The sequence below is a fragment of the Faecalibacterium sp. Marseille-Q4896 genome, assembly GCF_017377615.1.
Lineage (GTDB): Bacteria > Bacillota > Clostridia > Oscillospirales > Ruminococcaceae > Faecalibacterium > Faecalibacterium taiwanense.
On record NZ_JAFREG010000002.1, the window covers coordinates 342,644 to 454,487 of the forward strand.

At 58.6% G+C, this 111,844-nt stretch carries 117 protein-coding genes, 4 tRNA genes and 1 CRISPR repeat array (1 of these 122 only partly in view); of the genes, 18 read left to right on the forward strand and 103 right to left on the reverse strand.

What is annotated here, in order from left to right:
• The first annotated feature begins 38 nt into the window (after nt 1-38).
• Nucleotides 39-701, forward strand: coding sequence for a response regulator (locus J3348_RS05505; RefSeq protein WP_207698518.1), 663 nt, complete (start codon nt 39-41; stop codon nt 699-701).
• A 268-nt stretch (nt 702-969) separates the two neighbouring features.
• A CRISPR array of direct repeats spans nt 970-1,422; the repeat unit is 26 nt; unit sequence ATCACCCCCGCGTATGCGGGGAAAAG.
• A 35-nt stretch (nt 1,423-1,457) separates the two neighbouring features.
• Here the strand turns inward: J3348_RS05505 and J3348_RS05510 are convergent.
• The 9 genes from J3348_RS05510 to ppdK form a co-directional block, all read right to left on the reverse strand.
• A complete protein-coding gene (locus J3348_RS05510) occupies nt 1,458-1,850 on the reverse strand; it encodes a 3'-5' exonuclease (protein WP_207698519.1) in 393 nt (130 codons plus the stop codon).
• 47 nt (nt 1,851-1,897) lie between these two features.
• The gene (cas1e, locus tag J3348_RS05515) at nt 1,898-2,848 is read right to left on the reverse strand and encodes a type I-E CRISPR-associated endonuclease Cas1e (RefSeq protein ID WP_005942585.1); all 951 of its coding nucleotides are present in this window, start codon (nt 2,846-2,848) and stop codon (nt 1,898-1,900) included.
• Between the two features lies 1 nt (nt 2,849).
• Entirely contained in the window at nt 2,850-3,482 is a 633-nt protein-coding gene (gene cas6e / locus J3348_RS05520) for a type I-E CRISPR-associated protein Cas6/Cse3/CasE (RefSeq protein ID WP_207698520.1), read from the reverse strand.
• A gap of 15 nt (nt 3,483-3,497) precedes the next feature.
• Nucleotides 3,498-4,160 carry a type I-E CRISPR-associated protein Cas5/CasD gene (gene cas5e / locus J3348_RS05525; RefSeq protein WP_207698521.1) on the reverse strand — a complete coding sequence of 221 codons (663 nt, stop codon included), beginning with the start codon at nt 4,158-4,160 and terminating at the stop codon, nt 3,498-3,500.
• The gene (gene cas7e / locus J3348_RS05530; RefSeq protein ID WP_120079858.1) at nt 4,160-5,218 is read right to left on the reverse strand and encodes a type I-E CRISPR-associated protein Cas7/Cse4/CasC; all 1,059 of its coding nucleotides are present in this window, start codon (nt 5,216-5,218) and stop codon (nt 4,160-4,162) included. Before cas7e ends, cas5e begins: the two co-directional genes overlap by 1 nt.
• Before the next feature lie 2 nt (nt 5,219-5,220).
• Nucleotides 5,221-5,835, reverse strand: coding sequence for a type I-E CRISPR-associated protein Cse2/CasB (casB, locus tag J3348_RS05535; protein ID WP_207698522.1), 615 nt, complete (start codon nt 5,833-5,835; stop codon nt 5,221-5,223).
• 12 nt (nt 5,836-5,847) lie between these two features.
• Nucleotides 5,848-7,461, reverse strand: coding sequence for a type I-E CRISPR-associated protein Cse1/CasA (casA, locus tag J3348_RS05540; RefSeq protein WP_207698523.1), 1,614 nt, complete (start codon nt 7,459-7,461; stop codon nt 5,848-5,850).
• Nucleotides 7,442-10,162, reverse strand: a complete 2,721-nt coding sequence (gene cas3, locus J3348_RS05545; protein WP_242702884.1) for a CRISPR-associated helicase Cas3' — start codon at nt 10,160-10,162, stop codon at nt 7,442-7,444. Before cas3 ends, casA begins: the two co-directional genes overlap by 20 nt.
• A gap of 356 nt (nt 10,163-10,518) precedes the next feature.
• Complete coding sequence (ppdK, locus tag J3348_RS05550; RefSeq protein WP_097774429.1) at nt 10,519-13,185, reverse strand: pyruvate, phosphate dikinase; 2,667 nt, start codon at nt 13,183-13,185, stop codon at nt 10,519-10,521.
• A gap of 422 nt (nt 13,186-13,607) precedes the next feature.
• On the opposite strand from ppdK, the gene J3348_RS05555 reads away from it, so the two are divergent.
• The 4 genes from J3348_RS05555 (at nt 13,608) to J3348_RS05570 (ending at nt 20,143) form a co-directional block, all read left to right on the forward strand.
• Nucleotides 13,608-14,366 (forward strand): DapH/DapD/GlmU-related protein, encoded by a 759-nt coding sequence (locus J3348_RS05555; protein WP_005937832.1) that lies wholly within the window; start codon nt 13,608-13,610, stop codon nt 14,364-14,366.
• Between the two features lie 168 nt (nt 14,367-14,534).
• A complete protein-coding gene (gene pth / locus J3348_RS05560) occupies nt 14,535-15,113 on the forward strand; it encodes an aminoacyl-tRNA hydrolase (RefSeq protein WP_005937835.1) in 579 nt (192 codons plus the stop codon).
• A gap of 418 nt (nt 15,114-15,531) precedes the next feature.
• A complete protein-coding gene (gene mfd, locus J3348_RS05565) occupies nt 15,532-19,005 on the forward strand; it encodes a transcription-repair coupling factor (RefSeq protein ID WP_207698525.1) in 3,474 nt (1,157 codons plus the stop codon).
• 19 nt (nt 19,006-19,024) lie between these two features.
• Nucleotides 19,025-20,143 carry a foldase gene (locus tag J3348_RS05570; RefSeq protein WP_207698526.1) on the forward strand — a complete coding sequence of 373 codons (1,119 nt, stop codon included), beginning with the start codon at nt 19,025-19,027 and terminating at the stop codon, nt 20,141-20,143.
• A gap of 63 nt (nt 20,144-20,206) precedes the next feature.
• Here the strand turns inward: J3348_RS05570 and J3348_RS05575 are convergent, their stop codons facing one another.
• The 8 genes from J3348_RS05575 to J3348_RS05610 form a co-directional block, all read right to left on the reverse strand.
• Nucleotides 20,207-21,976 carry a sugar-binding domain-containing protein gene (locus J3348_RS05575; protein WP_207698527.1) on the reverse strand — a complete coding sequence of 590 codons (1,770 nt, stop codon included), beginning with the start codon at nt 21,974-21,976 and terminating at the stop codon, nt 20,207-20,209.
• A 494-nt stretch (nt 21,977-22,470) separates the two neighbouring features.
• Nucleotides 22,471-23,277, reverse strand: coding sequence for a twin-arginine translocase subunit TatC (gene tatC / locus J3348_RS05580; protein ID WP_120079805.1), 807 nt, complete (start codon nt 23,275-23,277; stop codon nt 22,471-22,473).
• 2 nt (nt 23,278-23,279) lie between these two features.
• On the reverse strand, nt 23,280-23,483 hold the full coding sequence (gene tatA, locus J3348_RS05585; RefSeq protein ID WP_005937852.1) for a twin-arginine translocase TatA/TatE family subunit: 204 nt from the start codon (nt 23,481-23,483) through the stop codon (nt 23,280-23,282).
• Between the two features lie 91 nt (nt 23,484-23,574).
• Nucleotides 23,575-24,150, reverse strand: a complete 576-nt coding sequence (locus J3348_RS05590) for a twin-arginine translocase TatA/TatE family subunit (RefSeq protein WP_207698528.1) — start codon at nt 24,148-24,150, stop codon at nt 23,575-23,577.
• Between the two features lie 343 nt (nt 24,151-24,493).
• A complete protein-coding gene (nifU, locus tag J3348_RS05595; protein WP_005937858.1) occupies nt 24,494-24,937 on the reverse strand; it encodes a Fe-S cluster assembly scaffold protein NifU in 444 nt (147 codons plus the stop codon).
• Between the two features lie 2 nt (nt 24,938-24,939).
• A complete protein-coding gene (locus J3348_RS05600) occupies nt 24,940-26,157 on the reverse strand; it encodes a cysteine desulfurase family protein (protein WP_097774421.1) in 1,218 nt (405 codons plus the stop codon).
• 133 nt (nt 26,158-26,290) lie between these two features.
• Nucleotides 26,291-26,731 carry a hypothetical protein gene (locus J3348_RS05605; protein WP_097774420.1) on the reverse strand — a complete coding sequence of 147 codons (441 nt, stop codon included), beginning with the start codon at nt 26,729-26,731 and terminating at the stop codon, nt 26,291-26,293.
• 20 nt (nt 26,732-26,751) lie between these two features.
• The gene (locus J3348_RS05610) at nt 26,752-27,075 is read right to left on the reverse strand and encodes a rhodanese-like domain-containing protein (RefSeq protein WP_005937868.1); all 324 of its coding nucleotides are present in this window, start codon (nt 27,073-27,075) and stop codon (nt 26,752-26,754) included.
• A 129-nt stretch (nt 27,076-27,204) separates the two neighbouring features.
• Between J3348_RS05610 and J3348_RS05615 the strand changes: the two genes are divergently transcribed.
• Both J3348_RS05615 and J3348_RS05620 read left to right on the forward strand, forming a co-directional pair.
• Nucleotides 27,205-27,663 carry an Rrf2 family transcriptional regulator gene (locus tag J3348_RS05615; RefSeq protein WP_005937871.1) on the forward strand — a complete coding sequence of 153 codons (459 nt, stop codon included), beginning with the start codon at nt 27,205-27,207 and terminating at the stop codon, nt 27,661-27,663.
• 70 nt (nt 27,664-27,733) lie between these two features.
• Nucleotides 27,734-27,809, forward strand: a tRNA-Trp gene (locus tag J3348_RS05620).
• Nucleotides 27,810-27,941: 132 nt separating this feature from the next.
• Here the strand turns inward: J3348_RS05620 and J3348_RS05625 are convergent.
• From J3348_RS05625 to J3348_RS05660, 8 genes are all read right to left on the reverse strand, one after another.
• Nucleotides 27,942-28,017: transfer RNA gene (locus J3348_RS05625), tRNA-Thr, on the reverse strand.
• 3 nt (nt 28,018-28,020) lie between these two features.
• Nucleotides 28,021-28,097: transfer RNA gene (locus J3348_RS05630), tRNA-Asp, on the reverse strand.
• Between the two features lie 213 nt (nt 28,098-28,310).
• Nucleotides 28,311-28,386, reverse strand: a tRNA-Thr gene (locus J3348_RS05635).
• Nucleotides 28,387-28,626: 240 nt separating this feature from the next.
• Nucleotides 28,627-30,003, reverse strand: a complete 1,377-nt coding sequence (locus tag J3348_RS05640) for a sigma-70 family RNA polymerase sigma factor (RefSeq protein ID WP_005937878.1) — start codon at nt 30,001-30,003, stop codon at nt 28,627-28,629.
• Nucleotides 30,004-30,073: 70 nt separating this feature from the next.
• Nucleotides 30,074-31,033, reverse strand: coding sequence for a 3-oxoacyl-ACP reductase FabG (fabG, locus tag J3348_RS05645; protein ID WP_173012890.1), 960 nt, complete (start codon nt 31,031-31,033; stop codon nt 30,074-30,076).
• A gap of 81 nt (nt 31,034-31,114) precedes the next feature.
• The gene (locus tag J3348_RS05650; RefSeq protein WP_143405584.1) at nt 31,115-31,300 is read right to left on the reverse strand and encodes a hypothetical protein; all 186 of its coding nucleotides are present in this window, start codon (nt 31,298-31,300) and stop codon (nt 31,115-31,117) included.
• Complete coding sequence (locus J3348_RS05655; RefSeq protein ID WP_005937887.1) at nt 31,297-31,779, reverse strand: nucleoside deaminase; 483 nt, start codon at nt 31,777-31,779, stop codon at nt 31,297-31,299. Before J3348_RS05655 ends, J3348_RS05650 begins: the two co-directional genes overlap by 4 nt.
• 10 nt (nt 31,780-31,789) lie before the next feature.
• Complete coding sequence (locus J3348_RS05660) at nt 31,790-32,179, reverse strand: CPBP family intramembrane glutamic endopeptidase (RefSeq protein ID WP_207698530.1); 390 nt, start codon at nt 32,177-32,179, stop codon at nt 31,790-31,792.
• A gap of 210 nt (nt 32,180-32,389) precedes the next feature.
• On the opposite strand from J3348_RS05660, the gene J3348_RS05665 reads away from it, so the two are divergent.
• Nucleotides 32,390-33,247 carry a DegV family protein gene (locus tag J3348_RS05665; RefSeq protein ID WP_044953264.1) on the forward strand — a complete coding sequence of 286 codons (858 nt, stop codon included), beginning with the start codon at nt 32,390-32,392 and terminating at the stop codon, nt 33,245-33,247.
• Nucleotides 33,248-33,401: 154 nt separating this feature from the next.
• Here J3348_RS05665 and J3348_RS05670 read toward each other — a convergent pair whose 3' ends face one another.
• The 8 genes from J3348_RS05670 to J3348_RS05705 form a co-directional block, all read right to left on the reverse strand.
• The gene (locus tag J3348_RS05670) at nt 33,402-34,175 is read right to left on the reverse strand and encodes a TSUP family transporter (RefSeq protein ID WP_207698531.1); all 774 of its coding nucleotides are present in this window, start codon (nt 34,173-34,175) and stop codon (nt 33,402-33,404) included.
• A gap of 52 nt (nt 34,176-34,227) precedes the next feature.
• Nucleotides 34,228-35,079 carry a serine hydrolase gene (locus tag J3348_RS05675; protein ID WP_120020870.1) on the reverse strand — a complete coding sequence of 284 codons (852 nt, stop codon included), beginning with the start codon at nt 35,077-35,079 and terminating at the stop codon, nt 34,228-34,230.
• 22 nt (nt 35,080-35,101) lie between these two features.
• On the reverse strand, nt 35,102-36,091 hold the full coding sequence (locus J3348_RS05680; RefSeq protein ID WP_207698532.1) for a dipeptidase: 990 nt from the start codon (nt 36,089-36,091) through the stop codon (nt 35,102-35,104).
• Between the two features lie 15 nt (nt 36,092-36,106).
• Nucleotides 36,107-39,409, reverse strand: a complete 3,303-nt coding sequence (locus J3348_RS05685; protein WP_207698533.1) for a DEAD/DEAH box helicase — start codon at nt 39,407-39,409, stop codon at nt 36,107-36,109.
• A gap of 161 nt (nt 39,410-39,570) precedes the next feature.
• A complete protein-coding gene (locus tag J3348_RS05690; RefSeq protein WP_097774413.1) occupies nt 39,571-39,963 on the reverse strand; it encodes a metal-dependent transcriptional regulator in 393 nt (130 codons plus the stop codon).
• 186 nt (nt 39,964-40,149) lie between these two features.
• On the reverse strand, nt 40,150-40,704 hold the full coding sequence (locus tag J3348_RS05695) for a Fe-S-containing hydro-lyase (protein WP_207698534.1): 555 nt from the start codon (nt 40,702-40,704) through the stop codon (nt 40,150-40,152).
• Between the two features lie 12 nt (nt 40,705-40,716).
• Nucleotides 40,717-41,556 carry a fumarate hydratase gene (locus J3348_RS05700; protein WP_005937916.1) on the reverse strand — a complete coding sequence of 280 codons (840 nt, stop codon included), beginning with the start codon at nt 41,554-41,556 and terminating at the stop codon, nt 40,717-40,719.
• 15 nt (nt 41,557-41,571) lie between these two features.
• Nucleotides 41,572-42,744, reverse strand: a complete 1,173-nt coding sequence (locus J3348_RS05705) for a malic enzyme-like NAD(P)-binding protein (RefSeq protein WP_207698535.1) — start codon at nt 42,742-42,744, stop codon at nt 41,572-41,574.
• A 354-nt stretch (nt 42,745-43,098) separates the two neighbouring features.
• Between J3348_RS05705 and J3348_RS05710 the strand changes: the two genes are divergently transcribed.
• Complete coding sequence (locus J3348_RS05710) at nt 43,099-44,256, forward strand: trigger factor (RefSeq protein WP_242702885.1); 1,158 nt, start codon at nt 43,099-43,101, stop codon at nt 44,254-44,256.
• Nucleotides 44,257-44,528: 272 nt separating this feature from the next.
• Here the strand turns inward: J3348_RS05710 and J3348_RS05715 are convergent, their stop codons facing one another.
• The 51 genes from J3348_RS05715 to J3348_RS05965 all read right to left on the reverse strand — a co-directional run bounded on the left by J3348_RS05715 (nt 44,529) and on the right by J3348_RS05965 (nt 84,265).
• A complete protein-coding gene (locus J3348_RS05715) occupies nt 44,529-45,176 on the reverse strand; it encodes a hypothetical protein (RefSeq protein ID WP_120079788.1) in 648 nt (215 codons plus the stop codon).
• 79 nt (nt 45,177-45,255) lie between these two features.
• Complete coding sequence (pgsA, locus tag J3348_RS05720) at nt 45,256-45,870, reverse strand: CDP-diacylglycerol--glycerol-3-phosphate 3-phosphatidyltransferase (RefSeq protein ID WP_120079786.1); 615 nt, start codon at nt 45,868-45,870, stop codon at nt 45,256-45,258.
• Between the two features lie 18 nt (nt 45,871-45,888).
• Nucleotides 45,889-47,214, reverse strand: a complete 1,326-nt coding sequence (gene rimO / locus J3348_RS05725; protein WP_097774406.1) for a 30S ribosomal protein S12 methylthiotransferase RimO — start codon at nt 47,212-47,214, stop codon at nt 45,889-45,891.
• A 38-nt stretch (nt 47,215-47,252) separates the two neighbouring features.
• Nucleotides 47,253-47,762 (reverse strand): RecX family transcriptional regulator, encoded by a 510-nt coding sequence (locus J3348_RS05730; protein WP_207698536.1) that lies wholly within the window; start codon nt 47,760-47,762, stop codon nt 47,253-47,255.
• Complete coding sequence (gene recA / locus J3348_RS05735) at nt 47,763-48,944, reverse strand: recombinase RecA (protein ID WP_005937946.1); 1,182 nt, start codon at nt 48,942-48,944, stop codon at nt 47,763-47,765.
• 117 nt (nt 48,945-49,061) lie between these two features.
• Nucleotides 49,062-50,036, reverse strand: a complete 975-nt coding sequence (locus J3348_RS05740) for a HemK/PrmC family methyltransferase (RefSeq protein ID WP_207698537.1) — start codon at nt 50,034-50,036, stop codon at nt 49,062-49,064.
• Nucleotides 50,030-50,977 (reverse strand): DUF1385 domain-containing protein, encoded by a 948-nt coding sequence (locus J3348_RS05745; RefSeq protein WP_005937952.1) that lies wholly within the window; start codon nt 50,975-50,977, stop codon nt 50,030-50,032. The genes J3348_RS05740 and J3348_RS05745 overlap by 7 nt, the downstream gene beginning before the upstream one ends.
• A 62-nt stretch (nt 50,978-51,039) precedes the next feature.
• A complete protein-coding gene (locus tag J3348_RS05750; protein ID WP_120079784.1) occupies nt 51,040-52,464 on the reverse strand; it encodes a HAMP domain-containing sensor histidine kinase in 1,425 nt (474 codons plus the stop codon).
• Complete coding sequence (locus tag J3348_RS05755) at nt 52,461-53,168, reverse strand: response regulator transcription factor (RefSeq protein ID WP_005937958.1); 708 nt, start codon at nt 53,166-53,168, stop codon at nt 52,461-52,463. The genes J3348_RS05750 and J3348_RS05755 overlap by 4 nt, the downstream gene beginning before the upstream one ends.
• An 18-nt stretch (nt 53,169-53,186) precedes the next feature.
• Nucleotides 53,187-54,494: a hypothetical protein gene (locus J3348_RS05760; RefSeq protein ID WP_223388546.1), complete on the reverse strand. Its 1,308-nt coding sequence runs from the start codon at nt 54,492-54,494 to the stop codon at nt 53,187-53,189.
• Nucleotides 54,495-54,652: 158 nt separating this feature from the next.
• Nucleotides 54,653-56,584 (reverse strand): hypothetical protein, encoded by a 1,932-nt coding sequence (locus tag J3348_RS05765; RefSeq protein ID WP_207698538.1) that lies wholly within the window; start codon nt 56,582-56,584, stop codon nt 54,653-54,655.
• Between the two features lie 614 nt (nt 56,585-57,198).
• Complete coding sequence (gene rplQ / locus J3348_RS05770) at nt 57,199-57,540, reverse strand: 50S ribosomal protein L17 (RefSeq protein ID WP_005921819.1); 342 nt, start codon at nt 57,538-57,540, stop codon at nt 57,199-57,201.
• A 23-nt stretch (nt 57,541-57,563) separates the two neighbouring features.
• Nucleotides 57,564-58,523, reverse strand: coding sequence for a DNA-directed RNA polymerase subunit alpha (locus J3348_RS05775; protein ID WP_044953267.1), 960 nt, complete (start codon nt 58,521-58,523; stop codon nt 57,564-57,566).
• Between the two features lie 113 nt (nt 58,524-58,636).
• The gene (rpsD, locus tag J3348_RS05780) at nt 58,637-59,239 is read right to left on the reverse strand and encodes a 30S ribosomal protein S4 (RefSeq protein ID WP_005937973.1); all 603 of its coding nucleotides are present in this window, start codon (nt 59,237-59,239) and stop codon (nt 58,637-58,639) included.
• A gap of 20 nt (nt 59,240-59,259) precedes the next feature.
• Nucleotides 59,260-59,670, reverse strand: a complete 411-nt coding sequence (gene rpsK, locus J3348_RS05785) for a 30S ribosomal protein S11 (protein WP_005934894.1) — start codon at nt 59,668-59,670, stop codon at nt 59,260-59,262.
• Nucleotides 59,671-59,684: 14 nt separating this feature from the next.
• Nucleotides 59,685-60,056, reverse strand: a complete 372-nt coding sequence (gene rpsM, locus J3348_RS05790; RefSeq protein ID WP_005937976.1) for a 30S ribosomal protein S13 — start codon at nt 60,054-60,056, stop codon at nt 59,685-59,687.
• Between the two features lie 82 nt (nt 60,057-60,138).
• Nucleotides 60,139-60,252 carry a 50S ribosomal protein L36 gene (gene rpmJ, locus J3348_RS05795; protein ID WP_005921832.1) on the reverse strand — a complete coding sequence of 38 codons (114 nt, stop codon included), beginning with the start codon at nt 60,250-60,252 and terminating at the stop codon, nt 60,139-60,141.
• 35 nt (nt 60,253-60,287) lie between these two features.
• Nucleotides 60,288-60,539 (reverse strand): translation initiation factor IF-1, encoded by a 252-nt coding sequence (gene infA, locus J3348_RS05800; RefSeq protein WP_005937979.1) that lies wholly within the window; start codon nt 60,537-60,539, stop codon nt 60,288-60,290.
• Nucleotides 60,540-61,252: 713 nt separating this feature from the next.
• Entirely contained in the window at nt 61,253-62,044 is a 792-nt protein-coding gene (gene map / locus J3348_RS05805) for a type I methionyl aminopeptidase (protein ID WP_097777145.1), read from the reverse strand.
• Nucleotides 62,045-62,046: 2 nt separating this feature from the next.
• Entirely contained in the window at nt 62,047-62,679 is a 633-nt protein-coding gene (locus tag J3348_RS05810; RefSeq protein WP_005937991.1) for an adenylate kinase, read from the reverse strand.
• Nucleotides 62,680-62,793: 114 nt separating this feature from the next.
• Nucleotides 62,794-64,089 carry a preprotein translocase subunit SecY gene (gene secY, locus J3348_RS05815; protein WP_005937994.1) on the reverse strand — a complete coding sequence of 432 codons (1,296 nt, stop codon included), beginning with the start codon at nt 64,087-64,089 and terminating at the stop codon, nt 62,794-62,796.
• Nucleotide 64,090: 1 nt separating this feature from the next.
• Nucleotides 64,091-64,531: a 50S ribosomal protein L15 gene (rplO, locus tag J3348_RS05820; RefSeq protein ID WP_005934902.1), complete on the reverse strand. Its 441-nt coding sequence runs from the start codon at nt 64,529-64,531 to the stop codon at nt 64,091-64,093.
• A 20-nt stretch (nt 64,532-64,551) separates the two neighbouring features.
• On the reverse strand, nt 64,552-64,737 hold the full coding sequence (gene rpmD / locus J3348_RS05825) for a 50S ribosomal protein L30 (protein WP_005934904.1): 186 nt from the start codon (nt 64,735-64,737) through the stop codon (nt 64,552-64,554).
• Between the two features lie 14 nt (nt 64,738-64,751).
• On the reverse strand, nt 64,752-65,252 hold the full coding sequence (rpsE, locus tag J3348_RS05830) for a 30S ribosomal protein S5 (protein ID WP_005937997.1): 501 nt from the start codon (nt 65,250-65,252) through the stop codon (nt 64,752-64,754).
• Between the two features lie 19 nt (nt 65,253-65,271).
• Entirely contained in the window at nt 65,272-65,631 is a 360-nt protein-coding gene (rplR, locus tag J3348_RS05835; protein WP_005938000.1) for a 50S ribosomal protein L18, read from the reverse strand.
• A gap of 18 nt (nt 65,632-65,649) precedes the next feature.
• Nucleotides 65,650-66,201, reverse strand: coding sequence for a 50S ribosomal protein L6 (gene rplF / locus J3348_RS05840; RefSeq protein WP_005938003.1), 552 nt, complete (start codon nt 66,199-66,201; stop codon nt 65,650-65,652).
• 17 nt (nt 66,202-66,218) lie between these two features.
• The gene (gene rpsH, locus J3348_RS05845) at nt 66,219-66,617 is read right to left on the reverse strand and encodes a 30S ribosomal protein S8 (RefSeq protein WP_005938007.1); all 399 of its coding nucleotides are present in this window, start codon (nt 66,615-66,617) and stop codon (nt 66,219-66,221) included.
• Nucleotides 66,618-66,726: 109 nt separating this feature from the next.
• Nucleotides 66,727-66,912 carry a type Z 30S ribosomal protein S14 gene (locus J3348_RS05850; protein ID WP_005921866.1) on the reverse strand — a complete coding sequence of 62 codons (186 nt, stop codon included), beginning with the start codon at nt 66,910-66,912 and terminating at the stop codon, nt 66,727-66,729.
• Nucleotides 66,913-66,929: 17 nt separating this feature from the next.
• Nucleotides 66,930-67,475 (reverse strand): 50S ribosomal protein L5, encoded by a 546-nt coding sequence (gene rplE, locus J3348_RS05855; protein WP_005938011.1) that lies wholly within the window; start codon nt 67,473-67,475, stop codon nt 66,930-66,932.
• 17 nt (nt 67,476-67,492) lie between these two features.
• The gene (rplX, locus tag J3348_RS05860) at nt 67,493-67,807 is read right to left on the reverse strand and encodes a 50S ribosomal protein L24 (protein WP_005934911.1); all 315 of its coding nucleotides are present in this window, start codon (nt 67,805-67,807) and stop codon (nt 67,493-67,495) included.
• 13 nt (nt 67,808-67,820) lie between these two features.
• The gene (gene rplN / locus J3348_RS05865) at nt 67,821-68,189 is read right to left on the reverse strand and encodes a 50S ribosomal protein L14 (protein WP_005938014.1); all 369 of its coding nucleotides are present in this window, start codon (nt 68,187-68,189) and stop codon (nt 67,821-67,823) included.
• 41 nt (nt 68,190-68,230) lie between these two features.
• Nucleotides 68,231-68,488 carry a 30S ribosomal protein S17 gene (gene rpsQ, locus J3348_RS05870; protein WP_005938017.1) on the reverse strand — a complete coding sequence of 86 codons (258 nt, stop codon included), beginning with the start codon at nt 68,486-68,488 and terminating at the stop codon, nt 68,231-68,233.
• Between the two features lie 12 nt (nt 68,489-68,500).
• Entirely contained in the window at nt 68,501-68,686 is a 186-nt protein-coding gene (gene rpmC, locus J3348_RS05875; protein ID WP_005921879.1) for a 50S ribosomal protein L29, read from the reverse strand.
• Nucleotides 68,676-69,116: a 50S ribosomal protein L16 gene (gene rplP / locus J3348_RS05880; protein ID WP_005938020.1), complete on the reverse strand. Its 441-nt coding sequence runs from the start codon at nt 69,114-69,116 to the stop codon at nt 68,676-68,678. Before rplP ends, rpmC begins: the two co-directional genes overlap by 11 nt.
• Nucleotides 69,116-69,820 (reverse strand): 30S ribosomal protein S3, encoded by a 705-nt coding sequence (rpsC, locus tag J3348_RS05885; RefSeq protein ID WP_005938023.1) that lies wholly within the window; start codon nt 69,818-69,820, stop codon nt 69,116-69,118. The genes rplP and rpsC overlap by 1 nt, the downstream gene beginning before the upstream one ends.
• Nucleotides 69,821-69,832: 12 nt before the next feature.
• Complete coding sequence (gene rplV / locus J3348_RS05890; RefSeq protein ID WP_005921882.1) at nt 69,833-70,168, reverse strand: 50S ribosomal protein L22; 336 nt, start codon at nt 70,166-70,168, stop codon at nt 69,833-69,835.
• An 18-nt stretch (nt 70,169-70,186) separates the two neighbouring features.
• The gene (gene rpsS / locus J3348_RS05895) at nt 70,187-70,453 is read right to left on the reverse strand and encodes a 30S ribosomal protein S19 (RefSeq protein WP_005921883.1); all 267 of its coding nucleotides are present in this window, start codon (nt 70,451-70,453) and stop codon (nt 70,187-70,189) included.
• A 17-nt stretch (nt 70,454-70,470) separates the two neighbouring features.
• Nucleotides 70,471-71,301 carry a 50S ribosomal protein L2 gene (gene rplB, locus J3348_RS05900; RefSeq protein ID WP_097777144.1) on the reverse strand — a complete coding sequence of 277 codons (831 nt, stop codon included), beginning with the start codon at nt 71,299-71,301 and terminating at the stop codon, nt 70,471-70,473.
• A 78-nt stretch (nt 71,302-71,379) separates the two neighbouring features.
• On the reverse strand, nt 71,380-71,676 hold the full coding sequence (gene rplW, locus J3348_RS05905; protein WP_005938030.1) for a 50S ribosomal protein L23: 297 nt from the start codon (nt 71,674-71,676) through the stop codon (nt 71,380-71,382).
• Nucleotides 71,676-72,299, reverse strand: a complete 624-nt coding sequence (gene rplD, locus J3348_RS05910; RefSeq protein WP_005938033.1) for a 50S ribosomal protein L4 — start codon at nt 72,297-72,299, stop codon at nt 71,676-71,678. The genes rplW and rplD overlap by 1 nt, the downstream gene beginning before the upstream one ends.
• A 14-nt stretch (nt 72,300-72,313) precedes the next feature.
• A complete protein-coding gene (gene rplC, locus J3348_RS05915) occupies nt 72,314-72,946 on the reverse strand; it encodes a 50S ribosomal protein L3 (RefSeq protein ID WP_005938036.1) in 633 nt (210 codons plus the stop codon).
• Nucleotides 72,947-73,043: 97 nt separating this feature from the next.
• Nucleotides 73,044-73,355 carry a 30S ribosomal protein S10 gene (gene rpsJ / locus J3348_RS05920; protein ID WP_005934923.1) on the reverse strand — a complete coding sequence of 104 codons (312 nt, stop codon included), beginning with the start codon at nt 73,353-73,355 and terminating at the stop codon, nt 73,044-73,046.
• Nucleotides 73,356-74,319: 964 nt separating this feature from the next.
• Nucleotides 74,320-76,074: an NFACT RNA binding domain-containing protein gene (locus tag J3348_RS05925; RefSeq protein WP_207698539.1), complete on the reverse strand. Its 1,755-nt coding sequence runs from the start codon at nt 76,072-76,074 to the stop codon at nt 74,320-74,322.
• A gap of 192 nt (nt 76,075-76,266) precedes the next feature.
• Nucleotides 76,267-77,043, reverse strand: a complete 777-nt coding sequence (locus J3348_RS05930) for a Nif3-like dinuclear metal center hexameric protein (RefSeq protein WP_207698540.1) — start codon at nt 77,041-77,043, stop codon at nt 76,267-76,269.
• 88 nt (nt 77,044-77,131) lie between these two features.
• Nucleotides 77,132-77,842: a class I SAM-dependent methyltransferase gene (locus tag J3348_RS05935; RefSeq protein WP_120079774.1), complete on the reverse strand. Its 711-nt coding sequence runs from the start codon at nt 77,840-77,842 to the stop codon at nt 77,132-77,134.
• 1 nt (nt 77,843) lies between these two features.
• Nucleotides 77,844-78,098, reverse strand: a complete 255-nt coding sequence (locus tag J3348_RS05940) for a DUF1858 domain-containing protein (protein WP_005938058.1) — start codon at nt 78,096-78,098, stop codon at nt 77,844-77,846.
• A gap of 108 nt (nt 78,099-78,206) precedes the next feature.
• A complete protein-coding gene (locus tag J3348_RS05945; protein WP_207698541.1) occupies nt 78,207-79,076 on the reverse strand; it encodes a YitT family protein in 870 nt (289 codons plus the stop codon).
• Nucleotides 79,077-79,190: 114 nt separating this feature from the next.
• Nucleotides 79,191-79,892, reverse strand: a complete 702-nt coding sequence (locus J3348_RS05950) for a P-II family nitrogen regulator (RefSeq protein ID WP_207698542.1) — start codon at nt 79,890-79,892, stop codon at nt 79,191-79,193.
• Nucleotides 79,893-79,904: 12 nt separating this feature from the next.
• Nucleotides 79,905-81,452, reverse strand: a complete 1,548-nt coding sequence (locus J3348_RS05955) for a DUF1538 domain-containing protein (protein ID WP_207698543.1) — start codon at nt 81,450-81,452, stop codon at nt 79,905-79,907.
• A 153-nt stretch (nt 81,453-81,605) separates the two neighbouring features.
• The gene (locus J3348_RS05960) at nt 81,606-82,922 is read right to left on the reverse strand and encodes an NAD(P)-dependent oxidoreductase (protein WP_207698544.1); all 1,317 of its coding nucleotides are present in this window, start codon (nt 82,920-82,922) and stop codon (nt 81,606-81,608) included.
• Nucleotides 82,923-83,059: 137 nt separating this feature from the next.
• Nucleotides 83,060-84,265: a nucleotidyltransferase family protein gene (locus J3348_RS05965; RefSeq protein WP_207698545.1), complete on the reverse strand. Its 1,206-nt coding sequence runs from the start codon at nt 84,263-84,265 to the stop codon at nt 83,060-83,062.
• A 255-nt stretch (nt 84,266-84,520) separates the two neighbouring features.
• On the opposite strand from J3348_RS05965, the gene J3348_RS05970 reads away from it, so the two are divergent.
• Both J3348_RS05970 and J3348_RS05975 read left to right on the forward strand, forming a co-directional pair.
• Nucleotides 84,521-85,717, forward strand: coding sequence for an acetate kinase (locus tag J3348_RS05970; RefSeq protein ID WP_097781256.1), 1,197 nt, complete (start codon nt 84,521-84,523; stop codon nt 85,715-85,717).
• A gap of 308 nt (nt 85,718-86,025) precedes the next feature.
• Nucleotides 86,026-86,313, forward strand: coding sequence for a zinc-ribbon domain containing protein (locus J3348_RS05975; RefSeq protein WP_005921120.1), 288 nt, complete (start codon nt 86,026-86,028; stop codon nt 86,311-86,313).
• A gap of 113 nt (nt 86,314-86,426) precedes the next feature.
• Here the strand turns inward: J3348_RS05975 and J3348_RS05980 are convergent, their stop codons facing one another.
• Nucleotides 86,427-88,046, reverse strand: a complete 1,620-nt coding sequence (locus J3348_RS05980) for a phospholipase D-like domain-containing protein (protein WP_207698546.1) — start codon at nt 88,044-88,046, stop codon at nt 86,427-86,429.
• 184 nt (nt 88,047-88,230) lie between these two features.
• Between J3348_RS05980 and udk the strand changes: the two genes are divergently transcribed.
• The gene (udk, locus tag J3348_RS05985) at nt 88,231-88,860 is read left to right on the forward strand and encodes a uridine kinase (RefSeq protein ID WP_097777133.1); all 630 of its coding nucleotides are present in this window, start codon (nt 88,231-88,233) and stop codon (nt 88,858-88,860) included.
• A gap of 127 nt (nt 88,861-88,987) precedes the next feature.
• Here the strand turns inward: udk and atpC are convergent, their stop codons facing one another.
• The 15 genes from atpC to J3348_RS06060 form a co-directional block, all read right to left on the reverse strand.
• Nucleotides 88,988-89,386: an ATP synthase F1 subunit epsilon gene (atpC, locus tag J3348_RS05990; protein WP_005938085.1), complete on the reverse strand. Its 399-nt coding sequence runs from the start codon at nt 89,384-89,386 to the stop codon at nt 88,988-88,990.
• Between the two features lie 3 nt (nt 89,387-89,389).
• Nucleotides 89,390-90,784 carry a F0F1 ATP synthase subunit beta gene (gene atpD / locus J3348_RS05995; protein ID WP_005938088.1) on the reverse strand — a complete coding sequence of 465 codons (1,395 nt, stop codon included), beginning with the start codon at nt 90,782-90,784 and terminating at the stop codon, nt 89,390-89,392.
• Between the two features lie 26 nt (nt 90,785-90,810).
• Nucleotides 90,811-91,659: an ATP synthase F1 subunit gamma gene (atpG, locus tag J3348_RS06000; RefSeq protein WP_005938091.1), complete on the reverse strand. Its 849-nt coding sequence runs from the start codon at nt 91,657-91,659 to the stop codon at nt 90,811-90,813.
• A 17-nt stretch (nt 91,660-91,676) separates the two neighbouring features.
• Nucleotides 91,677-93,197, reverse strand: coding sequence for a F0F1 ATP synthase subunit alpha (gene atpA, locus J3348_RS06005; RefSeq protein WP_097774385.1), 1,521 nt, complete (start codon nt 93,195-93,197; stop codon nt 91,677-91,679).
• 51 nt (nt 93,198-93,248) lie between these two features.
• Nucleotides 93,249-93,788, reverse strand: coding sequence for an ATP synthase F1 subunit delta (gene atpH, locus J3348_RS06010; protein ID WP_097774384.1), 540 nt, complete (start codon nt 93,786-93,788; stop codon nt 93,249-93,251).
• A complete protein-coding gene (gene atpF, locus J3348_RS06015; protein WP_005938099.1) occupies nt 93,785-94,291 on the reverse strand; it encodes a F0F1 ATP synthase subunit B in 507 nt (168 codons plus the stop codon). The genes atpH and atpF overlap by 4 nt, the downstream gene beginning before the upstream one ends.
• A gap of 36 nt (nt 94,292-94,327) precedes the next feature.
• A complete protein-coding gene (gene atpE, locus J3348_RS06020; RefSeq protein WP_005930278.1) occupies nt 94,328-94,609 on the reverse strand; it encodes an ATP synthase F0 subunit C in 282 nt (93 codons plus the stop codon).
• A 53-nt stretch (nt 94,610-94,662) separates the two neighbouring features.
• The gene (locus J3348_RS06025) at nt 94,663-95,406 is read right to left on the reverse strand and encodes a F0F1 ATP synthase subunit A (RefSeq protein ID WP_207698547.1); all 744 of its coding nucleotides are present in this window, start codon (nt 95,404-95,406) and stop codon (nt 94,663-94,665) included.
• A gap of 3 nt (nt 95,407-95,409) precedes the next feature.
• Nucleotides 95,410-95,910: an ATP synthase subunit I gene (locus tag J3348_RS06030; RefSeq protein WP_005938105.1), complete on the reverse strand. Its 501-nt coding sequence runs from the start codon at nt 95,908-95,910 to the stop codon at nt 95,410-95,412.
• Nucleotides 95,911-95,932: 22 nt separating this feature from the next.
• Nucleotides 95,933-96,193, reverse strand: a complete 261-nt coding sequence (locus tag J3348_RS06035) for an AtpZ/AtpI family protein (protein ID WP_044953278.1) — start codon at nt 96,191-96,193, stop codon at nt 95,933-95,935.
• Nucleotides 96,194-96,510: 317 nt separating this feature from the next.
• Nucleotides 96,511-97,929 (reverse strand): glycogen/starch synthase, encoded by a 1,419-nt coding sequence (locus J3348_RS06040; RefSeq protein ID WP_154256295.1) that lies wholly within the window; start codon nt 97,927-97,929, stop codon nt 96,511-96,513.
• Nucleotides 97,930-98,095: 166 nt separating this feature from the next.
• A complete protein-coding gene (gene glgD, locus J3348_RS06045) occupies nt 98,096-99,223 on the reverse strand; it encodes a glucose-1-phosphate adenylyltransferase subunit GlgD (RefSeq protein WP_005938113.1) in 1,128 nt (375 codons plus the stop codon).
• The gene (locus tag J3348_RS06050) at nt 99,217-100,410 is read right to left on the reverse strand and encodes a glucose-1-phosphate adenylyltransferase (RefSeq protein WP_005938116.1); all 1,194 of its coding nucleotides are present in this window, start codon (nt 100,408-100,410) and stop codon (nt 99,217-99,219) included. The genes glgD and J3348_RS06050 overlap by 7 nt, the downstream gene beginning before the upstream one ends.
• Nucleotides 100,411-100,497: 87 nt before the next feature.
• Nucleotides 100,498-102,714 (reverse strand): 1,4-alpha-glucan branching protein GlgB, encoded by a 2,217-nt coding sequence (gene glgB / locus J3348_RS06055; protein ID WP_154259629.1) that lies wholly within the window; start codon nt 102,712-102,714, stop codon nt 100,498-100,500.
• 306 nt (nt 102,715-103,020) lie between these two features.
• Nucleotides 103,021-104,043: a 3D domain-containing protein gene (locus J3348_RS06060; protein WP_242702886.1), complete on the reverse strand. Its 1,023-nt coding sequence runs from the start codon at nt 104,041-104,043 to the stop codon at nt 103,021-103,023.
• Nucleotides 104,044-104,802: 759 nt separating this feature from the next.
• Between J3348_RS06060 and J3348_RS06065 the strand changes: the two genes are divergently transcribed.
• Genes J3348_RS06065 through J3348_RS06085 form a run of 6 tightly spaced genes read left to right on the forward strand, consistent with a single transcriptional unit; the run spans nt 104,803 to nt 107,670 of the window.
• Nucleotides 104,803-106,263 carry a hypothetical protein gene (locus tag J3348_RS06065; RefSeq protein ID WP_207698548.1) on the forward strand — a complete coding sequence of 487 codons (1,461 nt, stop codon included), beginning with the start codon at nt 104,803-104,805 and terminating at the stop codon, nt 106,261-106,263.
• Between the two features lie 18 nt (nt 106,264-106,281).
• Nucleotides 106,282-106,674 carry a hypothetical protein gene (locus J3348_RS06070; protein ID WP_207698549.1) on the forward strand — a complete coding sequence of 131 codons (393 nt, stop codon included), beginning with the start codon at nt 106,282-106,284 and terminating at the stop codon, nt 106,672-106,674.
• A complete protein-coding gene (locus tag J3348_RS14370) occupies nt 106,674-106,787 on the forward strand; it encodes a CD1375 family protein (RefSeq protein ID WP_263287078.1) in 114 nt (37 codons plus the stop codon). The genes J3348_RS06070 and J3348_RS14370 overlap by 1 nt, the downstream gene beginning before the upstream one ends.
• Nucleotides 106,780-107,175, forward strand: a complete 396-nt coding sequence (locus tag J3348_RS06075; RefSeq protein ID WP_207698550.1) for a D-Ala-D-Ala carboxypeptidase family metallohydrolase — start codon at nt 106,780-106,782, stop codon at nt 107,173-107,175. The genes J3348_RS14370 and J3348_RS06075 overlap by 8 nt, the downstream gene beginning before the upstream one ends.
• Nucleotides 107,176-107,189: 14 nt before the next feature.
• On the forward strand, nt 107,190-107,417 hold the full coding sequence (locus J3348_RS06080) for a hypothetical protein (RefSeq protein ID WP_044953283.1): 228 nt from the start codon (nt 107,190-107,192) through the stop codon (nt 107,415-107,417).
• A 1-nt stretch (nt 107,418) separates the two neighbouring features.
• Nucleotides 107,419-107,670 carry a phage holin gene (locus J3348_RS06085; RefSeq protein WP_005938144.1) on the forward strand — a complete coding sequence of 84 codons (252 nt, stop codon included), beginning with the start codon at nt 107,419-107,421 and terminating at the stop codon, nt 107,668-107,670.
• Nucleotides 107,671-108,104: 434 nt separating this feature from the next.
• Here the strand turns inward: J3348_RS06085 and lepA are convergent, their stop codons facing one another.
• The 3 genes in view from lepA to J3348_RS06100 are tightly spaced (at most 20 nt apart) and all read right to left on the reverse strand, a layout consistent with a single transcriptional unit that may run on beyond the window.
• Nucleotides 108,105-109,916: a translation elongation factor 4 gene (gene lepA / locus J3348_RS06090; protein WP_097774375.1), complete on the reverse strand. Its 1,812-nt coding sequence runs from the start codon at nt 109,914-109,916 to the stop codon at nt 108,105-108,107.
• A gap of 20 nt (nt 109,917-109,936) precedes the next feature.
• Nucleotides 109,937-111,139, reverse strand: a complete 1,203-nt coding sequence (gene alr, locus J3348_RS06095) for an alanine racemase (RefSeq protein WP_005938150.1) — start codon at nt 111,137-111,139, stop codon at nt 109,937-109,939.
• 3 nt (nt 111,140-111,142) lie between these two features.
• Nucleotides 111,143-111,844 carry the 3' portion of a tRNA 2-thiocytidine biosynthesis TtcA family protein gene (locus J3348_RS06100; protein ID WP_005938152.1) on the reverse strand. Its footprint extends 78 nt past the window's final position, so the window shows 702 of its 780 coding nt (coding positions 79-780); the start codon falls outside the window, past its right edge; the stop codon is at nt 111,143-111,145.

Genomic DNA, 111,844 nt, shown 5'->3' on the forward strand with positions numbered 1-111,844 from the left:
TTCTGGCTGACGCGAACAAAGGATGTGTTAAACCCGTTATGATCCAGATCGCCTTCTGCGACGATGACCAAACAGTTCTGGACCAGCTCTCTGCCCTGCTGGAAAAATATCGCGCCCAGCGCTGTGTCCAGATCCAGTGCACAGCCTTTCACAGCCCGCTGGATCTGCTGGCCGAGATCGAAAAGGGCACCCGGTACGATATCCTGTTTCTGGATGTCATCATGCCGGCCGAAAACGGCATTACCGCCGCCAAGGAGATCCGGCAGTACGATAACGTCGTCAAGATCATCTTTCTCACTTCCTCCGCCGAGTTTGCAGTGGAATCCTATGTGGTGGGTGCCTACTTCTACCAGCTCAAGCCCATCTGGGAGGACAGCTTTTTCCGTCTGACGGATTCGGTGATCGCCGAGTGCCGCCGCGCCGACCAGCGCAGCCTGATCCTGCGCTGCAAGACCGGCATCTCCCGCATCGATCTGGACCAGCTGCTCTACTGCGAAGTGCTGGGTCGCACTGCTGGTCATTGCGCTGTTCCCGACAAGCGGCACCGCGCTGCAGGATGCCACCGAGCTGGTCGTCACCCTGCCGCTGCTGCTGGCACTGGTGCACTGGATTGCGCCTTCGGTGCGCGCGCTGTCGCACTCTTCGCTCAAGCTGCAGCTGCAGTTCGGCGTGGACGGCAGCGCAGGTTTTTACCGCATTGAAAAGTCCGGCACCTTGCTCCGCCTGAAGGCAGAATAAAATCACAGTGCGCATTCGTTCCACCCTTAATACGCAAAATACCCCTCGGCTCCCGCAGCAGGAAACCGAGGGGTATTTGTTATGCTTTATTTGTGTTATTTGTGTCGGTTCAAGCCCTTACGCGATCACTTGCGGGGATTCTTGATCGCAGCCTGGGCGGGCGATAAAATTGCAGAGTTCTCCTTTCCAGAAATATCATTTCACTTTTCGTTGCGCCCGTGGTTCTTTTTTGTAAGCCCCGCGTATGCGGGGAAAAGTCGAGAGTGTGCCCGAGGTCTGACCCGGGCACGGAATCACCCCCGCGTATGCGGGGAAAAGAACTCCATGTTGGCATAGGTCTTTGCGGTATTAGGATCACCCCCGCGTATGCGGGGAAAAGTGTGCGGCGGCGGTATCGTGGCCGTTGTAGAAGGGATCACCCCCGCGTATGCGGGGAAAAGTTCTGGGCGCTAGTAAGGGCTGTGATGGCGTTGGGATCACCCCCGCATGTGCGGGGAAAAGTGCATCTCACGGGTGCGGTAGTCGTGGGTGGAGGGATCACCCCCGCGTATGCGGGGAAAAGTGTTACAATGGTGTCGTGAAGATTTTTTCTCGGGGATCACCCCCGCGTATGCGGGGAAAAGCGGCTCATGGTCGTCATGGAGTATGCAGCAGTGGGATCACCCCCGCGTATGCGGGGAAAAGACTAAAAAGATCCCGTAGCACCGTGTCTCCTGTTGCTATTGTACCGCTGTTTCCTTCAGTTTGCAATAAACCTGTTGTATCAGACGGCAGTCCGGCAGGGCGCGATGCTCCACTTTTTCTGCCAGCTGAAAATGCTGTGCCAGCGTCACCAGCTTATAATTTGCGATCCTTGTAAGGTTTCGGCGGGCAAGTTGTGCAAGGTCGATCTGGCGGTTGGTCGGTGCCGGAAAGCCATATCGTTTGCAGGTCATGCGCAGAAACTCCAGATCAAAGGCAATATTATGTCCCAGCAGTGGGGCTTTGCCAATAAACAACAAAAAGCTATTCAGCGCTTCCCGTGGTTCTGTTCCCTGCTGCAATTCCGCAGCGCTGAGTCCTGTCAGGGCTGTGATCTCTGCCGGAACGTTTTCTTCCACGCGGACCAGCATGGACAGATCCCCGCGCAGTTTTGGCGGGCAGTTCGTCATGGTGAGAACTACGATGTTTCATCACCCTCTTCTTCAAAATAATTGATGCCGTTGGCCACAGTGCCCACTTTGTTGTCCCACAGATAAACAGCTTCCGGCTCCTGTTCCCGCTCATCCGCATTCAGGAGCAGATACCGGATATCGTGCACCATGCGCTCCAAAATATGATGCTCTACCATGGCATCCCGCACCCGGCGGCGCACTACGGCCGGCAGGTCGTCCGGAGCCTGTGCCGCCACTTCAAAGGCGATGGGAATGGTCACCTCGGCCTTGTACAGGTCGGCAATATCGTACACAAAGGAGCACTCGTGCCCCACATGAACAAAGCCAAGACCCGGGGCGCAGCCCAATGCCACGATCACCGCGTGCGCCAGACCGTACAAACAGGCGTGCCCGGCAGAAAGCGCCTGATTGACGGCATCTCCCGATGCAAAATCCTCCGGGCGGTACAGTCGGCCGCTCCACGGAACACCGGTATCCTTGGAAGCTTTGCGGTATACCTGCCGCACACGGCTGCCCTCGCGTCCCCGCAGCTGCTGCATCGTCAGCCGGGAGATATCTTCGTCCGGGAAACGGAGCTGATACATCTTGCGTACCACATCCAGGTGCTTGCGGGTGTTGCTGACAAGCTCTGCCTGCCGCAGCAACAGTTGCGAGTGGGTGGTCAGGGGACGGCCATGGGCGTAATACCGCACACCGTGCTCACCTACCCAGACAGCACCCACGCCCGTGTCACCCATAAGTTCCATGGCACGGTGGGTCACCCGTGTACCCGGCCCCAGCAGCAGCACCGAGATGCCCGCCGCCGGGATCTGAACGATCCCTTTTTCGTCTGTAACGGTGATTGCGCCGTCCTGTCGGCCAAGGGTGCAGTGTTCCAGATACAGAAAGGTCATCCGGTCTTTCACCTGCGGCAGCGCCTGCAGGTCCGGCCGGATCATGCCCGGCATCTCGTCCATCTCAGTTTCCTCCGCGCATAACGGTCATCAGTCCAAGGCCATAGGCCTTGCCGCGCCCCATGCCCTGACACAGCAGTGCCCGGAACTGCTCTGCATCGGTCACCTGCAAAATGCCCTCATAGGTCACTGCTAACAGGGTCACCGGCCGGGTGCCGTGCTTTGCAAAGTGCTGCCACTGCACCCGGGTCACGGTAAATTCCTCCTCCCGCAGGGCAAAGCCGTGCTTTGCGGCGCGCTCCAACAGCCACTGCTTCTGGTACTGTGTCGTGCAATGTGCGGCTACAGTTCCCCGCGCTGCGAGGTTTTGGGGGTCTTTGCAGCTTTTGGTGGGGTTTGCGGTCAGCCGAAACTGCCAGCAGCTGCCCGGCTCCACCCGCTGCAAAAGCGGGTCGTAGCTGCGGGTCTCCGCAGCCGCTCCGGTGCCAAACTGCTCCACCACGCCGGACAGCTCTGGCGCATCTTCGCTGAGCAGCAGCAGATACAACCGCTCTCCCAGACGATCCAACCGCCACAGTCTGCGGCGGCGCTCCCCTGCAAAAGCGCTTTCCACTGCGCCATGCAGTTTTTGCGGTGCCGACAGCGCAGCCATGGTGCTGCGGCGGGTGGGATCTAGTTCTACCCGTGATAAATACATTCTCTCGCCCCCTTTTTACAATTCCCGGAACGGGTCGTGCTCCGTAGTCTCCGGGCTGTCCGGCACTTTCTGCCAAAGCTCCCGTACCGAGCGGTAGCCGTACTGCCGATGATGCGGGTCAAAGCTCACCGGCACATCCCGCTGCGGAGCCGTGCCCGGCTCCAGCGGGTCGGCGTCCAACAAGATCCGGCTCTGCCGTCCCGGACACAGGGGCGGTTCCGCTTGCAGCACCTCCTGCAAGCTGCCCGGGCGTACTCCCAGACAGAGCGGCAGGGTAGGCGGGCAGCAGCGGCGGCCGAGATACAGCGGAAACGCCGGGTGTAGCAGCGCCTGCTGCAGCTGCTGCAAAAGGGCGGCATCCTCGCTTTCAATACCGGCCAGAAACACGGCGTCCTGCAAATAATGGCGGTAGGTCACATAAGAGGTCTTTTCATCCTGCGTCTTTGCCGTGTGGTAGTCCACCAGCAGCTGCCCTTCCCGCTCCACGCGGACGCCGAACCGCAGCCCGGTCAATCGGAGCAGTGCTTCGCGCTCGTCCCGCCGCAGCCCCAGAGCTGCCGCCAAAAGGCCGATCACGCCGCTCTTGGTGGGTTCACGGCCCGTCTTGCGGGTCTCAAATTTGGAGTCCGCGCCCCACGCCTGTAAAGGCGCTGCCAGCCGAAGCAACAGCGTTGCCATTACCCCACCTCATTTCCGGCAAGTGCATCCCGGACAGCCTTTTCCAGTGCGTCCAGCATCGCCTTTGCCGTCTGCGCCGGAGCCAGTTCCTCCAGCCCGCTGCCCACGGTAAAGCTTTGCGCCGGGGCCTCGGCAAAGCTGCTGTACATCTGCTGCGCATACTGTGCCAGTGCCGCCTTGGAAGGCGCGGCATACCCCTGCGCACTGCGGGGCACGGCCCGCTCGAATGCGCCGCACAGGTTCACCGGCTGATCCTCCCGCAGGGTCACATATACCGCATCCGGCAGAGTGCGGTTTGCAAAGGTGTTCTGCTTGCCGGTGGGCATGGAGAAGAGGAACGCCTCACCAAAGGCCCGCACCGTTTCCGCGGTCTGCGCTGCACCCAGCTGCCCGGCCAGCTCCATCACGTTCACTGTGGCATAGCGGTACAGGGTGGAGGAGTTGTACTCCACCGTGCCCAGATGGCCTGCACCGGCGTTGTCCTCTGCTTGACAGTCATCCACGGCGGTAAAGTAATCGTACTCGTTCTGCACAGCATGAGTGGAGATGCTGTGCGCCACCTGCGCAGCGGCGTCATAGTTCAGAGAAGGCTCATCTGCCACCATGCGGCCAAACAGCGCCATGTCCATCGAGGGCGCTGCTTTCAGGGCATCCCGATACTGCTTTTTATCCGCAGAGCCCTCCACAGCCAGCTCTGCCAACGCCTTTGCCTGCGCAGTGCTCATGAAGAACAGTGCCTTGGTGCCCTTATCGTCGCTCTTGATGCCCGCATTCTCCAGCGCTTTTTTTGCCAGCTTGTCCGCATCCAGTTCCGGGGCCAGTGCAAGGATCTGCGCCTTCACCAGTTCTGCGGCCTTTTTAGTGCGCTTGCCCACGTCCAGTTGAGCATTCTCCGCAAAGGCTGCGCGCATGGCATGCTTCCATGCCTGTGAGGATACCCGGGCACGGGTCACACCGCCATACACGGCTGTTTTGGGGCTGCCGGTATCATCCCGGTTGATGCAGCTGGGCGGGACGGTCTGCAAAATGTGGAAATCAACATACAGGCGCTTATTCATGATCAATTCTCCTTTTCTTTCTCATCCGGTGCAGGCTTCGGGTCGCGGTACAGGTCCTGTCCCCACCGTAGACGAACATTGGCGGGGGTCTGCGCATATCGCGGGTCGGCGCATTGCAATTCATACAAGTCTGCCGCAAGCTGCGGATAGTCCAGCGGGATGCCGCCATCCTTTGCCGCGCTCAGCAGCTGGATCATGCCCCGCAGATGGTGGCTGATCTCGGTAATTTCTTCTGCGGTGGCCAGCGCGTTGAACCGCCGGAGCACACTGGCCTCGGTCCAGTCCTGTCCGGCACTGTTCCGCTCTGCCAGCTGCCGCACCGCACGCCCCAGCGTGTTGCCGGGGCAGTTCATGGGGCGGTCGTTCCCCTGCTGATGCATAGCATACAGGGTCAGGGCGAGGTAGACCGCCCACTCTGCCGCCGAGGGAGCACTGCGGCCCTGAAAGCTTTCCGGCATTCCCAGCAAAAAACTTCCCCACAGTTCCGGCAGCTCGCCGGGTGCGTGGCCGATGCCCCGACGCAGCTTTGCCAGCTCTGCCCGCCGCTGGTTGTCCGGCAGAGCCTGAAGCCTGTGCAGCCGCTGCGCCGCATATAGTTTGACGTCCTGTGTTTTCATACAATTCCCCCTTTATGGTTCTGTTTTGGGATAGATCTCCCAAAGCCTTGTGCGGAAACGATTATAGGCCTTTGGCGAGGTATACAGGATGGTGCGCTCGGTCTTTTTATCCTTATCCACCACAATGCGGTGTCCCTTCAGGGCGGCATTTCCGGCCTCCATCACCATCTGTTTTCCCAGCTTTTCCGCGATGTTTCGCGCCTGCGCCTGCCAGCGCAGCGCTGCCTCATCCGGGTCGTCCTGCTCCGGGTCGATCGCCTGCAGCCACTGCCGAAAAGGCTGATCCACTGCAAAGTAGAATTGTGCACGAACCGCGCCGCCTGCATTTTCATTCCGGTCACCGGCGGCAATTGCCAGTTCCTGCGCAAAATGTCCGACCAGCGCCGCTGTCTGTTCACAGCGCTCGATTTCTCTGACGATCCGACTCTGCCATGGACGCCCTATCTCATCCAGAATCCCTGCCTGAAAGGTCAGGCTGTCGCTGAAAGAATCATTTACAAAGAAGTCCTTATCGCCATATTGGACACCGGAGATGCGGAAATGTACCTTTCTGCGGGGATCCAGAAGTTTCAATCTCTTTTCCTGCAACTTTTCGATCCAGCATACAACGCCCGGGCGATGCCCGCTGTCCTGACAAAAGACAGCCGGGAACTCCCGCCAGAATTGTTTAGCCGGGTCATGACGACAGGGCACAAACACCACCGGTTCATTTTTCTTGATTGGCATCGTGCGCCAGATGGTCATCTGTTCGGCAAAGACGTTTTCTCTGGGGAAGAAATCTCCTCCCAGCAGACAGAATCCATCCACATTCTCCCCTGTCCTGTGCAGCAACAGCCTTCTGGATTGCAGGGTGAGCAGCTGTGCCGGGTTGTCCGGGCAGCAAATTTCTGTCCGTTCCGCGCTCTTTGGTGCTTCCAATTCCCAACAGGGCTTGCTTTCGCCCCAGCATTCCCGGCTGTCGCGCAGCAGCGTCAGGTTCAGCATCAGGGTCTCGTACAGATTATCGCCCTGTGCCTGAATGAAACCGATTTTGCCCAGCCACCCGGCTCCTACTGACGGAAGTCCCTTTCCTTTTGGCTTCGCGGAGGTGTCATCATAGCCGTTCACGCACAGCAGCCACCGCGCCGCCTGCGGATAGCTCAGCTGCTCCTTGCTCTGCCCCGCATACAGTGGAAAGAGCCGGAGTTTATTGCTGCTTTCCGACATTTCACCGTTGAGTTTGGCCGCGCCGTATTCCGTGCCGATCTTTGCCTGCGGCACCTGCCAGAAGGGGTGTGTCGGGTGGAACAGCCAGAAGCGGTCCTTCCACTGCTCCAGGTAGTCCCGGACAGGCTCTGCCGGGAAATGCCCAAGCTGCCACAGCTCGCTCCAGCGCTCCAGTGCATCATCGCTCTGTGCCAGCGGTTGGGGTTTTCCCTTTGCATCCACCCGGGAGAACACGGTGAACAGCACCGCCAGCAACAGCCGCAGCACGGCGGCATCCTGCGTGGGCATTTCGCCTGCCAGATCCACATAATCCTGCGCATGGAGCAGTGCGTCCGTCAAAGAAACTTCCTGCACCGTATTATCTGGCCGACGAACCCGGACCCACGGCTCCGTCAACAGGTTAAATTCGATCTCCTTCATCCGTTTCCTCCTTTTGGTAGGTCAGGCCGTTTTCACGGTCATAACAAAGCTCCATGCCCGCAAGATGGGCGGTCAGGTTTTCGTCCAGTAGCAACACCAGCTCTCCGTGCAGCAGCGGAGACAGCTGCCACGCCGCAAGTCCGCTGCGGTTGTCCGCTTCCAACTCCCGGATGACCCTATCCACCTTCCACGCTTTGCCGAACACCGCCGGGAGCCGCAGCTTCTGCCGGGCAATCTTCAGTGCCGTTTCCGGCGGGGGCGGGCTGTCAGCAGCTACGGCGCTGCCACCCTCCTGCCACGGCAGAAAGTGGATGCTGCCGTCTGCCCGACACTGCATTACAAGCACCTCTACCGAGGGGTCGCCGTCCCGCACTGCTGCCCGCGCCGCCGGGTCGGAGCGGGCACCCTCGTTCTGCATCCAGTCGTCCAGCGTATTCAACTGCGCCAGCCGGTGCGTTTCCGGCTGCGGCACAAGGTACGCCTCGGCGCGCGCTTTCTTTTTCTCCTGCGTCTGCTCATATACGCAGCGCATTTCCTCCCCCTGCGCTCCACCGGGAGCTTCCCGCTCCCAGCCGTAGACCTGCTGCACCAGCGGAGAGATTTCCTCCGGCAGCCGGATGCTCCGGGGCAGAAACTTCCGGGTGCGCCAGAGCAACCACTGTCCATATACCGCCTCGCTGCCCGCATCAAAGGCATCTTCCCCGGTGTCCAGCACCGCGCAGCAGGCCTGCTGCAATGGGGCGGGGCGGCTGCGGCGGTGACGGTGCAACCGTCCGATGCGCTGCAACAGCAGATCCATGGGGCAAAGCTCTGTAACAAGAACGTCCAGATCAATGTCCAGCGACTGCTCCATCACCTGCGTGCCCACCACGATCAGGTCGTTCCGGCGCTCCGGTTCAGAGCCCTTGCCAATGCGTGCCATCAGCTGGTTTTCCCGCGCTGCGCGGTCCGGCATCAGGAACTGCGCATGGAACAGCTGCACCTCTTTGTCCGGCAGGCTTTCCCGCAGCAGCTGCGCGATCTTCTGCGCTTTTTTGACCGTGTTGACGATCACTCCCGCGCAGCCGCCCTCTGCCAGCTTCCGGCGCAGCAGCGCGGGCAACTCCGGCTCTGTGAGCGTGGTCAGCTGCACCGTTTTACCGGGTGCGTCTGGTGGGATGGCCGTCTGCTTTACCTCTGCGCCGTCCGTCCATGTCAGCAGCGGATAGCCGCAGCTGGTTTTCCATGGGACGTCCGGGACAGCCTTTTTCTGCTGGTAAGCCTCGACCAGTTCCGCGCGCCGCCGGGCAGGCAGGGTGGCTGACAGCAGGATGACCGGCGCCTTGTACCAGCCCAGCCATTCCAGTGCACGGTCCAGATAGCAGTTCATGTAGGTATCATAGGCGTGGCACTCGTCAATAATGACCACCTTGCCCGCAAGCCCCAGATGCCGCAGCATAACGTGCTTCTGGGCAAGTGCCGCCAGCAGCAACTGATCCACTGTGCCAATCACAAAGTTTGCCAGCAGTGCCTGCTTGTTTCCCCGAAACCACTGGTGTACCTGCACCTGATGCGCTTCCTGCGCGTCCTCCTCCAACTGCCCCCCGCGCCCCTGCAGCCGCAGATAGCACTCGTTCAGTTCTGCCATGCCGTGTGCCAGCTTTATAGCCTGCGGCAGCGTCTCCTCAGACTGTGTGTCTGCCCAGCCAAGCAGCCGGGGAAAGATGCCGTTTGCCGTGGCCTGTGTGGGCAGCCCGAAAAAGACACCACCCAGCCCGAACCGGCTGGCCATGACCTCCGCAGCGGCCAGCGCCGCCTCGGTTTTACCCACGCCCATCTGTGCTTCCAAAATCAGGATGCCCGGTTCCGCTGCGGTATCCACAGCCTCCAGAACAGCCCTCTGCACCGCATTGGGCGCAAAGCCGAACCGCACCGCAAACTCCTGCGGGTCTGCGATGCCCGGCTGTGCCTCCCACGGGAAGGGCAGCGCCAGCTTTTCCCAAGCCCTGTCCACCCGCGCCGGGTAATCCTCCATGCTGCCCAACTCCTCTACCGGGATCAGGGGAAAGTATTCCGTATTGCTGGCGATCCAGTCTGCCATGATCAGAAGTCCGGTCAGAAGCACTTCCTCCTGCGGATTCAGATCATCCAACTCCGCTGTGTCGTCAAAGCCACAGTCCTGCAAAACAGTCATAAGCAGTTCTGTCCAGAAGTCCTCCCAGACCTTTTTCTGTCCCTTGGGGTAGTAGTTGCTCTCCCAACCCTCTAACTGATCATCGACCGCCGCGCAGCTCTGTGGCTTGCCGTGGTGCGCCCCCACAATGGAGGCGATCCCGCCGGGGCAGTCATCCCACAGCAGGACTGCCTCGCCCGCCCGGGCATGCGGCGACTCCCGGCGGTTCTGTTCAGGACAGTCCAGCGGCGTCAACGTTTCCAGCCGCTGCCGCGCCTCCGGCAGGGTGCGCAGGATATTTGCCTGAAAGGCTACCGTAGCCTTGCCTATATCATGGATTCCACCCAAAAACCGGGCATGCGCGAGCAACGCTTCCTCGCGCTCAAAGCCCATGGCCCGTTTTACGCTTTCGGGGAGCCACTGCCGGACTAGCCGCTCCATGATGCCCGCCGTATCCCACAGATGCATCCAGAGCGGCAGCCACAGGCTGGTATTTTCCGGGTCCGTTTTACCGGCCAAAAACCTTGTTTTATTCAACGTCCTTCGCATTTTTGCTCCTTTTCCGGTGTGTGCCTTCCATGTACCGAGCATAACAGATAATGTGTACTATAATCCGTACTTTTTGTATTTTATCTCCGCAAATGAAAAAAGCGGCACACCGGGTCGTGCCTCATCAAAACGAAAGTGTCCTCGCAAGGTAAAGAAACCTGCTATTTATAGCCCGGTTCCGTTTTCTGTTTCAGAAATACGCTTCTGCCCTTCTGCTGTCAATGACTCTGCGCCAATTCATCAAAGCTACAAAAAAAAACGATTTCTTTTTTGTATAAAAAGCCGCCCCGGCTTCCATTGCGGAAACCGGGGCGGTTTGTTATGCTTTATTCGTGCTTTCTCAAGCGCTCACGCAATCACTTGCGGGGGTTCTTGATAGCAGCCTGAGCGGCAGCCAGACGTGCGATAGGCACACGGAAGGGAGAGCAGCTGACGTAGTCCAGACCGACATTGTGGCAGAACTCCACGCTCGTGGGGTCGCCGCCGTGCTCGCCGCAGATGCCCAGACCCAGATCAGGACGGGTCTCGCGGCCGTCGTGTGCAGCCATCTTGACCAGCTTGCCAACGCCGATCTGATCCAGATGCTGGAACGGATCGCTCTCGTAGATCTTGTTCTCGTAGTATGCGCCCAGGAACTTGGCGGCATCATCACGGCTGAAGCCGAAGGTCATCTGGGTCAGGTCGTTGGTGCCGAAGCTGAAGAACTCGGCTTCCTTGGCGATCTCGCCGGCAGTCAGGGCTGCGCGGGGGATCTCGATCATGGTACCGACCTGATACTTCATATCAACGCCTGCAGCAGCAATCAGTTCGTCTGCGACCTTGACCACAACGTCCTTGACGAACTTCAGCTCCTTGACCTCGCCAACCAGCGGGATCATGATGTGCGGGGTGATCACATGGCCGGTCTCAGCAGAGACGTTCAGAGCAGCCTTGATCACGGCGCGGGTCTGCATGGCTGCGATCTCAGGGTAGGTAACAGCCAGACGGCAGCCACGGTGGCCCATCATGGGGTTGAACTCGTGCAGAGAAGTAACCACGTTCTTCAGGTCATCAAAGGTCATGCCCATATCGGCAGCCAGCTCCTTGATGTCCTCGTCCTTGGTGGGCAGGAACTCGTGCAGAGGCGGATCCAGATAACGAATGGTCATCGGGCGCTCACCCATGATGCGGTACATGGCCTCGAAGTCACCCTGCTGGAACGGCTCGACCTTGGCCAGAGCAGCTTCGCGCTCTTCCACGGTACGTGCGCAGATCATCTCACGGACAGCCTTGATGCGATCCTCTGCGAAGAACATGTGCTCGGTACGGCACAGGCCGATGCCCTCAGCACCCAGATCCACTGCCTGCTGTGCGTCGCGCGGGTTATCAGCGTTGGTCATGACCAGCAGCTGACGAGCAGCGTCTGCCCAGCCCATGAAGCGGTTGAAGTTCTTATTGCCGGTAGCGGCCACGGTAGCGACCTGCTCGCCGTAGATGTTGCCGGTAGAGCCGTCGATGGAGATCCAGTCGCCCTCGGCGAACTTGTGGCCATTGATCTCGAAGGTCTTTGCTTCCTCGTCGATCTTGACCTCGTTGTCGTTGCCGCAGCCGGAGACACAGCAGGTGCCCATACCACGGGCAACAACAGCTGCGTGGCTGGTCATGCCGCCGCGGACGGTCAGGATGCCCTGAGAAACCTGCATGCCCACGATATCCTCGGGAGAAGTCTCCAGACGAACCAGAACGACCTTCTTCATCTTGCCGGACTTGACCATCTCCTCTGCCTCTTCAGCAGTAAAGACGATCTGGCCGCAGGCAGAACCGGGAGAAGCTGCCAGACCCTTGCCGACGACCTCGGCGGCCTTCAGGGCAGCGGCATCGAACTGGGGATGCAGCAGGGTATCCAGCTGCTTGGGCTCCACGCGCAGGACAGCTTCCTGCTCGGTGATCATGCCCTCGTCCACCAGATCACATGCGATCTGCAGAGCAGCCTGAGCGGTACGCTTGCCGTTACGGGTCTGCAGCATGTACAGGTGGCCGTCCTCGATGGTGAACTCCATATCCTGCATATCGCGGAAGTAGTTCTCCAGACGGGTTGCGATCTCAACGAACTGATCGTACACCTCAGGCATCTGATCCTTCAGGTGGCTGATGGGAGAAGGAGTGCGCACGCCGGCCACAACGTCCTCGCCCTGTGCATTGATCAGGTACTCGCCCATCAGCTTCTTAGCGCCGGTGGCGGGGTCACGGGTGAATGCAACGCCGGTACCGGAGCGGTCGCCAGAGTTGCCGAATGCCATCTGCTGAACGTTGACTGCGGTGCCCCACTCGTAGGGGATCTCGTTCATCTTACGATAGACATTTGCACGGGGGTTGTCCCAGCTGCGGAAGACGGCCTTGACAGCCTCGATCAGCTGATCGCGGGGATCCTGCGGGAAGGGACGGCCTTCGTTCTCCTCGTAGATCTTCTTGAAGGTGCCGACCAGTTCCTTCAGGTCATCGGCAGTCAGGTCAACGTCGTTCTTGACGCCCTTGGCTTCCTTCATCTTGTCGATCTCGACCTCGAACAGGCTCTTCGGGACCATCATAACGACGTCCGCGAACATCTGCACAAAGCGGCGGTAGCAGTCGTATGCAAAACGGGCGTTGCCGGTCTTCTTTGCCAGACCTTCAACAGCCTCGTCGTTCAGGCCCAGGTTCAGGATGGTGTCCATCATGCCGGGCATGGACTGACGTGCGCCGGAACGGACGGAGACCAGCAGGGGGTTCTGGTTATCGCCGAACTTCTTGCCGGTGATCTCTTCCAGACCCTTGAGGTGCTCAAAGATATCAGCAGTGATCTCGTCATTGATCTGACGGCCGTCTGCATAATACTGGGTGCAGGCGTCGGTGGTGATGGTGAAACCCTGCGGCACCGGCATACCGGCTGCGGTCATTTCTGCCAGACCAGCACCCTTGCCGCCCAGAGTATTCTTCATGGTGACTTTGTCGCCGCCGAAAGCATCATTGCCTTCGCTGAAGTAGTACAGATACTTTTTGCTCATGCGTTGTTTACCTCCCATTCGTGACCGCAGCACAGCTGCACCGCAGTCTCATCGTTTGCCTTGTCTTAAAAACTCGACCGATGAACATTGTTTGTGAATGCTAAACTATTATACCAGAAAATCCATTCCTTTCCACCATGCAAAATCCCGAATTTGTCTGTTATTTTTTATGCAAATCCCTTGAAATTTGCCAAGTTTTAAGGTAGTATAAAATGGGAGAAAGTTCGAGAGGTTTTTTGTTTTCTGACGTGGATTATCTGCCTGTTGGATACAACTTTCTATCCCTGTAATTTCAGCTTTTCTTTTTTGTCGGCGCAAAGCTTCTGTTGTATCCATCTTTGGATATGGATGCATCATTTTTCCGGGTCAGGCCTTATCATCCACCCGCCGGGAGCCGCCGTGCCGGAAGGGAGATCTATCGTATGGAAAATTCTGTTTCTTCTGCTGCACTGAATGCAGCGCGTGAGCAGCTGGATGCCGCCGAAGCCGCCCGCGAGGTCATTCTGCTGCAGCACATCGCAAACGGCGTGATCATCGACAGCCGCACCGTGCAGATCGCACCGGACGTGGTCATCGCCCCGGGTGCCGTCATTCTGGCCGGTACCATCCTGCGCGGCAGAACGGTCATCGGTGCGGGCTGCATCATCGGCCCCAACACCCTCATTGAGGACAGCATCGTAGACGAGGGCAGCACCGTCAACGCCAGTCAGGTATACAGCAGCCACATCGGCCCTCACAACAACATCGGCCCCTTCACCCATGTGCGGGTGAACACCGTCACCGACTACGGCGTGCATCTGGGTGCCTATGTAGAAACCAAGAACTCCAACTTTGCCCGTGGCAACACGGTGAGCCACCTGACCTACATCGGCGACAGCGACGTGGGCAAGTACTGCAACTTCGGCTGCGGCACCGTCACCTGCAACTACGACGGCAAGGATAAGTTCCGCACTACAATCGGCGATTACTGCTTCATCGGCTGCAACACGAACCTTGTAGCCCCCGTGAAGGTGGGCGATGGTGCCTACACCGCCGCCGGCAGCACCATCACCAAGGACGTGCCCGCACAGGCACTGGGCATCGCCCGTGACCGCCAGACCAATCTGGAGGGCTGGGCAGAGCCCAAGATGGAAGCCTACATTGCCAAAAAAAAGAAGCTGGAAGACGAGCAGAGCAAGTAAGCTGTCCGTTTTTTCGCGTACAGACCGCTGCACAGGATGGCCCTGCGCGGCGGTTTTTGTTTGCAGGTGCATCTTTTTCGCTTATAATGTATATCTTTTTGCACGCGCGTATGTTATACTTAGGACTTGCATCGGACAATTTATCACAAAAAGGAAAATATAACACTCATGAATACAACTGACATCTGGCTGATCGCCGGTCTTGGCAACCCGGAAACAAAATACGACGGCACCCGCCACAATGCGGGCTATGCCGCGCTGGACTATCTGGCCGACAAGTGGGGCATTTCGGTCAGCAAAACCAAATTTGAAGGCCTGTGGGGTCAGGGCGAAGTGGACGGCCACAAGGTGGTGCTGCTCAAGCCCCTGACCTACATGAACCTTTCGGGCGACTCCATCGCCCCCACGGCGGGCTTTTTCAAGATCCCCGCCGACCACGTCATCGTTCTGTGCGACGATATCACCCAGAGCCCCGGCAAGCTGCGCATCCGGCCCTCCGGCTCCGCAGGCGGACATAACGGCCTGAAGAGCATCATCGCCCGCTTGGGCGGGGAGAACTTCCCCCGCATCCGCATCGGCGTGGGTGCCAAGCCCCACCCGGACTACGACCTTGCCGCGTGGGTGCTGGGCAAGTTCCCGGCAGAGGATGCCAAGGCTCTGAGCGGCCGCTACCCTGATCTGGAAGCCGCCGCAAAGCTCATCATGGACGGCAAGCTGAGTCTGGCACAGAGCAAATATAACGGGTAAGAGCCCCATTTAAAACGCCCTCCGCTTGCGCTCTGGGCATTTTCAGCGGAATTTTATTTTTATTGTTTGTGTTTGTCGCGGCCTGCGGGCCGCTCCAAACACATTTTCACCGAGTGGGGCAGCACTGGCGAACTGCATTTATGTTCTTTGATGCATTTTGAGGTCACGCCCCCTCTCGTGAGAAAGCAGCAGAGAAAAGCCCGCAGGCTTTTCTCTGCTGCAAATAAAAAATAATCATCGCCATTGCCAAAGCGCAACAGCGACGACCGCCGCCAGTGGCGGAAACAGGGAGGAGTTGTTGGGGCAGCGGCCAGCAAGATGCGAGCGCCGCTCAAGGCGTGAAGCAGATGCTGGGTGCCGCAACCCGTCTGCGGCGGCAATTTCAAATCGTCATCCCAGTAGGAAAGGAGGTTTTTCCATGTACGAAGCCTTACTCAAGGCCACACCGGAATATCAGAAGATCGCCGCCAGCTTTGCAAAGCCTGGTCCTGCCGCGCTGTTCGGTCTGCCGCCCGCAGGCCGTGCCCTGCTGTACGCCGCGCTGCAAAAAGACCTTGGCCGGGTGCTGTGCATCGTGACCCCCGGCGAGGCCGAGGCCACCCACTTTGCGGACGACCTCAAGGCACTGGGGCTTGCCGCTGCGGTGTTCCCGCCCCGGGACTTTATGCTGCGCCCAGTGGAGGGCGCGGGCCGCGAGTACGAGTACCGCCGCCTTTCGGTGCTGGGTTCCCTCGCAGGCGGGCGGCTGAACGCGGTCTGCGTGCCCGCCGAAGCGCTGTTGCAGTACACCGTGCCCCGGGATGAATTTTTAAAGAACACTCTTACCCTCAAACCCGGCATGGTGTACAACCGTGAGGGGCTTGTGGCCCGGCTGTTCGCCGCCGGGTATGTGCGGCGCAGTCAGGTGGACGGCCCAGGACAGTTCAGTGTGCGCGGCGATATCGTGGATATCTATGCGCCGGATATGCGCCAGCCTGCCCGCGTGGAGTACTGGGACGACGAGATCGATTCCATTTCTTCCTTCGACCTGCTCACCCAGCGGCGGGACAGCGCACTGGAAAAGATCTATCTTTCCCCTGCCCGCGAGGTGCTGTTCGGCGATACCGCCGAGACTGCCGAGGCCCTGCGTGCCGCCATCAAAAAGGCACGCGGCCGGCACCGCACCGCACTGGAAAAGGCCACGGAAGCCGACCTTGCTCAGCTGGACTCCGGCCTGATGCCGGAAGCCATGGATAAATACTACGGCCTGCGCTATCCGAGCCCGGCCACCCTGCTGGATCATCTGGACACACCGCTGTTCATTCTGGACGAGGTGGGCGGCATCCGGGATGCCCAGAAGGCCACCGAGTTCCGTCGCAGCGAAGAGCTGACCGGCCTGTTGGAAGAGGGTGTGCTCTGCCCCGGGCTGGATGTACTCTACCAGACCATGGACGACCTTGCCGCTGCCGCCCAGAAGCAGAGCACCCTGCTGTGCGAGAACTTCCTGCGCGGCATGAACGAATTTAAGCTGAAAGACCTCATCAACGCCGAGGCCTTTGCCGCCCCCAACTGGAACGGCGACCTTGTCTCCCTGCGAGAAGACCTTGACCCCCTTATTGCGCAGGGCTATGCCGTCACCCTGTTTTCCGGAACGCCCAAGGGTGCCGCCGCCCTCACCCGCGACCTTGCCGACAAGGGCTACTCCGTGAGCATGAGCCGGGATGTGCGGCCCACAAAAGGCATCGTACAGGTGCTGCCGGGCCATCTGACCGCCGGGTGCACCTTTCCCTTTGCCCATGCGGCGGTGCTGTCCAGCCGCAGGCACGGTCTGGAGGAAGAGACCTCCGCCGAGACCAAGAAGCGCAAAAAGAACAGGAACGCCCTTTCCAGCCTTTCGGACATCAAACCCGGGGACTATGTGGTGCACCAGAGCCACGGCATTGGCATGTATGCGGGCATCCAGCGGCTGGAAGTGCAGGGTGCCACGAAAGATTACCTCAAGGTACAGTATTCCGGCTCGGACGTGCTGTATGTTCCGGTGACCCAGCTGGACCTGCTGAGCCGCTACACCGCCCCCGGCGACGAGGAAAAGGTAAAGCTGGCAAAGCTGGGCGGTGCCGAGTGGCAGCGTACCCGCGCCAAGGTAAAAAAAGCCACCGAGGAGATGGCGCAGGAACTGATTGAGCTCTACGCCCGCCGCCGTCAGGCCACGGGCTACGCCTTCCCGCCGGACGGCGACTGGCAGCGGGACTTTGAGACCCGCTTTGACTACGACGAGACAGACGACCAGCTGAACGCCACCGCCGAGATCAAGCAGGACATGGAAAAGGGCTGGCCCATGGACCGCCTGCTGTGCGGCGACGTGGGCGTGGGCAAGACCGAAGTGGCCCTGCGCGCCGCCTTCAAGTGCGTGATGGGCGGCAAGCAGTGCGCCATCCTTGCCCCCACCACCCTGCTGGCGTGGCAGCACTACAACACCATTCTTTCCCGCATGGAAGCTTTTCCCGTGAAGGTGGAGATGATGTCCCGCTTCCGCACCGCAAAACAGCAGAAGGAGACCCTCCGGGGCCTGCAGTCGGGCAGTGTGGACATCGTGGTGGGCACCCACCGGCTGCTGTCCAAGGACGTGAAGTTCCATGACCTCGGCCTTGTCATCATCGACGAGGAGCAGCGCTTCGGTGTGAAGCACAAGGAAAAGCTCAAGGAGAACTTCATCGGGGTGGACATGCTCACCCTTTCGGCTACCCCCATCCCCCGCACGCTGAACATGGCCATGAGCGGAATCCGGGACCTTTCCACCATCGAGCAGCCGCCCATCGAGCGGCAGCCCGTGGAGACCTTTGTGCTGGAATACAACGACATCATCCTTGCCGAAGCCATGAAGAAGGAGCTTGCCCGGGGCGGGCAGGTGTACTACCTGCACAACCGGGTGGACAACATCGAAGCCTGCGCCGCCCATGTGAGCAAGCTGGTGCCCGGCGCACGCATCGGCATTGCCCACGGCAAGATGACCGAGGAAGAGCTGAACCCCGTGTGGCAGCATCTGCTGAACGGCGAGATCGATATTCTGGTGTGCACCACCCTCATCGAGACCGGCATCGACGTGCGCAACTGCAACACCCTCATCATCGAGGACGCTGACCGCATGGGCCTTGCCCAGCTGTACCAGATAAGAGGCCGGGTGGGCCGCTCCGGCCGCAAGGCCTATGCCTACTTCACCTTCCGGCGGGACAAGACCCTGACCGATATCGCCCAGAAGCGGCTCTCCGCTATCCGGGAGTTCACGGCCTTCGGCTCCGGCTTCCGCATCGCCATGCGGGATCTGCAGATCCGGGGTGCGGGCAGTCTTCTGGGCCACAGTCAGCACGGCCACATGGAGGCCGTGGGCTACGACCTCTACGTGAAGATGCTGGGGCAGGCCATCGCCCGGGCCAAGGGCGAACCCATCCGGCGGGACAAGAGCGAATGCCTTGTGGATCTGCGGGTGGATGCCTTCATCCCGGAGAAATATATCGCAGACGGCCCGGGCCGCATTGAAGCTTATAAGCGCATTGCCGCCATCCAGACGGCAGAGGATGCCGCCGATGTGCTGGACGAGCTCATCGACCGCTACGGCGACCCGCCGCCCTCGGTGAGCGATCTGGTCAACGTGTCGCTGGTACGCGTGCAGGCCAGCACTGTGGGCGTGACCGAAGTGACCCAGAAAAAGGACACCCTCACCCTGCAGCTGGAAAGTCTGGAGCTGCCCATGATCCGGGGCCTGCTGGTGGCCTTCAATGGCCGCGTCACCGCCGGTGCAGGCAACCGGCCCTATCTCTCGGTCACGCTGCAGCCCGACGAAAAGCCGCTGGAGCTGCTGCAAAGCATCCTCAAGGCGATGGCAGAGATCCTTGCCTCCGCCGAGCAAAAATAAACATCATAGGAGCATTGCCATGAAAAAGAAACTTCTCGCGCTGATCTGCGCACTTGCACTGGTGTTCAGCCTTGTGGGCTGCACCATTTCCGCCCCGGACACCGTGGGCAGCATCGGTGATTTTGAGATCACCTCCGGCATGTATCTGCTGGCACAGTACGGTGCTTACCAGCAGGCCGCCCAGCTTGCCGGCACCGATCAGGACACCACCGACGTAAAAGCCTTCCTGAAGGAGACCATCACCACCGACTCCGACAGCGGCGAGACCGCTGTGGTCAGCGACTACGTGGCCCAGAAAACGCAGGAAACACTGGAAACGCTGGCCGCTGTGGATGCCCGCTTCAAGGCACTGGGCGGTGAGCTGACTGCAGATCAGCTTTCCACTGCCGACCGTTATGCCCAGCAGATGATGGACCAGTACGGCGACACCTACACCGCCAACGGCATTGGTCTGGAGACCGTCAAGGCATATGAACGTCTGCAGGTGGAGCACACCGCCCTGCTGGATATGGTCTACGGCCCGGACGGCGAGACCCCGGTGGAGGACGACGAGCTGACCAGCCATCTGGACGACAGCATGTATGAGATCTGCTACATCAGCATCCCGCTGTACAATACCAGCACCTACGCCTTTGCGGACGATGACCAGAAGGCCGAGATGCTCAAGCTGGCACAGGCCGCTGCCGACAGCGTCAACGCCGCAGGCGGCGAGACGGTCTCGGATCAGGTGAGTGCCCTGCATGAGGCCGCACAGAATGCCCTGCCGGACATCTACGCTGTGCTGGACAGCGAAACTTCCGACGACAGCGCCAGCGTCCAGACCGAGCTGCTGACCGAGAGCGATGTTGCTTCGGCCTTTACGCAGGATGGCGCAGCCGATGCTCTGCGCAGCCTTTCCTACGGCGAAGCCGCTGCTGTGCAGATCAACGGCTCCACCCTGCTCCTGATGGTGCGTGTAGACCCGCTGAGCGTTTCCTCGCTGGACGACCTGCGCAGCCAGATCCTGAGCGATATGAAGGGCGGCGAGCTGGACGACGCACTGGCCGCAGGCGGTGCAGAGCTGGCACACGATCTGGACAGCTCTGCCATGAACAAACTGCCCGCCAAAAAGATCGTGAACAACAGCGCCAACAGCTGAGAGCTGCTGTAACATAAAACTCCCTCAGTCATCGCTGCGCGATGACTGAGGGAGTTTTTTCTTTCACCGCGTCACTTTTGCAAACTCTGCGGCAAGGGCAGCATTCACCGAGCGGACGGCATTGGCATCCGGCTTGATCTCGGCCCGGTCATAGGTGAACAGACCGTTCACCTCATCTTCCACATCCGTCAGCTGGGTGTACACCAGCGCCGAGAGTCCTTTTTTGAGCTGCGGCAGTACCGTGCCCAATTGCAGCTTTTTGCAGCGGGCGGTCAGGTCTGCGCGGCTCTTGGCCGTGCCGTAGCCGTAGGTTTTGCCCGGTGCTTCGTGTCCCGGCATGGGCCATGCAATGCCGCCGTATTCACTCAGGGCCACAGTGCGCTTTCCGGGCTTTACATGCAGCGGATAGAAATAGTTGTGGATGGAGCACACATCTCCGCCGCCCTGATCATACCAACCGCTGGCCTCGTCCACAAGGCGGGTATCGTCCAGCGTTCGGATGGCCTGCACTGCCCTGGCCGCATCAAACTGGCCCCAGCCTTCGTTGAAGGGTACCCAGCAGCCGATGCACGGATGGCAGCGCAGGGCTTCCACGGTGGCTTGCAGCTCTTTGCGGTATGTTTCCCGGCTGGATGCTTTTCCGCGGCTCAGCAGGCCCCAGAGTGGCTCTGCGTCGGGCAGGCGGCGCACAAGGGGCTGCAGCACATTGGTCAGGTAGGTGACGAACCACAGGTTGTATCTGCTGCCGCCGTTCACCATGTCCTGCCAGACCACAAGGCCCAGCCTGTCGCAGTGGTAGTACCAGCGCTGCGGCTCGATCTTGGCGTGCTTGCGCAGCAGGTTGAATCCCAGCGCTTTCACCTCGCTCAGCTCCCGCTCCACCGCCGCATCGGAAGGCGGGGTATACAGGCCCTGCGGCCAGTAGCCCTGGTCCAGCAGGCCGTTGAGCAGGATGGGCTTTCCGTTCAGGCAGAAGCGCAGCACGCCCCGCGCATCCGGCTCACAGCTCCACTTGCGCAGGGCAAAGTAGCTGTGCACGGTGTCGAACTGCTCCTCCCCTCCCTGCGTGGTGCCCACGGTCAGGTCATACAAAAACGGGGTATCCGGGCTCCACGGAAAGAAATGTTCCTCCGGGATGTTCAGCGTCACCTCGCCGTCCCGGTCCGCTTCGTCGCTGCCCCAGTCCTCGGCAATGGTCACGCCCCCGGCCCGCACCACGGCCCACAGGTTCACTGCACCTCCGGGCATGGAAGTATGGGCTTTCACGGTCACGGTGCGGGCATCGTAGTCCGGCGTGACCGTGAGCGACTGGATGTAGTTTTCCGGCACACGCTCCATCCAGACCGTCTGCCAGATGCCGCTCTGGGCCGGATAGAACATGCCGCCGGGCTTCAGGGTCTGCTTGCCCCGTGCCTGCGTGCCGCTGTCCGTGGGGTCCTGCACGGCCACCCACAGGCTGTTGCGGCCCGTATCGTTGAGCTGGGCGGTGACATCCAGTGTGAAGGGCCAGTAGCCGCCCCGATGGCCGCCCACCAGATGGCCGTTCACCTGCACCGCACAGGCATCGTCCACCGCGCCGAAGTGCAGCAGCACCCGGCCCCCTTCTCCCGGAGGGGGAGCAAAGGTGCAGTGGTAGTGCAGCCACTGGCCGGGCTGCAGGGTGCGGCCCACGCCGGAGGCCTTTGTTTCCGGAGAGTAGGGCACCAGAATGCTGCCGTCCCACGCAGCGGGGTATTCTGCTGTCTGAGTAATGGCGTACTTCCACAGGCCGTTCAGGTTCTCATAGCTGTCCCGGCGCATAGCCGGGCGAGGATATTCCGGGAGTGGGTGCATGGTTTCACCGCCTTTGATTTGTTGGTTTCATTCTAGCACAGGGCGGGTGGCTTGTATAGACTGAGCAGCAACGATTTGGAATTGCCGCCGCGTTCGCTCTGGACGAGTTGTGGCAGCGGCCTGCAGGATGCGAGTGCCGTCCAAGGCACGAAGCAGACGCAGGGAGCCGCAACCCGCCGCCTCCCGCGTCTCGAAAGTAGCGGAGACCTTGCTGTGTTGAACACACAGCATTTGCTGCGCAAACCGGTCTGCGCCTTGAAAGCCCCACCGGGGCTTTCATGCCCTACGGGCACCGCCGTCCTTTCTGGTACTCTTTTGTGCGTGCAAAAGAGTACATATTCGGCGGTAATGCCTTTTGCAAAAGCCATAGAATCTGCCCCACGCAATTACGCTCTGCACCGGAAGCATTTTCCACATACAAAAAGGCTACTGCACCAAATGGCGCAGCAGCCTTTTCTTTTGCAATGATAAAACAGAAAACCAGAAGTCAGAGCTTACTCTTCGTCCTCGCCCTCATCCTCGTCATCTTCGTCATCATCGTCCTCTTTCGGCTTATAGAAGATACCGCTCAGGAGAATGCTGATGAAGTACAGCAGCACCATGGGGCCGGCCACCATGCACTGAGACACGATATCCGGCGGGGTGACAACGGCCGCGATGAAGAAGATGATCACGATGGCAACGCCGCGCACCTGCTTGAGCAGCTGCGGGTTGATAATGCCCATCTTGGACAGGATGATGGTGATCAGAGGCATCTCAAACACGCAGCCAAAAATGATGAACATGGTCAAGCAGAGGTTGACATAGCTCTCGATACTGGTGGTGGTCTGGATGTACTCGGCACCCTCGATGCCGGTGCTGAGGAAACGCAGCATGAAGGGCATCATGAGCTTGTAGGCGAACAGCACGCCCACGCAGAACAGGATAAGGCCCAGCAGCATGACCAGCTTGAAGAAGGTGCTCTCGCTCCGTTTCAGACCCGGCCTTGCAAATGCATAGATGTGGTAGAACGCCACCGGCACAGTGACCACCACGCCTGCCAGAATGGAGACGCGGAAATACTGCATCAGCTTTTCCTGCGGGGCAATGGAAACAAACTCGTAATAGTCGCGGCCCATGGCAGTGAGCAGATCGATCAGACGGTCGGCGTATGCCAGCGAGACCACAACACCCACCACGAACACCACCGCGCAGATGATCAGCCTGTTCCGCAGTTCTTTCAGATGGCCGGTCAGCGTCATGCTGCCGTCCTCTGCCATGACTTCGGCTTTTTTCTTTTTGCGCTTAACGTTCGTAGCCACAATTACTCCTCGTCTTCGTCCTTCTTGGAAACCTGCTTCTCGGTCTTCTCCTCGGAATCATCGGAGCCTTCCTCGTCCTCCATGCCCTTCTTGAAGCCGTTGATGGTCTTGCCGAACATCTTGCCCAGCTTCGGCAGGTTCTTGGGTCCAAAGATCAGCAGAGCGACGACCAGGATAATCAGCAGTTCGTTAGTACCAATACGCATAATAAAAATCTCCTTTTTACTTTGCCGCGCCGCGTGGCGGGCTTATTGCATGTATCAGGCAACCGCGGGCGCGGGTGCATCCAGTAAGTAATCAGTCCTTCGGCAGAACATCATTCTGACGAGGGTCTTCCTCCACCGGCTCGGCCGCAGGAGCAGCCTCGGCAGCTTCCTGTGCGGGAGCCGCTTCTGCAGCAGGCTCGGCCTTTTCAACCGGGGCGGCGGGTTCTTCGGCCTTCTCGGCAGGTGCAGCGGTCTCCTCAGCGGGAGCGTTCTCCTCTGCCTTGGCGGCAGGTGCAGCGTCCTCCTCCAGCTCTTCCACCGGCTCCTCGGTCAGCTCGGTCACTTCCTCGGCGGCTTCTGCCTTGGCAGCTTCCTCCTTGCTGGTCTTGCCGATACCGGTAAAGCTCTTGGTCACATCCTTGACGCTGTTGTCGATATCCTTCTTGATATCGGTCAGCGGGGCAACGGCTTCCTTCAGGGGAGCCTGGATCTCATTCAGCGGCTCCACAACGTTCTTCTGGATCTCCTCAGAAGCAGCGCCGGTGTACTTTTTCAGTTCACGCAGCATCTTGCCGATCTTCTTTGCGTAGACGGGCAGCTGATCCGGGCCGATGAACACGAACGCCACGATCACGATGACGACAAGTTCCCAAAAACCAATTTTCATACTAACTCGTTTCCTTTCCTGTGCGGCGGGACGTTTTCCGGGGCCGACGCACCTGCATTGCAGTGCGTGCCGCGAACCGTTCTTTGCCCTGTTCTTCGTCCGTTTCCGTGGGAGTTCGGCGCTCTTTGCGCCTGTGTTGCCCTACTTATACCGAAAAGTGGTGAACTCATTCTGAACAATATATGAATTTTTCATGAACGAGTAGGCAAACAGGGTGTTTTTATAAACTTATGATATTTTATGGTCAGTTTATTACAAAACGGATAGGATACAACAGCGCAGTCCTTCGCAAAAAAGAGGACACCGCACAAAACGGTGTCCTCTGAAGTGTCCTTTGCGGGGATCAGTGGCCGCAGCTCTCGCAGTGGTCGCAGTCCTCTTCGAGCTTACCCACGATGGGTTCCGGATCGATGCCCTGACGGCGGTAGTAGTCGGACAGAGCAGCCTTGACGGCCTGCTCGGCCAGAACAGAGCAGTGCACCTTGATGGGAGGCAGACCTTCCAGAGCTTCCACAACGGCCTTGTTGGTCAGCTTGAGCGCCTCGTCGATGGTCTTGCCCTTGATGAGGTCGGTGGCCATGCTGCTGGTGGCGATGGCGGCACCGCAGCCGAAGGTGAGGAACTTGACATCCACGATCACGTTGTTCTCGATCTTCAGGTACATGCGCATGATGTCGCCGCACTTGGGGTTGCCCACTTCGCCCACGCCGTTTGCGTCGGGGATCTCACCCACATTGTGCGGATTTGCAAAATGCTCCATGACCTTTGCGCTATACATGCTTGCCATAATTACTGCTCTCCCTTCAGGCTGAACTGGCGGGCCGTGTTCTGGCCCTGCAGCCACATACAACTCATAGCACGGCGGCGGGGGATCACTTCCTCCAGCACGTCGCACAGATATTTTGCTTCTTCCATGGTGTTCTGCGGGCCAAAGGTGAACCGCATGGAGCCGTGGCCGATCTCCTCAGGCACGCCGATGCTCAGCAGGACGTGGCTGGGGTCCAAACTGTCGGAGTTGCAGGCAGAGCCGGTGGAGGCGCAGATGCCGTGCATATCCAGATCCAGCAGGATGGTCTCGCCTTCCAGACCCGGGAAGCTGATGTTCACATTGTTGGGCAGACGGGGGCTGCGGCCGCCGTTCAGGCGGGCTTCCGGGATGTTCTTGAGGACGCGGTCGATGACATAATCGCGCAGCTCGCTCTCATGGGCCATGCGCTCATCCAGATGCGCCGTGGCGATCTCCAGTGCCTTGCCCATGGCAGCAATGCCGGCCACGTTCTCGGTACCTGCACGGTGGCGGGCCTCCTGACTGCCGCCATCGATCAGGTTCTGGGGCCATACGCCCTTGCGGCAATACAGGGCACCCATGCCCTTGGGGCCATTGAACTTGTGGGCGCTCATGGACAGCATATCCACGCCCAGCTCCTTCACATCCACGGGGATGGCACCCACAGCCTGCACCGCGTCGGTGTGCATCCACACACCGTGCTTGTGAGCGACCTCGGCGATCTCCTTGATGGGCTGGATGGTGCCGATCTCGTTGTTGGCCATCATGATGCTGACCAGCGCGGTATCGGGACGGATGGCAGCTTCCACGTCCTCGGGACGGATGTAGCCCTCGGCGGTGGGCTTGATATAGGTCACTTCAAAGCCCATGCGCTCCAGTGCAGCCATGCTGTGCATGATAGCATGGTGCTCAAAAGCGCTGGTGATGAGGTGCTTTTTGTTCTGGCGTGCCTTGGTGAAGGCGGTGCCCTTTACGGCCCAGTTGTCGGCCTCGGAGCCGCAGCTGGTAAAGAAGAGCTCAGCCGGACTTGCATTGATGGCCTTTGCCACCTGCGCACGACCGGTGTCCACGAATTCCTTAGCCTCATAGCCCACACTGTAATGGCTGCTGGGGTTGCCGCAGGCACCGCTCAGGGCTTTGACCATCAATTCCAGTGCCTCGGGAGCACAGGGAGTGGTGGCAGCATTATCCAGATAAACCACTTTTTCCATGTTTTCCATAGGAATGATCCTTTCTTATTGAACGCGTCTGCGGGAGCCTTGAATGCCCTGTGCAGATGCGGAATCCTTTCAACGGATAAGTTATACCATATCATTCCCTAGTATGTCAATATGAATACTGGATTTTCGTGATTCAGTCACCTTTTTTGCCCTTTCCGGTCAGTTTTCCCAGTACCACCTTCCACTTGGGGTAGCCCCAGCGCTTATCCTCGGCAAAATCGTCCGCCAGCTTCCACGGAAAATTGCTGCCGTCAAAGTAAAGATTGCCCGCCTCGTCCACGCGGTCCAGCTTTTTGGGCAGATACGCCTCGTCGTAGTAGCTCTTGCGGCGGTCGGGCAGCACCCAGTGCAGGGTGCCGTCCTCGTCCATGCCGGATGCCCATACGCCGAACACGAAGGTTGCGGCTTCGCCGTAGCAGTGCTGCTCAAAGCGGATGGCACCATCGTAATAGAACTTGATGACCTCCAGCGTGCCGGATTCCTTTTTGCCGTCGCGGCCCAAGGTAGGGCGGTAGTCCTGCTGGTAGCGGCAGCCGCAGTGACTGCCGGCAAAATCTTTTGCGTGGAACGACATGGAGTTATCCTTCTTTCTTTTTAAAAATGCCCTTCAAAGTCGCCCTCGATCTCATAGGGCCAGCTCAGGATGCCGCCCAGATCGTACAGGCGGGTGTAGCCAAGGCTTTCCAGCTTGCGCACGGCATCGGCACTGCGGCGGCCGGTGCGGCAGTAGACCAGCCATACAGCGTTCTTATCCGGCAGCACCTCAGCCGCACGGCTCAGCACCTGACCCAGCGGCAGCAGCTTTGCGCCGGGGATGTGGCCCACGGCAAACTCGTCCGGCTCCCGGACATCTACAGCAGCCGCCTCGTGTGCATCCAGCAGACGGATGGCATCGGCAGCCGTGATCTTCTCACTCATACTCTCACTCCTTATAGTATCCTTTTATCCATCCTATGATAACAGACCTTTTTTGTTTGCACAAGAGGATACCTTTGCAAAATCCGAGCAACGTGCTATACTATAGGAAGCAATAAGGAGAGGATCGCCATGAAATTTTCGACCAAAAGCCGTTATGCCCTGCGCCTGATGGCCGAGCTGGCACGTTATGCGCCGGGCACCACCGTGAGCCTGAAGGAGATCAGTGAGCGGCAGAACCTGAGCCTGAAATATTTGGAGCAGATCGTGACCCCGCTGGCCCGTGTGGGCCTTGTAAAAAGCGAGCGCGGCAGTCAGGGCGGCTACCGCCTGACCAAAGCCCCTGCCGACTACACCGCCGGCGAGATCCTGCGCGCCATTGAGGGCAGCGTGGCACCCATTCCCTGCCTTGGCAGCGAGACCAACGAGTGCCCCATGTGGGAGCAGTGCTTCACCCTGCCCTTCTGGACCGGCCTTGATGAGGTGATCAACCAGTATATCGACAGCGTAACGCTGGAACAGCTTTCCAGCCAGCTGCCTGCATCCGATAAAAAAGAAGGCTGTTGCAGCTGCGGCACGAAAAATGCCTGAATCTTGAAAGAAATGCTTGACATTCGCCTTTGCATCGGCTATAATAACAAAGCATTCAGCGAATGCCTATAGGGGTATAGCTCAGCTGGTAGAGCAGCGGTCTCCAAAACCGCGTGCCGTGAGTTCGAAACTTACTACCCCTGCCATAAACGCACAGGTTCTTCGGAGCCTGTGCGTTTTGTTTTTGTACTCAAAGCAATCCACACTCCGTCAGCCCGCTTTTGCAGTCATACAACAAAAAAACACCCCGAAGTCCTAAGGCTTCGAGGTGTCTGCTGTGGAGCTGCTATCCAGATTCGAACTGGAGACCTCATCCTTACCAAGGATGCGCTCTACCAACTGAGCTATAGCAGCAAATGGCGACCCGGATCGGGCTCGAACCGACGACCCCCAGCGTGACAGGCTGGTGCTCTAACCAACTGAGCTACCGGGCCATGATCGCTCAAGTTTCGCGCGGCGCTTACCGCCGGAACGTGCTTTATTATATCGAAAAAGCGTCCGCTTGTCAAGCATGAATTTACGAAAAACGCAAAAAAGCCTGAAAGAGCAGTTCAAAGCCCGCTCTGCCCTGTTCCGGACCCGCACAGCAGAAACGATCTACACAAAGAAAAACGCCCCGAAATCTTTCGACTTCAGGGCATCTGAGCTGGAGCTGCTATCCAGATTCGAACTGGAGACCTCATCCTTACCAAGGATGCGCTCTACCAACTGAGCTATAGCAGCGCAATCACAGCTCAGTTATAATACCACAGTTTCCACCGTTTGGCAAGAGGTTTTTGCAAAAAAATCTGGATTTTTGCAAAAAAGTCGTTTTTTACGAAAAAACTCCCCCAGTCTGCTTACGCAGACAGCCCCCTCGGAGATGGGGCCTTTGGCAGTACGGACAACTTTCCGGTTTTGCCAAGGGCTCCCTCTCTGAGGGAGCTGGCATCGCGCAGCGATGACTGAAGGAGTCTTACTTTATCACTCGATCAGGCCGTTCAGCAGGGACAGGCACTTGCGGCTGTGCAGCTTGCGGATCGCCTTTGCCTCGATCTGGCGCACACGCTCACGGGTAACGCCAAAGTCACGGCCAACCTCTTCCAGCGTACGGGGACGGCCATCGTCCAGACCAAAGCGCAGGCGGATGACCTTCTCTTCACGAGGGGTCAGGCTCTTGAGAGCCAGATTGATCTGCTGTGCCACCATGGCGCGGTCTGCGGCCTTGCCGGGGGCTTCGGCGTTTTCGTCTGCGACGAAATCGCCCAGAGAGGAATCTTCTTCCTCACCCACGGGGCTTTCCAGACTTGCCGGCTCCTGTGCCATGCGCTGGATCTCGCGCACACGCTCCACGCTCATATCCATAGCCTTTGCCAACTCTTCCGGGGTCGGCTCGTGGCCGTTCTGGTACACCAGCTGGTTGGTGGCCTGACGCATCCGGTTGATGGTCTCCACCATGTGCACCGGAATGCGGATGGTACGGGCCTGATCCGCAATGGCACGGGTGATGGCCTGACGGATCCACCAGGTTGCATAGGTGGAGAAGCGGAAGCCGCGGTCACAGTCGAACTTCTCGGCAGCCTTGATCAGGCCGATGTTGCCCTCCTGGATCAGATCCAGGAATGCCAGATTGTGGCCCACATGCTTTTTGGCAATGGACACCACCAGACGCAGGTTCGCTTCGCTCAGGCTGCGGCGGGCGTTCAGGCCATCGCGGCGGGTCTTGAGCAGCTCAGCGCGCTTTTCGTCGCTCAGGGGGCCGTTCTCCACAGCCTCCATAGCTTCCTCTTCGGCAGCCTTTTCCTCGGCATCCTCGCTGGGCTTCTCGTTGCCCTCCTCGTCCAGATCTTCGGTATAGCTGCGGCTGTTCTCATCCTCTTCAAACGAGAAACGGGCGCTGTTCTTTTTGATGTACTCCGGCCCGCCGTACTTCTGGCGGTCGGCCTGCAGGATGTGCGCCGCCTCGGCACCGGCATGGATGCGGCGGCTCAGCTCCACCTCCTGCTCCGCGCTCAGAAGCGGGATCTGACCGATCTGCTTGAGGTAGTTCTTAACGGGGTCGTCCAGCAGTTCGTCCATGGCAGCCTTCAGGTCTGCAGGGTTCTCCTCGCTCTGCTCTTCCTCGTCCTCGCTGATGCCCATATCATCGTTGTTGTTCTCGGCATTCTCGACCTCGGCCATGATGCTGTCCACATCCAGCGTAGGCTCTGCATCCTCTTCCAGAACCTTGATGCCGCGTTCTTCCAGAAGGGTGTAGAGCGTTTCCTCATCCATTCTGCACTGTGCAGCCAGCGCCTTGGCCTCCTTGGCCGAAATGGTGCCTTCGCCTTTCGTCAACAGTTCCTTTAAAGTCATGCCCATTTTGCTCTCTCCTTCTTGCTCCGGGGATGCTCCCGCCGGGGGAAATCCTGTAATAAAGTGTTCCTGCGCATCAGATCACAAGTCCTCCGTTCACGCCGAACACCTGACCGGTGATGTAGCCCGCACCCTCGCCGGCAAGGAACACCAGCAGCTGCGCCACTTCGTCTGCGCTGCCAAGACGGCCCACAGGGGTCTCTTCGGCCAGCGCGGCCTTATCCTCGGCGGTGAATGCTGCCATCATATCGGTATCAATGACCCCGGGCGCAACACAGTTCACTGTGATGCCGCTTGGGCCTTCTTCTTTGGCCAAAGCCTTGGTCAGGCCGATCAGGCCTGCCTTTGCTGCAGAGTAATGCACCTCGCAGCTGCCGCCGGTCTGGCCCCACATGCTGCTCACGGTCAGGATGCGTCCGGCCTTGCGGCGGATCATACCCGGCAGCGCCAGCTGACACAGGTGGAACGCACCGGTCAGGTTCACGTCCAGCATATGCTGCCACTCTTCCGGGGTGATGTCGGTGAACAGCTTCTGCTGGGCGATGCCCGCATTGCTCACCAGCACATCCACACGGCCCAGTGCCTGTTCTGCGGTGCGGAACGCAAGCTCGCAGCTGGCACGGGACGCCACATCGCACTGCACGGCGGTGATGCCGGGCAGCTGTTTTTCCAGCTCTGCAGCGGCTTTGGCATTGCTGTGGTACAGCACTGCCACGCGGTAGCCCGCCGCATAGAACGCCCGGGCCGCAGCGGCACCAATGCCGCGGTCGCCGCCGGAGATCAGCACACAGCGGCCATTGGCTGCTGCCTGCACGGTAGGTGCAGGTGTTTTCTCTGGCTCTTCCTGCACAGGCTCCGGCATTTCCGGCTGCGGCGCAGGCTGGGGCTTTTCCAGCACCATCACCCGGGTGGGTTCGTCCACCACGGGTGCTGCCGCCTTTGGCTTTGGCGGTACGGGCGGCTCCTGTGCAGCCTGTTCCGGCTGCGGCTCCTCACCCGACAGATTGAACGTCAGTTCAAATTCATCTTCGTACAAGAGTATAGTCCTCCTGTCGTGATCTCTGCGCTGCAAAGGTATGCCGTGCAGGAGATGTCTGTGCGGCCCATCGCCGTCCGTTCAGCGTCCATTTCTTATCCGGTCAAAGTCCGGTGCTCGGCGCGGCAGACAGCTGCATAAGATGGGTTTCGACAAAACACCATTAAATAATATAGCACAATTTGCCGAAAAAAGAAAGTGGAAGCCGCCTACTTTTTCACGCAGCTTCCACTTTTTTACGGTTTCTTCATATTCCATGCCGGTCATACAGGCGGTTTCCACTTCGGCCGGGCCGCAAGCCGTGCCCGCAGATCCTTGAAAAACGCCTGCAGCAGCTCCTGTGCTTCCTCTGCGCGCAGCCCCTGCTCCACCACCGGGTGGTGGTTGAAGGGCATTGCAAACAGGTCGGTCACACTGCCGCAGCAGCCCGCCTTGGTGTCTGCCGCGCCGTATACCACCCGCCGGATGCGGCTGTTGATGATGGCCCCGGCGCACATGGGGCACGGCTCCAGCGTGACGAACAGCTCGCACTCCCACAGCCGCCAGCCGCCCAGCTTTTTGCAGGCGGCATCAATGGCCAGCAGCTCTGCATGATGCAGTGCGTTTTTTTCGGTCTCGCGGGTGTTGTGGGCGGCAGCTACCACCTCGCCGTTGCGGGCCACCACGGCCCCCACCGGCACCTCGCCCAGTGCAGCCGCCTTGCGGGCTTCTTCCAGCGCAAGGCCCATCAGTTCAGAATCGGTCATAGGTTCCCCTTTATCCTGCTGCAAAAACCAGCAGATTATTCAATGTATGCAAAAGCATCCCCGGCCATACCCTGCCGGTGCGTTCACGAAGTGCGCCCAGCACAAGGCCGCAGCCAAGCGCCCACGCCATGCCCGCCGGGGTGCCGTGCTGCACCGCAAACAGTACCGCCTGCAGCGCCGCGGCCTGCCATCTGCCCAAGGGCTGCGCCAGCTGCTGGATGGCCCCGCGGAACACCAGTTCCTCCACGACAGGTGCAGCGATGCAGTGGTGCACAAAACTCAGCGCCCGCACATCCCACGCCGGGGCAGGCAAAAATGCCAGCGCTTTGCCTGCCAGCAGGTAGGTCAGTGCGCAGCCGAACGCAGCCAGCAGCGCCCTTGTTTTTGCCTTTTGCTCCATGGCCTGCCCTCCCTGCCGTGCGGTTCTCAGCGCCTATCTTATCATAAGCAGCGGCTTTTACGCAAGTATTTTGCGCTGGAACGAAGCAATTTTCGCTCAGGTAATTGACTTTTCCCTGTGGATTCTGGTATAATGTTTCCCGACGTTTTATTATAAAGCGTCGGGAAACATGACTTGAATTTGTTTTTACCGGAAATCCGGAGGTATTTTATGATCCGTATTCTCACCGATTCTGCGTCCGACATCCTGCCCGCCGAAGCCGAGCAGCTGGGCGTGACCGTGATCCCTCTGAACGTGACGCTGGAGGATGGCAGCATCCTGCGGGATGGCATCGACATGACCCCCACCGAGTACTATGCCCATCTGGCCAGCTGCCGCAAGCTTCCCACCACCAGCCAGCCCAGCCCGGAGCTGTTCGAGAAGTTCTATCTGGAAGCCGCTGCCGCCGGGGACGAAGTGCTGGGCATCTTCCTGTCCCACGAGCTGTCCGGCACATGGCAGTGCGCAAAGCTGGCCGCAGACCTCGCCAATGTAGACAACGTGCTGTTTGTGGACAGTGCCACCGTGTGTCTGGGCGAATCGCTGCTGGTGCGTCTGGCCGTGCAGCTGCGTGACGCAGGCAAGACGCTGGTGCAGATCGCCACCGATCTGGAGCACGCCAAGGAGCATCTGCATCTGGTTGCCGCAATCGACGATCTGAAGTATCTGCGCAAGGGCGGCCGTCTGCCTGCCGCTGTGGCCGTCGCGGGCGGGATGCTGGGCATCAAGCCCCTCATCACCATCAAGGACGGTAAGGTAGCCATGGCCGGTAAGGCCCGCGGCCTGCCCGGTGCCTATGTGGCCCTGTTCAAGAAGATCGAAGAGCTGGGCGGCATCAGCCCGGACTTTGCCGCTGTTGCCGGTTATTCTTCCAGCCTGCGGGAAGTGCAGCCCATCGAGAACTACTTCCGTGAAAATCTGCACATGGGCGAACCGCTGGTGCGCCAGATCGGCTGCGTTATCGGCACCCACGCAGGCCCCGGTGCATTTGGTCTGGCATTCTTTGACAAAGGGCTGGTGCTGGAATAAGCGACCACCGAAAAAAGATCATCCGAGCAAAGTCGGGCAGCCTGCGGGCTGCCCGGCTTTTTTTTGCAGCGGGAAACGGGCGCAAACTCCCTCAGTCAAAACCTGACGGTTTTGCCAGCTTCCTCGGAGAGGGAGCCTCTGGCGCGCCCGGCGCTCACAGCACTGCGTCCGAGATGAGCTTGCCCAACAGCAGCACCAACACCACCAGCATCATGGGACGGATAAAGCGCGCACCCTTTTTCAGGGCGAAATGGGACCCCAGCAGGTTGCCCAGAATGTTGCTGACGGCGCAGGGGATGCCGATGTGGAACACCACCAGACCGTTCATCAGATAGGTGAACAGGCTGGCGTAGTTACTGGCAAGATTCAGCACCTTGCCGTTGCCGTTGGCGGTGCGCAAGTCAAAGCCCATCAGGGTGGTAAAGGCAATGATGGCAAAGGTGCCGGTGCCCGGGCCCACGATGCCGTCGTACAGTCCGATGCCCAAGCCGATGCCCAGCGCCAGCAGGATCTTTTTCAGGTTCAGGGTGCCGTCGTCCCGGTTCTGGTCCGGCAGGTCGCGCTGCCACAAAATGACCACCGCCGCCACTGGCAGGATGAGGAACATCATGGTGCGCAGCAGCTCATCGCTGAGCAGCAGCACGATATGTGCCCCCAGTGCACTGCCCGCAAAGCTGCCAATGGCTGCAAGGATGCCCACCTTCAGGTTCATTGCACCGTTTTTGAAAAAGTTGACTGTGGCAAAAGTGGTGCCGCAGGCGGCGCTGAATTTGTTGGTAGCATAGGTGTAGTGGGGCGGAAGCCCGGCAAACAGATAGGCCGGCAGGCTGATAAGACCGCCGCCTCCGGCTGCCGAATCCACAAAGCCTGCAAAGCCCGTCATCAGAACGAGAAACGCCATCATCCATGGCGAGAGCGTGATACCCATTGTTATAATTCCTTTTATTTTTCCAATTTTGTTCTTTGGGAGAACGTGCGTCTCAGGACAGGGACAGTCGGCCCTCACAGGCCAGCACCTGATCCAGGATCATCCGCGAGACGCGGGCACCGTACACCATGGCGGGGTGTTCATTGTACTCGATGATATCGTGAAAATCCTTGTTCATCAGCACGATGACATACTCGCCGTAGGGGGTGTGGACAATGCCGCCGTCGTTGCGGCAGGCGTTCATGCTGCCGCTCTTGCTGGCCACCCAGATCAGCTCCGGCGCGCCGGTCTCCTCGCAGTCCAGATAGTACTGGGGAAAATCGTGGGTCAGCATGGTGTTGTAGTGCTGCTGGCGCAGGATGGAAAGCATCTCCGCGCTGGCTTCCCGGCTGACCAGCTCCCCTTTTGCAATGCGGGCGAACAGCGCCGCGTAGTCGCGCGGCGTGGTGGTGCCAAGCCGGCGGTAGCGGTCAAAGTGCAGCGGATTGTGCAGCACAGTATGCGCAAAGCCCAGCTCCCGGATGCAGGCGTTGATGGTATCCAGTCCCAGATAGTCGATAATCATATTGGTGGCGATGTTGTCCGAGCAAATAATCATCATGGTGGCGGTGTCCTTCACCTTGAGCTTTGCGCCCACGCCCAGCGCGCGCAGCATACCGCTGCCGTCCACGAACTGGCTCTGCTCATAGGTGATCTCTTCGGCAAGGTCTGCTTTGCCGCGCTGCGCCTGCAAATACAATGCAGCGAGAATGAACGCCTTGATGGTGGATGCCGTCTCAAATTCTTCGTCCGCGCCCACCTCCACGGTATGGCCCTGCAGGTCGTCCACGAACACGCTCATTTTGCCCTGATAGCAGTACAGCTCCGCAGCAATGCGTTTTTCCAGCGTCATGTTTTTATCCATATCGGCATATTCTCCGTTGTTATTACAGGTTCTCCTCAAAAAAGCGCATGGCATTGCGGTAGTAGATGCCTTCCACCTCGTCCTCGGTAAAGCCCTCTTTGCGCAGGGCATCCGCCAGCAGCGGCAGGAAGGCAGCATTTTCCAGCTGGTGAGGGCCATCGATGCCATCAAAATCGCTGCCAAGGGCAATCATCTGCGCACCGCCTACCTGCTTATAGTGGGCTGCATGCTTTGCGATCATCTCCACCGTGCTGCGGCAGTTTTCCGGGTGGGTGGGGTCGGTGTCCAGAAAGGGCGCATAGTAGTTCAGGCCCGCAATGCCGCCGCGCTCCGAAAGGGCGCGGATCATCTCATCGGTCAGGTTGCGGGTGTGGGGTGCCAGTGCGCGGCAGTTGGAGTGGCTGGCCGCAAAAGGCCGGGTGCCGTGCTCCACGATATCCCAGAAGCCCTTGTCCGAAAGGTGGCTCACATCCACGATCATGTGCATCCGTTCCATCTCGGCCAGAAATTCAAAGCCCTTCCCGGTCAGGCCCTTTTCGGTCTGGGGCACCAGCACCCCGCCGGGGTTCCGCTGCGGGCTTGCCAGCTCGTTTTCGTGGTTCCATGTCAGGGTCATCATGCGCACGCCCAGCTCATACATCCGGCGCAGCACCCCCACGCTGCCCTTGCAGCAGGCGCCTTCCTCGATGGTGAGCATCCCGCTGATCTTTCCCGCCGCAGCATTCCGGCGGATGTCCGCCGCCGTGTACACCGGAGCAATTTTTTCCGGGTATGCCGCCATGATGCGCTTGAACTGGTCGATCTCTTCCAGCGCTGTCACCAGCGGGTCCGCTCCGGGCGTTTTGTCACCCAGATTGACGAATGCTGCAAAGCACTGCAGCAGATAGTCGCCTTTCTGTAATTTTTCAAGGTCGATATGCAGATCGTTCTGCGCGAAGCTCTTGGGCCGGCCCGCATGTTCGGCTTTGCGCAGCTCGCTGAGGGTATCGCAGTGCAGATCCCAGACTTTCATGATGTTTTCTCCTCTTTATTCCTCTTGCAGCAGCTGCAGCAATTCCTCTGGTTTCATGGACAGGATTGCTCCGTCTGCCGAGCCGGTGACCGTCTCGGCAAGGTCCTGCTTTGCCTGCTGCAGCTCCACGATCTTTTCTTCAATGGTGTCCTGCGCAATGAGCTTGTACACCTGCACCGGATTGCGCTGGCCGATGCGGTAGGCGCGGTCGGTGGCCTGATTCTGCGCAGCCACGTTCCACCACGGGTCGTAGTGGATGACGATATCTGCCGCCGTCAGGTTCAGGCCGGTGCCGCCCGCCCGCAGCGAGATGAGGAATACATCCGCTTCGCCGCTGTTGAACCGGCGCACAAGCTCTGCACGCACCGGCTTTGGGGTGGAGCCCTGCAGGGTAAAGTGGCTCACGCCCGCTTCGTCCAGCCGTTTTGCCAGCAGTTCCAGCATGGAGGTGAACTGGCTGAACAGCAGGATGCGGTGTCCGCCCTCCACAGCAGCCGTCACCAGCTCCATGCAGGCATCCAGCTTGGCACTGCCGCCGTCCCAGTTGTCTGCCACAAGGCGCGGGTCGCAGCAGATCTCCCGCAGGCGCATGAGCACTGCGAACACCGCCATTTTATCCTCCGGCTTTGCAGCGCGCAGCTTTTCCCGCGCGTCCACCACAGCGGCAAGGTAGAGCTTGCGTTGCTGCTCGTCCAGCTCGATACGGTGGAGATTCTCGGTCTTGGGGGGCAGCTCTTTGAGCACCTCGGACTTCATGCGCCGCAGGATGAACGGCCCGGTGAGTTGGTTCAAACGGCGCAGTGCGTCTTTGTCGTCCTCCTGCACGATAGGCTTTTCAAACCGGGCGCAGAAGGTCTTGTAGGGTGGCAGATACCCCGGCATCAGGAAGGAGAAGATGCTCCACAATTCGCCCAAGCGGTTCTCCACCGGGGTACCGGTAAGGGCAAACCGCACTTTGCTGTTCACCCCGCACACCGCCTTGTACTTTTGGGTCGTGTGGTTCTTGATGGCCTGCGCTTCGTCCAGAATGCAGGCGTAGAATTGCTGCCCGCTGTAAAGCTCCTCGTCCCGGCGCATCAGGTCATAGCTGGTCACCACAAGGTCGGCTTCCGCCCACTGCTTTGCCAGCTCTGCCCGGTGAGCAGCGTCACCGTCCACAGCCACGCAGGAAAGCTGCGGCGTGAACTTCTGGCATTCCTCCTGCCAGTTGAGCACCAGCGATGCCGGGCAGACGATGAGGCTGGGCAGGCGCTGGCCGCTTTCCTTCATGGCCAGCAGGTAGCTGAGCACCTGCACGGTCTTGCCAAGGCCCATATCGTCGGCCAGAATGCCGCCCATGCCGTAGCCGTCCAGCGTGCGCAGCCAGCGGTAGCCATCCCGCTGGTACTTGCGCAGCACATTGTGCAGGCTTTCCGGCGGAGTATACTCGCTGTCCTTCACGGCGTGAAAGCTGCGGCTGATGCGGCGGAACGCATCGTCGCGGTTGAAACGCAGGCCGTTCTGGCCCGAGAGTGCCCAGTCGAGACTGGGTGCACGGTAGAGCGGCAGCTCGGCGTGGCCGCTCTTGAGCTTGGCCCCGGAAAGTTCCAGTGTATCGTTCAGTTCGTCCAGTCCTTCCAGACTGTCGTCCAGCCGCAGCAGACGGCCGTCCCGCAGGCGGTGGTAGCGCTTTTTCTGGTGCAGGGAGCGCAGCAGGTCTTTCAGCTCTGCCACCGGGAACTCGCCGGTATCCACTTCCAGATCCAGCACACTGCCGTGCACCGAAACGCCCACCGTGATGCGAGGCGGCGCGGCCTGCAGGCTGCGGAAGGCATCCGTCAGGTATACTTCACCCTCGGCCAGCAGGGCCGGCACGCCCTCCTCCAACATGCGGTAGATCTCGTCCTCGTCAGCGGTGCCGTACACTTCCTCTCTGCCGCCCACACCGGGCTGCAGATAAGAGGCCAGCAGCCGCTTTGCCCGGCTCTCGGCGCGCACATCCCGCAAAAGCCCTGCCGGAGACGGCACGAACGGCGTGACCTTATCCTCCCCGTACAAAAACTCCGCGTGTGCTTCGATGCGGAAGCTGTCCGGTGCGTCCAGATAGAACTGCACCACCGGTTCCAGCGGGATCTGGTTCAGCAGCAGACGTTCCGGGTCCACGATGTTCAGCTTGCTGCCCAGCTCCGGCAGCACATAGCTGCAAAAGGCCGTGGCATCTGCGCTGGTAAAGAACAGGCTTTTGCCGCCCAGCGCCTGCAATGCGGGCAGGATGCGGGTGCACCCGGGCCGCTGCAGCCGCCAGAGCGTATCCTCGCTGAACAGGTAATCATAGTCAAGGCCCTGCACAGCGGAAAGTGCGGGTTCGCCTTCCACCTGCACACCGCCGCGGCGGCGCTCCACGGTCATGGTAATGACGGGCAGACCTTCCCGCAGCTCGTACCCGCCCAAAAAACCGGTATGCTCGTACAGCTGCACAAGGTCATCAAAGATCTCGCCGGTCAGGATCATGCCTCCCGCCGGGCCTTGTTCGGCCCCGCCGTACACCCGCACGGCGGCTTTGTCCATGCTCTGCCTTGCGTTCACCTGACGGCGCAGCAGCTGCAAAAGCGCACGGGACTCTTCATCAAAGGCATCCCACCGGTGCACAAAAGCCAGTGCCTTGCCGTAGCTGACGCTTTTGCCCATCTCGACGGCTTCCATCAGGTTCGGGATGCTTTTTACCACATACTGCCGCCCGCCGTCCGAGATGCGCAGCCGCAGCCATGGCTGTGCGCCGGGCACGAGGGTCAGCTCCGGTTCCAGATGGGCAAAGCCGGTGCGCTGGGCGGTCTCGTCCACGCCAAGGTTTTCAAGGGCTGCTTCCTTGTAGGTATCCAGCAGCCTGCGGGCCTCGTGATCCGACACCGGCGTTTCGCCGTGCCACTTTTTGCCAAACAGCATTTCCAGCCCGGAGGCATAGCTGTCCCGCCGGGCCGGTTCCGGGGCAAGGCCCGCCGCGCCGCGCACAACACCGGGAATCGCATCCGGCTTTGCCGCCGGTGCAGGGGCATTCTTTTCGGCATCGTCCAGCAGCAATGCGCCGATATGCTTGCAGTAGGTGCCCTCGCCGTTCTGGTTATACGGGCAGCTGCAGGACGCACTGACAAAGCTGCCGTTCTCCCGCAGCCATGCCTGCGTATAGTAATAGCTGCCGCCGCTGCCCTGTACCATGGCCGAAATATGCCGCACGCCGTCCTCGTTCACGGTGCAGGTGCTCTGCTGGATGCGCTTGCGGTATTTCTTAGCCCGCTCAAAAATGTTATCGCCCAAAAGCGTGCGGATCTCGTCTGCATCCATGGCTGTTTCCTCCCGGTTTGGCTGTAAAACCTTCTTATCTTATAAGAATACCGCACCCGCACCCCGGATGCAAGAGGGATCTGCCGCCCAATTTCCATACAAAAAAATCCCGCTCCTTTTCAGGAACGGGATCATTTTACGATCTTGGAATGCTGCGGGGATCACTTGACAGTCTTGCCAAGCTCAGCATCCGTCTCAATGGCGCGCTCACGGATCTTTTCCAGCGTCTGCTCACTGAGGATATGCTCTGCCTTGCAGGCATCTTCGGCGGCGGTCTTTTCGTCCACGCCCAGCTGCATAAAGAAGTGGGTCAGCAGACGGTGACGGCTATAGATGCGCTCCGCGATCTCGCGGCCCGGTGCCAGCAGGGTCAGGTTGCCCTCGCCGTCCACCGCGATATAGCCGTTCTCGCGCAGCTTCTTCATGGCAATGCTGACGCTGGCTTTGGTAAAGCCCAGCTCATTGACAACGTCAATGGAGCGCACTTTGCCCATACGCTGACTCAGCATCAGGATCGTTTCAAGATAATCTTCTGCGGATTGGTGGATCTGCATGGTATGTTTGCCTCCTGTCTGTGCCGGGATGCAAAGCACCACGGTTTCATATAGTACAAGATATCACACTTTTTGCCGATGTGCAAGCAATTCGCGGAAGTTTGTTAAAACAAACCAAATTTATCCTGCGCAAATCTGCTGTTTTGCCGGTTTTTAGTCGGCCGCGTTTTGTGCAAAGGCGATAAATTATTTTGCTTCCAGATATGCCGCCGGGCCGGACTGGTACAGGTCGCCGCCGTGGGCATCCAGGATCACCGTCAGCGGCATATCCTTCACAGTCAGGCGGCGCACGGCTTCACAGCCAAGGTCCGGCCATGCGATCACTTCCAGCGTCTGCACACTTTTTGCCATCAGCGCACCGGCCCCGCCAAGCGCTGCCAGATACACAGCCCCGTTGCGCACCACAGCAGCCTTTACAGTATCGTCCCGCTTGCCCTTGCCGATCATGATCTTATTGCCAAGGTCCAGCAGGCGCGGGCTCATGGCATCCATGCGGCCGCTGGTGGTGGGGCCCGCCGAGCCGATCACCTGGCCCGGGCGTTCCGGCGTGGGGCCAACGTAGTAGATGGCGCTGCCGGTCAGATCAAAGGGCAGCGGTTCGCCTTTTTCCAGCGCTTCGGTCATGCGCTTGTGAGCCTGATCCCGGGCGGTGTACACCACACCGGAAAGTAGCACGGTGTCGCCCGCCTTGAGCGGGGCAAGGTCCTCGGCCGTGCAGGGAGTCGTCAGTCTGTATTCCATCTTTGCCCCTCCTTACAGTTCCGCGCTTGCACGGCGGGTCACATGGCAGGAAACATTCACCGCCGCAGGCAGGCCCGCCACATGGGTAGGCATCTGCTCAATGGCAAGGCCCAGACAGGTGGTCCTGCCGCCAAAGCCCTGCGGGCCGATGCCCAGCTCGTTGATGGCGGCAAGCAGCTCCTGCTCCAGCTGTGCGTAATAGGGGTCCGGGTTTGGCACATCCAGCGGACGCAGCAGGGCCTTCTTTGCCAGATACGCCACCTTGTCAAAGCTGCCGCCCACGCCGATGCCCAGCACGATGGGCGGGCAGGGGTTGGAGCCTGCCAGCTTCACCGTGTCCAGCACGAACTTTTTGAAGCCCTCCACGCCGTCGGCGGGCTTGAGCATTTTGATCTGGCTCATGTTCTCGCTGCCAAAGCCCTTGGGTGCCACCGTGATGCGGCAGCCCTCGCCATCCACCAGATGCACTGTGATGGCCGCCGGGGTGTTGTCGCCGGTATTGCCCCGGCGCAAAGGGTCTGCCACGATGCTCTTGCGCAGGTAGCCGTCGGTGTAACCCCGGCGCACACCCTCATGGATGGCAGCTTCAAAGCTGCCGTCAATGTGCACATCGGTGCCAAGCTCCACAAACACGCAGGCCATGCCGGTATCCTGACAGATGGGCAGGTTTTCTTCTTTTGCGGCGGAAAGGTTCGACCACAAAAGGTCGAGAGTGCTCTTTGCCAGCGGCCACGGCTCTTCCTGCCGGGCCTTGTCCAGCGCCGCCTGCACGTCCTGCGGCAGGCGGGTGTTGGCTTCGATGCACAGCCGTGCAACGGTATCCGTGATCTCCTGTGCGGAAATGGTTCTCATAAACGCTTCCTCCGCTTACAGACGGGCAACGCCGGTCTCGCGGGCAGCCTTTGCCACGGCATTTGCCACAGCTTCGGCCACGCGGGGGTCGAACGCGCCGGGGATGATGTTCTCCTCGCTGCGGTCGGCATCGGTGATGAGGTCGGCGATGGCGTAGGCGGCGGCCAGCTTCATCTCATTGTTGATGTCACGGGCGCGGACGCTCAGTGCGCCCTTGAACAGGCCGGGGAAGCACAGCACGTTGTTCACCTGATTGGGGAAGTCGCTGCGGCCGGTGGCCATCACCCGCACGCCGCCGGCCTTGGCCTCGTCCGGCATGATCTCCGGGGTGGGGTTGGCCATGGCAAAAACGATGGCATCCTTGTTCATGGTCCTGCACAGCTCCGTGGTCAGGATGCCGGGCTTGGAAACGCCGATGAACACATCGGCACCTTCCAGTGCTTCCTTCAGGCCGCCCTTGACCTGACGGGGATTGGTCACCTCACCCAGCCAGTTCTTGTGGGCTTCGGCGCTGTTGCAGCCCTTGTACAGGGTGCCGAACTGGTCCACTGCAATGATGTCCTTTGCACCGGCGGTCATGAGCATCTTGATGATGGCAGTACCGGCAGCACCGGGGCCGTTCAGCACGATGTGCACATCTTCCATCTTCTTGCCCACCACACGCAGGGCGTTGATGAGGGCAGCAGTAACGACGATAGCAGTGCCGTGCTGGTCATCGTGGAACACAGGGATGTCCAGCTCACGCTCCAGTGTTTCTTCGATCTCAAAGCACTCGGGGCTCTTGATGTCCTCCAGATTGATGCCGCCAAAGGTGGGCGCAATGGCCTTGCAGGCAGCAATGACGCTGGCAGCGTCGTGGGCATCGATGCAGATGGGGAAGGCATCCACGCCGCCGAACTCCTTGAACAGCACCGCCTTGCCCTCCATGACCGGCAGACCGGCTTCCGGGCCGATATCGCCCAAGCCCAGCACAGCCGTGCCGTTGGAAACGACAGCCACCATGTTGCCCTTGAAGGTGTACTTATACACGTCGTCGGGGTTTTCCTTGATCTTGCGGCAGGGTTCGGCCACACCGGGAGTGTAGGCGGTGGACAGGTCATCGCGGGTGGCGACCTCCACCTTGCTTACGATGCCCACCTTGCCCTTGTGGGTCTCGTGCATTTCCAGAGCAGCTTTATTGTAATCCATTTGAATTTCCTCCAATATCTTACCTTCCTCGCCCTCTCCATTGCACAGCGATGACGGAAGGAGGAACTCCTCCAGTCTCGCATACGCTCGACAGCCCCCTCAGGGAGGGGCCTTATGTTCCCGGGAAGGCTCACTTATTTTTATTGTAACAGAACCGCCCGCCCATTTCCACCGGTTTTGGTCACTTTTGCGCCTGTAGACGGGCAAAAGTGATACAAACCCACCGCAGGATTTGTGGAAATTTTGCAAAGAACTTTCCTTTTGCCGTCAGAACGTATATAATAAATGAGTATCTGTTCTGCCTGTACCGGTCTTTTGCTGTGCATCAGGCCGATTTTTATGGAGGTATTTCTTTTGAAAAACAACACCAAAAAACTCCTGTGCATCCTGCTGGCCATCGCCGCAGCGGTGTGCGTCATTTTTGCCTGTTTCATGCTGACAAAGCACAAGCAGACCGACAGCGCTTCTTCGGCTGCCGCATCCGTCTCGCAGTTTGGCTCTGTTGCCGACTTCGACTACAAGGCCTTTGATTACAGCGATGGTCTGGACGAAAACGGCTATTGGAGCGGCATCAAAGCGCTGGACTATGTGACCCTGCCGGAGGACTTCGGCTCCATCGCCCTGAAGGAGAACGACCTGACCCCCACCGAAGATGAACTGCAGCAGCAGGTGGACAACCTGCTGAACCAGTACACCTCTTCCCAGCCCGTTACCGGCCGTGCCGCCCAGAGCGGAGATGTTGCCAACATCGATTACACCGGCACCGTGGACGGCGTGGCCTTTACCGGCGGCACTGCCACCGGCTACGACCTGACCCTTGGCAGCGGTTCCTTCATCGATGGCTTTGAGGACCAGATCATCGGCCACAATGTGGGCGATACCTTTGATGTGACCGTCACCTTCCCGGACGGCTACGGCGATTCCACCGATGCCGAGGGCAACACGATCACCCTCAGCGGCAAGGAAGCCGTGTTCAGCGTGACCCTGAACTCCATTTCCGAAAGCGTGACCCCCGAGCTGACCGACGAGTGGGTGGACTCCAACTTTGGCATCAGCGATGATCTGCACACCGCCGACCAGTTGCGCAGCTACCTTAACGATGCGCTGTATGCCACCAACTATGAGAACGCCATCGTGGACTACCTGATGTCGAACTCCACCTTCAAGGAGCTGCCCAGCGAGATCACCAGCTATTACATCCGCATGTTCCTGAACTACTACAACCAGTACGCCACCGCCTACGGCATGGATCTGAATGCTTTTGCCCAGACGCAGGGCTACACCGATGCCGATGCCATGCTGGCCGCATCCGACGCTTACTTTGAGCATCTGGCAAAGCAGGACCTGATCCTTCAGGCCGTGGCCGAGACCAAGAGCCTTGCTCCCACGCAGGAAGAGCTGGACGATGCCGAGAGCACCTATGCCGACACCTACGGTGAGAACCGTGCGCACCTGAACGCCCTGCAGTCCTGTGTGCTGGACTGGCTGGAAGAGAATTCCACCGTAGCGTAAAAACACAAGAACCATTTAGAATGCCCTCCGCTTTGCTCTGGGCATATTCAGAGGATAATTTATCTTTAATTTGCAGCTCCGAAAAGCCTGCGGGCTTTTCGGAGCTGCTTTTTCACAGGAAGGGCCGGAGCTTTCAGATGCTGTTTTTCTTTGCGGCCCCTTCTGTGAAAAATGCAATACCGGACAGACCGCAGTCTGTCCGGTATTGCTCTAATAAAAAATAGTATTTCCGCTATTTATGCCCAGAGCGAAGCGGAGGGCATTTCAAATCGTCAGGCTTTTTCTTTCTTCCCGCCGTTCAGCTTCCAGAGCAGCCATGCATAGAAGTAATTCATCAGCAGGATGGCGATGCACCACAGCACCGATGCCTGCACGCTCTGGTCATACACCTTCATGAAGGGATATGGCCCATCTACCACGCGCTGGATGTTCAGCCACAAAATGATGCCGCCGTACAGCACCGTGGGCAGCAGCGCCCACTTGACCGTACTGCGGGGCAGGTGCGGTGAGCGCTCCAGAAGCACAAAGGAGAAGATGGCCGCCAGCGGGTTGAGCAGATGATGGTACAACATGGAGCTGGTGCACAGCATGATGTACCAGCCGTTGCCGTCCTCATACATGGGACCCAGCACGAACACCACCGTGAGAAAGGTCATGGTCAGGCAGCAGGTGGCAATGTACTTGAGGGTGTGCAGCCAGCGCGGCAGTTCCCTGCCGGTAAAGATGCACACCAGCTGGCCCACCGCCACCATGGCGCAGATGCAGGCCGAAAGGATGTTGGAATCCTCGGTGTAAAAAATGAACATCTGCTCTTTGCCCCAATCCCAGCTCATGGGCAGGGCAATGGGCTCCGCCCAGACGATGAACAGGTTCAGTGCGATGGAGAGCAGGCGGCGCACTGTATCAGCAAATTTTTTCATGGAAAGCCTTTCCGTCTTGTAATATTTCCTCGAAAATTTGAAAAAGGGCAGGTCTCCCTGCCCTTTTTCAAAAAACGCTTTATTTTGCGGTGTTGATGAAGCTACGGTTGTCCCACAGGTACTTGATGCCGGAAATGGCCGTCACGGCAGCCACCAGCCAGCACAGCACCATGGAGATGCTGACCACCATGATCTGCCGCACGCCCTGCTCCGTACCGGAAGCAGACATGCTTGCAATGGACATGCCGAAGAAGTAGAAGATGATGCTCAGCATCTGCAGCACGGTCTTCACCTTGCCCCACATGTTGGCGGCGATCACCTTGCCGTCCTTGGCACCGGCGGCCACCATGCGCAGACCGGACACGGCAAACTCGCGGGCCAGAATGATGCACAGCACCACCGGGCTGCATACGCCGTCCCGCATCATGTAAATGAAGGCCACAGTGGTGAGCAGTTTGTCGGCCAGCGGGTCGGCAAACTTGCCGAAGTCCGTTACCATGTTCCACTTGCGGGCCAGATGGCCGTCCAGAAAATCAGTAAAGCTGGCAACAGCAAAGACGATGCCTGCGATCAGGTAATACGTCGGCTGGAAGGAGCCAGCCGCGATGCCGCTCAGGCTGGTGAGGGACACAAAGACCATGAACACCGGCACCAGCAGGATGCGGGTCAAAGTGAGTTTATTGGGCAGATTCATACAGATTCCTCCAATTTGTTATTTTGCAACAGTACCATACAGATCGTAAAGGTCGCTGTCGTCCACCAGAACATCGTAGAACTGGCCGGGGTACAGCGGCTCCTCGCTGGAAACACACACATTGCCGTCCACCTCAGGAGCATCGCCGGTAGTGCGGCACAGATACAGGCCGCTCTCCTCGTCGATGCCGTCGCAAAGCACATGCACGGTCTGGCCCACCTTTTCGGCCTGCTTCTGGGCCATGATGCCGGTCTGGATCTGCATCACCAGTTCGGCGCGCTTGTCCTTGGTCTCCTGATCGATCTGGCCGTCCATCTTGGCAGCAACGGTGTTCTCCTCGGCAGAGTAGGCAAAGCAGCCCAGACGGTCAAACTTTACTTCCTTGACAAAATTGCACAGATCCTCGAACTGCTCCTCGGTCTCGCCGGGGAAGCCTGCGATCAGAGTGGTGCGCAGGGTGATGCCGGGGATCTCGCGGCGCAGCTTGCCGATCACCTCCAGCAGCTCGGCGCGGTTGGAGCGGCGGTTCATATTCTTGAGGATGGTGTCATTGCAGTGCTGGATGGGCAGATCGAGGTAGGGCACCACCTTCTCATTGCGCTTCATGGCGGCAATGAACTCATCCGTGATGCGCTCCGGGTAAGCGTACATAATGCGGATCCACTCGAGGCCCGGCACCTTGTTCAGCTTATCCAGCAGCTCGCAGATGCTGCCGGGCTTGCCCCAGTCCTCGCCGTAAGCGGTGGGGTCCTGTGCGACCACGATCAGCTCTTTCACGCCCTCACCGGCCAGCCAGCGGGCTTCGGCCACGCAGTCGGCCATATCGCGGCTGTGCAGCGGGCCGCGGATGCCGGGGATGGCGCAGTAGTGGCAGCGGTTGTTGCAGCCTTCAGCGATCTTTAAGTACGCATAGTGGGCAGGCGTGCCGATGACACGCTTGCCGCCCAGCGGAAAGTCCTTTTTGGCACCGTAGCTTTCCAGATGATCCTCACCATGGAACAGGCGGGCCACGATGGTGTCGATGGCCTTGTTGGAGGCACAGCCCACCACCGCGTCCACCTCGGGGATCTCTTCCTCGATCTGGCTGCGGTAGCGCTCGGCAAGACAGCCGGTGACGATGACCTTCAGCTCCGGGTTCTGCTGCTTGTAGGAGCAGGCTTCCAGAATGTTTTCAATGGCTTCGGTCTTGGCGCTCTCGATGAAGCCGCAGGTGTTCACAAGGATCACATCTGCTTCGGCCAAATCGGCCACGGTCTCGTGGCCGGCAGACAGCAGGATGTGCACCATCACATCCAGATCGACCTGATTCTTGGGGCAGCCAAGGGAAATACACGCAATTTTCATAGGGGATGATACTCTCTTTCTCTTTTGAGGGGTGCTTTTTATTCTTCTTCCGCTCTTTTTATCGCTTCTTTTATGACCGAATACGCAAAGCCGCGGCGCTGCAGGGCGGCCACCACAAGGTCGCGGCGGCCATCGGCCAGCTTTTTCATGTAGCGGCTGCGCACCAGAGCGGCGGCAGCTTCCAGCTCCGGGCTTTCGCCGTCTACGTCCGGGGCATAGACGCTTTCCAGCGCCTGCTCGATCTGCGCGCCGGAAAGGCCCTTCTGCCGCAGGTTCTGGGCCGCCGCACGGCGGCTCTTGCGGGCGGCAAGCAGGCTGTGTGCCCGGGCTTCGGCATAGCGGTCATCGTTTACGTAATCCAGCTCCACCATCTCAGCCACAGCAGCCGCTGCAGCCTGCTCGGTAAAGCCATAGCACAGCCGTTCATACAGCTGTGCCGAGGACATCTCGCGCGAGGCCAGCGCATCCAGTGCGCGGGCGCGGGCCTTGGCCGGGTCGGCGCACTTTTCTTCTTCCGGCTTCGGGCGGCGGCGTTTATAAAAGGACATTTAGTCCTCCACCATGATATCCAGTTCGCTCTCGCTGCTGCGGGCAGGAGCCTTGACCACCGGCTCCTTGGCATCTGCAGCCTTGGCGGGTTCTTCGGCCTTGGCCGCAGCGCCCTTGCCTGCCGGGCGGCGGGATGCATACAGCTTATCGGCATTGGCGCGGATCTGGCCCTCGATGTCGTTTGCGATCTCGGGATTGTCCTTCAGGAACTGCTTTGCGTTGTCACGGCCCTGACCCAGACGGATATCGCCATAGTTGAACCATGCGCCGCTCTTCTGCACGATGCCCAGCTTCACGCCCACATCAATGAGTTCGCTCATCTTGGAAATGCCCTCGCCGAACATGATATCGAACTCTGCCTCACGGAACGGAGGTGCCACCTTGTTCTTGACGATCTTGGCGCGGGTGTGGTTGCCGATGAACTGGCCGGAAGAGTCCTTCAGGCCCTCCACGCGGCGGATGTCGATGCGCACCGAGGCGTAATATTTCAGGGCGCGGCCGCCTGTGGTGACCTCCGGGTTGCCGTACATCACGCCCACTTTTTCACGCAGCTGGTTGATGAAGACGCAGACCGTGTTGGTCTTGCCGATGACCGAAGTCAGCTTGCGCATGGCCTGACTCATCAGGCGGGCCTGCAGGCCCACATGGCTGTCGCCCATTTCGCCCTCGATCTCAGCCCTCGGCACCATGGCGGCAACCGAGTCCACCACGATGGCATCGATGGCACCGGAGCGCACCAGTGCTTCGCAGATTTCCATGGCCTGCTCGCCGGTGTCCGGCTGGCTGACCAGCAGATTGTTGATATCCACGCCCAGCGCTTCGGCATAGGTGGGGTCCAGTGCGTGCTCCACGTCAATGAAAGCCACTTCGCCGCCCTGCTTCTGGGCTTCGGCCAGAATGTGCAGAGCCAGCGTGGTCTTACCACTGGATTCCGGGCCGTACACCTCAATGATGCGGCCGCGGGGCACACCGCCCACGCCCAGAGCCAGATCCAGACCCAGACTGCCGGTGGAAATGGCATCCACCTGCATGGAGGCGTTATCACCCAGCTTCATCACGGCACCCTTGCCGAACTGCTTTTCGATCTGGGCCAGCGCAGTGGCCAGCGCATCCTTTTTGGCCTCCGGCTCGGTCTTTTTGGTCGCCGGGGCAACGGTGTTGTTGTTCTGATTTTTTGCCATAGCGTGCTGCTCCTTTTCTTCCTGCTGCCCGCCGTGCGCGGGCTGTCCGTATACTTTCCAGTATAGTATACCACAAAATCAAAATATTACAACAAGAAGTTGTTTCTATTTTCACTTTTATTTTTCGGGTCTGTGGGCGATCATGCACCGGTCATTGCCGCCAAAATCCTTGCGGCACTCAATGTCTGCCCAGCCGTTTGCAGCCAGCAGTGCCGCCACAGCCTGCCGCTGCTGCCAGCCGATCTCCAGCACCAGCGCTCCGCCGGGCCGCAGTGCATTCTGGTAATGCTCTGCAAGGGCACGGTAAAACACAAGGCCGTCCTCCCCCGCTTCCAGCGCCATGGCCGGTTCCTGCGCCACCTCCGGCTGCAGGTGCCGCATTTCCTCGGCGGTGAGGTAGGGCGGGTTGGATACGATCAGATCAAGCTGCCCTTCCGGCAGGCCCTGCCAGTATGTGAACAGGTCGCCCTCCACCGGCTGCACCGCATAAGCTGGCTTTGCCTTTGCGCGCAGAGCGTTCAGCGCCGGCCCCCAGTCAAAGGCCGGGGCATCTGCCTGCTCAAACGCGGTAGGCTCCAGCAAGTCCTCCGTCTGCCCGCCCTGCCCTTTCAGGGCGCAGCGGCAGTTCTTTTCCAGATAAACAAAAGCTTCCGGGCTTTTTTCCACACAGGTCACCTGCGCCGCCGGGCAGAAGCGCTTGATGCCCAGCCCCAGACAGCCGGTCCCCGCACAGAGATCCAGCACCCGGGGTGCTGCAATGCCCGTCAGGGTATTGGCAGCCGCTTCCGCTACCACCTCAGTGTCTGCCCGGGGGCAGAGCACACCGGGGCCAACGGCAAGGTCAAAATCCAGAAAGCTCCAGATCCCGCACAGGTATTGCAGCGGTTCCCGCTGCTCACGGCGCGTGCAGAGGGCTTCCAGCTTTTCCGCTTCCTCTGTGGTCAGCACCCGGTCGGAAAGGCGGGCATCCCGCCCGGCTGCCACGCGGAACAGCTCCCGTGCATCGTAATCGGCATCCGGACACCCTGCAGCGGAAAGCCGGGCTTCCACGGCCCGCACCGCTTCGCGCGGGGTCAAACCAGCAATTACCATCTGCCATCCTCCGGGTCCTCGGGCAGCACAGGGGTCACGGCGGCAATGGCCACCTCGATCATGCTGTCATCCGGTTCAAACACGGTCAGGTGCTGCACCCAGATGCCGGGCTGGCGGATGATACGGGTAGCAATGTTATCGGACCGGCCGCACCACTTGAGCAGCTCATAGCTGATGCCCATGACCAGCGGCAGAAGCAGCAGCTTGAACAGCACCCGCAGGCCGATGCTGCCCCACGGCAGCACACTGTAGAGGAACACGCTGACGATGACCACCAGAATGAGGAAGCTGGTGCCGCAGCGCGGATGGAACCGAGTGTACTTGCGCACATTCTCCACGGTCAGCTCATCACCGGCCTCATAGCAGGCAATGGTCTTGTGCTCGGCACCGTGGTACTCAAACACGCGGTGGATCTCCTTCATCTTGGAGATGGCCACCATATAGGTGAGGAAGATGCCAACTTTCAGCACCGCTTCCAGCACCACCTTGGCCCAGCGGCCCAATGTTACAAAGTGGTTCACGCCGCCCACGATGAGGGTGGGCAGCACGGTGAACAGCAAAATCGCCAGCAGTCCGCCCAGTACGGCGGCACAGGCCAGCAGTGCGTCCTCTGCCTTTTTGCCCAAGTGGTCGCCCACCCATTTTTCAAAGGCAGTCTCTTCCTCTTCGGGGTCGTAGTCGTCACCCATGCTCACCTGAGCCGAGTACATCATGTAGCGGTAGCCCACGATCAGGCTTTCGATCATGGAGATGGCACCGCGCACCAGCGGGATCTTTGTCCAGATGCCGTGGTTCTTCACAGGGTCGATCTTGGTCTCAATGGTGCCGTCCGGCTTGCGCACGGCGCAGCAGATGAGCTTCGGGCCGCGCATCATGATGCCTTCCATCAGCGCCTGCCCGCCGACGCTGGTCTTGAAACGTTCCTTTTTGGGTTGATTCATTGGGTTCTCCTATCGGATCATATTTTTCCCGGTTATTTTACCACAGAATTGTGACAAAATCTTCACGCCTTATGGTACAGCGGCAAGCCCAGTGTGACCACTGTGCCGCGGCCCAGCGTGCTCTTGATGTCCATGGTGCCGTCCAGTGCAGTCATGATGGAATCCACCAGCGCAAGGCCGATGCCGCTGCCGCGCACCGAATTGCTGCCCTTGTAGAACTTGGTCTTGACATTCTCAAGGTCTTCCGGCGGGATGCCGCGGCCCTGATCGATGATCTCCGCAAAAGCCTTGTATTCGCCCGCCCACAGCTTGACCGTGATGCGCCCGCCGGGGGCCGAGTACTTGATGGCGTTGTCCATGATGTTGATGAACACCTGCCGCAGACGGTCCGGGTCGGCATAGACCGGGATCATCTCCTCCGGCTCGGTGTAGCTGAGCACAAGGCCCTCGCGCTGGATGCGTGCTTCACAGAACAGCACCGCATCGGTCAGCTCTGCCACAAGGTCCAGCGGGCGGCAGTCCATACGGATGCGGCCGTTCTGCAGACGGCTGAAATCCAGCAGCTCTTCCACCATGTTGTACAGGCGGCCCGTCTCATTGTTGATGATCTCAAGGCCCTTGCGGTAGTTCTCGTCTGCCGGGTCGTCCAGTGTGCGCAGGGTCTCCACCCAGCCCCGGATGGAGGTGAGCGGCGTGCGCAGCTCGTGAGAGACGGAACTGATGAACTCGTTCTTCATCTTCTCGGTCTCTTCCAGCCCTTCGGCCATCTGGTTGATGGTGCCGCGCAGGCGGTCCACCTCGTCGTGTTCGTTGCCGGTGACCGGCAGGCGCACATCCAGCTCACCCCGGGCGATGCTGGCTGCGGTGCGCTCCACCTGTCCCAGCGGCACCACGATGCTGCGGATGAAGTACAGGCCGGACATCACGGTGAAAGCAAGGATCACCGCCGCGATCACAACACTTACCGCGAGGGCGTTCTTGATCTGCGCTCCCACAAGGGTCAGGCTGGTGACAAGACGCATCGCCGCCACATCCTCGGCGGCGTATGGCACCAGATAACAGGCCGCCATCACCAGCTCGCCGGACTGGGTGCGGTAGACCGCCACACCAAGGCCATCAGAAGCCTCCTGCGCCTGCTCAAAGTCGATGCCGGTCACAATGCCGTCCGCATTTGTGCCGCTGGAGGACGCAATGACCCCGCCATAGCTGTCCAGCAGCATGAACTCGTATTTGTCCTTATCGGCAAACTGCTCCACCATGCGGCGCAGGGCCACGCTGCGGGTAGCCGCCGTGCTCTGCACCGTATCGCCGGTGTACATTTTCAGCTGGCCGGACACCGAAGAGAACCGCCGGTACATGGTCTGCTGCACGCTGTTATAATAGCTGCGTGTGTAGTTGTACAGGAACATGGTTTCGGCCAGCAGCACCAGCAGCACGGTGATGAGCAGGTTGCCCCGCAGCCACCGGCGGGTGATCCCGCTTCTCATTCTTCCCATCTGTAACCGTAACCCCACACAGTAAGGATATGGGTGGGATGGCTGGGTTCATCCTCCACCTTCATGCGCAGACGGCGGATGTTCACATCCACGATCTTCACGTCACCAAAATAGTTCTCGCCCCAGACACCCTTCAAGATCTTCTCGCGCACCAGCGCAATGCCGGGGTTGCGGAAGAACAGCTCCATGATCTGGAATTCCACCTGCGTCAGCTCAATAGGCTGGCCTGCCTTGAGCAGCACGCGGCGGTTCTCGTCCAGCACAAATTCGCCGCTGGTGAGCATCCCCAGCGGGTTTTCCTTTTCTTTTTCGTCCCCGCCTGCAGTACGGCCGACGCGGCGGCACAGCGCTTTCACACGGGCCAGCAGTTCGCTTACACTGAAAGGCTTGGTCATATAGTCATCGGCACCAATAGAAAGGCCGCGGATCTTGTCCTGCTCCTGTCCCTTGGCGCTGAGGATGATAATGCCGATCTTCTGATCGGTGCGGCGGATGGTCTCGCACAGGGAGAAGCCGTTCATGCCCGGCAGCATCACATCCAGAATGGCCGCATCGCAGCCCGGCTTCTTCTCCAGCAGCGGCAGAGCCGCCTCGGCGCTTTCGGCCTCCACAGCCTCCATGCCCGCAAGGCGCAGGTTCAGCGCGATCATCTCGCGGATGTTGGCTTCATCTTCAACGACAAGCACTCGTACCATGAACTGTTCCTCCGTTCTTTAGTTGAGCAGATACAGCGCCTTGGACAGGCGGTAATTTTTATCACGGATCTCCACATCCGGGGCAAGCTTCGCCTGCATCTGGCGGGATGCCACGATGCCAAGGCGGGTCCAGCCCTTCAGGCTGGAGGTGGTGCGCACCAGACGCAGGGTCATTACCAGCTGGTCTTCGTCCACCGTGCGCAGCTCCACTGCACCATCATATTGTTCGCTGTCGGTCAGTTTGAGGTTGCCCTCCCACTCCATGGGCAGCTCGATATAGCAGTTGGTCTCTTCGTCCAGCAGCCCGAAGCTTTTTTCCGGGTGCGGACTGGTATAGTCCATCCACACGATAAAATCCATGCGGCGGCTCTGGCTCATGTTCAGCAGGCCCGCTTCGTCCGGCTGGGTGGGGATCTCCACGATGCCGTCGCCGTCCAGATCCTGACTGACCAGACTGGGCACATTGCGCAGGGATGCGGTGTAAAGCTTTTCGGTGCTGATCTGGTCGGCAGGCACCATCTGCTGCGTGTCCTCGTCAAAACGCAGCAGCACGCTGGCCAGATTGTTGCCGGAAATGCCGGTCCAGCCATCCAGCACCAGATAATGCCTGCCGTCCGCACCCACACCCGCCGCCACCGAGGCGCAGCCGGCGAACCGATTGGCGGAAAGGCCCATAACAGCCACCTGCTGGAAGCTGCCCTCTTTATCCACGGTCAGCAGTTCGATCTGCACGCCGCCGTCCTCCAGCGTAGACATCAGGATCAGGTCCTGATTGCCGCCGCCGGTGATATCCTCCACCAGATACTGCTGGTACTGCTGCTCCAGGATCGTGGAAAGCACACCGTCGGTGTAGGAATACACAGCCAGATAATGGTCGCCCTGTGCCGCTGTATAACCCACCACCAGTTGGGTGGCATCGCCGGGCTGCAGCTGGGCCAGCCCCACCGACTCTACCGTGTCTGCAAGGCCCTCTACGTTCTGGCGCACATGCCAGATGTCGGCATCATCCTTCTGCAGGATGGCAATGCACACGTTGGAGCTTTGGGCGGTGGTGTAAAGCACGGCGGCATCCTGCCTGCCGTCACCGTCCAGATCCTGCAGCAGGAAAGGCGAAAGCAGGTCGCCCTGCATGGGATACTTGAGCTGTGCGCTCTCCCCCAGCCAGTCGTTCAGGGCAGTCTGCACATCGCCGTAATCGCCGGAAAGCTTGGGCGCACGCAGAAGCTCCTCCACCTGCACCTGTTCACCGGGCATGCTGCAGCCTGCCAGAAGCAGGCACAGCAGCACGCAAGCCAACCACCGGCCAAAATGATTCGGATGTTTCAACCGCTGCGCCTCCTCTGTGTGGAAAACTTGTCCGGCCAAAGGCCGAAAACATGCTATTGTCAGTATACCACGGGCCGGGCGCAATTCCAACACCCGAAAACGAGAAAAGGGGCTGCCGCACCACATTTGGTGCAGCAGCCCTTTTGGGGTCCTGATTTTTATTCTTCGGTCTTGTCAAACAAGCCTTTTTCTTTTGCGGCGTTCCAGGTCAGGCAGGTGCGCAGCTTGCTGACCGGGAAGGCCGGGTGGAATTTATTGTTGTCCGCATCGTCCTTCATCAGATCCTGCTCCACTGCCCAGCGGGCGGCCTTTTGTGCGTCGGTATCGCCCTCGTCGATGTCGCTGTAGAGGGCGGTGCTTACAGGCTCCGGCTTCCCGGCGTGCTCCCACAGCAGCTCGGCCAGCTCGATACGGTTGGAAGGCATGGGGATGCCGGGCATATTGATGACGCGGTAGATGCCGGTGCCGGCTTCGTAAGCGATGACACCCGCGGCAGCACCGATCACCACAGCAGAGATCGCGCCATCGATGTTGTCGGTATCGCTGGGTCCAACCGGGTCAACAGGCTCCTCCGGATTGGAATCATCCGCGAAGGTTGCCGTCACCTCTACATTAGCATCCGGCATGGTAAAGGTCACCTTGGTGGGGTCGCTCTCGTCCGGGGTCTTCAGGAAGGTGTCTGCTTTCTGTTCCTCACCGCCTACCTTCACCGTCCAGCCGGTGAAGTGCTGTCCATCCGGCGCAATGGCTGTCAGGTGCACGGTTGTATACTCCGGCAGTGGGCTGCCGCTCTGTACGGGCGTATCGATACCGTCAATGGTCGCCGTCACATGGTCGCCGACCCTCAGAGTGGGGTTCAGAGTGGGGTTGCTCGCAAAGTTTGCCGTCACTTCCACATTCTCACTCGGCATCGTAAAGGTCGCCTTGGTGGGGTCGTTTGCGTCCGCAGTCAGGAAGGTGTCTGCTTCCTTTTCCTCACCGCCTACCTTCACCGTCCAGCCGGTGAAGCGCTTTCCCTCCGGCACAGTGGCTGTCAGGTGCACTTTGGTGTCTGCGGCCACAGGGACATTCAGCACTTTGTCCTCAAGCTCTGCGGTAACATTCTCACCGGTAATCACACTGTGCATCGAGCGCACATAGCCGCAGGTGTCGCAGTAAGGATCTGTTGCATCGGTGTAATCATGGGTAGTTTTCGCCACCTGTTCAGCCGTCAGGCCCGGGCAGTTTGCAGTAGTGCACTCCCTCCAGTGTTTGGTACCGTTATGGTTCCACTGGTAGTTGTGCCAATGCACGTCCAGGTTAAAGGGTCTACGGCCGGTATGGGGGGCGCTGCCGGTATTGTACTTATAAGTAACCGTAGTGCTGCCCGGGGTAACTTTCAGTTCGGTTCCGTTCTGCTCGCCATTCGTCCAGTCACTGGTCTTGCTGACATCAAAATCTCCCGGCAGCTGACTCAGGTCGTAGATGCCATCTGCATCCACGGCAATCTGGTAATAGTTGTTGCCTATATAAATATCAGCAACCGGAGGCATTACCACATTTTCATTGAAACGCAGCGAGGTCAGTTTATTATCGCTGCACGTCAGCTGAGTCCACTTTGTGTTCTGACTTATATCCAACACTGTCAGCTGGTTTTCATCGCATTCCATGGAGCTCACTGCTGAACCAAACTTTAGTGAAGTCAGTCCACACTTTCTGCAATCCAAGCTTGTCAGCTTATCGTTCTTGCTCACGTCCAGCTCAGTCAGCGGGTTTCCATAACAAAACAGCTGTTCCAATGCTTTATTACTGCTTACATCCAATGATGTAAGACCATTCTTCGTGCACTCCAAGTGTTTTAGTGCTTTATTGTAACTCACATCCAGCGAGTTCAGCTTCCTTCGCATATCATTCGTGCTCAGCCATTCCAGTGCTTCATTTTGGCTCACATTCAACGTCGTCAGGTTGTTGTCACCACACCGCAGATCTTTCAATACCTTATTCTTGCTGACATCAAGCTGCTCCAAGTTGTTCCAATTGCACCACAGCGTTTCCAGTTTCAGGTTCTTGCTCACGTCCAGCGAGCGCATATGGGTATTAGAGCATTTCAATGTGACTAGTTCCGGGAAATACTCAATACCCTTCATTGTCGGGCAATATGAGTCATCTGGCAATTCGATCGTTATTACCTTATTTCGCTCCTCCAGGCTGAGGCTGTCATTTCCATCTTTGTCATACTGCTTGACATAGTTTTGGAAGTCCGTATCTTGGAAGTTTGTGCTATTGATTTCAACAGACTCCGGCTGTACAAATTCTTCCTCCGCCTGCGCACTCGCGCCATTTTCCTGTTCTTCCGCCCCCGGCTCCGCCGCAAACGCGCCCACCGGCAGAACCGACAGCATCATGCACACCGCAAGTGCTGCACTGAGAAGTCTCGTACTCTTTTTTCTCATGTTCTCTTCCCCTTTTCGTTTGTTATTTTGCAGGCACCCACCCCAAAAGGCACCGTCTGCATTTTAAGTTTACCCCCCCCCCATACAACATATCAAGAGGCATTTTGCTAGAAAATAGGTTCGAGTTTTTAGTGAAATTGTTAAAATGTTTACGGTTTGGCCCGTTATTCCCGGGAACATTCAGAAGCAATGAAAATGCCACGCAAAAAAAAAAGCCCTCTCCCATTGCTGGGAAAGGGCTTTTGAACACTGTATCAAACAGTCAGAGCAGATCAGACGAGCTCCAGAACTGCCATCTCAGCAGCGTCGCCGCGGCGAGCGCCGATCTTGATGATGCGGGTGTAGCCGCCGTTGCGGTCAGCGTACTTGGGGCTGATCTCATCAAACAGCTTCTTTGCAACATCTTCCTTGGTGATGTAGGCATAAACCTGACGCTTGGTGTGCAGGTCGCTTGCCTTGCCAAGGCTGATCATCTTCTCGGCCATGGAACGAACGTCCTTAGCGCGAGTGACAGTGGTCTCAATCTTGCCATTCTCTAACAGGTAGGTAACCATAGCGCGCATCATAGCGTTGCGGCTGTCGCTGGTTCTACCGAGCTTTCTGGTACCGGGCATCCCGTTTCACTCCTTAATTATTTTTAGTTATCGTCATCCGTGTTCAGCTTGAAGCCCAGAGAATCCAGCTTTGCCATGACCTCTTCCAGGCTCTTGCGACCGAGGTTGCGGACCTTCATCATCTCGTCCTCGCTCTTGCTGACCAGATCTTCCACCGTGTTGATGCCTGCGCGCTTCAGGCAGTTGAAGGAACGCACGCTCAGATCCAGCTCTTCAATGGTCATTTCCAGAGCCTTTTCCTTGTCGTCGTTGGTCTTCTCCACCATGATCTCAGCGCCGGCTGCCTCATCGGACAGGTTGACGAACAGGTTCAGGTGCTCGGTCAGCACACGGGCAGCCAGAGAAACGGCTTCCTGCGCATTGATCGTGCCATCGGTCCAAACCTCAATGGTCAGCTTGTCATAATCGATCGCCTGGCCAACACGGGTGCTCTCGACGTTGTAGTTCACCTTGAGCACAGGGGTGTAAATGCTGTCAACGGGAAGAGTGTTGATATCGTTCTTCTCGATGATAGCCTGTTTGTTGCGCTCTGCGGGCACATAGCCGCGGCCCTTATCGAAGGTCAGCTCCATGACGAGCTTGCCGCCCTCGCCCAGGGTTGCGATGTGCCACTCAGGGTTCAGAATTTCGATGTCGTCGCCCTGCTTGATGTTGTCAGCGGTGACCTCACAGGGGCCGACTGCCTCAACACGCACTGTCTTCGGACCATCGGTGTACAGCTTTGCAGCAATACCCTTCAGGTTCAGGACAATTTCGGTAACGTCTTCCTTGACGCCCTCAATGGTGGAGAACTCGTGAACCACGCCATCAATCTTGACGCTGGTCACGGCGACACCGGGCAGAGAGGAAAGAAGCACACGACGCAGGCTATTGCCCAGTGTGATGCCAAAGCCACGCTCCAGCGGTTCTGCCACGAATTTGCCGTAGCGGCCGTCCGGGGACAGGCTTGCCGTTTCGATTTTGGGACGTTCAATCTCCATCATATCTATGCCCTCCTTGTCAAACCGGCGCTGCCGCCGGCCCATTATTAAATTCTTTCAAAGAAAAGAATGCGAAAGTGAGCCGTCCACGGGGAAGGCCCAGCCTTCTTAATGGATTACTTGGAGTACAGCTCGACGATGAGGTGCTCTGCGACTTCGTAGTCGATATCGCTGCGCTCGGGCAGCTTTGCGACAACACCCTTCAGAGAACCGGTCTCACGGTTCAGCCATGCGGGCAGAGCAACAACGGGAGCCTCGGGGCCGGTCAGCTTTGCAAACTTTGCAGAGCTGCGGCTGGACTCGCGCACTTCGATCACGTCGCCAGCCTTCACCTGGTAAGAAGGAATGTTGACCTTCTTGCCGTTGACGGTGAAGTGAGCGTGGGACACCAGCTGACGAGCGTCGCGGCGGGTCTGAGCAAAGCCCAGACGGAACACGACGTTGTCCAGACGGCACTCCATGATCTGCAGCAGGTTCTCACCAGTCTTGCCGGGGCGGGCCTCAGCACGCAGGTAAGCATTGTGGAACTGCTTTTCCAGAACGCCGTAGATAAACTTGACCTTCTGCTTCTCCTTCAGCTGAGATGCGTACTCAGACTGCTTCTTGCGCATGTTGCCATTGGAGTTGCGGGTGGTATTCTTCTTTGCATAGCCCATGACCGCAGGAGAAATGCCCAGGGCCTTGCAACGCTTTGCGATAGGCTGCGTATTCTTTGCCATAATTCAATTTCCTCCTTCGATCAGACACGACGGCGCTTCGGGGGACGGCAGCCATTGTGGGGGATGGGAGTCACGTCCTTGATCAGGGTGACTTCCAGGCCGGTAGCCTGCAGCGCACGAATAGCGGACTCACGGCCAGCGCCGGGGCCCTTGACGTAGACCTCAACGGTCTTCATGCCATGCTCGATAGCAACCTTGGCTGCGGTCTCAGCAGCAGACTGGGCTGCGAACGGAGTGCTCTTACGGCTGCCGCGGAAGTTCAGGGAGCCGGAGGAGCACCAAGACACTGCATTACCCTGCAGGTCGGTGATGGTGACAACAGTATTGTTGAAGGTAGACTGGATATGAGCCTGACCAGCAGCAATGTTCTTGCGCTCTTTGCGCTTCATGCGGACATTAGCGCCCTTCTTGGCATTATTTGCACTTGCCATTTCTCAAATCCTCCTTACTTCTTCTTGTTAGCGACAGTGCGCTTGGGACCCTTGCAGGTACGTGCATTGGTCTTGGTACGCTGGCCGCGGCAGGGCAGATTCTTGCGATGGCGGGTGCCACGGAAGGACTGGATCTCAACCAGGCGCTTGATGTCCAGAGCAACGTTGCGGCGCAGGTCGCCTTCAACGATGATGTTAGCCTGATCGATGTAGTCACGGATCTTAGCCTCTTCTTCCAGAGTCAGGTCCTTGACGCGGGTATCGGGGTTGATGCCAGTTGCTTCCAGGATCTTGTTAGCAGTGGTCTGGCCGATACCATAAACGTAGGTGAGACCCACCTGAACGCGCTTCTCGCGGGGCAGGTCAACGCCGGCAATACGTGCCATAGTAGTTTCCTCCAAAAATCATCCCATGTCAGTGTCGGGGTCTGCGCCGGGACTCTACGCACTTGACCCCCAGGCGCCCGAATTAGCCCTGGCGCTGCTTATGCTTGGGGTTCTGGCAGATGACCATCACGCGGCCTTTGCGGCGGATGACCTTGCACTTTTCGCAGATGGGTTTCACGGAAGGCTTGACCTTCATGATGTTGAACCTCCTTTTGGTTGATACCCTGGTGCTTATTTGGAGCGCCAGGTGATGCGGCCCTTAGAAAGATCATAGGGCGACATTTCCACGGTAACCTTGTCCCCGGGCAGGATACGGATGAAATTGGTCCGCAGCTTGCCGGAGATGTGCGCTAAGAGGATGTGACCGCTGGGAGTGAGCTTCCCGGTGTTCTTATCCTCGCTCAACATTTCCACCTTAAAGATGGCGTTGGGCATGGCTTCACGCACAATGCCTTCGATCTCGATAACGTCTTCCTTAGACAAGCTATTTGCCTCCTCATTGGATCTGCTCAGTTTGTCGTTGAACCTGAACCGGTGCCTTTGCCTTGGAACCCTGAAAGCGCCGCGGTTTTCACGTGCCTGCGCCCGTTTGACCGCAGCTTGCCGCTTCAGCGTTCTCCAGTTCCAGTGCCGGTCCACAGACGGACAGGCGGCGATGATCGCCACATACTTCATCTTTCGCGGCACAAAATCCGCAAAACGGGCAGAAAATCCCTGTCCGCCGAGGAAGTATCTGGCTTCCACAGCCATTTATAGATTATACACCTTTTGTTGTCAATTTGCAAGAGGTTTTTTCCGTATTTCCGATAAAAAATTCTCGAAATTCAAAAGCTGTCCTTTCTCTCCCCGGTCTTGGTTTTTCTCCACCGCAAAGATGAAACTTTTTCACCAAAAGTTGTCATAATTGCACAAACAGCAGGAATGGAGAGGGAAAAAGGCACATCGCACAAGGGCAGCAGCCTCGCCCTCTCAGTCAAATCCTACGGATTTGCCAGCTCCCCCAAAGGGGGAGCCCTTGGCAATCCACACAACCTTCATCTTTTTGCCAAGGCCTCTCCCTTTGGGAGAGGTGGATTTGCAAAGCAAAGACGGAGAGGGCGAGCCCGCTAACCAAAAAAGCAGCTGCGACAAGAATACTCCATACGCAAAAGGAGCCACCACACATCATCTGCGCAGCGGCTCCTTTTTATGATTGCTTACTTCAGGCTGAACTTTTCCGGGTCAAAATCCGGGTCATCCCAGAAGCGGGTCATGATCTCAGTGTGATCCTTCAGGATCGCATTGGAGTGCTCAAAGTGCGCAGCCAGACCACCGTCCTTGGTCTTGACGGTCCAGCCGTCCTTGGACTGGGTGATCTTGCAGTCGTACTGGCAGATCATGGGCTCAATGGCAATGGTCATGCCGGGCACAAGGCGCGGGCCGCGGCCCTGATGGCCGTAGTTGGGCACTTCCGGGTCCTCGTGCAGCTCACGGCCGGTGCCGTGGCCCACGAACTCGCGGACGACCGAGAAACCGGCATCCTCGCAGTAGCTCTGCACGGCATAGCCAATGTCGCCGATGCGGTTGCCGGCCACAGCCTGCTCGATACCTTTATAAAGAGCAGCCTTGGTCACATCCAGCAGGCGCTGTGCTTCCAGATCGACCTTGCCCACCGCATAGGTGCAGGCATTGTCGCCGTTGAAGCCATCGATCTTTGCGCCGGTATCGATGCTGACGATATCACCGGGACGAATGACGATGTCATGCGAAGGGATACCATGGATGATGGTATCGTTCAGGCTGATGCAGGCCGTGCCCGGAAAGCCATACAGACCCTTGAAATTGGGGGTGCCGCCGTGCTTCACGATGAAGTCGTAGATCAGCTTATCCAATTCCCATGTGGTCATACCTGCTTCGATATGCTCACCGCCGTACTTCAGGGCAGCTGCGCTCAGGGCATTTGCCTTGCGCATGCCGTCCAGCTCTTTCGCATTTTTGATCTGAATCACGATTATGCCTCCAAAGCTTTCATGACTTCAGCCGTGGTCTCCTCGATGGAGGGGCAGAACTTGATCTCTGCCAGCTTGCCGCGGGTACGGTAGAACTCAACCAGCGGCTCGGTCTGCTCATGATATGCTTTCAGACGATCCAGCACGGTGGCAGGCTGGTCGTCCTTGCGGATGACGGTCTTGCCGCCGCACAGGTCGCACACACCCTCGACCTTGCTCTTCTTGTTGACGATGTGGTAGCTTGCGCCGCACTTCTCGCAGACGCGGCGGCCGCTCATGCGGTCAACGATCACATTGTCCTCGACCTGCAGCTCCAGCACCTTGTCGATGCGGATGCCCATGGTCTCGATGGCCTCGGCCTGAGCGATGGTGCGGGGCACACCGTCCAGGATAAAGCCGTTTGCGCAGTCCGGCTGAGCCAGACGCTCTTTCAGGATGCCGATGATGACCTCATCGGGCACCAGAGCGCCAGCATCCATAAAGCTCTTTGCCTTCAGGCCCATCTCGGTGCCTTCCTTGACAGCAGCGCGCAGAATGTTGCCGGTGCTGATGGAGGGGATGTTCAGCTTGGCGCAGATGATCTCGGCCTGCGTGCCCTTACCAGCACCAGGTGCGCCCAACAGGATCAGATTCATAGGATCATTCCTTTCCTTTGTTAGAGGATGTAAACTCCAAAAAAGTAAAAAAGCACTGAAAAGTTCGAGCGTACTCTCCTTTCCAGTGCTTTCTCACATCTTAATTATTGTGGATCAACCAAGGAAGCCCTTGTGGTTGCGCATCGTCATGAAGCTGTCGAGGCTGCGGGTGGTATCAAGTGCCACACCAACCACGATCAGCAGGCTGGTACCGCCCAGCTGGATGCTCATACCGGTCAGGTTGCCCAGAATGATCGGCAGCACAGCCACCGCAGCCAGGAAGATGGCACCGATGAGGGTGATCTTGTTCAGGGTGCGGGTGATGAAATCGCTGGTCGGCTTGCCGGGACGGAAGCCGGGGATCGAGCCGTTGTTGCGGCGCAGATTGTTGGCGATCTCAACGGGGTTGTACTGGATGGCCACATAGAAGTAGTTGAATGCCAGAATCAGCAGCAGGTAGATCACAACATACAGCCAGGAGGTGTAGTTGAAGGTGTGGAAGAATGCATACCACACCGGGTGTGCCTGCTGGTCGATCTGCAGGAAGCTGCCGATGGTGCCCGGGATGGACACCAGAGCCGAAGCGAAGATGATGGGCATAACGCCGCTCATGTTCAGCTTCAGGGGCAGATAGCTGTTCTGACCGCCCATCTGCTTGCGGCCTACCACGCGCTTTGCGTACTGAATGGTGATGCGGCGCTCTGCGTTGGTCATGACGACCACGAAGACCACAGCCACCAGTGCCAGCACGATCAGCAGCGGCAGGAAGAAGTAGTACTGAGGCTTGCCGGACGCTGCCTGAGTCAGCAGACCCTTGACAGAGGTGTACAGCGAAGACCAGTTGGAGACGATCGAAGCAAAGATGATGAGCGAGACACCGTTGCCGATGCCCTTGTCATCGATCTGCTCACCGCACCATGTGATCAGCTGTGCGCCGGCCACAAAGGTTGCGATGATGACGATGGCGGCAAAGATGCCGGCACCGCCGGAAACGTACTTCAGTGCGCCCATATTGCGGATCACGAAGTAGTAGCCGATGCTCATGATCAGAGCGACCACAGCACCTGCGTACCGGTTGATCTGCTGCAGCTTCTGCTGGCCGTCGGCTTCCTTTGCCAGATTTTCCAGCGCGGGAATTGCCACGGTGAGCAGCTGCACAATAATGGAGGCGTTGATATAGGGTGTCACACCTAACGCGAAGAGCGTGCAACGGGCCAGAGCACCACCGCTCATCATGTTCAGATAGGAGAGCATGTCGCCGTTTGCGAACATCTGCGTCAGCGCAGAGCCGGAAACGAACGGAACGGGGATGGCACAGCCCAGACGGTACACCACGAGGATCGCCAGCGTGAACAGGAGACGATTTTTAAGCTCGGGGATCTTCCATGCGTTACGGAATGTCTGGAACACCTTACATCACCTCAGCCTTTCCGCCTGCCTTCTCGATTTTCTCTTTGGCAGAAGCGGAATAGGCTGCGGCCTTCACGGTCAGAGCCTTGGTCAGCTCGCCGTTGCCCAGAACCTTAACGCCGTCCAGAGTCTTCTTGACCAGACCCTTTGCCTTCAGAGCCTCGGTATCGACGACATCGCCGGCATTGAAAGCAGCTTCCAGATCAGCCACGTTGACGATGGCGTACTGGGTAGCAAAGATGTTGTTAAAGCCAACCTTGGGCAGGCGGCGTGCCAGAGGCATCTGGCCGCCCTCGAAACCAGCGTGCTTCACGCCGGAACGGGCCTTCTGGCCCTTGCTGCCGAAGCCGGCAGTCTTGCCATTGCCGGAGCCAATGCCGCGGCCCTTGCGGGTCACAGCCTTGTTTGCGCCGGGAATCGCGTGCAATTCATGAAGTTTCATTATGCGTATACCCCCTGCTATTAGGCTTCGGTGACGCTGAGCATAAAGCCGATCTTTGCGATCTTGCCCTGCGTAGCGGCATTGTCAGGCTGAACGGTAACGTCGCCCGGCTTCTTCAGGCCCAGAGCCTCAGCGGTAGCGATCTGCTTAGCGCCGCGGCCAATCAGGCTCTTCTTCAGCTCGATCTTGAGCATCTTATCTGCCATGGTTTGTTACCTCCTTAACCCAGAATTTCTTTCACGGTCTTGCCGCGCTTCTCAGCGACAGACTCAGCGCTGACCAGGCCGCACAGACCTGCGAAGGTAGCAGAAACAACGTTGATGGGGTTGTTGGAACGCATAGACTTCGCACGAATGTCCTTGATGCCAGCAGCCTCAATGACGGCACGCACAGGGCCGCCGGCGATCATACCGGTACCAGGTGCAGCCGGCTTGAGCAGAACGGCGCCTGCGCCGTACTTGCCGACGATCTCGTGGGGGATGGTGGTGCCCTTCAGGGCAACCTTGTGCATGTTCTTCTTAGCAGCAGCTTCGCCCTTGCGGATTGCCTCAGGCACTTCGCCGGACTTGCCGATGCCGTAACCAATGGTGCCCTTGCCGTCGCCCACGACAACCAGAGCGGCAAACTTCATGATGCGGCCGCCCTTGACAGTCTTGGAAACGCGGTTGATGGAGACAACCTTGGTGATCATGCCGTCGTCTTCACGGTTTCTCATAGCCATAATGTGTTTCCTCCTCTCATTACAGCTTCAGGCCGCCCTCACGGGCGCCATCAGCCAGGGCCTTAACACGGCCATGATAAACGTAGCCACCACGGTCGAACACGACCTCGGTGATGCCCTTTTCCAGAGCCTTTGCTGCGATCTTCTTGCCGATCTCAGCAGCGGCCTCGACGTTGCCGCCGTTGCCGTTGAAGTCCTTGTCCATAGTAGAAGCCGACACCAGAGTCACGCCCTGCTCATCATCGATGATCTGAGCGTAAATGTGCTTGGCGGAGCGGAAAACATCCAGGCGAGGACGTGCTGCGGTGCCGCTGATCTTGTTACGAACGCGGCGATGACGACGAAGACGAGCTTCGTTCTTGTCGATCTGCTTAACCATTGTCTTTCACTCCTTACCTTATTTCTTGCCCTTGCCGGCCTTGCCTTCTTTGTGCTTGACAACCTCGCCCTCGTAGCGAATGCCCTTGCCCTTGTAAGGCTCGGGCGGCTTCTTGGCGCGGATCTCGGCAGCATACTGGCCGACCTTCTGCTTGTCAATACCGGTAACGGTGAAGTGGTTGGGATCCTGCCACACGATGGTGCAGTCCTCAGTATCAGGAATGTTCACCTGATGAGAGAAGCCCAGGTTCATGACCAGGTTGGAGCCCTGCTTCTGGCAGCGCAGGCCGACGCCCACGATCTCCAGCTTCTTCTCGTAGCCGTTCACAACACCGTTCACCATGTTGGCGATGTTGGTACGGGTCAGGCCGTGCAGGCTGCGGGCCTGGGGTTCGTCATTGGGGCGGGTAACCAGAACTTCATTGCCCTCGACCTTGACGGTCATCAGGGGATGATAGTTGGAATTCAGGCTGCCCTTGGGGCCCTTGACGGCGACGTGATGTGCTGCCTCATCGACAGTGACAGTGACGCCGGCAGGAATGACGATGGGTTTTCTTCCAATTCTCGACATTGTCTTTTACCCCTTTCTTACCACACGTAGGCCAGGACTTCGCCGCCGACGTGTGCAGCACGTGCAGCCTTATCAGTCATGATGCCCTTAGAGGTGGAAATGATTGCGGTGCCCAGGCCCTTCATGACCTTGGGCATATCCTCGCAGTTGGTGTAGATGCGCAGGCCGGGCTTGGACACGCGGCGCAGACCAGCGATAACGGGTTCGCCGTTAGCCTGATACTTCAGGGTGACAACGATGGTGCCCTGAACGGTGTCGTTCTTGACCTGCATGCCCTTGATGTAGCCCTCGTCAACCAGAATCTGGCAGATAGCCTTCTTCATGTTGGAAGCGGGGATCTCCACAGAAGGGTGTTTGGCAGTGCTAGCGTTGCGGATGCGAGTCAGCAGGTCCGCGATAGGATCAGTAATCTGCATTTGCCACTAACCTCCTTAGATTAGCTCTCGTTTGTTTTATAATGATACCGCCCCGAAACATCGTTGCCCCGGGGCGGATATCCGACAAATTATCCGGCCCTCCGGCTGATTACCAGGAAGCCTTCTTCACGCCCGGGATCTCGCCCTTGTAGGCCAGCTCACGGAAGCACACACGGCACACGCCGTACTTGCGCAGCACGGAGTGGGGACGGCCGCAGATGCGGCAGCGGGTGTATGCACGGGTAGAGAACTTAGCAGGACGAGACTGCTTCAGCTTCATAGACAGTTTAGCCATTGTAGAAATCTCCTCCCTTAGTTGTTCTCTGCGAACGGAGCGCCCAGAGCCTTCAGCAGCTCCTTGCCCTCTTCGTCAGTCTTGGCAGTGGTGACAAAGCAGACATCCATGCCGCGGACTGCATCGACCTTCTCGAAGTCGATCTCGGGGAAGATGATCTGCTCCTTGATGCCGCATGCAAAGTTGCCGCGGCCATCAAAACCGTTGCCGTTGATGCCGCGGAAGTCGCGGACACGGGGCAGTGCGATGTTGAAGAAGCGATCGACGAACTCATACATACGCTCACCGCGCAGGGTGACCTTGCAGCCGATGGGAGTGCCCTGGCGCAGCTTGAAGTTAGCAACGCTCTTCTTGGCACGGCACACAACTGCCTTCTGGCCAGTGATCTGGCCCAGATCCTTCATGACAGCTTCCAGGATCTTCTCGTTGTCCTTGGCTTCGCCGCAGGCAACGTTGATGACGACCTTGTCCAGCTTGGGGATCTGCATAACGCTCTTGTAACCGAACTTGGAGTTCAGAGCAGGAGCAATTTCATTGACATACTGTTCTTTCAAACGAGCCATTGTTCCTTACTCCTTTCTTACAGCTCAGCGCCGCACTTCTTGCAGACGCGAACCATCTTGCCGTCCTTCTCGACGTGGCCCACACGCACGGCCTTGCCGCACTTGGGGCAGATGGGCATGACCTTGGATGCGTACATAGCACCCTCAGCCTTGACGATGCCGCCCTGCTCGCCCTGACGACGAGGCTTGACGTGCTTGGTAACCATGTTCTGGCCCTCAACGATGACCTTGTTCTCAGAGGGGCTGACCTGCAGGACCTTACCAGTGTGGCCCTTGTCCTTGCCGCTGATGATCATAACGTTGTCGCCGGTTTTAACATGAAGATTATTCATTTTTAAAACCTCCTTACAGCGATTCCGGAGCCAGGCTCAGGATCTTGGTGTAGCCGGCATCACGCAGCTCGCGAGCAACGGGTCCAAAGATACGGGTACCCTTGGGGCTCTTGTCGGCCATAACGATAACGGCGGCGTTCTCATCGAAACGGATGTAGGAGCCGTCGTCGCGGCGGACGCCATGCTTGCTGCGCACGATGACAGCCTTGACGACGTCGCCCTTCTTAACGGAGCCGCCGGGGGCTGCCTTCTTGACAGAGCAGACCACGACGTCACCAATGTTTGCGTATCTCTTGCGGGTGCCGCCCAGCACGCGGAAGCACATCAGCTCCTTGGCACCGGTGTTGTCGGCAACTTTGAGATAAGTTTGCATCTGAACCATATCAGATATCTCCTTTCAAACTGTTCAAAGCAGCGGGCAAATTACTTTGCCTTCTCAACGATACGGACCAGGCGCCAGCGCACATCCTTGGACAGGGGGCGGCACTCCATGATCTCAACACGGTCACCGATGCCGCACTCGTTCTGCTCATCACGAGCCTTGAACTTGGCGGTACGCTTCAGGATCTTCTTGTACAGGGGGTGCTGCACGCTATCCTTAACGGCAACCACGATGGTCTTATCCATCTTGTCGGACACGACGACGCCGACGCGGGTCTTTCTCAGATTACGTTCTTCCATCGTTTAACCTCCTTACTGCTTCTCAGCCAGAACGGTCATCACGCGGGCGATGTCCTTCTTGACTGCTTCGATGCGGCCGGGGTTCTCCAGCTGGTTGATGGCATGCTGGAAGCGCAGGTTAAACAGCTCGGCCTTCAGGTCTGCCAGCTTGCTGGTCAGCTCTGCGGTCTGCATTTCGCGGAGTTCATTAGCCTTCATTGGTGCCATCCTCCTTCACGGAGTCCTCACGGACAACAAATTTGCACTTGATGGGCAGCTTGTGCATAGCCAGGCGCAGTGCCTCACGAGCAGTTGCCTCATCGACATCTGCCAGCTCGAACAGAACGCGGCCGGGCTTCACAACAGCGACCCAGTATTCGGGAGAGCCTTTACCGGAACCCATGCGGGTCTCAGCGGGCTTTTCAGTCACGGGCTTATCGGGGAAGATCTTGATCCACACCTTGCCGCCACGCTTGATGTAACGAGTCATGGCAACACGAGCAGCCTCGATCTGGGTGGAAGAGATCCATGCCGGCTCCAGAGCAACAAGGCCGTACTGGCCCTGGCACACCACGTTGCCACGGGTAGCCTTACCGGTCATGCGGCCGCGCTGGACGCGGCGGTACTTAACACGCTTAGGCAGTAACATTACTTGTTGCCTCCTTCCTTCTTCTGAGCGGTCTTAGCGCTCTTCAGGACTTCGCCCTTGTAGACCCACACCTTGACGCCGATGCGGCCGTAGGTGGTAGCAGCCTCTGCAAAGCCGTAGTCAATGTCAGCACGCAGGGTCTGCAGGGGGATGGTGCCCTCGTGATAGCTCTCGGTACGAGCGATATCAGCGCCGCCCAGACGGCCGGAGCACATTGCCTTGATGCCCTTTGCGGGAACGGTTGCGCGATCGCGGGGGCTCATGGCATTGCGCATGCACTGCTTCATGGCGCGGCGGAAGGTCACGCGGTTCTCCAGCTGACGAGCGATATCCTCAGCAACCAGCTGAGCGTTGGTAGCAGCGCTCTTGACCTCGATGACGTTGACGATGACAGTCTTGCCATACTCCTTGGTCAGCTTGTTCTGCAGAGCAACGCGCTCTTCGCCGCCCTTGCCGATGACCATGCCGGGCTTAGCGCAGTAGATGTTGACAGTTACGCGAGGAGCGGAAGTGGACGGGTCCACAGTACGCTCGATCTCGATCTTGGGCACACCAGCATCCTTCAGCTGAGCCTTCAGCTCAGTGCGGATCTTGTGGTCCTCGACGAGGTTATCGCTGAAATCCTTCTTGGAGGCAAACCAGCGGCTGTCCCAGTCTTTAATAACGCCGACACGAATGCCGTGCGGATTTACTTTCTGGCCCATTGTTTTCCCTCCTTACTCTTTCTCTTTCAGAACAACGGTCATGTGGCTGGTGCGCTTCAGGATGCGGTAGCCGCGGCCCTGTGCACGAGGCATCATGCGCTTCAGCGTCGGGCCGGGGCAGACGTAGCACTCGGCGACGTAGAGGTTGTTCTTGTCCATATTGAAGTTGTTTTCCGCATTAGCGGCTGCAGACTTCACCAGCTTCAGAAGGGGCTCACAAGCTGCCTTCGGGGTGTACTGCAGGATTGCCAGCGCTTCGTCCAGGGGCTTGTTACGGATCAGGTCCATAACGATAGACACCTTACGAGGACTAATGCGGGCATAACGAAGAATTGCCCGAGCTTCCATGTTGTGTTCCTCCCTCTATTACTTAGAATTACCAGTGTGGCCCTTGAAGGTACGGGTGGGAACGAACTCACCCAGCTTGTGGCCAACCATGTCCTCAGTCACATACACAGGCACATGCTTGCGGCCGTCGTGGACGGCAAAGGTGTGACCAACGAATTCGGGGAAGATCGTGGAGGCGCGGCTCCAGGTCTTGATGACCTGCTTCTTGCCGGAAGCGTTCATCGCTTCAACGTGCTTCATAAGAGCAGCCTGGACGAAAGGTCCTTTTTTAATGCTTCTACCCATTGTCTTAAACTCCTCTCTTACTTACCTGCACGCTTCACGATCAGCTTATCGGAGCGCTTATGATGCTTGCGAGTCTTGAGACCCAGAGCGGGCTTGCCCCAGGGAGTCATAGGACCGGAGTGACCAACAGGTGCGCGGCCCTCGCCACCACCGTGGGGATGGTCGCAGGGGTTCATGACGGTACCACGGCTGCCGGGACGGACGCCCATGTGGCGCTTGCGGCCAGCCTTGCCCAGGTTGACGTTCTCGTGGTCGATGTTGGAAACCTGACCGATGACTGCGGTGCAGTTCACGGGCACGTTGCGCATCTCACCGGAGGGCAGACGAACCAGAGCGTAGCCATTCTCCTTAGCCATCAGCTGAGCCATGTTGCCAGCGGAACGAACCAGCTGAGCGCCGCGGCCGGGATACAGCTCGATGTTGTGGATGATGGTACCGACGGGGATGTTCTCGAAGGGCAGGCAGTTGCCGGGCTTGATATCGGCAGACTTGCTGCTGACGACCACATCGCCCACCTTCAGGCCATCGGGAGCAATGATGTAGCTCTTGACGCCATCGGTGTACTCGACCAGAGCGATGAATGCGCTGCGGTTCGGATCGTACTCGAGAGTCTTGACGGTAGCGGGCATATCGGTCTTCTGACGCTTGAAGTCGATGACACGATACTTGGTGCGGTTGCCGCCGCCCTGATGACGGACGGTGATGCGACCGGTGTTGTTGCGGCCGCTGTGCTTCTTCATGGGCTCCAGCAGGCTGCGCTCGGGAGCGACCTTAGACAGGACGCTGTAATCCGTGACGGTCATGCCGCGGCGGCCCGGAGTAGTGGGGCCATACTTCTTGATAGCCATAGTGCTATTCTCCTTTGTTTATCTTATGAATTATTATCGGGGTCATATCCCCATAGAGGAACCCTCGGCGGGTTCGGCTTAGACCATGCTGTTGAAGAACTCGATTTCCTTGGAGTCCTTGGTCAGGGTCACGATAGCCTTCTTGGATGCAGCGGTGTAACCGGCGTGCATGCCCTGGCGGCGGAAACGGCCGCGCACAGAGATGGTGTTGACCTTTGCGACCTTAGCGCCCGGGAACAGGACCTCAACGGCCTGAGCGATCTCGACCTTGGTAGCATCGGTAGCGACCTTGAAGGTGTACTTCTTGTCAGCGATGCCAGCCATGGAGTTCTCGGTAATGACCGGCTTCAGGATGATATCATGTGCGGTTTTCATTAGCCAAGCACCTCCTCGAGCTTCTTAGCTGCGTCGACGCTGATGATCAGCTTGTCGGCATTCAGCACATCGTAGGTGTTCACGCTGCCTGCGAAGGTGGTCTTCACACCGGCAATGTTGCCAGCGCTCTTGACGAACTTTGCATCGACAGTCTCGTTGACCAGCAGGTTCTTCTTGCCGGCACCAACAGCGTTCAGCATTGCAACCACGGTCTTGGTCTTGTACTCATCGCAAGCGAACTTGTCAACAACGACCATGTTGCCATTGGCAGCCTTGTCGGACAGGACGCTCAGCAGAGCCAGGCGCTTGACCTTGTTGTTGATGTGGTAGTTGTAGCTGCGGGGCTTGGGGCCCAGAGCGACGCCGCCGTGAGTCCACTGCGGTGCACGGATGGAACCCTGACGAGCGTGGCCGGTGCCCTTCTGACGCCAGGGCTTCTTGCCGCCGCCGGAAACTTCCATGCGGATCTTGGTGTTCTGGGTGCCCTGACGCTGGTTGGCCAGGAAGTTCACCACAGCAATGTGGACAGCCTTCTCGTTCGGGGTGATACCGAACACGGCGTCGGAAAGCTCGATCTCGCTAACATGCTGACCGTTCATATCGACTACGTTAAACTTTGCCATTGTAGCTTTCCTCCTTACGCCTTCACGCTGTTGGCCAGAGTGATGATGGTGCCCTTGGAACCGGGGACCGCACCCTTGACAGCGATCAGATTGTTCTCGGTGTCAACCTTGACAACAGTCAGGTTCTGCACGGTGACGCGCACAAAGCCCATGTGGCCGGGCAGGCGCTTGCCGGGGAACACGCGAGCAGGGGTAGAAGTGGAACCGTTAGAACCTGCATGACGAGCAACAGGACCGGTGCCGTGGCTCTCACGCAGACGGTGCTGACCGTAGCGCTTGATAACGCCCTGGTAGCCCTTGCCCTTGGAAACGCCCACAACGTCCACCTTGTCGCCCTCTGCGAAGACATCAGCCTTCAGCACGTCGCCAACGTTCATTGCGGAAACATCTTCCAGACGGAACTCGCGCAGGGTCTTCTTGGGGGCAACGTTTGCCTTTTTGAAGTGGCCTGCAGCTGCCTTGTTGACCTTCTTGGCGGAAACCTCGCCGAAGCCCAGCTGAACAGCCTGGTAGCCATCGCTCTCGACGGTCTTCTTCTGCACGACGGTGCAGGGACCAGCCTCGATGACGGTGACGGGAACGACCTTGCCGTTCGCGTCGAACAGCTGGGTCATACCGACTTTCTTGCCGATAATGCCTTTAACCATTTTCTTTTCCTCCTGTAAAGGTTATTGGTTGGCAGCGCACGTCACTGCCAACATGACCCCTCGGGAAACGAGGGCATCGAATTTGATCGAGTGTCTTTTACAGCTTGATCTCGATGTCCACGCCAGCGGGGAGCTGGAGGCTCATCAGAGCCTCGACCGTCTTGTTGGACGGCTTCAGAATGTCGATCAGACGCTTATGAGTGCGGCTCTCGAACTGCTCGCGGCTATCCTTGTACTTGTGGGTAGCGCGCAGAACGGTAACGATCTCACGATCGGTGGGCAGGGGGATGGGGCCGGACACGCGTGCACCGGTGTGCTTTGCGGTCTCCACGATCTTCTCTGCTGCGGCATCGATCAGCTGAGCATCATAGCTCTGCAGACGGATTCTGATTTTCTCTTTGACTGCCATTGCTTACGCCTCCTGAAAAAATTGATTTTGCCCTAGGCGAGCCGATAAATTGCTCTACACAGTTCCGGGTGTTCCTCGATTTGGCACTATAAAAACCGGTGAACCGCATGGCAGTTCTCCCGGAAACATATTAGCAAATCAAATCCGAACATTGGTTCCGCCCGTTTCGCAGAGGAGTAACTTCTCTGCCGAGGGAACGTATTCCATCGCTGTCAGTAATTCTTTCGCCCGGTTCTAAGATCGGACATACTCCGCGGAAATAACCCATCGCAGCTATCGCCGGATGACAACCTCCCGCATCTACGCATATCGCTGGCCTGCACGACTTGTATCGCACAAGCCCTTTGCAGCCGAGAGTTATTCTATCACACCTTCGTGCATTTGGCAAGTGTTTTTTAGAAAAAAGAACGAATTTTCTTTTTTATTTTCTCCGTTTTGTCAAAGCGCGCATTTTCTGTGCAAGATGCACAATCCGCAGGCTTTTCTGCCGGTGGAAAACTCTGCCGCGCCCGCTGCGCAGTGCTTAGTATGGACCGTTCTGCCGCTTTTATACATATATAATAAAAGGCAGGGCCGGAGCACTACCGTCCTCGCCCTCTCAGTCAAAGCCTGTCGGCTTTGCCAGATTCCCCCTTTTGTCGCTTACGCGCCATCTTCCCCCGGCGCGGGGGAAGTCTTTCCTCAAAGGGAGAGCCCTTGGCAGTCCACGCAAACTTCATCTCTTTGCCAAGGCCTCTCCCCTTGGGAGAGGTGGATGCGAACGTAGTGAGCAGACGGAGAGGGCGAGGCTGCTTTCCTGCCGCGCTGCTGCTTCCGCAGGAAGCAGGCGCTGCAGATGCCGGTCGCCTTTACGACCCCACCCGTGAAAATGGCATACCGGAGCGTCCGCAGACGCTCCGGTATGCCGAAAATATAAATAATTCTTCCGCTGAAGACGGCCAGAGCAAAGCGGAGGCCATTTAGATCATTTCTTTTTCAGCTGTTCCGCCAGCCCATCCCGGGGCGTGATATAGACCGTGGTGTACACCTCGTACAGCACCATGCCGGGCTTTGCACCGCTGGCTTTCCAGATGTTCTTCACCTCGGTGGTGTCCACCGCCACTTTGGCGCCGGTGCCTGCCTTGTAGGTGCTGGAGTAGATGACTGCCAGCTCCGCGGCCTCCTGCTTGGTGGTGTCCGGAATCTCCTCGCCCCGGCTCATGACCACAACGTGGCTGCCGGGGGCCTTCTGCACATGGAACCACAGGTCTTTGCCCCGGGCGGTGTGCAGGGTGAGCTTGTCGTTCTGGACGTTGTTGCGGCCCACCAGAATCTCAAAGCCATCGGTGGAAGTGAACCGCAGGAAATCTGCAGGCTTCTGGCGCTTATCCCGCTGCTTGTAGTATTTCAGGTAGCCCTGACTCTTCAGCTCTGCCCGGATCTCGTTGAGGGCCGCTTCGCCGGAAGCGGACTCCACCTCGTAGAGCACCGTTTCCAGATAGGCGATCTCCTTTTCACCCTCTGCCAGCAGATCCACCAGCATCCGGGCGGCGGTTTGCTTCTTTTTATAGTTCTTGAAGAAGTTCTGGGCGTTCTGGCTGGGTGTGAACCGCAGGTCCAGCGGGATGGTCACTTCCTTGCCCTCGTCGTACCAGTTGGGCACCGTGATGCTCTTCATGCCCTTCTGGGCCAGATAGAGGTTTGCCGAGAGCAGCTCACCGTACAGACGCAGCTTTTCGCTCTTGCCGCTGGCAGCAAGCTCTTCCTGACGGGCGGCCTGCTTGCGCACGGCGCGCTCGTACATATTGTGCACCGCCTTGTGCAGCTCCTTGCTTTTGGTGCGCAGGCGTTCCGCGCGGTCCTTCTCAGCGTAGTAGCCCTCCAGCATGGCGTTGAAGGAGGGCCACTCCTTTATAATATATTTTTCGCCGTACTGCTGCGGGCGGAAGAAGGTATACTCGATGGGCTTTCCGCTGGGGTCGGTGACGCTGCAGGGCGTACCGCCGGTTGCGTGCTCTTCCTTCAGTTCATCGATGGAGGCCATAAGCTTGCGCTTCTGTTCCTCGGTCAGCTCATTGGCGGGCAGATGTTCGCCGTCAAAGGCACGCCATGCAGCTTCGCGGCAGACCACCGGGCCAACACCGGCCACGGTCTTGTTGAGGGCATCAGCCACCGGCAGATCTCTCTGGCAGGCTGCTGCCACGATGGACGCACTGCTCACCAACAGGAAATCCGGTCTTGCAGGCTTGGGCGGCGTGGTGTAGGGCAGGCCCGGCAGCAGCTGGCGCACATCGCTGTCCTCAAAATCCACGCGCTTGAGTGCGTCAATGATCTTGCCGTTCTGCACCAGAACCAGATTGGAGTAGCGGCCCATCAATTCGGCACACAGGGTGTTGCGCACAAGGTCGCCCATCTCGTTGGTGCACTGGAAATCAAAATAGACGATGCGGTCTCCCGGCTCCATGTGCACGTCCAGCAGCCTGCCGCCGGTGAGATGCTTGCGCATCAGCATACAGAAGGAGGGCGGCGTTTCCGGGTTTTCAAAGCTTTCTTCGGTCAGGCACACGCGGGCGGAACCACTGCGGGCCGAAAGCAGCAGCGCATAGGTATCCGTGCGGGTGCGCAGGGTGAGCACCAGCTCATCACGGGTGGGTTCAAATAGTTTTGCAATCTTGGCGTCGGTCAGCGTTGCTTTGAGCTCTGCTGCCGTAAGGGCCAGTGTCGCGGCATCCAATGCCATAGTGTTTACCTCATTTAACGATTTTAAATGGCCGCCGCATTCGCTTTGGCCATAATCAGCGGAATTTTTATTTGTATTTGTAATTCGGCCAAGCCTGCGGGCTTTGCCGAATTACTCTTTCACAGAAGAGGCTGCAGCGGCAATCTTCATCTCAGCCGGAAAATCGCCGCAAGAAAAAGCAGCAGCTTTCCCTTATAAATACGTATACGGGTCCCGGTTCTCGGTGCTCACCAGCACTTCCAGCTCCGGCAGGGCGGCGCGCAGCTTTGCAGCCACGGCGGCAGTCACCGGAAATTCGGTGGCATAGTGGCCCGCCGCAATGAGCGAAAGGCCCAGCCGCTTGGCATCGATGGCATGGTGGTGGTTGGCTTCACCGGTCAGCAGGCAGTCCGCGCCCATAGCAATGGCATCTGCAAACAGGCTTCCGCCCGCACCGCTGATGACCGCCAAGCGCTTGACCGGCTTACCCGCATCCACAAACTTCACCTGCACCGCCGGGCCGTTCTTCGGCTGGTTGCAGCGCGCAGCAAGCTCCTGCTGTGCCTTGCGGGCAAGCTCCGGAACCGCGATTTCTTCAATGGCTCCCACACGGCCGCAGCCCTCGGCAAAGGTTTCCATATTCTTCATGTCAAAGATGCCTGCCAGCACCTCGTTCACGCCGCCCTCGGCAGCATCCAGATTGGTGTGCATACAGATGGCAGAAATGCCTGCCTGCACCAGCTGGAAAGGCACATCCTGCGGGCCGATCTTTTTGAGCGGATCAAAAATGACCGGGTGGTGGGACACGATCATCTCACACTGCTTTGCGGCGGCTTCGGCCACCACCTCAGGGGTGATGTCCAGCGCCGTCAGCACCCGGTGCATCTGCCCGCCGCAGTCCACCAGCAGGCCGGGATTATCCCAGTGTTCCGCCAGCTCCAGCGGCGCGATGGCCTGCATTGCTTCGTATACCTGATTAACTGTTATCATATCTTCACCATCCTCGCCCTCTCCGTCATTGCTTACGCAATGCCACCTCTCCCATGGTGAGAGGCCTTGGCATTCCATGCAGCGTTCATCATTTTGCCAAAGGCTCTCCCTTTGGGAGAGCTGGACGCGAAGCGGCCTGAGAGGGCAAGCCAGCTAATAAACTATCGATTTCCTGCGCCAGTTCACTGCCATCCGGCACGCCAAGGCGCATCCGGGGCAGCTTTGCCTTCTGCCAGTCGGCGTAGCCTTTTCCCTCGGGCCACTCTCCCGTACTGCCAAACAGGCACTCGGCAAAGGTGGGCGCATACACCCTGCCGGTGTATTCCGCCGCCATCACCGCGTACCAGCGGCCCGCCGCCTGCACCGGGCGGTCGGCTGCAAAGGAGAAGCCATGCTCCCACAACCAGCGGCGCAGCGCGTCGTGGCGGGTGGCCGGGATCATGATGATCCGCGGCCCTCCCACGGTAAACACCCACGGGGCTTTCTCTAAAATTTCCCAAGTGGTCTGGGCGGAAACGCCCGCCAACACGATGCTGCCTACTTCGTTCTCCGTAAGCACAGAAAGACCGTCGCCAAGCCGAAGCTCAGCGCGGTCTTTACAGCCTGCATGTTCCAGCGTCTGCTCTGCCTTTGCCAGCGGGCCGGGCCGCAGGTCGGCACCGATCACCTTCGGGTATTTTCCCGAAGCCGCCAGCACCGCCGTCAGCTTGCCGTGGTCGCAGCCGATGTCCGCCACCGGCTCTCCCGGCCGCACAAGCTCTGCGGCGGCAGCCAGACGCGCATCCAATGTGGGCAGCAATTTATGCCTTCTTTGCGGCCAGATGCTCGTTCAGCTTCTCGATCAGCTCATCGCAGTCCACGCCGTGGACAGCACAGGCCTCCTCGATGCTCTCGCCGCGGGATGCAGGGCAGCCCAGACAGTGCATTCCGATCTCCATGAAGTAGGGAGCGGTGGTCTGGTCCATATCCAGGATATCGCCGATGATGGTCTCGCGGGTCACCTGCTTTGCGTCCTTGTGTTCTTCCTTCTTGAGCATATTGAAAATATCAAACATGATGGTTTTCCTTTCCTGTTGGGTAAAATCACGGCATAACCTACCGTTCTTCTATACTATACCCTAAACCGGTACTGTTTTTCAAGTATCTGCTGGGATTTTCAGCGTTTACTGGTAATTCTTATCCAGCGAGAAGCCGCGCCCGCTCACCTCGGTCACATGGCTCACGATCATAAAGCAGGTGGGGTCGATGGCATGGGCCAGCTTTTCCAGCTTCGGCAGCTGGCGGTTGCTCACGATGCTCAGCAGCACCTGCTCCGGCTCGTGGCTGTAGCCTCCCTCGCCATGTAGCACGGTCACACCGCGGTCCAGCTGGGTGAAGATGGCCTCGCGGATATCATCGGCGTGCTGGCTGATGATCTTTACCTCGGTGCGGGTAGTGCCGAAGATGAGCACCTTGTCCAGCACCACCGTATACACGATCACCATCACGATGCCGTACAGACACTGCTGCAGCGGGCTGAACGCCGCCTGCAGGCAGAGGATGAGCATATCGAACACCAGCATACTGGCCGACACCGGGATGTGGAAATATTTGTTCAGCACCAGCGGAGGGATGTCCATGCCGCCGGTGGATGCGCCTGCCCGGATGGTGATGCCCAGCGAAATGCCTACGCCGAAGCCTGCAAAAATGGTGTTGAGCACCAGATCATCGGTGAGCACAAAGCCTGTGAACACCCGCTCCCACAGGGCCAGAAACAGGGGGCTGAGCACGGTGCTGGCAATGGTGGTGATGGCAAAGCGCCGCCCCAGCAGCACCCAGCCCACCGTAAGCATGGTCATGTTGATGACGAACAGCACACCGGACACCGGCAGTCCCAATGCACGGTTGATGCCCAGTGCGATGCCGGTGGCACCGCCGGTGATCAGGCCTGACGGCACAAGAAACAGCACCACCGTGAGCGCATACAGTGCATTGCCCACGATGATGGACAGCGAATTGAATGCGATCTGCTGCTCATATGAAAGCTTTATCATCTTTTGTCCCTCATTCTTGAAGTTCTTTCTTCTATGATAACGAAAAAATCCGCATTTATCAAGCGTTTCGCCCATAAATGCGGAATAATCCCGGAATAAATTACATTTTGTTGTTTACTGCGCAGAGGTTTCCTGCACCGGTTCCTCGTCCTCCAGCAGACGCAGACCGGCGGTATCCGTCACCGGCAGCGAGAACACGATCGCGCCCGCCTTTGGCCCGGCACCGTCCATGATGGCTTTCATGATGCGGTTCTTTTCCGGCGTGCGGGCCACGATGAGCACCAGCTCTTTTTCATTCACCAGCTCCACGCCAAGGAACTGGGCTGCGCCTTCCATGCCGGTACCCTTGGCGTGGATCACCGTGCCACCGCCGGCACCTGCGGCGCGGGCGGCATCCATAATGGTGCCGGTGTGGCCCTGATTGGCGATTACCAGCAGCAGTTCGTAATGGGTATCCTTCAAGGTGCTCTCCTCCTTCAATGTCAGCGGCTGGTGCTGGGTGAGGAACATCAGCGCCCTTCTGCCGCCGATGCTACTCAGCGGCACCGTGAATGCAATGCCGGTGCCCGGCACGTCGATGCGCATTTTGCGGCGCAGGTCTATCCGGACGGCCTTCCATGTATCCTCTGTCACCACCGCCAGCAGCACGGCCTTCTCGGTCTTTTCCAGACCCAGCGTGGCCAGAGTCTCCCGCACCGCTGTGCCGCTGCCCACCGTGCGCAGGTTCACATCCACGCCGCGCTGCTCATACAGCTGCAAAAAGGCATCAGTGGAGCGGCGGTCGGTGATGGTCACCATCAAAAACAACGAACTCATGCCGCGCCCTCCTTACAGTTCAATGATATCATCGTCCGGCAGACCGGCAAAGGCCGCACCCATGGCCGCAGGCTGCAGCCGCCGGGCCTTGCGGGTGCGTAGCTGTGCCACAAGGCCCATCAGCTGCACCGTAATGAGCGGGGTCATGGCCACCATGGCCACCACGCCGAAAGCGTCGGTGACGATATTGCCGCCCACGGCCACGCAGGCACCCTGTGCCAGCGGCAGCAGGAAGGTGGCTGTCATGGGGCCGGATGCCACGCCGCCCGCGTCAAATGCAATGGCGGTGAACAGCTTTGGCACCACAAAGGAGATGCCGATGGCAAACACATAGCCCGGCACGAGGAACCACAGGATGGAAACGCCGGTGAGCACCCGCACCATGGCAAGGCCCACCGAGATGGAAACACCTGCCGAGAGGGCTGTGCCCATGGCCTTGGCCGAAATGGCACCGTCGGTCACCTCTTCCACCTGCTTGTTCAGCACATAGACGGCCGGCTCGGCCTTGACGATGAAGTAACCGATGAGCATTCCAATGGGAATGATGATCCAGCGGAAGCTCTGCCCGGCCAGCACCTGACCCAGATAATTACCGGCGGGCATAAAGCCCACATTTGCGCCGGTGAGGAACAGCACAAGGCCCACGTAGGTATACGCAAGACCCACCGCAATGCGGCCCAGCGACCGGCGATCCATGTGCAGAGCCACAAATTGAAAAATGCCGAACATCACGATAATGGGCAGCAGCGAGACAGCGATCTCTTCCAGATACGTAGGCAGGCTGACATGGAACAGCTGCCACAGCTCCACCGAGTCGCTCACCTCCGGCAGCACCGGCGGGATATAGGTGCTGTCCGAGGCGCGGAACACGATGCCCAGAATGAGCACTGCCAGAATGGGGCCGATGGAGCACATGGCCACCAGACCAAAGCTGTCGTCCGCCGCGTGGCGGTCGCCGCGGATAGCTGACACACCCACGCCCAGCGCCATGATAAAGGGCACAGTCATGGGGCCGGTGGTCACACCGCCGGAGTCAAAGGCCACAGCAAGAAATTCCTTGGGCACAAACGCCGCCAGAAGAAAGATCATGCCGTAGAACAGCACCAGAAGCTTTGGCAGCGAGATGCCAATGAGCATACGCAGGAAGGCAAACACCAGAAACAGGCCCACGCCCGCCGCCACCGATAAAATAAGGGTGCGGTTCGGGATGGAGGGCACCTGATTTGCCAGCACCTGCAGGTCCGGCTCCGAAATGGTGATGAGGAAGCCCAGCAGAAAGCCGATGCCCAAGATCACCGGCAGCTTCCGGCTTTTGGTGATCACCGCACCCACGCGCTCGCCCATGGGGGTCATGCTCATCTCCGCGCCCAGTGTGAAGAACATGATGCCCACCACGATCATGGCGGCCCCCAGCAAAAAGCACAGCAGGATGCTGGGCGACACCGGCGCAATGGTAAAGCAGAGCACCAGCACGATGGCTGCAATGGGCAGCACTGCCTGCAGCGCTTCCAATAGTTTTTCCCGCAGTTTCGGGAGGGATGCTTTCAGGATAGCGTCCACCGCCTTTCACTGTTTTATATCCAGTTTGTACAAATCAGAAACAAGTATATGAATAGTATACAAAGCGAAAGCCGCCCCGTCAACAAACGGAGCGGCAAAGATCGGCAAAGACGCAGAAGCTTTACAGTTTCTTCCAAGTTTGTCTTTATTTCGTCAGATCTCCTGCTTTGCCAGCACGTCCGAGGTGGGGGTCTGGAACACCGGGATATTGGCATAGGGGTCAGCCACTTCTTCTGCAGGCAGGCTCTTCATGTAGGCATCCATGCTCTCGGCCACCTTCTTGGCCACAGCCACCGCCTCCACCACGGTGCGTGCGCCCATCACGGCATCGCCGCCGGCAAATACGCCCTCGCGGGTGGTGCTGCCGTCCTCGCTGACGGTGAGCAGACCCTTCTGGTTGGTCTCGATACCGGTAGTGGTCTTGACGAGGTTGCTCTCCGAGCCCTGGCTGACCGACACGATCACGCCGGTGTGGGGGTAGAAAGTCTCACTGCCCTCCACCTGAGTGAACCTGCCATCTTCGCCCTTGACGGTATCGCGGCAGATCAGGCCGTTCTCGCGGATCTCCACCGGTGCTTTGCAGAAGCGGAAGCCCACGCCCTCCAGCTTTGCATAGCTCACCTCGTACTCGGAAGCACTGATGCAGCTCTCGTCGCGGCGGGCATAGCAGGTGACGTGGCGGGCACCGTTGCGGATGGCGGTGCGGGCGCAGTCCATGGCAGAGTTGCCCACGCCGATCACGGCAATATCATCGCCCAGACGGAACGCCTTGGAGTTTGCCAGATAATCGATGCCAAAGGCTACATTTCCCAAAGTTTCGCCCTTGATATGCATGGCGTTGGCCTTCCACAGACCGGCACCGATGAACACGCTCTTGTAGCCGTCGCGGAACAGATCATCGATGGTGATGGTCTTGCCGATGGTGGTGTTGGGCCGCACCTTGATGCCCTTCAGCTCCAGATGGCGGTACTGGAAATCGTCCAGCACGCTGTCCGGCAGGCGATAGTTGGGGATGCCGTAGCGCATGACGCCGCCAATTTTATCGCGGGCATCAAAGATGGTCACATCGTAGCCCCAGCGTGCCAGCAGCACCGCAATGGTCAGGCCCGCCGGGCCGGAGCCAACGACTGCCGCCTTCATGCCGTTTTTGGGGGCAGGGCCGGCGGTCATTTTGTTGGCGTAGGTCGTGGAAATGTAGTCTTCAATAATGGAGAAGTGCACCGGGTCGTGGCTGGGCATCCGGTTGCGCACACAGTGGCCCTCGCACTGGTTCTCGTGGTTGCACACCAACGCACAAACGGTGGTCAGCGGGTTATTCTCAAACAGCATCCTGCCAGCTTCGTCCATCTGGTTTGCCTTGAGCAGCCGAATGACCTCCGGGATGTTGGTGTGGATGGGGCAGCCCTGCTGGCACAGCGGCTTTTTGCAGCCCAGACAGCGGTTGGCTTCGTCCAGAACGTGAAGTGCCATGAAGTTTCCTCCTTATTGCGTGCGGTTTTCTGATTCCATTCTCATTTGTTGTATCCAACATTGCATTGCTTTAATCATACACCACAAACCGTCCGGACACAAGTGTTTCTGCATAAATTTTTTTTGATTATTTTTTGTCAATTCGTCAAAAAAATAATTTTTTGACGATATACTCCCCCCATCGGCCCGGGCACCCGGCGGCACAGTGCGCCAAAATCGCTGGCTGCTGCCTGTGCCGCCGCCATACGGGCGCAGGCATCGTTTTCTTTTTCCAGCTTTGCCAGCGAGTGGCTCAGCGGCAGGGATGCATGCTTCAGCAGCACAAGTGCTTTCCGCCTTGCCCCCAGCAAATGCAGATAGGGCGGCAGGGCAGGCACGGTCTCCGCCGCATAGCCCAGTGCCGCGTCCATGGCAAGGCGGCGCATCCGGGCCCGGGGGTAACGCACAGTGGTCAGCGCGTCCAGCAGCTGGGGCAGGCCGGTGCAGCTGCGCACGGCGTTTTCCAGCCGGTGGTCCAACCCCTCGGAAACGCCCCGCACTGCGGCAAAAGGTTCCGGTCGTGCACAGGCCGCCCGCAGCAGAGCCAGCTCACACCGGCCCGCAGCGGCATGATCCGTATACATTCCGTCGATTTCCGCTTTTTTATACAGCTCCAGTGCTTTTTCCGGCACATAAGGAGTCAGCGCATCCGCGCCCTGCTCTGCCCAGAGGGCGCGCAGCGCGCTGGCACTGGCAAACTGTGCGTGGCCGCTTTCGGCAAGGGCCTGCCCGTGACCCGCCCCCACGCGGGGCAGCGGCACCGGGGTCATGGGTGCCTCCTGTTCCAGAATGGCCTTGCAGTATTCCACTGCCAGATTGTTGTTGGGCTTATCCAGCAGCGCGGCCAGTGCCGTGCCCGGGCAAAGCGCTTCCACCGCCGTCTGCCGCGCCGCCGCAAAGCTGCGGGCACCGGCTGCAAGCTGGCGTTTCAGCTCGGTGCGGTAGGCTGCGCTGCACAGCACCCGGGCAGCTTCCATCAGCAGGGCTGCGTCCGGCGTCTCTGCCCCGAACACCAGCGCATCGCACCCGGCGGCTGCAAGGATGCGCACCCCCGCCCGGGCAAAAGCCTCTGCCCCCGCACAGGCACAGGGCGCAGGCAGCGCAAATATCAGATCTGCCCCGCACTGCAGGGCGGCCTGCACCCGCACCGCTTCCGGCAGCAGCGGCAGTGCGCCGCGCTGGGTCAGCCCGCAGCTCATGGCCACCGCCACATGCTGTGCTCCCAGCGCTTTTGCCTGCGCCAACTGCCATGCATGGCCGTTGTGAAAGGGGTCGTACTCTGCAATGATACCGGCAAATTTCATAGATAAGCTCCTCTGCAGGGCTGCTGCGCCCTCGGAAAGATTGTTAAATTTATATCGTATATACAGAAAACTGCAGTGGTTTTGCGCATTTGTGGGCAGGATGTACAAAAACCTTGTACACAAGCTTTACCGCTTTGCTCGGGTTGCGGCTTGAAAAGCCGCCCACCCTATTATATAATAAACACAGGAATCTGTAAAATTCTGTCCTCAGGTTTAAAAAGAGGACAGACTAAAAACATACAGGAGGCAACACAGATGAAAGTTCTGGTTATTAACTGCGGCTCTTCTTCTCTGAAGTATCAGCTGATCGATATGGACGGCGAGAAGGTGCTGTGCAAGGGCCTGTGCGAGCGCATTGGCATGGAAAGCAGCATGATCACCCACGAGGCCAACGGCCACAAGGCCACCACGCCCGCCATCTTCCCCACCCACACCGAGGCATTTGCCGAGGTCGTGAAGAAGATGACCACCGGCGAAGGCAAGTGCATCAACGACGTCAGCGAGATCGATGCCATCGGTCACCGTGTCGTGCACGGCGGCGAGAAGTTCAAGGAGAGCTGCCTGATCACCGACGAGGTCATCGAGACCATCCGCGAGCTGAGCCCTCTGGCTCCCCTGCACAACCCCGCCGGCATTCTGGGCATCGAGGCCGCACGCAAGGTGTTCGGCAACATCCCCATGGTGGCTGTGTTCGATACCGCTTTCCACAGCACCATGCCTCCGAAGGCTTATATGTACGCCATTCCGTATGAGTACTACGAGAAGTACGGCGTGCGCCGCTACGGCTTCCACGGCACCAGCCACAAGTACGTTGCCCACAAGGCTGCCGAGTATCTGGAAGAGCCCATTGAGCGCCTGAAGCTGATCACCTGCCATCTGGGCAACGGTTCCTCCATTGCCGCTGTGGATCAGGGCAAGGTCGTGGACACCTCCATGGGCATGACCCCGCTGGCCGGCCTGATGATGGGCACCCGCTGCGGCGACCTGGACCCCTCTGTGGTCAACTACCTGAAGTACACCCTGAACATCACCGGCCACGAGCTGGACGAGATCCTGAACAAGAAGTCCGGCCTGCTGGGCATCTCCGGTGTTTCCAGCGACAAGCGTGACGTGGAAGAGGCAGCTGCTGCCGGCAACAAGCGCGCACAGCTGGCTTCCGACATGCTGAACTACCAGATCAAGAAGACCGTTGGCGCTTACATCGCTGCAATGGGCGGCGTGGATGCCATCGTCTTCACCGGCGGCATCGGCGAGCACGATGCAATTGCCCGTGCAAAGGTCTGCCACCACATGGATTGGCTGGGCATCCGCATCGATACCGAGAAGAACAAGCACCCCGTGGGCGATGTGTGCGAGATCACTGCCTGGGGCGCAAAGGTGCGCACTCTGGTCATTGCTACCGACGAGGAGCTGATGATCGCCCGCGACACCAAGGAAGTCCTCGAGAAGTAATCGTTTTCCAAAGGGCTTTGCAGGGGCTGCTGCACGGAATGTGCGGCAGCCCCTTTTTCATCTTCCGGCAGTTATTTTACCCAAATCAGCCCTGTCGGATTGTGCTATCTATACAAATAACAAGGCGAATGGTTGTTTTTTGGTTGACAAATTTCAAAAAGAACGGTACAATAGAAAAGTCCTCAATTGGAGGACGTCCATTCATTCAAGCCCCTGGTAAGCTTACTGATCAGCGCGATGGTCCCAAAACCAAAGGTATGGTTACAATCCTTCCGTGGGCAAGAACTAACTAAAGAGGAGATACTACTATGTTTGAAGACAAGACTCTGGTCTGCAAGGACTGCGGTAAGGAATTTGTTTGGACTGCTGGTGAGCAGGAGTTCTACGCATCTCGCGGCTTCGAGAATCAGCCCCAGCGCTGCAAGCCCTGCCGTGACGCCCGCAAGAACGGCGGCGCACGCAGCAACAGCGGTGAGCGTCAGATGTTCGATGCTGTCTGCGCAGCTTGCGGCAAGGCTTGCAAGGTCCCCTTCCAGCCCCGTGAGGATCGTCCGGTCTACTGCTCTGACTGCTTCGCTCGCATGAAGCAGAACTAAGCGCTGATTTTTATTTAAATCGGTAACAAAAGGCCCGCTGTCGAAAGGCAGCGGGCCTTTTTGTATTAAGAGCTTCTCCTGTCTGCTTACGCAGCCATGACGGAAGGAGTCTTTCACACCAGCGGCGCAATAAACTTGAGCAGGATGCCCGCCAGATGCAGCAGCTTTTTGCCCTGCCAGATACTTTCTTTCGTCTGCTCCACCCTGCGGCACCGGGTGAGCGTATCCTGAAAATCCGCTTCCATGTTGGCAATGCAGTCGGTGCCGCGCATCCAGACCGCGTTTTCAAAGTGATGATACAGGCTGCGGTAGTCCAGATTGATGGTGCCCGCCACAGCTTCCACGCCGTCGGCGATCACGATCTTCGCATGGGTAAAGCCGGGCTGCCACTCGCTGATCTTCACACCCGAAGAAATCAGCGCCTTGTAGTGGGTCTTGGCCAGTGCATAAACGAACCACTTATCCGGCTTGCCGGGCAGGATCAGGTGCACATCCACACCGCGCTCTGCCGCAAAGCGCAGGGCCGTTTCCAGCTCGCCGTCTAAAATCAGATACGGCGTGATGATATGCACATACTTCCGGGCGCGGTTGAGCATATCCATGTACACCATTTCGCCCACCCGCTCACCGTCCAGCGGGCAGTCTCCGTAGGGCACCACAAAGCCCTTGGCGTTTGCTGCCGCCGGGATGGGATCGGACAGGAACTGCTCAAACTCTGGCTGGCGCTGGATGCTCCACATCTGCAAAAACAGTGCCGTCATGGAGCGCACGCCTTCGCCTTCCAGCATCAGGGCCGAGTCCTTCCAGCGGCCATACTTTTCTATGTGGTTGATGTACTCATCTGCCAGATTCACGCCGCCGGTAAAGCCCACCTGGCCATCAATGACCAGAATTTTGCGGTGGTCGCGGTAGTTGTAGTGGGTGGAAACGAAGGGCGTGACCGGCGAGAACACCTTGCACTGGATGCCCAGCGCTTCCAGCCGGCTGGGGTAATCCCGCGGCAGTGTGGAGAACTCACAGGTGCCGTCATACATCACCCGCACATCCACCCCCTGCGCCGCCTTGCGGGCCAGCACTTCCAGAATGCGGCCCCACATCAGGCCTTCATCCACGATGAAATATTCCAGAAAGATGTACTTTTTTGCCGTTTCCAGCTGGCGCAGCATTTCATCGAACATAGCTTCGCCGCCGTTGAAGTAGGTGGCCACCGTGTCGGCATAGACCGGAAATCCGCCTCCCTTGCCCCGCAGATACCGTGCCAGCGGCACTGCTTCGGGTGCCTGCTCCTGCAAAAGCTCCACGGTCTGCTCATTCTGCGGCAGCTGGGCGCGGGTCTGGCCCTCCAGATCCAGCAGGCGGCGCTTCAGGGCATTGTGGCCCACATCACTTTTGGTGTACCAGAACAGCGGCACGCCCAGCACCGGCATCAGCGCTGTGACCACCAGCCATGTGATGCGCACGCTGTTGTCCATGTCCTGATTGAGCAGATAGACCATCATTGCCGCTGTTACCAGCAGGGTGCCGCCAAAATAATGCGGCAGCAGCTCGCCGAACCACTGCAGCAGGCTGAACAGCGCGAACGCCTGTAAAAGCAGCAGAACCAGCACTAGGCCAAAACGGCTGAAAATAGCGTGTACCACGCCCTTCTGTCCCCGTTTGAGCAGGCGGATGCCGCCATCCTCAAACACCCGGACCTTGTCCTTCATATTTTGCTGAAATTGTTTTTTCTGCATGGCATTTTCCCTTATCTCACACATTTGCAGCCCTGGGGCTGTAAAAATGTGCCGGTTTGTGTTATGATGTACAGGAACAAGCCCGCCCGGCGCTGTGTCCCGGACAGGCAGCTTTGCACCTATTATAATCCATTCCTGCCCTTTTTTCCACCCAAAGCGGCAGGATGATGCAGGAGGGACCCCTATGAATAATCTGATCATTGGCATTGCAGGCGGCTCCGGCAGCGGCAAGACCACCCTTGCTCTGCGGCTGAAGGAGCGTTTTGGCGAGGATGAAGTGCGCCTGATCTCCCACGACAGCTATTACAAGCGCCACGACGAGCTGCCCTTTGAGGAGCGCTGCAAGCTGAACTACGACCACCCGGATGCTTTTGACAACGCTTTGCTGATCTACCATCTGCAGGAGCTGAAGGCAGGCCGCGCCATCGACTGCCCGGTGTACGACTACTCCAACCACAACCGCAGCGACAAGGTGCAGCACATCGAGCCCGCACCGGTGCTGATCGTGGAAGGCATCCTGCCCTTTGTGGAGCCGGAGCTGTGCGCCCTGTTCGACTACAAGATCTATGTGGACACCGACGCCGACGAGCGCATCCTGCGCCGTCTGGTGCGGGATGTGAAGGAGCGGGGCCGCAGTCTGGACAGCGTGATCGAGCAGTACCTGACCACCGTCAAGCCTATGCACGAAGCCTTTGTGGAACCCAGCAAGCGCAACGCAGACATCATTGTACCCAACGGCGGCGAGAACACCGCTGCGGTGGAGATGCTGGCCCATCACATCCGCAACCTGATCGAGAAGGCAAATATGATGTAACGTCTTTACGATTTAAATGCCCTCCGCATTCGCTCTGGGCATGTTCAGCTGAAATCTTATTTTAATTTCATCATGCACGCAAAAGGAGCCACCGCACAGTTTGTGCAATGGCTCCTTTTTTCTTATCTCAGTGGATAGAGGTACGCACCAGTGCGCGCTTGAGACGCGCCTGAGCCAGCTCGTAGTCCCGCTTGTCGAGGTTCTTCTGCGCAAGAATCTCCTCCGCGCGCTTCTTGGAAGCCTCGGCGCGGGCCTGATCGATCTCCTCGGCCCACTCCCATGTGGTGGCGACCAGACGCACTTCGCCATCCAGCACGCTCAGCAGCCCGCCCATGCAGGCGGCGCGGCGGCGCTGGCCCTCGGCATCCACGATATGGGCTTCGCCCATGCCCAGCGCGGTGCAGTAATCCCCGTGTTTGGCAAGGATGGCCAGATCGCCGTCAATGGCGCGGCAGACGATGCGCTCGGCCTGCCCGTCAAAGGCGCAGCCGTCCGGCGTGACCACCGTCAGATGAAAGGTCGTCATGGTTTACCCTTTCTTCGCTTTTGCGAACACGTCATCGATGGTGCCCGCGAACAGGAATGCGCTCTCGGGCAGCTCGTCGCACTCGCCGTTCAGGATCATCTTGAAGCCGCGCAGGGTCTCCTTGAGCGGCACATACTGGCCGGGCATACCGGTGAACTGCTCTGCCACGTGGAAGCTCTGGCTCAGGAAGCGCTGCACCTTGCGGGCGCGGCTGACCGTGCGCTTGTCTTCCTCGCTCAGCTCGTCCATGCCCATGATGGCAATGATGTCCTGCAGCTCCTTGTAGCGCTGCAGCACCTTCTGGACGGCGCGGGCGATCTCGTAGTGCTCCTGACCCACGACCTCCGGGCTGAGGATGCGGCTGGTGGAATCCAGCGGGTCCACAGCGGGGTAGATGCCCTGCGAAGCAATGTCACGGCTCAGGACCGTGGTGGCATCCAGATGGGTAAAGGTGGTGGCAGGGGCCGGGTCGGTCAGGTCATCGGCGGGCACGTAGACGGCCTGCACCGAGGTGATGGAACCCTTGCGGGTGGAGGTGATGCGCTCCTGCAGAGCGCCCATCTCGGTGGCCAGCGTGGGCTGGTAGCCGACGGCAGAGGGCATACGGCCCAGCAGTGCGGACACCTCAGAGCCTGCCTGGGTGAAGCGGAAGATGTTATCGATGAAGAGCAGCACATCCTGATTCTTCACATCGCGGAAATACTCCGCCATGGTCAGGCCGGACAGTGCCACGCGCATACGGGCTCCTGGGGGTTCGTTCATCTGGCCATAGACCAGCGCAGTCTTGTTGATAACGCCGCTCTCGGTCATTTCGCCGTACAGGTCGTTGCCCTCACGGGTGCGCTCGCCAACGCCGGTGAACACCGAGTAGCCGTTGTGCTCGGTGGCGATGTTATAGATCAGCTCCTGGATCAGGACGGTCTTGCCGACGCCTGCACCGCCGAACAGACCGATCTTGCCGCCCTTTGCGTAGGGGCAGATCAGGTCCACGACCTTGATGCCGGTCTCGAGGATCTCGGTGGTGGACTGCTGTTCCTCGTAGCTGGGAGCAGGGCGGTGGATGGGCCAGTAGGCCTCCGGGGCCGGGGCGGGCTTGTTGTCCACGGGCTCGCCCAGCAGGTTGAACACGCGGCCCAGACACTGGTCGCCCACGGGCACTTTGATGGGTTCGCCGGTATCCACGGCTTCGGTGCCGCGCACCAGACCATCGGTGCTGTTCATTGCAATGCAGCGCACCACGTTATCGCCGGTGTGCTGTGCCACCTCGACCACCAGCTTTTCGCCGTGGTTGTCGATCTCGATGGCGTTGAGCAGCTCCGGCAGCTGGCCATCCTCAAACTGGATGTCCAGCACCGGGCCGATGACCTGGAGCACCTTGCCGATATGTTTTTCGGACATAGGCTACAACTCCTTTTTGATAGGTTTTAAATCTCCGCGCCGGCCACGATCTCGGTGATCTCCTGCGTGATGGCGGCCTGACGGGCACGGTTATAATACAGGTTCAAATGGTCGATCATCTCACCGGCGTTCTTGGTGGCGGCATCCATGGCAGTGCGGCGGGCGGCAAGCTCACTGGCTACGCTCTCGCACACGGCACCGTAGACGATGCCTGCCACATACTCCGGGATGATCGCGCTGAATACTTCCTCGCTGCTGGGCTTGTACAGGATCTGGCTGCGGCGGGCATCCGCCTTCTGCTGCTCGGTGGGCTCGATGGACAGCGGCAGCACCTCCATGGTGGCTGCGGTCTGGGTCATCATGGAATCGAACCGGGTGTAGCAGATCTTTACCGCATCGTACTCGCCCTTGAGATATCCTTCCGTGATCTGGCGGGACAGCTGGAAGCACTCGCCCACCGAGACATCTGCCGCCAGCAGCACCTCCTGCGTGAACAGGGGTACTTCGTGATGGACGAAATACTCTGCCGAGCGCTTGCCGATGGGCAGCACCAGCACCTCGCCCTCTTCGGCCCCGGCCTGCTTGAGCACGTTGGAATTGTATCCACCGGCAAGGCCGCGGTCGCCTGCGATCACGATGAGCAGGGTGCGCTTCACTTCGTCACGGCGCAGGTAGGGGTTGCGGGCGCGGGGGTCGGCCGCGGCGATCTTGGTCAAAGTCTCATGCAGCGTTTCAAAGTAGGGGCGGCTGTGCTCCACCCGTTCCTTGGCGCGGCGCATTTTGGAGGAAGCCACCAGTTCCATTGCCTTGGTGATCTGCATGGTGCTCTCTACGCTTTTGATGCGCAGCTTGATGTCCTTCATGGAACCAGCCATGCGTTACGCCTCCTTCCTTAGTGCGCCTTGACGAAGCTGTCGGTATAGGCTGTGAGCACGCTCTTAAGCTGCTCCTCAGTGTCCTTATCCAGATTGCCGGTGGTGCGGATGGTCTCCATGACGGCGGCACCCGCAGCATTGTTGTCCAGATATTCGTACAGTCCCTTCTCATACTCGGCCACGTCCGGCACCTTGACCTTCACAAGGTGATCGTGAATGGTCGCATACAGGATGGCCACCTGCTTTTCCACAGGCACGGGAGCGGAGCGGTTCTGCTTGAGCACTTCCACGATGCGCTCGCCTTGTGCAAGGCGGGCCTTGGTGTCGGCATCCAGATCGGAACCGAACTGTGCAAAGCTCTGCAGCTCACGGTACTGGGAGTAGATCAGCTTCAGGGTGCCGGCGACCTTCTTCATGGCCTTGATCTGGGCATTGCCGCCCACGCGGGACACCGAGATGCCGGGGTTGACTGCCGGCATGACACCGGAGTGGAACAGCTCCGTCTCCAGGAAGATCTGACCATCGGTGATGGAAATGACATTCGTGGGGATGTAGGCGGAAACATCGCCCGCCTGCGTCTCGATGATGGGCAGAGCCGTCAGGCTGCCGCCGCCAAGCTCATTGGAGAGCTTGGCCGCGCGTTCCAGCAGACGGGAGTGCAGATAGAACACGTCGCCGGGGTAAGCCTCACGTCCCGGGGGACGGCGGATCAGCAGCGACAGTGCACGGTAGGCCACGGCGTGCTTGGACAGATCGTCGTAGATGATGAGGACGTGCTTGCCCTGATGCATGAAATATTCGCCCATGGCACAGCCGGAGTAGGGTGCGATATACTGCAGGGGCGAAAGCTCGGATGCCGTTGCGGACACCACGATGGTGTAGCCCATAGCACCGGCCTCGGTCAGGCTCTGCACAAGGTTTGCCACGGTAGAGCGCTTCTGACCGATGGCAACGTAAATGCAGATGACGTCCTTGCCCTTCTGATTGATGATGGTATCGGAGGCGATGGTGGTCTTGCCGGTCTGGCGGTCGCCGATGATCAGCTCGCGCTGGCCGCGGCCAATGGGGATCATGGAGTCGATGGCCTTGATGCCGGTCTGCAGCGGCTCCTTGACCGGCTGACGGTCGATGATGCCGGGAGCGCGGCTTTCAATGGCGCGGAACTCGGTGGTCTCGATGGGGCCTGCACCGTCGATGGGCTGGCCCAGCGCGTTGACCACGCGGCCGATCATGGCTTCGCCCACCGGCACGGACACCACCTTGCCGGTGCGCTTGACAGTGCTGCCTTCCTTGATACCGACGTCGGAGCCCAGCAGAACGATGGAGACGGTGTTCTCCTCCAAATTCTGGGCCATGCCGTATTCGCCGTTATCAAACTGAAGCAGCTCACCTGCCATGCACTTTTCCAGACCACTGGCGCGGGCGATGCCGTCGCCCACCATAATGACCGTGCCGGTCTCGCTCTGCTCAATGGCATTTTCGTAATGCTTGATCTGCGCACGGATGATCTTGGAGATCTCTTCAGGTTTCAGTTGCATCTTTGTTTGTTCACCACTCAATTCTTAAAAAACTTTCGGGTGGAAATTCGATCACAGTGTCACGGAAGCAATATCCCTGCGCAGGGCGGACAGACGGTTCTGCACCGTGCCGTCCAGCTCGGTGCCTTCGATATCCAGCCGGATGCCGCCCAGCACTGCCGGATCGACCTTTGTTTTCAGGTCGATGGTCTTGCCGGTGAGCTTTTCCAGCTTTTCGTGCAGGCTCTTTGCCTGCTGCTCCGTCATTGCCACTGCAGTGGTCGCCGTTGCTTCCAGAATGCCGTGTGCCTGATTGTAGCGCACACGGTAAGCCCGTGCGCAGCCGGACAGCTCCCGCAGGGTGCCCTTCTCGCACAGGATCTTCAAAAAGTTCAGCACATAGAGGTGGACCTGATCCCGCAGTGCTTCATCCAGCAGGCCGCAGCGCTCTCTTTTCGGGATGCTGGGGGTGCTGAGCAGATGCAGGTAGTCCGGGTTTGCCTTAAAAAGCGCCACGGCTTCGTCCAGCTCGCCCAGAATGCGGGCCTCCAGCCCTTCCTCCGCCGCCAGATCGTACAGGCTTCCGCCGTACATCCTTGCAGTCTCGGTCATGATGCTTCACCCACATTTTTGATAAATTCGTCGATCAGATCCTTGTGGTCCTTCTCGCTGATCTCACGCTCCACCACCTTGGAGGCGATCTCCATGGCGATGCCGCCGATCTCGTCCTTGACCTCATTCACGGCCTTCTTGCGCTCCTGCGCAATGTCGGCTTCGGCCTTCTGCTTGAGGGCAGCAGCCTGCGCGCGGGCCTCGCCCACGATCTCTTCGCCGCGGGCGGTGGCCGTCTTCTGCGCATTGGCAACGATCTCGTTGGCCTCGGTGCGGGCATTCTGCAGGTTCTGCTCGTACTCTGCCTTCATGGCTTCGGCTTCGGTGCGCAGCTTGGTGGCATCGGCGATCTGGCTGTCTGCCTTCGCCTTGCGCTCTGCGATCACGTTTTTGACCGGATTCAGCAGGAACTTTTTGAAGATGAACAGCTGGATCATCAGGTTGCAGATCTGGGCCAGAAAGGTCCAGCCGTCCAGCGTGATCAACGCCTGGTACAGTTCCATAAGCGTCTCCTTTCGTTATTTTGTAAAAGGTTCCGCTTATGCCAGGAACTTCATGAACATACCGGGTGCCAGGAAGATCAGCAGCAGGCCGGTGACGAAGCCGTAAATACCGGTGGTCTCGGAAAGTGCAACGCCCAGGATCAGGGTGCTGGTAACGTCGCTCTTGCACTCGGGCTGACGGCCCACAGCTTCACAGGCAGCAGCTGCTGCGTTGCCTTCGCCGATACCGGGGCCGATACCTGCGATCAGTGCGCAGCCTGCGCCGATGCCGCAGCCTGCCAGAGCGATACCACGAGCGAGGTACTGAAAGTCAGTCATAAGATTTGTCCTCCAAAAAAGTTTTTTGTTTTGGGAGATGCCGTTGTGAGGGCTTAGTCCTCACCGGCAGCACGTTTGATGAAAATTGCGGTCAGGGTACAGAAGATGAACGCCTGAATGCAGCCGCCGAACCAGTCGAAATACAGGCCCGTAAAGGCCGGGATGCCGATCTGGAACAGCTGGATCTGGCTCAAGGCACCCGGCAGCCAGCCGAAAATGACGTGGCTCAGGCTTGCCAGCGCCCAGTACAGCAGTGTGGAAATGACCGTACCGGACAAGATGTTGCCAAAGTGACGGAACGCCATACTGACGGGGGTGGAAACCTCCGACAGCACATTGATGGGTGCCATGATGAAGATGGGGTCCAAAAGACCTTTCAGGTAGGAAAGGATGCCGTTGGTCTTGATCTTGTAGTACATGATCAGCACGAACACCACAATGGCCCACGCCGCCTCGGTGTTCAGGTCGGCTGTGGGGCTCCACAGGCCGATGACACTGATGAGGTTGCAGCCGATGCTCAGAGCGAAGATCGCGCCGATGAGCGGGATATACTTATCAAAGTGATAGCCCATGTTGTCGTGCACGAACTGGTCCAGCCGTTCTACGATGAACTCGGCGGCGGCCTGCCGCTTTGAGACATTTTCCAGCTTGAGGTTGCTGCCCAGCCAGATGGCAAAACCCGAAAGCAGCGCCATGACGATCCAGGTGCTGACTAAGGTCTGGGAGATCTTGAAATCACCCAGCAGGGGGATGTCCGTATGGATGGTATACAGGATCTTTGCGCCGTTCAGTTCCATTTGTTACGTTTCACCCCCTTCGTCACGGGGTTCAGCTTCCGGCTCCGGTGCGGGTTCGGGGTCGTCCTCCACAGAGACGTCCACCGAAGGCCCGGCCGGTGCAAGAGGCTTGTACTTGCCGGTTATTTGCAGGTAGTAGATCGTAACGCGCGGGAAAAGCAGGGGCAGAACACCGGCAAACGGCTGGAACACCGGTGCCCCGATGGCAACGATGATCCACACCGCCTGCAAAAGCATCCGGACATTGTAGGAAGCCTGCAATGTCGCTTTGCGCCGTTTCTCATCCTGCTCGTCGATGACCTTCTGGCACACGAGGCAGATGCCCGCAAAGTTGCCGATGGCCACGGCCGCGCCGATGAGACTGCCCAGAACAACAGTGTAATCAAATTTCACCCAGCCAACCAGGTGCAGAGCTGCAAAGATCACCCACATGACGGCGGTACAGATGGCCGTGCCGCAGGCGATGCGGGTCAGCTCCTTTTTGGATTCCGGCTGCAGTTTCATAAAGGGAAACCTCCTGTTAAGTTTACTGATGCGAGTTGAACCCCACCCGCTTTGGTTTTTCCTTTTTGGTGCGGTCCATGTGTTCCTTTGCAAAATACCAGAAGTTCTGTGCCCCGGCAGCAAGCCCCAGCAGGATGGCCGGCAGGAACACCCATTCCGGCCAGCTCCAGTTGTTCACCGCCCACCATGCACCGCCCAGACACATGACCAGCGGCAGCAGCATATTCAGGCCCAGCTGGGTCAGCCAGACAAGATCCTCCAGTGCCTTATACCAGCCCTTCAACCTGCGTTTCCTCCCTGTGTGATGTGCCTTTGCAAAAGCCAGATTCTGGATTCTTTGCCAAGGATTTGCAATCAGCAAAAAATCTTATAACGATAGTATAATTCAAACCGATCGTTTTTTCAATCAATTTTCCACTGTTTTCTAGTAAAATTTCATAGTTTGTTTACACTAATGCCGTAACTGTACGCCCTGTATGGAGTTTGTGCGTCTGCGGGCGCATCAATACCAAAAGTTTGATGGATCTGTTGTGCAGAATGCAAAAAAGCCGCCCGGCTCTTTGGGAACCGGGCGGCAGCCGTTATGCAGTTTTCAGGATATTACCAGAGGTTTGCGGTCTCGTTGTACAGGCCCTCGTAGCTCTTGGCGGAGACATCCCAGCTGAAATCGCACTCCATGCAGTGGTGCACGAGGTTCTTCCAGTTCTCCTTGTCATAGTAAGCATTCTGTGCGTTGCAGCAGGCCACATACAGCTCGTGGGCATTGTAGCCCGCAAAGGTGAAGCCGTTGCCCTCACCCATGGTGCTGTCGTGGATGGAGTCGCGCAGACCGCCGGTCTCGCGGACGATGGGAGGCGTGCCGTAGCGGCAGGCTACCATCTGTGCCAGACCGCAGGGCTCGCTCTTGGAAGGCATGATGAAGGCATCTGCGCCTGCGTAGATCTCCTGCGACAGGGCCGGCTCAAAGCCGATGTAGGTGCCAACGCGGCCCGGATGGCGTGCGCACAGGTCGGAGAAGAAGTTCTCGTACTGGCTCTCGCCGCTGCCCAGAACGACCAGCTCGATGCCGCGATCCACCAGACCATCGGCGATGCTCTGCACCAGATCAAAGCCCTTCATGCCGACCATGCGGCTGACCATGGCAAAGACGGGGCTGCCATCCTTGTTCAGGCCGAACTTATCCTGCAGGGCTTCCTTGCACTTTGCCTTGCCCTCTTCAAAATTGGTGATGTCGTAGTTGAAGGGGATGTTCTTATCCGTAGCGGGATCGTTGGAATCGGTATCGATGCCGTTCAGGATGCCGCACAGCTTGTACTGCTTCTCGCGCAGCAGAGCGTCCAGACCATAGCTGAACCACGGGTCGAGGATCTCCATGGCATAGGTGGGGCTGACAGTGGTGATCTTATCGGCAGTCTCGAAAGCACCCTTCATGAAGTTTGCGCAGCCGTCGTACTCTACGATGTGCTGATCGCGGCGGCCGATGCCGCAGGTGTCCTCCAGAATGTCGGTGCCGTACTTGCCCTGATAAGCGATATTATGGATGGTGAAGATAGTCTTGATGCGGTTGAACTTATCCAGATGGCGATAGTACAGGTTCAGGTACACCGGCACCAGAGCGGTCTGCCAGTCGTTGCAGTTGATGATATCGGGAGTGAAATCGATGTAGAACAAAGTCTCTAAAACGGCGCGGGAGAAGAAGGCGAAACGCTCGCCGTCATCGTAGAAGCCGTACAGGCCGCGGCGCTTGAAGTAATACTCGTTGTCCAGGAAGTAGTAGGTCACGCCGTTCCGCTCGGTCTTGAACAGGCCGCAGTACTGGCTGCGCCAGCCCACGGGGACGGAATAATTGGTCACGTACTCCAGCGTATCACGGAACTTCAAATCGCCGTACAGGGGCATAATGACGCGGGCATCCACGCCGTCCTTGACCAGAGCCTTAGGCAGGGCACCCGCAACGTCGGCCAGACCGCCGGACTTTGCAAAAGGGGCAGCTTCCGAAGCAGCATACAGGATTCTCATAGGATCGCTCCTTTCATATAGTGGGATATTTTCGTTCTCCCCCACCGCCCTTGCAGGCAGCACGAACCATTTTTACAAAAGAGCAGGCGGGGGCACACAGATGCCCCCGCCCCTCTCAAGAGGGGCTACCGGGGAGGAAGCCGCCCCTATGGATAACTCAGTAAAATCAGACGGTGTGCTTCTTCTGCACGTACACCGGGAAGCTCTCGGTGCCGGACAGCTTCTTGCCGGCAGTGATCTTCACGTTCTTATCGGTAACAACGCAGTCCAGCTCGGCATTGGCTTCCACAACGGTATCCTGCATGAGCACGCAGTTCTTGACGACGGCACCCTTCTTGACCTTGACGCCGCGGAACAGCACACAGTTCTCCACCGTGCCCTCGATGACGCAGCCGTCGGCCAGAATGGAATCGGTCACCTTGCAGCCCGGCACATAGCGGGTGGGGTTGTCGTCGCGGATCTTGGTGTAGACCGGGCTCTTCTTGGGGAACAGCTTTTCCAGATTTTCGTCATCGGTCAGCTTGAGGTTCTCGTCGAAGTAGCTCTTCATGTCACAGACATGTGCCACATAGCCGGTGTACTCCAGAGCGTGGATGTTCAGGATGTTGACATTGTGGGCCAGAATATCGCGCTCGAAGTAGATCAGGCCGCGGGAGGTCGCATCCCGGACCAGCTTGAGCAGGGTCTCGCGCTCCAGAACATAGATGTTCAGGTCAAGGTTCTGCACGCCGGGGCGGTAATCGTTGAACAGCAGCTCGGTCACACGGCCGTCGGCATCAACGGTCAGGGTGTAGTTGTCATTCTTGCGGCCCTCGGGGATCTCGGTCTTCTGGTAAGCGACGGTCACATCGGCACCGCTTGCCTGATGAGCAGCCAGCAGAGCGTTGAAGTCGTAGTTCAGGGCAACGTTGGCATCGCTCATGACCACGTACTTTTCCTTCTGGTTCTCCAGGAAGTTCATGATGGAGCCCAGAGCTTCCACACGGCCGGAATAGATGCGCACGCCCTTCTCAGCGAAAGGCGGCACGATGTTCAGGCCGCCGTGACGGCGGGCCATATCCCACTCACGGCCGGTGCCCAGATGATCCATCAGGGAGTGGTAGTTCTTGCGCACCACGATGGAGACATTGGAGATACCGCAGTTTGCCATGCTGGACAGAACAAAGTCCACCATACGGTAGCGGCCCGCGAAGGGGATCGAAGCCATTGCGCGCTCGGTCACCAGCTCGGGGACGGTATTATCATAACTGTTGGGGAAAATAATACCCAACGCATTGGTGTTCTGGCTCAGCATACTTCCATACCCTCCTTGACGGATTCAAAGACTTTGGCACCTTCCTTGACGGTTGCGCCTGCGCCGACGGTCAGGCCGGTGCCCACATGGGCAATGGGGCCATCGCCGCCCACTCGTGCACCTGCACCGACCACAACATCCTCCGCCAGGATGCAGCGCTTGACAACAGCACCAGCCTTGACCACAACGCCGTCCATCAGGACTGCGTCCTCAACGGTAGCGCCCTCTTCCACAACAACGCCTGCGCTCAGCACAGAGTGATGCACATTTCCGTAGATCTTGCAGCCCTCGGTGACGAGGGAATCCTGCACCACAGCGCGGGGGCCGATCTTCTGCGGAGGCAGGACCGGGTTGCGGCTGTAGATCTTCCACTTCTCGTCGAAGATATCGATGCCGGAGTTTTCGGGGTCCAGCACTTCCATGTTGGCTTCCCACAGGCTGTCGATCGTGCCCACGTCACGCCAGTAACCGGCAAAGCGGTAGGCGTACATCTTGCGGCCGTCGCGCAGCAGGGCGGGGATGATGTTCATGCCAAAGTCGTTCTTGGAGTTGGGGTCCGCTTCGTCCTCTTCCAGATACTTCTTCAGCACATCCCAGTTGAAGATGTAGATGCCCATGGAAGCCAGATTGGACTTGGGTACCGGGGGCTTCTCCTGGAACTCGGTGATGCGGTCGTTCTCGTCAGCCACCATCAGGCCGAAGCGGGAAGCTTCCTTCCAGTCCACTTCCATAACAGCCACAGAGAACTCTGCGCCCTTTTCCTTGTGGAAGCGCAGGAAGTCGGCATAGTCCTGCTTGCAGATCTGGTCGCCGGACAGGATAATCACATACTCGGGATCGTAGCTGTCGATGAAACCGATGTTCTGGTAGATGGCGTTTGCAGTGCCCTTGTACCAGTCGGTGCCCTTTGCCTGCTCGTAGGGCGGCAGGGTGTGCACGCCGCCGTGCAGACGATCCAGATCCCAGGGCTGGCCGTTGCCGATGTACTCGTTCAGCTTCTGGGGCTGATACTGGGTCGCGATGCCAACGGTGTCGATGTTGGAGTTCACGCAGTTGGACAGCGGGAAGTCCACGATGCGGTACTTACCGCCGAAGGACACTGCGGGTTTTGCCGTTTTCTGTGTCAGCGCGTACAAGCGCGAGCCACGTCCACCGGCAAGGATCATTGCCACAATTTCTTTTGCCATAGCTTTATTCTCCCCTTTAACATTAACATTTCCGTTGTTCGGAAATGAGCGTCAACATGTGCGGTATGGGTCGGCCGAAGTGCCGGGTCATTCCTTGGGCTCCTTCGGTTTGCGGGTGCGTTTTGCGGGTGCTTTTTCCGCCTTGGGTTCTGCCTCTGCCTTGGGCTTGCGGCCGCACTTTTTGGGTGCTTCCTCGGCCTTTTCCGGCTCAACCTTTGCCTTGCGGGCGGTCTTTTTCACCGGCTTTTCCTCTGCAGCGGCAGCTTCTGCCTTGGGCTTGCGACCCGGCTTCTTTACCACCTTTGCTGCAGCTTTCTCCGCAGCGGTCTTTGCCTTTTTGGCTGCGGTCTTTTTTCCCGCCTTATCGGTCTTGTCCGCTGCGGCCTTGCGGGTGCGCTTGGCGGGCACTTCAAAATACAGGGTGCTCATGGGCGGCAGGGTGATGGTGATGCTCTGCTCAAACCCGTGCATCGGCTTTTTGTGGGTGCGCACGGCCTTGTTGTGGACTGCGCCGGAACCGCCGAACTCTGCATCGTCGCTGTTCAGGATCTCCTTGTAGGAGCCTGCCACCGGTGCGCCCAGCGTGTAGCCCTCGCGCAGGACGGGGTTGAAGTTGCACACCACAAGGATCTGCTTGCCGGAAGTGTCCTTGCGCAGGAAAGCGATGACGCTCTGCTGCGAGTCATCCGGCACGATCCACTGGAAGCCCTCCCAGCTGTAATCCACCTGCCAGAAGGCGGGGTGCTCCTTGTAGAAGGCGTTCAGGGTCTTGACGTAGGTCTGCAGCTCGGTGTGCTTATCGTAGCCCAGCAGCATCCAGTCCAGCGGCTTTGTCTCGTTCCACTCAGCGAACTGGCCGAACTCCTGACCCATGAACAGCAGCTTCTTGCCCGGGTGGGCCATCATGTAGCCAAAGAAGGTGCGCAGGTTTGCAAACTTGGCGTCGTACTCGCCGGGCATCTTGTTGATCAGGCTGCCCTTGCCGTGCACCACCTCATCGTGGCTGATGGGCAACACAAAGTTCTCGCTGAACGCGTAGAAGAAGCTGAAGGTGACCTTGTTGTGGTTGCCGGAACGGAAGAGCGGGTCAGTCTTCATGTAGCTGAGCATATCGTTCATCCAGCCCATGTTCCACTTGAAGTTGAAGCCAAGGCCGCCGTCCGAAGCAGGCTTTGTGACCATGGGCCATGCAGTGGATTCTTCCGCGATCATGTACTTGTGGGGGTGACGGCCCAGCACGGTGTCGTTCAGCTTGCGCAGGAAAGCAACAGCCTCCAGATTTTCCTTGCCGCCGTCCTTGTTCGGCTCCCACTCGCCCTGCTTGCGGTTATAGTCCAGATACAGCATGGATGCCACCGCGTCCACGCGCAGACCGTCGATATGGTACTGCTCCAGCCAATACAGTGCGCTGGAGATCAGGAAGCTCTGCACCTCGCTGCGGCCGAAGTCGAACACCATGGTGCCCCACTCCTTATGTTCGCCGCGCTTCGGATTCGGGTCCTCGTAGCAGGCTTCGCCATCAAAGTTGTACAAGCCGAACTGATCCTTCGGGAAGTGAGCAGGCACCCAGTCCATGATCACACCAATGCCGGCAGCATGGAGCTTATCCACAAAGGCCATCAGGTCCTTGGGGGTGCCGTAGCGGCTGGTGGGTGCAAAATAGCCGGTGACCTGATAGCCCCAGCTGCCGTCAAACGGATATTCCATGACCGGCAGCAGTTCCACATGGGTATAGCCCATCTCTGTGATATACGGGATCAGCTCGTCTGCCAGCTCGGAATAATTGTAGGGCTTACCGCCCTCCTTCATCTTCCAACTGCCGGCGTGCATCTCGTAAATATTCATCGGGCTGTTGATCACATCAGCCTTTTTCTGTGCTGCCTGCCATGCATCATCGTGCCACGCAAAACCACTGATATCGTAGACCTTGCTGCCGTTGGACGGGCGGGTCTCGGCGTGGAATGCATAGGGATCGGCCTTATAGACCAGATCACCTGCGCGGGTGGTCACGCAGTATTTATAAACATCATATTCCTTCATGCCCGGGATGAACAATTCCCATACGGAATCGCCATCCACCTTGCGCATCGGGTGGCTGCCCGGCTTCCAGCTGTTAAAGTCGCCCACCACGCTGATGGCTACAGCATGGGGTGCCCACACGCGGAACACCACACCTGCTTCACCGGCACGCGTTTCCATGTGTGCGCCAAAGTAGCGGTATGCTTCACAGTTATTGCCCTGTTTGAACAAATACACCGGCAGGTCCGATGCATTGCTCTGGATCTTCTCCTCGGTCGGTTTCATAGACTGCTCCTCCCCGTACAGATGCACAAAGCGCACCTGTAGCTTTTTACCCTTTTATATTAAAGAATTTCGGTCTGTTTTTCAAGAGTTTCGCCGCATTTTACTGTAAAATTTACCATAATCTTTTCGTTGATATTTTTCTCTTATATACATACCCGCTAAATTTTTACAAATTTTATGGTGAATCCTGCCAATCTGACAATAAAAAAGAGCCTCTGCGCACCCTCCCAAAGGGAAGGTGTACAGAAGCTCTCTGTTTCTGTTGAAAATTTTCAGTTCCGGTTTCCCCGGTTCTTTTCAGCCTGCTCAGTCCACCACGTAGACGTTCACCTGAATGGCTCCATTGATCACGCTCTCGGCGTAGGTCTCGTAGAACAGGTCCACAAGGATCTGGCCCTTCTGCACGGCAATGCCGGTATCGGTAGCCACCGCATAGCCGTACACGAACTTGCCGTCGGTGGAGGTGATATACAGCTTGGTGCCGTAGGGGATCACATCCGGGTCCACAGCCACAGTGCCGTAGCCCAGACCCAGACCGGAAGAACCCTTGCCGGTCTTGGAATAGTAGCCGGTGGCCTTGCCGGTGAGCACCTTGCTGTAAGAGGCGGGTGCATTGGTGGTGCCGTCCGGGCCGGTCAGCGGGGAGACCGGCGCGCCTGCGCCATAGGTCTTTACGATGTGGTTGGTCGGCTCCACAGTGGTGGTGGAATCCACCACGATGCTGTTTTCCAGCTCGCCGTCCACATAGCGGTCGCGGGTGGTGATAGTCTGCTGGCCTTCCGCACCATGGCGCACCGTGGTGGCGCGGCCGGTGTTGCGGAAATACAGGCTGGTGTAGACGTACTCGGTATCGTAGGGGATGGCCTGCGTCTCCACACGGTCGGTGTAGTCCACGCGGTGCACCGTGATGGTGGAACCTGCGCTCACCAGCTGGTCCAGAGCAGGCTCGGTGTAGTCGTCACCCTCCAGGGTGATACCGGCACGCTTCAGGGCATCCGCCACGGTGCCGAACACCATTTTGACGGGGTACTCCTGACCGTCGGCAGTGATGCTGACGGAGAATGCACGCTCAATGTTCAGGGCGGCAAGATTGCCGCTGTAGGCCGTGTAATAGACCTGATCGCCCTCTTCGGACTGGATGCCGGAAAGGTTCATAACCTGTGCAGGGTCGGTCTCGGAGGTAAGGATCACCTGCCGGGCACCATTGGAGTCTGTGACGTAGGTCAGCCGCAGATTCGCAGCGGTCACACTGAGTGTAGCCACAAGGCACACGACCATGACACAAAACGCCAGCACACGGGGAGAGACTGCATGCTTGCAGTCAGACAATGCTTTCTTCAATTTTACGGAAGCGATACGAGACAACTCCTCTCTTTTCAAAATTGGCTGCGGCTGCGGACATGTTTTTCATGCCCCGGCCGCCCGGACTGCGGGGCGGGCAGAAGCCATCTGGCCCCACAATCAAATACGATGCCCTCTTTTTGGTAAAATCGAGCATCGTATACAATTTGGACTCCGCTGCGGAGGGTGCAGTTACCCTCCCGGCCCGGACCCCATCTGCCCGCGCCGCGCCGTATATAAGACGGCTTTTTACTTCATCCAGATAAATTTTAAACGCTGCAACGTCTGTTGGTTCCGTTGAGCGGCTCTTATTTTACCAGTCTAATGGCCATTTGTCAAATCACCTTCTCATACTTTGTTAGTTTTTTGACGTTATTTTTTGTGCAACTTTAACATTGTTTTCTCCAAAATATTGTTTTTTCGGTTATTTCCTTCCGATTTTCGACCTGTTTTCTGGGGTGTTTTGTTCACGAATTTTTAACATTTATTTTGGACTTTTTGCACCGGAAACTGCACTTTTGGGTTCGTTTTCCCATGCGGCAAGCGGCCAAAAATCGCTGGTTTTCCGTACGAAGCCACCTCTTTTTTATCCCATTTTTCACCCACAAAGAACTGTGCGAATTACCCATGAAAAGCGCCTTCCGGCAAAATGCCGAAGCACAGAAATTTGTGCAGCAAAAGACCACACTGGCAGCTGCCGGGCAGCGGCTGTACAATCAAACAAAAAACAGAAAGGAAGGTTTTCAAGTGAACATCAAGATCATTCAAAGGCAGTGCGGCGGCACCGAATTTCTGTCCCAGCCGCACCGCCTGCACCTCGGTGCACAGAACGCTGCCGGTGTGGACGAGCTGTGCTTCACGCTGCCGGAAGCATGGGCCGGGTGCACCGTTGCACTCTACCTGCGCCGCAGCGACGGCACCCTGCTGGCACCGGTCTCATTGGACACGCAGCACTGCGTCACCGTGGACCGCCGCCTGACCGGAAGCACCGGCGGACAGTGGATGCTGGCAGCCATCGATGCCAGCGGCTACGCCGCCTATACCCGGCCCGGCAGCTACGACACCTACGCCATCCTGCCCACCGACGGCGGCGCGGAAGAGCTGCCGCCCTCGCAGTATGAGCAGTTCGTGGCGCGTGTGCTGGAAAGTGCCAGTACCGCTTCCACCGCCGCACAGCGTGCCGCAGCCAGTGCTGCAAGCACGGCATCCAATGCGGCACAGGCCCAGACCGCGGCACAGCGCACCAGCGCCGACAGTGCCGCTGCATCCCGCTGTGCAGCCCGTGCCGAGGCTGCTGCCGCACGGGCAGAGGAGCTGGTGCCTACCGACGGTCAGGTAGTGAGCGTGAACGGCAAAAGCGGCATCGTAAAACTGACGGCGCAGGATGTGGGGGCGCTTCCCTGCCCGGCAGTTCCGGTCTCCGGCCAGCTGCTTCGGGTGCTGAGCGTGGACCCCAACACCGGGGCCGTGTTGACCGATACTGCCGCCATGCCGGATCTGTCGCCCTATCTGCGCAGCAGCACGGTGCCCACGGCTTCGGCCCCCGGCGCAGTGCGGGTGGACCCCGCCTGCGGCATCAACGTGCGCAGCGACGGAACCCTGATCATCGCACCAGCTGCCCGCGAACAGCTGGACAGCATGACGGATGCACTTCTGCCGCTGACCGCAGCCCTGCTGCCTTATGGCGTGAAGAAGGCTCTGACCACCGCCGCAGCCGCCGGGGAATGGACCGCTGCTGAAAAGGCAAACGCCCTGCGCACCTTCGGTGCCGATTTTTCTTCCTATTATACAAAGGAAGATGTCGATGCTCTGCTGGCCGCACCCAGCTCCGCTGCCTACCCGGTGGGCAGCATCTACCAGAGCACCGACCCCACCAGCCCTGCCGCCCTGTTTGGCGGCACATGGGAGCAGATCGCATCGGAGCGCGTGCTGATGGGTGCCAGCAGCAGCCACGCAGCGGGCACCACAGTAAAGGCCGGACTGCCGAACATCACAGGCTCTTTTGTCGCGGATGTAAAAAAGGGTGAACATAAGGTATCCGGCGCATTCACTGCCGGCAACGTGATCGCATCTACGGGCGAATACAATTCCTTTTCTGATGTATATAAGTTCAGTCTGGATGCGTCCAAGTCTAATGCCATCTACGGCCGCAGCGCCACCGTGCAGCCTGCCGCCTACTATGTGCACATCTGGCGGCGCGTGGTCTGAGAAAGGAGGTTTTGAACCATGAAGATCATTGACGAGAACGGTGCAGCCATTGAAAACCCTGACCTGACGCTTGGGTATCTGGTGGACGACACCGTGCCAGTGGAGCACCCCGCCGTGGAAGGCGTGGAGGAAGTGAGCCACTACGAGACTGTAACGGAGTATCCCGGCGGCGGCAGGGATGTGCGGAAGGTCATCGACGTGCCGGGCATGCCTGCGCAGGCCGCATGGACCGAACAGGTGCCGGTGCAGAGATACATCCGCTATACGGAAGAAGAATTGGCCGCGCGGGAAAAAGAGCGCCAGCAGGCCGAGGAAGCAGCCCGTCTGCCCGAGACGATTGCCAGCCTGACCTGCCAGCTGACCGACCTGCAGCTGGCCCTGTGTGAACTGTACGAAGGAGGTGGTGTGTAATGGCAAGGATCTATGCGGCCCTGATCCGCAAGGGCATCAAAACGCTGGAGGATGTGCCCGCCCGGCTGAGGGATGCCGTGGCAGCGCTGCTGCAGGAGGACGGCCATGCTTAACGTTTACTCCCGCGCAAGGGATGGCGAAACGCTGCTGAGCCGCAGCTTCCGCGCAAAGGAATTTGCCTGCAAAGACGGCACCGACCCTTTGTTTGTGGACAGCGAACTGGTGCAGGTGCTGCAGGCCATCCGTGACCATTTTGGCGCACCGGTGGTCATTACCAGCGGCTACCGCACCGCTGCACACAACAGGGCTGTGGGCGGGGCGGTTTACAGCCAGCATCAGTATGGCCGTGCCGCGGATATCCGGGTGTCCGGCGTGCCGGTGGAGCAGCTTGCCGCCTACGCCGAGACCCTGCTGCCCGGCACCGGCGGCATCGGCCGCTACCCCGCAAAAGGCTTTGTCCATGTGGATGTGCGCAAAGCAAAAAGCCGGTGGGTCGGGTAAAGGCGGTGAACGGAATGGAAACGATCTTATCCGCTGTCATTGCCGGGGCCGTGACCCTGATCGGCGTGCTGATCGCCAACAGCCGCAGTCAGGCCGTGACCGACACCAAGCTCGAAGAGCTGACCCGCGAGGTGCGTGAGCATAACAATTTTGCCCGCCGCGTACCGATTTTAGAAGAACAGATGAAGGTGGCCAACCACCGCATCGCTGACCTTGAACAAAATGAGAAAGTGAGGAATTGATATGAACTTTGGTAAAATTTCTGCCGCCACCATCGCCCGCACCGCTGTGCTGCTGCTTGCCCTGACCAATCAGGTGCTGAGCGCTCTGGGCAAACCTATGCTGCCCATTGAGAGCCAGACTGTGGAACAGCTGGTGACCGCCGGCATCACCACCGTGGCCGCGCTGATCAGCTGGTGGAACAACAACAGCTTCACCTCTGCAGCCATTCAGGCCGATGCCGAATACGCCCGCCTGAAGCAGAAAAGTGAGTGAGAAAGCCCTCGAAGCAGTGTATCAGTAGTACTTTTTGACTGAAAAGTATTACTGATACAGTCATCTTTCACAGCAGCCCCGGAAGGCACCCAGACAGCCTTTCCGGGGTTTTTTTTGCTGCCCAGATGATTCGTTCACGCAGATTCAAGAACGTTTCGCGCAGGTCTCGATGACTTTCGCACTGAAATCATGTATAACCCGGGCAGAAGCAAATCGGAAAAGAGCAGCCAAGAGACTGTAAGCGCCCCCTGACGCCCCAACGTAAAGGGACTGTTGCAAAATAGTCCCAACAAAAAAAATGAGATAGGTTTCCCCGAAAGGGGGTGCCTATCTCATTTTTTGTTGTAAACTGAGATTGTGAAAAAACAGAGAGAACCCGCGCGCTGGGTGCATTGCAGCATACCAGAGCGCGGGTTTTCTTTGATCTATAAAGTTTAATCGTCGTCGCTGTCCAGCTTGAGCACAGCGGTAAAGGCTTCACTGGGCAGGGAAACGCTGCCCAGCTGACGCATCTTCTTTTTGCCTTCCTTCTGCTTTTCCAGCAGCTTCTTTTTGCGGGAGATGTCGCCGCCGTAGCACTTGGCAAGCACGTCCTTGCGCATGGCTTTGACCGTCTCACGGGCAATGATCTTGCCGCCGATGGCAGCCTGTACCGGGATCTCGAACAGGTTGCGGGGGATGTTATCCCGCAGCTTTTCGCAGATGCGGCGGCCCTTGGCATAGGCGTTATCGCGGAACACGATCATGGACAGCGCGTCCACAGGGTCGCCATTGAGCAGGAAGTCCAGCTTGACAAGGTCGCTCTCGCGGTACTCCTTAAACTCGTAATCGTAGCTGGCGTAGCCCCGGCTGCGGCTCTTGATGGCATCAAAGAAGTCGTACACGATCTCGCCCAGCGGCAGAGCATAGTGCAGATCAACGCGCACATCGTCCAGATACTTCATGTCGATCAGCACGCCGCGCTTGTTCTGGCACAGATCCATCAAGCCGCCCACATAGTCGTTGGGGGTGTACAGGTGAACATCCACAAAAGGCTCTTCCTGCTTGACGATATTGGAGGGGTCGGGGTAGCTGGAAGGATTGTCGATCATCTCCACAGTGCCGTCGGTCAGGGTAAGGCGGTAGCGCACGCTGGGGGTGGTGGTGATGATATCCAGATCAAATTCCCGTTCCAACCGCTCGGTGATGATCTCCATGTGCAGCAGGCCAAGGAAGCCGCAGCGGAAACCGAAGCCCAGCGCGGCGCTGGTCTCCAGCTCAAAGGTGAGGGAGGCGTCGTTCAGCTGCAGCTTTTCCAGTGCGTCCTTCAGGTCGGGGTACTTGGCACCGTCGGCGGGGTAGATGCCGCAGAACACCATGGGCTTGACCTGACGGTAGCCGGGCAGTGCTTCGGCGGTGGGATTATTGGCCAGCGTGACGGTATCGCCCACGCGGGTGTCCTGCACGGTCTTGATGCTGGCGGTCAGATAGCCGACCTCACCAGCCTGCAGCTGGGCACAGGGAGAAAGGTTGGTAGCACCCATGTGGCCCACTTCTACCAGCGTGAACTCCGCGCCGGTGGCCATCATGCGGATGGTATCGCCGGGCTTCACGGTGCCCTCAAACACACGGATATAGACGATAACGCCCTTGTAGCTGTCGTAGATGCTGTCGAAGATCAGCGCCTTCAGCGGGGCATCCGGGTCGCCGGTGGGAGCAGGAATGTCGGTGACGACACGCTCCAGCACCTGATCCACATTCAGGCCGGTCTTGGCAGAGACGCGGGGCGCATCCAGACAGGGCAGGCCGATCACGTCCTCCACCTCCTGCGCCACCTCGTCCGGGTGGGCGCTGGGCAGGTCGATCTTGTTCAGGATGGGCACCAGTTCCAGATCATGCTCCAGCGCCATGTAGGTGTTGGCCAGCGTCTGAGCTTCCACGCCCTGGGTGGCATCCACCACAAGGATGGCGCCCTCGCAGGCGGCCAGACTGCGGCTGACCTCGTAGGCAAAGTCCACGTGGCCCGGGGTATCGATGAGGTTGAACTCGTAGGTCTTGCCATCCTTGGCGGTATAGTTCATGGTGACAGCGCGGGCCTTGATGGTGATGCCGCGCTCGCGCTCAATGTCCATGTTGTCCAAAATCTGGTCTTCCATGGTGCGCTCGTCCACACTCTTGGTCAGCTCCAGAATACGGTCCGACAGGGTGGATTTGCCGTGGTCAATGTGTGCAATGATGCAGAAATTGCGGATATTGTCTCTTGCCATGTAGTTCCTCCGGGAGAAATTTAAGCTTCCAGTATCCAATCCTCGACATCCACGATCTTTCCGTGCTCGAGGTAGACGCGGGGCACGCGGCGGGACACGCCGCACAGCACCTCGTAGGAAATGGTGTCGGTCTTGCGGGCGATGGTCTCGGCAGTATCACTGACGCTGCCGCCCCACAGGATGGCTTCGTCGCCCTCGTGGATGTCCGGGATACCGGTCACATCCACCATCATCTGGTCCATGCACACGCGGCCCAGCACCGGGCAGGCCTTGCCGTGGATCTCCACGATGCCCTTGCCGCAGCTCAGCTGGCGGGGATAACCGTCCGCATAACCGGTGCACAGGGTGGCCACCAGCGTGGGCTTATCGGCGGTGAAGCGGCGGCCATAGCTGGCGCTCTGACCGGGCTGCATTTCCTTGACCATGCTCACCACGGTCTTGAGGGTCATCACCGGCCGGAACTGCCCAAAGCGCACCTCGTCGCTGGGGTCGTAGCCGTAGAGGATGATGCCGGGCCGCGCCATGCAGCGCTCCCGGGCCAATCCCTCGGGCCAGTCCGGGTGCAGCATCACGCCCGCAGAGTTGTCACAGTGGACGGTCTGCGGCTCGCGGCCTGCCGCCTTGAGCGCATGGAACGCTCTGACGAACAGTGCGTGCTGCTCCGCGGTGTAGGCAACGTTCTCTTCGGCGGTGTCGTCGGCCACCGAGAAGTGCTGGAACAGGCCGGTCATCTCAAGGCCCGGCAGCTCACACACAGCCAGCATTTCGCGGATGGCGGCATCAAAATCGGTGCGCAGGGCAAAGCCGATGCGGCCCATGCCGGTATCTGCCTTGAGGTGGATCTTTACTCTGCCGCCTGCCTTTACGGCAGCAGCGGAAAGGTTCTGCGCCTGTTCGGTGGAGTAGCACGCTACGGTGATATCCTCGTGGATGAGGGTCTGGGCGTACTCCGGCTGAACATGGCCCAAAATAAGGATGGGCAGAGTCTGCCCGTCCTGACGCAGCTGCACGGCCTCGGTCAGGCAGCTCACTGCCAGCCATGCTGCACCCTCCTGCGCAAAAACGCGGGCACACTGCACAGCGCCGTGGCCATAGCTGTCGGCCTTGACCACCGCGCACAGCGGCAGGTCACCGGCCCGGGCTTTGACGGCCCGGAAGTTATGCCGCAGGGCATCGAGGTCGATCTCGGCCCAGACGTGTTTTTCAAAAGGTTGAGTCTTCATGATTCATTCTTCCTCGTTTGTAATTGCAAAGCTGCCGCGCCCGGTGTGGACGGGTCGCCAGCCATCGATGCCGCTCTCCTGCAGGGCGTGCAGGGTTTTCTGGCGGAAAGCGTGGTCGGTGCGGCAGCGCTCCTTGACGAACTCCTTGGTCTGTTCGCGCACGGTCACGCCGTCGGCAGGGCAGACGCTCTTGACGATGGGCAGCCCCTCGGCGTTCACTGCGGAAATGACCTCCTGCTCGGTGGCCAGCAGCATGGGCCGGATGAGGGTGAGGTCCCGGCGCGAAAGATAAGTGACCGGCGAGAAGCAGCCGATGCGGCCCTCCCGCCAGAGATTCATGTAAAAGGTCTCCACGGCATCGTCCAGATGGTGGCCCAGCGCCACCTTGTTGCAGCCCAGTTCCTGCGCTGCCGTGTGCAGTGCACCGCGCCGCAGCTTGGCGCACAGGGCGCAGGGGTTCTTCTCCTTGCGGTAGTCGAACACCACAGGGCCGATCTCGGTGCGGCGGATCTCATAGGGGATATCGTACTGGGCAAACAGCTCCTGCAATACGGTGTAATCCATGGGCCTGCCGCCGAACTGCGGGTCCAGCGTGACGGCCTGCACCGTAAAATCAAAGCCGATGTACTTGCGCAGTTCGGCAAGGCCGATGGTCAGCGCTACGCTGTCCTTGCCGCCGGAAACGCCCACCATCACTTTATCGCC

Bases quoted from the DNA above. Each gene is read 5' to 3' on its own strand.
- J3348_RS05505 (WP_207698518.1), top strand. From the start codon at position 39: ATGATCCAGATCGCCTTCTGCGACGATGACCAAACAGTTCTGGACCAG.
- J3348_RS05510 (WP_207698519.1), bottom strand. From the start codon at position 1,850: ATGCTGGTCCGCGTGGAAGAAAACGTTCCGGCAGAGATCACAGCCCTG.
- cas1e (WP_005942585.1), bottom strand. From the start codon at position 2,848: ATGGACGAGATGCCGGGCATGATCCGGCCGGACCTGCAGGCGCTGCCG.
- cas6e (WP_207698520.1), bottom strand. From the start codon at position 3,482: ATGTATTTATCACGGGTAGAACTAGATCCCACCCGCCGCAGCACCATG.
- cas5e (WP_207698521.1), bottom strand. From the start codon at position 4,160: ATGGCAACGCTGTTGCTTCGGCTGGCAGCGCCTTTACAGGCGTGGGGC.
- cas7e (WP_120079858.1), bottom strand. From the start codon at position 5,218: ATGAATAAGCGCCTGTATGTTGATTTCCACATTTTGCAGACCGTCCCG.
- casB (WP_207698522.1), bottom strand. From the start codon at position 5,835: ATGAAAACACAGGACGTCAAACTATATGCGGCGCAGCGGCTGCACAGG.
- casA (WP_207698523.1), bottom strand. From the start codon at position 7,461: ATGAAGGAGATCGAATTTAACCTGTTGACGGAGCCGTGGGTCCGGGTT.
- cas3 (WP_242702884.1), bottom strand. From the start codon at position 10,162: ATGCGAAGGACGTTGAATAAAACAAGGTTTTTGGCCGGTAAAACGGAC.
- ppdK (WP_097774429.1), bottom strand. From the start codon at position 13,185: ATGAGCAAAAAGTATCTGTACTACTTCAGCGAAGGCAATGATGCTTTC.
- J3348_RS05555 (WP_005937832.1), top strand. From the start codon at position 13,608: ATGGAAAATTCTGTTTCTTCTGCTGCACTGAATGCAGCGCGTGAGCAG.
- pth (WP_005937835.1), top strand. From the start codon at position 14,535: ATGAATACAACTGACATCTGGCTGATCGCCGGTCTTGGCAACCCGGAA.
- mfd (WP_207698525.1), top strand. From the start codon at position 15,532: ATGTACGAAGCCTTACTCAAGGCCACACCGGAATATCAGAAGATCGCC.
- J3348_RS05570 (WP_207698526.1), top strand. From the start codon at position 19,025: ATGAAAAAGAAACTTCTCGCGCTGATCTGCGCACTTGCACTGGTGTTC.
- J3348_RS05575 (WP_207698527.1), bottom strand. From the start codon at position 21,976: ATGCACCCACTCCCGGAATATCCTCGCCCGGCTATGCGCCGGGACAGC.
- tatA (WP_005937852.1), bottom strand. From the start codon at position 23,483: ATGCGTATTGGTACTAACGAACTGCTGATTATCCTGGTCGTCGCTCTG.
- J3348_RS05590 (WP_207698528.1), bottom strand. From the start codon at position 24,150: ATGAAAATTGGTTTTTGGGAACTTGTCGTCATCGTGATCGTGGCGTTC.
- nifU (WP_005937858.1), bottom strand. From the start codon at position 24,937: ATGGCAAGCATGTATAGCGCAAAGGTCATGGAGCATTTTGCAAATCCG.
- J3348_RS05600 (WP_097774421.1), bottom strand. From the start codon at position 26,157: ATGGAAAACATGGAAAAAGTGGTTTATCTGGATAATGCTGCCACCACT.
- J3348_RS05605 (WP_097774420.1), bottom strand. From the start codon at position 26,731: ATGTCGTTCCACGCAAAAGATTTTGCCGGCAGTCACTGCGGCTGCCGC.
- J3348_RS05610 (WP_005937868.1), bottom strand. From the start codon at position 27,075: ATGAGTGAGAAGATCACGGCTGCCGATGCCATCCGTCTGCTGGATGCA.
- J3348_RS05615 (WP_005937871.1), top strand. From the start codon at position 27,205: ATGAAATTTTCGACCAAAAGCCGTTATGCCCTGCGCCTGATGGCCGAG.
- J3348_RS05640 (WP_005937878.1), bottom strand. From the start codon at position 30,003: ATGGGCATGACTTTAAAGGAACTGTTGACGAAAGGCGAAGGCACCATT.
- J3348_RS05650 (WP_143405584.1), bottom strand. From the start codon at position 31,300: ATGACCGGCATGGAATATGAAGAAACCGTAAAAAAGTGGAAGCTGCGT.
- J3348_RS05655 (WP_005937887.1), bottom strand. From the start codon at position 31,779: ATGACCGATTCTGAACTGATGGGCCTTGCGCTGGAAGAAGCCCGCAAG.
- J3348_RS05660 (WP_207698530.1), bottom strand. From the start codon at position 32,179: ATGGAGCAAAAGGCAAAAACAAGGGCGCTGCTGGCTGCGTTCGGCTGC.
- J3348_RS05665 (WP_044953264.1), top strand. From the start codon at position 32,390: ATGATCCGTATTCTCACCGATTCTGCGTCCGACATCCTGCCCGCCGAA.
- J3348_RS05670 (WP_207698531.1), bottom strand. From the start codon at position 34,175: ATGGGTATCACGCTCTCGCCATGGATGATGGCGTTTCTCGTTCTGATG.
- J3348_RS05675 (WP_120020870.1), bottom strand. From the start codon at position 35,079: ATGGATAAAAACATGACGCTGGAAAAACGCATTGCTGCGGAGCTGTAC.
- J3348_RS05680 (WP_207698532.1), bottom strand. From the start codon at position 36,091: ATGAAAGTCTGGGATCTGCACTGCGATACCCTCAGCGAGCTGCGCAAA.
- J3348_RS05685 (WP_207698533.1), bottom strand. From the start codon at position 39,409: ATGGATGCAGACGAGATCCGCACGCTTTTGGGCGATAACATTTTTGAG.
- J3348_RS05690 (WP_097774413.1), bottom strand. From the start codon at position 39,963: ATGCAGATCCACCAATCCGCAGAAGATTATCTTGAAACGATCCTGATG.
- J3348_RS05695 (WP_207698534.1), bottom strand. From the start codon at position 40,704: ATGGAATACAGACTGACGACTCCCTGCACGGCCGAGGACCTTGCCCCG.
- J3348_RS05700 (WP_005937916.1), bottom strand. From the start codon at position 41,556: ATGAGAACCATTTCCGCACAGGAGATCACGGATACCGTTGCACGGCTG.
- J3348_RS05705 (WP_207698535.1), bottom strand. From the start codon at position 42,744: ATGGATTACAATAAAGCTGCTCTGGAAATGCACGAGACCCACAAGGGC.
- J3348_RS05715 (WP_120079788.1), bottom strand. From the start codon at position 45,176: ATGAAAAAATTTGCTGATACAGTGCGCCGCCTGCTCTCCATCGCACTG.
- pgsA (WP_120079786.1), bottom strand. From the start codon at position 45,870: ATGAATCTGCCCAATAAACTCACTTTGACCCGCATCCTGCTGGTGCCG.
- rimO (WP_097774406.1), bottom strand. From the start codon at position 47,214: ATGAAAATTGCGTGTATTTCCCTTGGCTGCCCCAAGAATCAGGTCGAT.
- J3348_RS05730 (WP_207698536.1), bottom strand. From the start codon at position 47,762: ATGTCCTTTTATAAACGCCGCCGCCCGAAGCCGGAAGAAGAAAAGTGC.
- recA (WP_005937946.1), bottom strand. From the start codon at position 48,944: ATGGCAAAAAATCAGAACAACAACACCGTTGCCCCGGCGACCAAAAAG.
- J3348_RS05740 (WP_207698537.1), bottom strand. From the start codon at position 50,036: ATGGTAATTGCTGGTTTGACCCCGCGCGAAGCGGTGCGGGCCGTGGAA.
- J3348_RS05745 (WP_005937952.1), bottom strand. From the start codon at position 50,977: ATGAATCAACCCAAAAAGGAACGTTTCAAGACCAGCGTCGGCGGGCAG.
- J3348_RS05750 (WP_120079784.1), bottom strand. From the start codon at position 52,464: ATGAGAAGCGGGATCACCCGCCGGTGGCTGCGGGGCAACCTGCTCATC.
- J3348_RS05755 (WP_005937958.1), bottom strand. From the start codon at position 53,168: ATGGTACGAGTGCTTGTCGTTGAAGATGAAGCCAACATCCGCGAGATG.
- rplQ (WP_005921819.1), bottom strand. From the start codon at position 57,540: ATGCCCGGTACCAGAAAGCTCGGTAGAACCAGCGACAGCCGCAACGCT.
- J3348_RS05775 (WP_044953267.1), bottom strand. From the start codon at position 58,523: ATGATGGAGATTGAACGTCCCAAAATCGAAACGGCAAGCCTGTCCCCG.
- rpsD (WP_005937973.1), bottom strand. From the start codon at position 59,239: ATGGCAAAGAATACGCAGCCTATCGCAAAGCGTTGCAAGGCCCTGGGC.
- rpsK (WP_005934894.1), bottom strand. From the start codon at position 59,670: ATGGCAAGTGCAAATAATGCCAAGAAGGGCGCTAATGTCCGCATGAAG.
- rpsM (WP_005937976.1), bottom strand. From the start codon at position 60,056: ATGGCACGTATTGCCGGCGTTGACCTGCCCCGCGAGAAGCGCGTTCAG.
- rpmJ (WP_005921832.1), bottom strand. From the start codon at position 60,252: ATGAAGGTCAAGCCTTCCGTGAAACCCATCTGCGAAAAGTGCAAGGTC.
- J3348_RS05810 (WP_005937991.1), bottom strand. From the start codon at position 62,679: ATGAATCTGATCCTGTTGGGCGCACCTGGTGCTGGTAAGGGCACGCAG.
- rplO (WP_005934902.1), bottom strand. From the start codon at position 64,531: ATGAAACTTCATGAATTGCACGCGATTCCCGGCGCAAACAAGGCTGTG.
- rpmD (WP_005934904.1), bottom strand. From the start codon at position 64,737: ATGGCAGATAAGATGCTCAAGATCGAGCTGAAGAAGAGCCTGATTGGC.
- rpsE (WP_005937997.1), bottom strand. From the start codon at position 65,252: ATGGCTATGAGAAACCGTGAAGACGACGGCATGATCACCAAGGTTGTC.
- rplR (WP_005938000.1), bottom strand. From the start codon at position 65,631: ATGGTTAAGCAGATCGACAAGAACGAAGCTCGTCTTCGTCGTCATCGC.
- rplF (WP_005938003.1), bottom strand. From the start codon at position 66,201: ATGTCGAGAATTGGAAGAAAACCCATCGTCATTCCTGCCGGCGTCACT.
- rpsH (WP_005938007.1), bottom strand. From the start codon at position 66,617: ATGCAGATTACTGATCCTATCGCGGACCTGCTGACTCGCATCCGCAAC.
- J3348_RS05850 (WP_005921866.1), bottom strand. From the start codon at position 66,912: ATGGCTAAACTGTCTATGAAGCTGAAGCAGTCTCGTCCTGCTAAGTTC.
- rplE (WP_005938011.1), bottom strand. From the start codon at position 67,475: ATGGCTCGTTTGAAAGAACAGTATGTCAATGAAATTGCTCCTGCTCTG.
- rplX (WP_005934911.1), bottom strand. From the start codon at position 67,807: ATGAATAATCTTCATGTTAAAACCGGCGACAACGTTATGATCATCAGC.
- rplN (WP_005938014.1), bottom strand. From the start codon at position 68,189: ATGGTTCAGATGCAAACTTATCTCAAAGTTGCCGACAACACCGGTGCC.
- rpsQ (WP_005938017.1), bottom strand. From the start codon at position 68,488: ATGGAAGAACGTAATCTGAGAAAGACCCGCGTCGGCGTCGTCGTGTCC.
- rpmC (WP_005921879.1), bottom strand. From the start codon at position 68,686: ATGAAGGCTAATGAACTCCGCGAAATGCAGACCGCAGAGCTGACCAGC.
- rplP (WP_005938020.1), bottom strand. From the start codon at position 69,116: ATGTTACTGCCTAAGCGTGTTAAGTACCGCCGCGTCCAGCGCGGCCGC.
- rpsC (WP_005938023.1), bottom strand. From the start codon at position 69,820: ATGGGCCAGAAAGTAAATCCGCACGGCATTCGTGTCGGCGTTATTAAA.
- rplV (WP_005921882.1), bottom strand. From the start codon at position 70,168: ATGGAAGCTCGGGCAATTCTTCGTTATGCCCGCATTAGTCCTCGTAAG.
- rpsS (WP_005921883.1), bottom strand. From the start codon at position 70,453: ATGGGTAGAAGCATTAAAAAAGGACCTTTCGTCCAGGCTGCTCTTATG.
- rplB (WP_097777144.1), bottom strand. From the start codon at position 71,301: ATGGCTATCAAGAAGTATGGCCCCACTACTCCGGGCCGCCGCGGCATG.
- rplW (WP_005938030.1), bottom strand. From the start codon at position 71,676: ATGAAAACCGCACATGATATCATCCTGAAGCCGGTCATTACCGAGAAC.
- rplD (WP_005938033.1), bottom strand. From the start codon at position 72,299: ATGGCAAAGTTTAACGTAGTCGATATGAACGGTCAGCATGTTAGCGAG.
- rplC (WP_005938036.1), bottom strand. From the start codon at position 72,946: ATGGTTAAAGGCATTATCGGCAAGAAAGTCGGTATGACCCAGCTGTTC.
- rpsJ (WP_005934923.1), bottom strand. From the start codon at position 73,355: ATGGCAGTCAAAGAGAAAATCAGAATCCGTCTGCAGAGCTATGATGCT.
- J3348_RS05925 (WP_207698539.1), bottom strand. From the start codon at position 76,074: ATGGCATTGGATGCCGCGACACTGGCCCTTACGGCAGCAGAGCTCAAA.
- J3348_RS05930 (WP_207698540.1), bottom strand. From the start codon at position 77,043: ATGATAACAGTTAATCAGGTATACGAAGCAATGCAGGCCATCGCGCCG.
- J3348_RS05940 (WP_005938058.1), bottom strand. From the start codon at position 78,098: ATGTTTGATATTTTCAATATGCTCAAGAAGGAAGAACACAAGGACGCA.
- J3348_RS05945 (WP_207698541.1), bottom strand. From the start codon at position 79,076: ATGATAAAGCTTTCATATGAGCAGCAGATCGCATTCAATTCGCTGTCC.
- J3348_RS05950 (WP_207698542.1), bottom strand. From the start codon at position 79,892: ATGAGTTCGTTGTTTTTGATGGTGACCATCACCGACCGCCGCTCCACT.
- J3348_RS05960 (WP_207698544.1), bottom strand. From the start codon at position 82,922: ATGGCACTTCACGTTCTGGACGAAGCCAACCGCTGTCTGGGCTGCAAA.
- J3348_RS05965 (WP_207698545.1), bottom strand. From the start codon at position 84,265: ATGAAATTTGCCGGTATCATTGCAGAGTACGACCCCTTTCACAACGGC.
- J3348_RS05970 (WP_097781256.1), top strand. From the start codon at position 84,521: ATGAAAGTTCTGGTTATTAACTGCGGCTCTTCTTCTCTGAAGTATCAG.
- J3348_RS05975 (WP_005921120.1), top strand. From the start codon at position 86,026: ATGTTTGAAGACAAGACTCTGGTCTGCAAGGACTGCGGTAAGGAATTT.
- J3348_RS05980 (WP_207698546.1), bottom strand. From the start codon at position 88,046: ATGCAGAAAAAACAATTTCAGCAAAATATGAAGGACAAGGTCCGGGTG.
- udk (WP_097777133.1), top strand. From the start codon at position 88,231: ATGAATAATCTGATCATTGGCATTGCAGGCGGCTCCGGCAGCGGCAAG.
- atpC (WP_005938085.1), bottom strand. From the start codon at position 89,386: ATGACGACCTTTCATCTGACGGTGGTCACGCCGGACGGCTGCGCCTTT.
- atpD (WP_005938088.1), bottom strand. From the start codon at position 90,784: ATGTCCGAAAAACATATCGGCAAGGTGCTCCAGGTCATCGGCCCGGTG.
- atpG (WP_005938091.1), bottom strand. From the start codon at position 91,659: ATGGCTGGTTCCATGAAGGACATCAAGCTGCGCATCAAAAGCGTAGAG.
- atpA (WP_097774385.1), bottom strand. From the start codon at position 93,197: ATGCAACTGAAACCTGAAGAGATCTCCAAGATCATCCGTGCGCAGATC.
- atpH (WP_097774384.1), bottom strand. From the start codon at position 93,788: ATGACCGAGACTGCAAGGATGTACGGCGGAAGCCTGTACGATCTGGCG.
- atpF (WP_005938099.1), bottom strand. From the start codon at position 94,291: ATGGAACTGTACCAGGCGTTGATCACGCTGGACGGCTGGACCTTTCTG.
- atpE (WP_005930278.1), bottom strand. From the start codon at position 94,609: ATGACTGACTTTCAGTACCTCGCTCGTGGTATCGCTCTGGCAGGCTGC.
- J3348_RS06025 (WP_207698547.1), bottom strand. From the start codon at position 95,406: ATGGAACTGAACGGCGCAAAGATCCTGTATACCATCCATACGGACATC.
- J3348_RS06030 (WP_005938105.1), bottom strand. From the start codon at position 95,910: ATGAAACTGCAGCCGGAATCCAAAAAGGAGCTGACCCGCATCGCCTGC.
- J3348_RS06040 (WP_154256295.1), bottom strand. From the start codon at position 97,929: ATGAGAATCCTGTATGCTGCTTCGGAAGCTGCCCCTTTTGCAAAGTCC.
- glgD (WP_005938113.1), bottom strand. From the start codon at position 99,223: ATGCTGAGCCAGAACACCAATGCGTTGGGTATTATTTTCCCCAACAGT.
- J3348_RS06050 (WP_005938116.1), bottom strand. From the start codon at position 100,410: ATGGCAAAAGAAATTGTGGCAATGATCCTTGCCGGTGGACGTGGCTCG.
- glgB (WP_154259629.1), bottom strand. From the start codon at position 102,714: ATGAAACCGACCGAGGAGAAGATCCAGAGCAATGCATCGGACCTGCCG.
- J3348_RS06070 (WP_207698549.1), top strand. From the start codon at position 106,282: ATGAAGATCATTGACGAGAACGGTGCAGCCATTGAAAACCCTGACCTG.
- J3348_RS14370 (WP_263287078.1), top strand. From the start codon at position 106,674: ATGGCAAGGATCTATGCGGCCCTGATCCGCAAGGGCATCAAAACGCTG.
- J3348_RS06075 (WP_207698550.1), top strand. From the start codon at position 106,780: ATGCTTAACGTTTACTCCCGCGCAAGGGATGGCGAAACGCTGCTGAGC.
- J3348_RS06080 (WP_044953283.1), top strand. From the start codon at position 107,190: ATGGAAACGATCTTATCCGCTGTCATTGCCGGGGCCGTGACCCTGATC.
- J3348_RS06085 (WP_005938144.1), top strand. From the start codon at position 107,419: ATGAACTTTGGTAAAATTTCTGCCGCCACCATCGCCCGCACCGCTGTG.
- lepA (WP_097774375.1), bottom strand. From the start codon at position 109,916: ATGGCAAGAGACAATATCCGCAATTTCTGCATCATTGCACACATTGAC.
- alr (WP_005938150.1), bottom strand. From the start codon at position 111,139: ATGAAGACTCAACCTTTTGAAAAACACGTCTGGGCCGAGATCGACCTC.